Below are 112,478 nucleotides of genomic sequence, written 5' to 3' on the forward strand. Positions count from 1 at the left end.
CTTGTCGTTCCCGCCGGTGAAGGCCTCGTACTCCGCGAGGACGTCGGCGGTCGGCCCGTCCATGCGCAGCTCGCCGCGCTCCAGCCACAGCACGCGGTCACACGTGTCGCGGATGGACTTGTTGTTGTGGCTGACGAGGAACACCGTGCCTGCGTGGCGGCGCAGTTCGCGGATACGAGCCTCGGAGCGCCGCTGGAAGGAGCGGTCGCCGGTGGCGAGGGCCTCGTCGATGAGCAGGACGTCGTGGTCCTTGGCGGCGGCGATCGAGAAGCGCAGCCGGGCGGCCATACCCGAGGAGTACGTCCGCATGGGGAGCGTGATGAAGTCGCCCTTCTCGTTGATGCCGGAGAAGTCGACGATGTCCTGGTAGCGCTCCTTGACCTGTTCCCGGGACATCCCCATGGCGAGGCCGCCGAGATGGACGTTGCGCTCGCCCGTCAGATCGTTCATCAGGGCCGCGTTCACCCCGAGCAGGGAGGGCTGGCCACCGGTGTAGATCCTGCCGCGCTCGACGGGCAGCAGCCCGGCGACCGCCTTGAGCAGCGTCGACTTGCCCGATCCGTTCGTCCCGATCAGGCCGATGGCCTCGCCCTTGTACGCGGTGAACGAGACGCTCTTGACCGCGTGCACCCGACGCACCCCCGCCGCCTTCTCCGTCTGCTTGCGGCGCAGGATGCGGCCCAGCGCGGCGGTGGCCGAACCGCGGCCCGCGCCCGTGCCGTTGACGCGGTAGACGATGTCGACGCTCTCGCAGACGACGGTGGGGACGCGCTCGTCCGGCGCGCCGTTGGTCGGGTGGTCGCTCATGAGATCAGCCACGGCCGTACGTCTCCTCAGCCTTCCAGAAGTAGATGAAGCCGCCGACGCCGGCGAGCAGGGCCCAGCCCAGCGCGAACGCCCAGACGTGATGCGGGAGTTGATGGGCGTGGAAGCTGTCGATCAGCGCGAAGCGCATCAGGTCGATGTACACGGCGGCCGGGTTGGACTCCAGCAACACCGTGACCACGCGCGGCAGATCGCGGCCGGAGAGCGTCTTGTCAAGGCTCCACATGACTCCCGAGGCATACATCCAGGTGCGCAGGATGAAGGGCATCAACTGCGCGATGTCCGGGGTCTTCGCGCCCATCCGGGCCACGATCATCGAGACGCCCGCGTTGAAGGTGAACTGGAGGGCCAGTACCGGAATCGCGAGCAGCCAGGAGAGGCGGATCGGCACCCCGAAGCCGAGCAGGATCACGAACAGGGCGGCCATCGAGAACAGCAACTGCTGGAGCTGCTGGATGGCGAAGGAGATGGGCAGCGCGGCGCGCGGGAAGTGCAGGGCGCGCACCAGCCCCAGGTTGCCGGAGATCGCGCGGGTGCCCGCCATGATCGAACTCTGCGTGAACGTCCAGATGAACACGCCCGTGACCAGGAACGGTACGAAGTCGGGCACGCCGTGCTTGGTGCCGAGCAGCACGCCGAAGATGAAGTAGTAGACCGCCGCGTTCAGCAGCGGCGTCATGACCTGCCAGAGCTGGCCGAGCTTCGCCTGGCTGTACTGGGCGGTGAGCTTGGCCGTGGCGAAGGCCGTGATGAAGTGGCGGCGCGCCCACAACTGGCGGACGTACGCAGGCAGGGAGGGGCGTGCGCCGCTGACCGAGAGGCCGTACCGGGCGGCGAGCTGCGCCGGGGTCTCGGTTGCCGCGCTGGCCGTGGGGGGCGGTGTGTCGAGTACCTGGCTCACATCCGCTGCTTTCGCTCGGGGTTGGGTACGCGGCGGACCCGGTCCGCGGTCTCTTGCCGGGATCTTGCCCTGCCCTTACGTCTCTTACGTCGGAACGGGACCGTATCGTCGCAACGGGAGCGTAAGCCGTCCCGACGTCGCAACGCAACCGTTTCGTCGTGACGCCCTATGCTGGTCCGCATGACGACGAACGCGGACACCCCCCAGGTGCGACGACGCCGCACACCCGCGGGCGCGGCCGTGCTCCGCGAGGACGTGACGGAGGCCATCCGCGCGGCCGTCTTCGAGGAACTGGCGGCCGTCGGCTACGCCCGCATGTCCATAGAGGGCATCGCGCGCCGGGCGGGCGTCGGCAAGACGGCGGTGTACCGCCGGTGGCGCTCCAAGCTGCACCTGGTCCTCGACCTGGTCTCGGCGGTCGCGGTACAGGGCCTGCCGGCTCCCGACACCGGCTCGCTGGAGGGTGACCTGCGCCTGCTGTACGAGGTGACGTCCCGCGCGCTGCGGCATCCGGTGGCGGGCCAGATCATCCCGGACCTCCAGGCGGAGGCGGCCCGCAACCCCGATATCGCCGAGGCCATGCAGAAGGCGCTGCGCGAGGGCCAGCAGAGCGTGGCGAACGGCATCGTGGCGTCGGCGATCGCGCGCGGCGAGATCCGCGAGGCCATCGACAAGGACCTGGCCCTGGACCTGATCTCGGGCCCGCTGTACTGGCGGGCGGTGGTGGTCCGCAGCCCGAAGCTCCCGAAGGGCTATCTGGAGGGGCTGGCGCGGTCCACGGCGGGGGCGCTCAGGGCGCTGTGAGGGGGCGCGTCCGCCGTCGGCTCGGCGGCTTGTGGCTATGCGTCCTTGAGTCGCTCCACGAACGCCGTCCAGGAAGCGGCGGAGAAGACGAGCGGGCGCGTGTGCGGGGTCTTGCTGTCGCGGACGGGGACGAGGCCGGGGTGGCCGTCGGAGACCTCGACGCAGTTGTTGTCGCCCCCGTCGCTGTAGCTGGACTTGCGCCAGGCAGCGGTGCTGAGGTCGGGGGTGTGGTTCATGACCTGTGGTCCTCCAGTACGCCTCTGATGAAGGTGAGTGATTCCGACGGCGGCAGCGCCATGTCTCGAAGCTGATCGTAGGTCAAACGGTGACGCAGGACGTCCTCCGGATCGTCCATCAACACCCCGCTGCTGTCACCTTCGGTGTAGGCAACGGCACTTCCGTCCCGCTGCCACAGCAAGGTCAGTGACCCCTTGCCCATGAGGCCATGGAGGCCTGCGGCGAAGGGAAGGATCTGCACGATGACGTTGGGCCACAGGGCGACGGCCTCGATCCGCAGCAGTTGATCGTCCCAGGTCTTCGTACTGGTCGAGGTACGTCGGAACGCGTACTCGTCGATGATGAAACGGACATGCGGAGTGGGGTTCCCGCGCAACAGCAGTTGGCGCCCCATGCGTGCGGCCACCTGCTCTTCAACTGCCTCGTCGCCAGCGCCCGTTGTCTGCGGCTGAGACAACGCCTCGCGGGCGAACTCCTCAGTCTGCAACAGTCCCGGTACACCAGGTGAGTACTTGTGCATGACCTGGGCCTTCGACTCCAGTCGCATGAACTCCTTGTACTTGTCCTTGAATCCGTCGTACCGCGCGACCTTCCATAGCTGGACGAGCAAGTCGCCCGTCCCGTAGTAGCGGTCGAGGTCCTCCATGACCGCCATCCGCGACAGCCGCTTCCCCGACTCCAGACGGCAGAGGTAGCTCTTGTCGTAGGAGGTGTCCTCGGCCAACTGCCCCAGTGATTTCCCGGCCTTCTCGCGTAGATACCGGAGTGTCCGCCCCAGTGCCGCGAGGCCCGACTCCCTCTCCATGTCAACTGCTTCCCCCACGTCACCCCTCCTCATTGCCGGGCGTTCCGGACCACGCCGCTCCTCTTTCGCAGCGTACGCGCGAACCGTGACGATCGAGCCACGAACCGTAATCGGACCCCTGTCAGGGGTACCCCTCCGGAAGGAAACACCCTGTGCTCGACAACGCGCGCCTCCTGCCCTGGACCACGCCGGAGGGCAAGCCCTGCTACCTCAGTACGGATCGCGACGACAGCATGCTGTCCCGGCTCGCGGACGACGTGGAAGAGGCCCAAATGAACTCCGCGGAGCAGGTGTTGATCGGCTCCCGCGCGGTCCTGGCCGACGCCAAGGCCGGTGAGTACGCGCTGCGCTTCGCGCTCACCAGGGCGGTGGAGTCGCTGGTCGACACGGTGCGCATCGCGACCAGCAGGGGCACGCGCATCCCCGTACGCGAGCACTGACCGTGCGGGCGCCGGGCCCTCACCGCAGCCCGGCACGCCACAGCCGCACCACCGACAGAACCGCCGCCGACGCCAGAAGTCCATTGCGTACCAGCATGAGCACGCAGCCCGGCCAGGTGCAGTGAACGACCTGGCCGTAGAACGCGGGGTACACCACCGCGCTCACCGCGCTCGCTGTCAGGACCAGGGGGGCCACCGCGCGTTGCGTGGTGTGCTGTGAGGTCAGGCATACGGCGGTCAGGCCGATCAGCCACACCATGTACTGGGGGCTGATCACCCGGCTCGTCACCGTGAACAGCAGCACGGCCGCGAGCGCCGCGTCGTACGGGGTCGCCGGGGTCCAGTGCCGGGCCCGTAGGCGCCAGAGCAGCAGGAGGGCGAAGGCCGCGCCGGTCAGCGCCAGCGAGCACGTGGCGACGGTCTGCACGTGCGGGCCCACGAACTCCTCGGCCCCGTACTGGTAGCGCGCGTGCCCCGGCCAGCCCGCATGGCGCGCGAACATCAGCACGGTGCCGCCCAGTGACTCGATCTGCACGCCCCGGCCGCCCTGTTGGCGCAGGAAGTCGAACGGGTCACGGAACAGGGCGGCGAACAGGGCCAGCAGTGCGGCGGCGGCGAGCACGGCCGCCGTCCACGCCTCACGGGTGGTGCGCCCGCGCGGGGCGCCGATGAGGGTCAGCGCGGGCCAGACCTTCACCAGGGCACCCAGCGCCGCGAACACGCCGTACGCGCGCGGCGAGCGCGGCCACACCAGCAGGGCGAGCACGGCGAAGGCGGTGACCTCGACGTCGTAGCGCGCGAGCGGGAGGTGCAGCAGCAGCGGCAGGCCCGCCGTCCACAGCGCCGCCCCGCGCAGCGAACGCCCCGGTCGTGTGCCCGCGCGGGCGAGGGCGAGCGTGATCACGGCGTCCGTGAGCAGCGTGAGGACGACGAAGGCCTGCAGATACGTCAGTGACGGCAGCAGCCCCGGCGCGAGCAGCACCGCGCCCGCGCCCGGCGGGTACTGCCACAGGTGGTCGCCCGCCGGGAACGCGCCGTGGGCGAGGCCGTCGTACCAGTGGGCGTACAGCGACGACACCTCGTGGGTGACCCGGCCCCGGCCCAGCAGCGCGTACGTGTCGTGGGTGAGCAGCCACAGCATCAGCGCGCGGGTGGCGAGCCAGCCGATGGCGAGGAGAGGCAACCGAGGGGGCGTGCGAAGCCTCTTCGAAAGCGGCGAAAGCAACGAAACCGGCGAAAGCGATGGGAGTGGCGTGGCAGTCTTCGAGGCACTCATCAACCCCGGATCGTAGGCCGGACGGACGGCCGATGTCCGGTGATATCTCGTCAAATACCAGTTCGAGTCGGGCAATGCAGCTTTGCATGTTGAATGAGGGTATGAATCGGGAATCGGAGAAGCGCGCGGAGCGCATCGCCGTCCTCGTGCCCGCGGTCCTCATGTTCACGCTCGGGCTGTGGGGGCTGGACCGCGGCGGCATGTGGCGCGACGAGGCGGTCACGTTCCAGGTCGCGCGCCGTTCGACGACTCAGATCTGGCATCTGCTCGGCAGCGTGGACGCGGTGCACGGGCTGTACTACCTGCTGATGCATCTGGTCCTGGCCGCCCACGCCGACGAAATGGTGCTGCGCCTTCCCTCGGTCTGCGGCGCGGCGGCGGCGGCGGGCCTGGTCGCCGCGCTGGGCACCCGGCTCGCCCGCCCGCGCGTGGGCCTGTGGGCGGGGCTGCTGTACGCGATCACGCCGATGGTCGGGCACTACGCGCAGGAGGGCCGCTCCTACGCGCTGGTCGCGGCCGGGGTCGCCGGGGCGACACTGCTGCTCGTACGGGCGGTCCGGGGCGGGAGCTGGTGGCCCTACGGCGTGGTCCTCGCCCTCACCTGCGTGCTGCACGAGTTCGCGGTGCTGGTCCTGCCGGCCCACGCCTGCACGCTGGCGCTCGCGCGGGTGCCCGGCCGGGTGCGGCGGGGATGGCTGTGCGCCGCCGTCGGCGCTGTCGTGGTGCTGCTGCCGCTCATGCTGGTCTCGCAGGGACAGGCGGCCCAGGTGGCGTGGCTGACGACACCGGACGGCCGGAGTGTGGAAGACCTGTTGCGGCAGTTCACCGGGCCCGATCAGTTGGTGGTGGGGCCGTATGTGGCGCTGATGGTGCTGGGACTGCGCGCGCCGGGGCCACGGCGCGAGGTGTCCCTGACGGCGGTGGCGCTGCCGCTGCTGGTGGTTCCGCCCGCGCTGCTGATGGGCGTGTCGCAGCTCCAGCCGCTCTACGACGACCGGTACGTGCTGTACGCGCTGGCGGGGGCGCCGCTGCTGGCCGCGGCCGGAGCCGAGCGACTGGCCCGCGCCCTCGGCCGTCTGCGGGCACCGGTCACGCGCGCCCCGCGCGCCGTCCCGCGTCGCGCCGGCGCCCTGCTCGGGGTGCTCGCCGTCGGGGGTGTCCTCGTCGTGCAGTTGCCCCTGCTCCAGGCCGACCGCAGCGCCGCCAACCGGCCCGACGACCTCGCCGCCGACGCCGCCGCCGTGGCGCGCAGGGTGCGGTCCGGGGACCCCGTGCTCTTCCTGCCCTCCCTGGAACGGCGGGCGGCACTTGCCTATCCGGCGGACTTCCGGGGCACCCGGGACGTGGCGCTCCAGGTACCGGCCGCCGCCGACGGAAGCCTGTACGGCCGGGAGGTCCGAGCCGATGAACTGCGGCGGCGGCTCGGCCGGTTGAGGTCGGTCTGGGTGGTCTGCGAGCCGTCCGCGCTCCAGCCCTCCTGGACCCCGTGGAACCGCACCGAGCGCGCCAAACTCGCGGTGCTGAACGAGGAGTTCGTCCCCCGGAGGGAGTACGTGAGCCGCGGCATCACCCTTCGACTCTATGTACGCCGCGCTCAGCGTGTGCCGGTCAGCACATCGCGGCCACCCGGTGCCGGTACCGAGGCCGGTTCCACACCGTCCGACTCGCCGAGCATCAGTGTGCGCACCACCCGCTGAGCCGCCCGCCCGTCGTCGAACTCGCAGAACACCGCCCGGAATCCGGCCCGCAGCCGCGCCGCCTCCTGGTCCCGCCAGCTCCCGGACGTGAACAGCCACGCCAGTTCCCGGTACGAGCGCGAGACATGGCCCGGCGCCGACGCGGTGATGTCGAGGTAGGCGCCCCGGCTCGCCGCGAACGCGCCCCAGTCGTCGGCGTGCACGACGATCGGCCGGTCCAGGTTGGCGTAGTCGAACATGAGGGCCGAGTAGTCCGTGACCAGGGCGTCCGAGGCGAGCATCACCTCCTCCACCCGCGGCTCGTCGGTGGCGTCGACCACGATGCCCCGCCGGTGCAGCTCCGCCAGACCCATCCCGCGGGCCGGGCCGTCCGCGAGCGAAGGGTGCAGCCGTACGACGAGGGTGTGGCCCTCGCCGAGGTCCGCGGCGAACCGGGCCACGTCGAAGCGGTCCACATGGCCGCCCCGGACGTAGTCGCGGCGGGTCGGCGCGTACAGCACGACCGTGTGGTCCTCGGGGATGCCGTGCCGCGCCCGGAAGACCGCCCCGTCGCCCGGCTTCGCGTTCACCAGGACGTCGTTGCGGGGGCTGCCCGTGCGGGCCGAGGCGAAGTGGCAGGGGTAGGCGCGGTTCCAGACCAGCTCGGAGTGGCGGTTGGCGACCAGGCTGTGGTCCCAGCGGTCGGCGCGGCGCAGCATCTGCGGCACGTCGAACCCCTGCCGGGCGCCCGGCTTGCCCAGCAGATCGGCGCCCATGTACTTCAGCGGGGTGCCCTGATGGGTGTGGATATGGACGCTGCCCGGCCGTTTGGCCACGTGCCAGGGCCAGTTGACGTTGTTGACGAAGTAGGTGGCCCGTGCGGTGATCTCGCGGAAGGCCAGGGAGTCGGGGGTGACGTACTCGATGTCCGAGGGCAGCTCGGCCGCCTGGTCCTCGCGGACCACCCACACACCCCGGATGTGCGGGGCGAGATCGCGTGCCGCGCGGTGCACGGCGGCCGGATCGCCGAGCACGCCCCGGTGCGAGAACGCCGAGTAGACCGCCAGGTTCGGGTCCAGGGACCGGTGTTCATGCGCCCAGGACCAGCCCCGCTTGAGCCGCCCGCCCGCCGCCGTGCGGGCCTGCCGGGCGCGCTTGCCGAGCGCACCGCCGACGGTGGCGGCCCGCTGCCGGGTCCGGTAGCGGACGTAACCGCCTTCCAGGACCCGCAGTTCGGCGGGCACCGGCTCGCGTGTGCGGTGCTTGCGGAACAGGTCGGCCGTGCGCCGGAAGAACTCCTCCTTGTCACGGGCGGGCAGTCGGTCCGGCTTGGCGAGGATGTCCAGACAGTGCTCGCCCATCTTGCGCTGCAAGTACGGGCGCCAGTCGGCCAGTTCGGGATGCGCGTCGACATACGCGAAGACCCGCTCGTACTGGTCGTGGACGTCGAAGTGCTTACGGCTGGTGGTGGACAGGATGTTGCCCTGGCGGCGCTGCCGGTAGTTCACACAGATCCGGTCGAGCGTCGCGATCCGCCGGGCGCTCAGCAGGGTGGGGAACGTCCAGGGCGTGTCCTCGTAGTAGCCGGGCGGGAAGCGGAAGCCGTGCGCGGTGACGTAGTCGCGGCGGTAGACCTTGTTCCACACCACCATCAGCAGTTCGAGGATCTCCGGGTACTCGGCCGCGGTGAAGGTCCCCGCACGCACCAGCACCTCGGCCAGGACGTTGCGCCGGGTGCCGCCCCACCAGTAGGTGCGGGCGTAGTCGAAGACGAGCACCTCGGGGTCGTCGGCCTCGTCCAGCCGGTCCGCGATCGCGCGCAGCGCGCCCGGGGTGAGCGTGTCGTCGCTGTCGAGGAAGAACAGGAAGTCCCCGGTGGCGTACGGCATTCCGGCGTTGCGGGCCCGGCCGAGACCGACGTTCTCGGGCAGGTGCAGCACCCGCACCCGCTCGTCGCGCTCCGCGTACGCGTCGAGGATCGCGCCACAGCCGTCGGGCGAGCAGTCGTCGACCGCGATCACCTCGAAGTCGGCGTACGACTGCCCGAGCACCGAGTCGAGGCACTCGGCCAGGAAGCCCTGCACCTTGAAGACGGGGACGATGATGCTGAAGCGGGGCACTGCGGTCAGCTCCTCACGAAGGCGTGGGCCGGGGCCGGGATGCGCTCGGCGAGCGGGATCACGGGCGGGATCGACTCGGGCGGCTCACCGAGCAGCACCCGGCGTACGACGCGTTCGGCGGCGCGCCCGTCGTCGAAGGAGCAGAAGCGCTCCCGGAAGGCGGCGCGCAGCGCGGCGGCGGAGTCGTCCGCCCAGCCGCCGTCACGGAACACGGACGCCAACTCCTCGGGTGTACACGCCACTTGACCGGGCGGGGCGGTCATCAGATCGAAGTAGACGCCGCGGGTCTCCCGGTAGACCTCCCAGTCGTCGGCGTACACGACGATCGGCCGGTCCAGATTGGCGTAGTCGAACATGATCGACGAGTAGTCGGTGATCAGCGCGTCGGCGGCCAGGCAGATCTCCTCGGCGCGGCGATGCCCGGTGACGTCGATGATCCGGCCGCTGCCGCGCGCGGTGCCCTGGTCGTAGAAGTAGTGGGCGCGCAGCAGGACGACGTAGTCGTCGCCGATCGCCTCGCAGAACGCCTCCAGATCCAGGCGCGCGTCGAAGCCGGTGCTGTAGTCGCGGTGCGTGGGCGCGTACAGGAGGGCCTTCTTGTCGTCGGGGACGCCCAGGTCGTGGCGGATGCGGGTGACGTCCTCGGCGGTCGCCGTGTAGAAGACGTCATTGCGCGGATACCCGTACTCGAGGGTCTCGTAAGCGCCCGGGAAGGCCCGCTCCCACATATGGGTGGAGTGCCGGTTGGAGGAGAGGTTGAAGTCCCAACGGTCCACGCGGGTCAGCAACTTGGTGAAGCTGCCGGACATGGACGCGACCACCGGATACGTCGACTGGTCGACGCCCATCTTCTTCAGCGGCGTGCCGTGCTGGGTCTGCAGATGCACACTGCCGGGCCGTTTGACCACGGCGTCCGCGAAGTTGGCGTTGTTGACCAGGTACTTGGCGCGGGCGAGCAGGTCCCAGGCGGCATGGCTGCCGAGCACCGCGTACTCGACGTCCTTCGGCACGCTGTCCACCGCGTCCCGCTCGACCAGGAACACCGAGCGGATGTGCGGGGCGAGTTCACGCGCCTTGGCGTGGATCGCGGCCGGGTTGCAGGTGTAGCCGCGGCCCCAGTACGCGCAGTACACGGCGAGGTTCTCGTCCAGCGGGCGGCGCAGTCGCAGCGCGTACCGGGCGCGGGTGCGCACCATGCGCGGCACCGGGGCGCGCTTCACGGCCTTCGCCGTGCCCTGGTTGAGGGAGCGCAGCGCGTGGAACGCGGTGTAGGCGCCGGACGCGAGCAGCCGGTGCTGCACCCCGACGCTGCCCGCGGGCGGCCGGTACCCGGCCGGGCGGTGGCGGCGGTAGAGGAGGCCCGCCCGGCGGAAGAAGGCCCGGCGCAGCCGCACCGGCAGCCGCTCGGGGCGGGTCGCGGTGCGCAGGACGACGGAGAAGAGCTGCTCGAAGAGCGGCCCGAACCGGTGGGCGGGCAGGGCGAGTTCGGCGGCTCGTGTGAGGACCAGCTCCACCTGGTCGAGCAGATCGAGCTGGTGCTCACCGGGGCTGTGCAGCTCGCTGCCCTGCCGACGCAGCAGATGCCGTACGCAGACCGAGCGCAGCAGCGCCACGCTCTCCGCGGCGAGGGTGACCAGACCGCCCCAGCCGATGTCGGTGAAGTGGCCTGAGGAGAAGGTCAGTCGGTGCTCGGTGACGAACGCGCGGCGGTACACGGCGCTCCACACCGGGACCGACACACCGGTCACGTCCGGGGCGAGGCCCGGCGCGAAGGCCCCGTCGGGCGCTCGGCCCAGCGGGGGCGTGGTCGTCTCGGCGTCCCACCAGTGGACCCGCTCGTGGTCGACGTAGAGGACGTCCACCTCGCCGATCGCCGCCAGGCGCGCGTCGATCGCGGCCAGGGCGCCGGGCGCGAGGGTGTCGTCGCCGTCGAGGAACAGCAGATACGTGCCCCGCGCCGCCCCCATCCCGGTGGTGCGGGCCACGCCCGTGCCGCCGGAGGGCGGCGAGGTGAGCGGGACGACCCGGCTGTGCCGCTCGGCGTACGCGGCGGCGACCGTGCCCGCCGGGGAGTCCGGCGCGTCACAGACCAGGATCAGCTCGAAGTCGCCGCAGGACTGGGCGAGAACCGAGTCCAGCGCCTGGGACAGACGGTCGGCGACACCGAAGGCGGGGACGATGATGCTGAAGCGCGGCATTCCGGTCTTTCGGGAAGGAGAGGCGGGCAGGACGGACGGGACGGAGCGGCGGGCGAGGATCAGAGGCGTTCGACGAGCGGCACGGGGCCGCCCGCCCGCGGAACGGCCGGGAACGGGGCGTCCGTTCGGCCCGCGAGGTCGGACGGGGCGGGGCGGCGGTCGGCCAGGGGCACGAGCGCGGGCTGCCAGGCGTTCGGCCCGTGCAGGACCCGGCGCACGATCCGCTCGGCGGCGCGCCCGTCGTCATGCGGGCAGAAGCGCTCGCGGAACCGGGACCGCAGATGCGCCGACCGCGAGCCGCACCAGTGCCCCGTCTCGAAGATGTCGATCAGCTCGTCCTCGTCCCGCGCGATCGCGCCCGGCGGGGTCTCCCGCAGGTCGAGGCAGGTGCCGCGGGTCGCCTCGTACACCTCCTCGTCGTCGGCGTACACCACGATCGGCCGGTCGAGGTGGGCGTAGTCGAACATCAGGGCGGAGTAGTCGGTGATCAGGACGTCGGCGGCCAGGCAGAGCTGCTCGACGCTCGGGTGGTCGCTGACGTCGATCAGCCGCTCCCCGTCCGTCATCCGCTCCCCGTCCGTCCGGATCAGCGGCTCGCCGTACGAGGGGTGGGCGCGGGTCAGCAGGACGAAGTGCGGGCCGAGCCGGTCGAGGAACCGCTCCAGGTCGAGGGCCCGGCGCTGGCCGTGGCAGTAGTCGCGGTACGTCGGCGCGTACAGGATCGCGACGGCGCCGTCCGGGACGCCGAGCGACCGCCGCTGCCGGGCCACGTCCGCCGAGGTCGCCGTGAGCAGGACGTCGTCGCGGGGGAGCCCGTACTCCAGCGTCGTGTACCCGGCGGGGAAGGCGCGCTCCCAGACGAGGGTGGAGTGGCGGTTCGCGGACAGGACGTAGTCCCAGGTGTCGGCCGCGCGCAGCATCCGCTCGAAGTCCGTGCCGCGTGAGACGGCCGGGCGGTCCCTGAGGTCCAGGCCCAGGCGCTTGAGCGGGGTGCCCCGCCCGGTCTGGATCACGATCTGGCCGGGACGCTTGACCATTCGCTCGTCGAAGTCGGCGTTGTGGACGAGGTACGTGGAACGGGCGAGCGCCGTCCAGTACGCCGCCGAGCCGGGCCGCAGAGCGCGGGTGGCGGCCGGGAGCGTGGCGTGGTGCTCGGGGCGCGCGATCCACGCGGTGCGGATCTGCGGGGCCAGGGCGCGGAACGCGGCCTCCAGCGCGGCCGGGTCGCTGCCGTACGCGCCCCCCGCGTCCCGCGTGAACACGGCCCGGTCCGCGCGCAGCGGCAGGCGGAGCTGGACGCGGTAGTGCAGTCGGAGCGCCGCCGCGGCCAGCGCGTGCCTCGCCGCCCTGACCCGGCGGCCCGCCCCCCGCGCGCAGCGGGACGCCAGGGACAGCAGGCGGTAGGCGCGGTGGGCGCCGAGACGGACCAGCAGATGGCGCGGGCGCGTACGGGCACCGGGCACCCGGTGGCGGCGGTAGTGCGCGCGGGCTTGGCGCAGGAACTCGGCGTGGCTGCCGCGGGGCAGTCGGCCGCGCCGGACGAAGACCGTGGCCAGATGGTCGACCATGCGCTCGAACAACACCCGCCGCCAGGGGGCGAGTTCGGGGTGCGCGTCGAGATACGCGAAGACCCGGTCGTACTGGTCGAAGACGTCGAAGTGCTTGCGGCTGGTCGAGCCGAGGATGCTGCCCTGGCGGCGCTGACGGTAGTGGACGCAGACCCGGTCCAGGGTGGCGACGGTGTCGGCGCTCAGCAGCACCGGGAACGTCCAGGGCGTGTCCTCGTAGTAGCCGGGCGGGAAGGTGAAGCCTCGGCGCTCGACGAAGTCACGGCGGTAGGCCTTGTTCCACACCACCATCAGCAGCGACAGGAGCGCGGGGCGGTCGTCCAGCCGGAAGGGTGCGGGACCGTCCTCGGCGAGCAGGCCCGCGAGTTGGTTGCGGGCCGTCCTGCCCGTCCAGTAGGTGCGGGCGTAGTCGAAGACCAGGACGTCGGGGTCGGCGGTGGCCGCGAGACGGTCGGCGATGCCCTGGAGCGCGCCCGGGGTCAGGGTGTCGTCGCCGTCGAGGAAGAGGAGGTAGTCCCCGCTCGCCAGTTCGAGGCCCGCGTTGCGGGCGCGGCCGAGCCCCACGTTCTCCGGCAGATGCAGCGGGCGGACGCGGGGGTCGCGGGCGGCCAGCTCGTCGATGATCGCGCCGCAGGCGTCGGGGGAGTGGTCGTCGACCGCGATCACCTCGAGGTCCGCGTACGACTGCTCCAGCACGGATGTGAGGCATTCCCCGAGGTACGCCTGGACCTTGTACGCGGGAACGATGACACTGAACCTGGGCAAGGGGCATCCATGGGATCGGCACGGGCCATACTGCCCCGAAAACGGCCGATGGAGTGGTTTGGTTACGCCGGGCGCGGCATGTAGGGGAGCCCCGCCGTAAACCCCCAGGTGGGCGACGAGGGGTGGGCCGCGCCGCGACCCACCCCTGAACTGCCGTGCGGCAACCGCTACTTGACGGCGCCTGCCATGACGCCCGAGACGAACTGCCGCTGGAAGGCGAAGAACACGGCCAGCGGGATGACCATCGACAGGAACGCGCCCGGCGCCAGCACGTCGATGTTGTTGCCGAACTGCCGTACCTGGGTCTGCAACGCCACCGTGATCGGCTGGCTGTCGGACTTGGTGAACACCAGGGCGACCAGCATGTCGTTCCACACCCACAGGAACTGGAAGATGCCGAGACTCGCGATCGCGGGACCGCCGAGCGGCAGCACGACCCGGGTGAACAGCCGCAGTTCGCCCGCGCCGTCGAGCCGGGCCGCCTCCAGCAGCTCCCGGGGGATCTCCGCGAAGAAGTTCCGCAGCAGGAACACCGCGAAGGGCAGGCCGAAGCCCGTGTGGAAGAGGATCACCCCGAGGACCGAGCCGAACAGCCCGATCTTGCCGAACAGTTCGGCGATCGGGATGAGCGCCACCTGGACGGGGACGACCAGCAGGCCGACCACCGCGAGGAACCACCAGTCGCGGCCCGGGAACTCCATCCAGGCGAAGGCGTAGCCCGCGAGCGCGCCGACGACCACCACCAGGAGGGTCGCGGGCACGGTGATCAGGAGCGTGTTCACCAGGGAGTGGGTGATGTCGCTGTTCTCCAGCAGCTTCTCGTAGCTCTGGAAGGTGAGTTGCGAGGGCTTGCCGAAGACCGTCCACCAGCCGGACGCGCTCATGTCGGACGGCTTGCGCAGCGAGCCCAGCAGCAGACCGATCGTCGGCACCAGCCAGAACAGACCGACCAGGACGAGGACGACGCGCAGCAGCCCGCCGCTGACACCTTGCGCGAGCCGCGCGCCATAGGACCGCCGCGCCTTGACGACGGTGACGGGCGCCTGAGCGCGAGTGTCCGTGGTCATCGCCGCACCTCCCGCCGCAGCCTGCGCATATTGAAGAGCATCACCGGGATGACGAGCAGCAGCAGGAACACCGCGATCGCGCTCGCGACACCCGGCTGGTCCTCCGAGAAGCCCTTGCGGTACAGCTCCAGGGCCAGCACGTTCGCGTCGTGTTCGGAGGAGCCCGGCGGGATGATGAAGACCAGGTCGAAGATCTTCAGCACGTTGATCATCAGCGTGACGGTGACGACCGCGAGCACGGGGGCCAGCAGGGGCACGGTGACCCGGCGGAACACCTGCCACTCGCCCGCGCCGTCCACCCGCGCCGCCTCCAGCAGCTCCCGTGGCACGCTCGCGAGTCCGGCCCCGATCAGCACCATCGCGAAACCGGCCCACATCCAGACGTACGCGCCGATGACGGCCGGGGTCACGAGCGTCGGCCCGAGCCACTCGACGCCGTTGTACGGCTCCTTGAAGTTGCTTGCCGGAAGCCGCAGTCGGGCCCCGTCCGCGGCGGCCGGGAGCGTGAACGTGCCGTCGGCCGCGGCCGTGGTGGAGGCGACCACCTCGCCGCCCTTCACCGCCTCGATCCGCATGCCCGCGTAGCCCTGCTCGGAGGCGTCCACCGCGCCCAGCGTCCCGACGCCCTTGCCGCGGGTGAAGTCCTGCCAGGCCGTGCCGGTGACCTTCCCCGGCTCGGGCTTCGCCCGCACGGCCCGCTCGCTGCTCTTGGGCATGGTGTCGGGCGCCACCCCCACGAGCGGCAGCGCGACCGACTGGCCGGTGTGCACGGGCGAGGTGGTGACGAAGCCGCCCTGGTCGGGTGCGAGGGGAGAGCGGCGGCCGGGGTGCGCGTTCGGGAACGCCGACGACTCGGCGAACGTGTCGTGGACGCCCACCCACACCGCGTTGAGGACCCCCTTGTCCGGGTCGGCGTCGTACACCAGCCGGAAGATGATCCCCGCGGCGAGCATCGAGATCGCCATCGGCATGAAGACGACCAGCTTGAACGCCGTTCCCCAGCGCACCCGTTCGGTCAGCACCGCGAAGATCAGGCCCAGCGCGGTCGACACGGTCGGCGCGAGCACGACCCAGATGACGGTGTTCTTCAGGGCGGTGCGGACGCTGTCGTCCGTGAACAGGGCCCGGTAGTTGTCGAATCCGGCGAAGGCGTCGCCGCTGCGGTCGAGGAAGCTGCGGACCAGCGAGTACCCGATCGGGTAGACCACGAGCGCGCCGAGCAGCACCAGGGCCGGCAGCAGGAAGAGGGCTGCCACGGCCTTACGGGTGCCGGTCACGCTCTTGCGCGTACGGGCCTCGGGCGCCGGAGCGGAGCCCGAGGCCGTGACCGACGTCATCTGGAACTCCTCGTGTGGAGGCGGTGCGCGGCACTGCGGCTTCTCCCCGCACGGCAATGCCATCTTCTGGTACGTGCACCTCGCCCATCCGGCGCGACAACCAAGCACTGGGTGGGCCTACCGCCGGGCTGGCGGGATGTCAGGTCTGTGGAGCTGGCGTAAGACCGATGGATGGCACACCATCCCTTGCCGTTGATCCGGGTCGGCTGCTGTCGACGAAGCAGAAGGCTCAACCCGCGAGGGTTGAATCCCTCTGTTCCACATGGGGGAGAAGTCAAGCCCCGCTCAGTTCCCATAAGCCTTTGCCGCGTCGGCCTCCAGCGCGGCTTGGGTACCCGCGACGTCCTTCGGGTTCCGCAGGAAGTCCTGGAGGGCCTTCCACTCGCCCTTCCCGGGGGTGCCGCCGAAGGCCTGCGGGGCCTGGTCGGACATGTCGAAGCGGAAGCCGTCACCGGCCGCGATCAGCGCCTGCGCCATGGTCCGCTGGACCTCGTTCGGGTACGCGGACATCGGGACCGACTTGTTGGGCGAGAGATAGCCGCCGAGCTTCGCCTGGATGGCCGCCGCGTCCGGGGAGGCGAGGAAGGTGGCCAGCGCCTGGGCCGCCTTGGAGTCCTTGAGGACGACGGCCGCGTCGCCGCCGGTGACGACCGGGGACCGGTCGCCCACGGCCGGGAAGGGGAACACCTTCGCGTCCGTGCCGACCTTCGCCTTGGTCTCGCCGATGTTGACCTGGGCGAAGTCGCCCTCGTAGACCATGCCGGCCTTCGGCTGCTCGCCCCCGGTGAAGGTCTGGGTGACCGAGACCGGGAACTCGGTCTGGAGGGCGCCCTTGGCGCCGCCCGCGAGATAGTCCTGCTTGCCCCAGAGCTGGGCGAGCGTGGTGAGCGCCGCCTTCACCGACGGGTCCGTCCACTTGATCTTGTGCTGGGCGAGCTGGTCGTACTTCTCCGGGCCCGCCTGGGAGAGATAGACGTTCTCGAACCAGTCGGTGAGGGTCCAGCCGTCGGCGCCGCCGACCGAGAACGGGGTGACCCCGGAGTCGTAGACGGCCTGGGCGCTCGTCATCAACTCCGGCCAGGTCTTGGCCTCCTTGGCGCCCGCGTTCTCGAAGACCTTCGCGTTGTACCAGATGAGGGACTTGTTCGCGGCCTTGTAGTAGACGCCGTACGGCTTGCCGTTCACCGAGCCGATGTCCTGCCAGCCCTGGGAGTAGTTCTTGGCCAGCTCGGCCTTCGCCTCGGCGCCGAGGGGCTTGGCCCACCCGCGCTCGACGGCCTGCTTGATGGCGCCGGGCTGCGGGAGCATCGCGATGTCCGGCGGCTGCCCACCGGCGATCTTCGAACCGAGGAAGTTGATGATCGGGTCCTGGGCGGGTACGTACGTGACCTTGGCGCCCGTGCGCTTCTCGAACTCGGTGAGCACCTTCTTGAAGTTGGCCTGCTCGCCGCCGGTCCACACCGCGGCGATCTCCAGGCTCTGGCCGTTCAGCTCGGGGAGCGCGACCGTGCCGGCGCTCTCCTTGCCGCCACCGCTCCTTGCCTTGTCGCTGTCGTTCTTGTCGTTGTCGCCGCCGCCGCAACCGGTGAGCGCGAGCGCGCCGACGATCACGGCCGCCGCCGCGGCCTGAGCGGCCCTGCGGGTGCGGTGCGGGCGGTGCGTGGGGTGCTTCGGCGACCTGCGTGTACGAAGAGTGCTGCGCATGACTGCCCCGTTCTTCGTTCCTCGGCGAACGTCGAGCCCTGTTCCGTGCGCACTGGTCTACGCGTGGCCGTTCGGGGCGGCAAGAGCGCCTGCGGTGCCGACCGGCCGATCGTGACCACGTCGTGACGTGCTGTCAGGGACGCTCGGCGCAGGCCGGACATACGGCCCCCGAGATGCTCGGGGCATGCTCGGCGCGAAGCGCTACAGCAGGGACGGCACCTCGGCCGCCGACACCGACCGGGCCGCCCGCTCCAGCGCGCTCGCCAACAGGGCGAGGTCCGTCGGCCCGTTGCCCAGTTCGCGCACCGGACGCCGGTCCGGGGGATCGCCCATGCGGTGCCACTCCAGCGGGACGACCGTCGGGCGCAGCGTCGCCGTGCGGGGGATGCGCCCCGTGATCCGGCCGCCCTGGAACGGCGTCGTCCGGCCGTCCGGCCGCCTCAACCGCCCGCGTCCGGGCGCCGGTTCCTCCGCCCCGGAGGACACCTCCTCCAGCGTGATCCGCAGCGAGGTCGCACGGACCGGCTCCCATTCCGCCGACCGGCCGCCGAGGCCCGTGGCGGCGATCAGATGCACCCCGAGCCGGTCCCCGTCGCGGGCCACCGCCTCCAGTGCCCTGACCACCGAACCGGCCGCTGGACGGCCCGGCGACCCGAGCGCCGGGGACAGCAGCGCGTCCAAGTCGTCGACCACGACGATCAGTCGGGGCAGCGGCGGCGGCGCCTCCTCCGCCTGCCGCCGCGCCGCCATGGGGCGCAGGCGCAGGGTCGTGCTCGGCGGGGTGTCGAGGTCGCCCGAGGCCGCGCTCCCCTGGCGTTGGAGCGCGATCCGGCCCGGCGTCCTCCGCTGGGCGTGCCACTCGGCGAACCCGAGCCGTCCCAGCAGTTCGGCCCGGCGCTTCAGCTCGGCGCTGAGCGACTGCGCGAACTCCCGCATGCGGACCGGGTCGTTGGCCGCGAGATGCGTGGTGACATGCGGCAGGTCCGTGCCGACGTGCAGACCGTCGCCACCACCACCGCCGTTGCCGTTGCTGTGCGCCCCGCGGTCGAGGCCGTCGACCAGGACCAGCGCCAGCCGGTCCGGGCGCTCGGCCGCCGCGAGCGACGCGGCGATCGAACGCAGCAACTCCGTACGCCCGCTGCCGGGCGGGCCCTGTATCAGCAGATGCGGTCCCTCGGTGGCCAGATCGACCCCCACCGGGCCGCGCGGCCCGGCGCCGAGCACCGCCACCGCCCGCCCGCCGAGCGCCTCGGTGTCGTCCGCCGCGTCCGCCCAACGCGCCATCAGGGACGCGGGGGTGGCCCGCGCCAGGCCCAACTCGTCCAGCAGCCGGGCCGCTTGGGGCAGCGGCGCCGACACGCGCGCCTGCCGGTCCCCGCTGCCGTCGGTCCGCAGCGGGGCGAGCGCCCGCGCGAACCGCTGCGCCCACGCCGGGGACACCGCGTCCACGGCGGCGAGCACCCCGTGCCCCACGGGGCCGGGGCGCCGCCCGTGCGCGGCGTCCGCACCGGACGCGGTCGCGACCCGCAGCAGCCGCAGAGCCGTCGCCACGTCACCGCTCAGCAGCGCGACGGCGCCGCACTCGCGGAACGCGGGCGAGGCCGCGCACGCCGCCTCGTAGGTCTCCGTCACCGGGGACGCGGGCGAGGCGGACGGCGTCTCGGCCAGGCACACGACATGGATCCCGGCTTGCGCGCCCTCGCGGGCGAGGCGCACCACGGCCTCGCGCACCTCGGCCCCGCCGGGGTCCCCGTCCACGATCACGACGGTGTACGGGCCCGGGAAGGCGGCGGCCTTCGGGTCGTCATCCGGTGCCGCCGGGTCGGACGGTTCCGTGTGGGAGTCCTCCAGGCGGCGCAGCAGCTCGTCCGCGCGGGCCGCCGCCTGGTCGCGGTCGTACGCCAGCAGGAGGCGGCAGTCCTGGCCGTGGGCCGGGCGCAGATGCGGCAGCCAGCCGAGCCAGGACCAGTCGGCGGTGCGCTCGTCGCGCGGGCGCACGCGGTCGGCGCTGATCAGGACCAGTTCCAGCAGGTCGGGGGAGTGCAGCGCGGCGAGCTGGGCGACCACCGCGCGGGCCAGCCCCGTCAGCCGCGCGCGGGGCCCGGCCAGGCCGAGCGCGCCCACCTCGCGCAGCCCGGCGGTCACCGGGACGGCGTGCAGCAGCCCCGCGCCGTCCGGCGCCGTCCGGTCGGCCGTGCCCAGACGCAGCGTGAGCGCCTCCGGGTGCCCGGGGCCGCGCTCCCACAGCCGGGGTCCGGGGCCGAGCACGGTCAGCAGCAGCGCGGCGGGATCCGGCCACTTCTCGGGCGTCCGCGCGGCGGCGGACGCGGACTGCGACACGCCCCCGTCCTCGCCGTACCCGCCGAGCCCGGAACGGCCCTGGTCACCGCGGCCCCCGGTCAGCCGCCGGGCCCAGGCGGCGAGGCCGCCGCGCCTGCGCAGCCCCGGCGGCACGTCCGTCCCGCGCGGCGGGGTGCCCTTGCGGGTGCCCTCGCCGAGGTCCACGGGCGCGTGCTCCCGCGCCTCGGAGGCACCTTCGCCCCAGGTGTTGACGCCGAAGCCGTGCTGGGTGTCCCCGGAGGGCCTGTCGGTGGTCGCGGAGCCGTGCGGGGCGTCGGCGCGCCGCATGCGGGCGTCGGGGATGTCGTCCCGTCGCAGCCGGGCGTCCGGGGCGTCGTCCCGCCGCGGCCGGGGGGCGGCCGGGGCCGTCGTCGGCGGTGTGGTCGGGCCGGAGGTCGCCGGGGTCTCCTCCCCGAGCACCCGTACGTGCCCCTCGCCGTCCGGCGTCGTCCGTACCGACCGCGCGGCACCCGGCGGGGCCAGCCGCAGGGCGGACTCGCCGAGGCGCAGCAGCGTCCCCGGAGCGAAGCGCACCGGCCGGTCGGTCACCCGTATGCCGTCCAGCTCCGTGCCGTTCGTGGAGCCCAGGTCGGCGACGCTGACGCGGCCGTCGCCCCCGACCGTGACCGCGCAGTGCAGCCGGGAGACGTCCGGGTCGTCGAGCGGGACGTCCGCGTCGGCGGAGCGGCCTATCCGGATCACGCCGCCGTGCAGCAGATGGACGCCGCCCGCGTCGGGGCCCGCGACCACATGGAGCTGGGCCGTGTCCTCGTCCGGGTCGGGGCCCGGCTCGGCGGGGGCGCCCAGGGTCAGCATCGCGCCGTCCAGCAGCGGCGGCTCGCCCAGCGTGCAGCGCTGCGTGTCCAGCCGCTCCGCGCCCGCGAACAGCACCACCGGGCCCGCTCCCGGCTCCCGGCCGCGCTCGTGCGGGGCGCCCGCGCTCGCACCGACCGCCGAGGCCAGGCCCGAGGCCACCGCGGCCAGCGCGGTCCCGGCGGGCGCGGTGACCAGCACGTCGCAGCTTGCGGCGCGCGCTCGCGACTCCGGGGACGAGCCCTGCGGGTCTACGACGGTCAGCCGGATCTGCATCGCCGTCAGCGGTCCCTTCTGCGCGGGCGCCTGCGCGCGGGGAATCCGGGGCCGCCCCCACGGTCCCCCACCGCGGGCTTCCCCCCACCGCACACGGGCACATAGGCCAGTACGGGATGCATCCTTGCACCTGCCGCCGACAACGTGCCCGCCGCCCGGCGTCAAATGATCTTGATTGGTCGGCTCTGCCCGCAAAAGTGCGTGACCGATACGCGGCGGGCGGCTCCTTGAGATCACTCACGCCCCGAACCAGGGCAACCAAGTGCCCGGACATGAACGTCTTCCCCTCGAACATGCACGCGTGAACCGCAGGCGGTGCGCCGGGTTCTCCGGCACTACAGTTGGGCCGGAACACCCGACGCCGGGTGGACGGATCAGTCGGGCAAGCAGCAGGGAGCGCATGACGTGCGGCCGGTAGGCAGCAAGTACCTGCTCGAGGAGCCGCTCGGACGCGGCGCCACGGGCACCGTCTGGCGAGCCCGCCAGCGGGAGACCGCGGGCGCCGAGGCCGCCGTCGCCGGTGAGCCGGGCGAGACCGTGGCGATCAAGGTCCTCAAGGAGGAGCTGGCCAACGACGCGGATGTCGTGATGCGGTTCCTGCGGGAGCGGTCCGTCCTGCTCCGCCTGACCCATCCCAACATCGTGCAGGTCCGGGACCTGGTGGTCGAGGGCGATCTGCTGGCCTTGGTCATGGACCTCGTCGACGGCCCCGACCTGCACCGCTACCTCCGCGAGAACGGCCCCTTCACGCCCGTCGCGGCGGCCCTGCTCACCGCGCAGATCGCCGACGCGCTGCAGGCGAGCCACAGCGACGGCGTCGTCCACCGCGACCTGAAGCCCGCCAACGTCCTGCTCAAGCAGAACGACGGCGAGATGCACCCGATGCTGACCGACTTCGGCATCGCCCGACTGGCCGACTCGCCGGGCCTCACCCGCACCCACGAGTTCGTGGGCACGCCCGCGTATGTCGCCCCGGAGTCCGCCGAGGGCCGCCCGCAGACCTCCGCCGTCGACGTCTACGGCGCGGGCATCCTGCTGTACGAGCTGGTCACCGGGCGCCCGCCGTTCTCCGGCGAGTCCGCCCTCGAAGTGCTCCACCAGCATCTGAGCGCCGAGCCGCGCCGCCCGTCCACGGTCCCCGAACCGCTGTGGACGGTCATGGAGCGCTGCCTGCGCAAGAACCCCGACGAACGGCCCAGCGCCGAGAACCTCGCACGCGGGCTGCGGGTGGTCGCCGAGGGCGTCGGCGTGCACGCGACCCCGGCGCAGATCACCGCCGCCGAGAACGTGGCCGCGCTGCTCGGGCCGGACCTCGACCCGGCCACCGTCCCCGGCTCCGCGGACGCCGAGCCCACGCAGGTCCTGCCGCAGGGCGCGGCCTCGTACGACCCGAACGGCGCGACCAGCGTCCTGCCGCACACCTCGGGGGGTCCCGCGGGCGCCGCGGACCCGACCGCCGTCCTGCCGAGCACGGGCGCGGCCGACCCCACCGCGGTCCTGCCCAGCACCGGCGCGGCCGACCCGACGGCCGTCCTGCCACCGGTGCCGCCGCAGCAGCCCGACGGGCAGCCCCGGCCGGAGGACCCGCACCCCTGGCAGAACCAACTGCGCGCGGCCCGCGACCGCAACGAGCAGACCCAGGTCCAGTACCTCGACCCCGGCGAGGACCCGCTGCGCCGCCGCCCGCAGCGCCAGGTCGCCCGCCCCCAGCAGCGTCCGCAGCCCCGGCAGCAGCCCGCCCCCGGCTACGGCCAGCAGCCCCCGCAGGGCTACGGCCAGCAGCAGCCTCCCGGCTACGGGCAGCAGCAGTACGCGCCCCAGCGGCAGCAGTACGCCCCCGCCCCGCAGCAGCGGCCCCAGCCTCAGCAGCAGCGGCCCCAGCCCCGGCAGCCGGCGCCTCGTCCGCAGCGTGAGCCCCGTCCGCCGCGGCAGCGCAGCGCCAACCCGATGAGGATCCCGGGACTCGGCTGTCTGAAGGGCTGTCTGTTCACGATCGTCATCCTGTTCGTCGCCGGCTGGCTGGTCTGGGAGTTCAGCCCGCTGCAGGACTGGATCGGCACGACGAAGTCGTACTGGGCCCAGCTCTCCGACTGGTTCTCCACCGTCAGCGGCTGGTTCGGCAAGATCGGCGACGCAATCGGCGGCTGAGCCGTACCCCCGCACGTGCCCCAAGACCCCGCTCAGCTTGGGGATTTGTCGACATCCGACGGGTGATTTCCGCCTCGGCGGTGAAGGTTGGCCCTCCGGCCGCGTAGTTTTGTCGACCGGGGGCCAAGGCCCGCGGCGTCGGCCGCCACTGCCATGGCCCCTGTCACGGCCCCGCGAACGGCCCCGCACGGCGCAGCGTCGGCACCACGCGTCCTCAGTAGGAGCAGTCTTGGCACGGAAGATCGGCAGCCGGTACACAGCGAACCAGATCCTGGGGCGGGGAAGCGCCGGAACGGTGTGGCTGGGCGAGGGTCCGGACGGGCCCGTCGCCATCAAGCTGCTGCGCGAGGACCTCGCCTCCGACCAGGAGCTGGTGGCCCGCTTCGTCCAGGAGCGCACGGCCCTGCTGGGGCTCGACCATCCGCACGTGGTGTCGGTCCGGGACCTCGTGGTCGACGGGAACGATCTCGCCCTGGTCATGGACCTGGTCCGGGGCACGGACCTGCGCACGCGCCTGGAGCGGGAGCGGCGGCTCGCGCCCGAGGCCGCGGTGGCGATCACGGCGGACATCGCCGACGGACTGGCCGCGGCGCACGCGGCCGGGGTCGTGCACCGCGACGTGAAGCCGGAGAACGTGCTGCTGGACATGCAGGGGCCCCTCGGCCCCGGCGGCGCGCACCCGGCGCTGCTGACGGACTTCGGGGTGGCGAAGCTGATCGACTCGCCGCGCCGGACCAAGGCGACGAAGATCATCGGCACCCCGGACTATCTGGCCCCGGAGATCGTGGAGGGCCTGCCGCCGAGAGCCTCGGTGGACATCTACGCGCTGGCGACGGTCCTGTACGAACTGCTGGCGGGGTTCACCCCGTTCGGCGGCGGGCATCCGGGCGCGGTGCTGCGCCGCCATGTCACCGAGACCGTGGTGCCGCTGCCCGGCATCCCGGAGGAGCTGTGGCAGTTGCTCGTGCAGTGCCTGGCGAAGGCGCCCGCGTCCCGGCTGCGCGCCTCGGAGCTGGCGGCGCGGCTGCGGGAGCAGCTCCCGCTGCTGGCGGGCATGCCGCCGCTGGAGGTCGACGAGCCGGACACGGCGCCGGAGGAGGAGCCGTACGAGGCGTCCGCACCGGGCGAGCCGGAGGCGGCGCGCGAGCGCCGGGGCGCGGTGCCCCTGGTGCCCGGCGCGAAGACGGACTCCAGCCGGGACACGCACACCTCGATGCGGGTGCCCGCACCGGACGAGCTGGCCGGGGGCGCCCGCGGCACGGCCCGCGCGCCCCGCGCCACGGGCGCCCCGCGCCCCGGCTCGGCCCGCCACCGGATGCAGACCCGCCGCCGCAGGATCGCGCTCGGCGCGGCGGCGACGCTGCTGGCGGCGCTCGGCCTCGGCGCCTGGCTGGTGACGTCGGGCGACGACGACGCGCAGCCCCCCGCCACCCGGAACTCGGCCCCCGCCGCGCCCTGAGCCCGCACTCACCGAGACCGCACCCCACCAGGAGCACGCTCCGTGACCGGTGGTGACCGGGCATGGGCTCCCCGACGGAGCCGTTACGCTGGATGCGTGGCAGTCGTCGATGTATCCGAAGAGCTCAAGTCCCTCTCCTCGACCATGGAGTCGATCGAGGCCGTTCTGGACCTCGACAAGATGAGGGCAGACATCGCCGTGCTCGAGGAGCAGGCGGCAGCGCCGTCCCTCTGGGACAACCCGGACGAGGCGCAGAAGATCACCAGCAAGCTCTCCCACCTTCAGGCCGAGGTGCGCAAGGCCGAGGCCCTGCGCGGCCGGATCGACGACCTCGGGGTGCTCTTCGAGCTCGCCGAGGCCGAGGACGACCCGGACACCCGCGCCGAGGCCGAGGCGGAGCTGGGCGAGGTGAGGAAGCTGCTGGACGAGATGGAGGTCCGCACGCTCCTGTCCGGCGAGTACGACGCCCGTGAGGCGCTCGTCAACATCCGTGCCGAGGCCGGTGGCGTCGACGCCGCCGACTTCGCCGAGAAGCTCCAGCGGATGTATCTGCGCTGGGCCGAGCAGCACGGCTACAAGACCGAGGTCTACGAGACGTCGTACGCGGAAGAGGCGGGCATCAAGTCCACCACCTTCGCGGTCCAGGCGCCCTACGCCTACGGCACCCTCTCCGTCGAGCAGGGGACGCACCGGCTGGTCCGTATCTCCCCCTACGACAACCAGGGGCGCCGCCAGACGTCCTTCGCCGGTGTCGAGGTCCTGCCCGTCGTCGAGCAGTCCGACCACGTCGACATCGACGAGTCCGACATCCGGGTCGACGTGTTCCGCTCCTCCGGCCCCGGCGGCCAGGGCGTCAACACGACCGACTCCGCGGTGCGGATCACCCACTTCCCCACCGGCATCGTCGTCACCTGCCAGAACGAGCGGTCCCAGATCCAGAACAGGGCCTCCGCGATGAACGTCCTCCAGGCCAAGCTCCTGGAGCGGCGCCGTCAGGAGGAGCAGGCCAAGATGAACGCCCTCAAGGGCGACGGCGGCAACTCCTGGGGCAACCAGATGCGTTCGTACGTCCTGCACCCCTACCAGTTGGTCAAGGACCTGCGGACCGAGTACGAAGTCGGCAACCCCGAGGCCGTGTTCAACGGCGAGATCGACGGCTTCGTCGAGGCCGGGATTCGCTGGCGCAAGCAGCAGGAGAAGTAACACCGACCGCGGACGACGACACCACCGCCACCCCGCGGGCGCTTTGTCGACAAGGCAACTGCCTCTCGTATGAGGGCAGTTGCCTTGCTCGTTGGCGAACGCCTGGGGTGTACATCACACTTGTGTCACCGCTTCTGCCCTAAATGATCACGTACGGGACATCGCGCCCGCAACGCCCTTGACGTTGCTGTCAAAACTCGGAAGGGTGAAGCGTGGCATGCGTATCTCTGGGGTGCATGTGAACCGGGGGGTCCGAGCACAGCCGCCCCCGACGCCGTGGCCCCGGGCGCTGCTCCATTGACGATCAGCTACTGGGGGTAGCAGGCAGATGACCAAGAAGATGCGGATCCGTGTGGCGCGGATCGCTGCCGGTGCGGTGATCGCCGCCGGTGCGTCGCTGACCGCCGCGGGCGCCGCTTCCGCGCTCGGTATGACGGGCGAGGACACCATCGGCGCGCAGGTGAACGAGAACGGCCAGGGCGGGGACGAGGACGAGACCCCCGACCCCGGTGAGACCGGTATCCCGGAGACCACGCCTCCCGTGACGGAGGAGCCTCCGACGACGGAGCCTCCGGTCACGGAGGAGCCTCCGACGACGGAGCCCCCGGTCACCGAGCAGCCTCCGACCACGGAGCCCCCGGTCACCGAGCAGCCGACCGAGCAGCCGACCGAGAACCCGACCCACGGCGGCGGCAACGGCAACGGCAACGGTCACGGGAACGGCAACGGTCACGGTAACGGCGACAACACCAACCCGGACGGTGGCAACAACCCGGTCCAGCAGGGCAAGGGCTCCTCGGGCCTGACCGACACCGGCGCGGGCAAGGGCAACTCCGACACCTCCGCGCAGGGCGGTGGCAAGGAGCTGGCCGAGACGGGTGCCGCGGAGACCACGTTCCTGCTCGTCGGCGCCGCCACGATGATCGCCGGCGGTATCGGCTTCCGGATGCTCCCGCGTCTGGTGAACGGCCGCGGCGGGGCCGCTGCCTGAACCACGGCGCGTGGCCAGGGTCACAGACCCGTGAGCACGTGAGAAGGGCCCGGGGCATCAGCCCCGGGCCCTTCCCGTATGTCTCCGTGGCACCCGCGCCCCGGTGTCCCGCGGCCTACGCGGTCTGGTGCGCCAGCAGCGCCACCGCCGCGATCAGCACCGCAAGCAGCACGATCAACGTCATCGGATTCAGCCCCGACCAGGGGCTCTCCTGCTGAAGCCGCTCCCGGCTGGCGCGGCAGACAGGGCAGCGACCCTCGCTGACGGGCGCCGCGCAGTTCGCGCACACCAATCGGTCGTACGTCATGCGCCTCGCCCTCCTCGTGCGGCTTCCATCCACAGAACGCTTCCGGGAACGCCACCGTTCCCCCTCCACTGTGCCAGGTTCCGCGCGTCACTGCGCGGGCGCGGTGACGCCATCGCCGCGTACCCGCGTCGGGGAGACGACCCTCGCGGGTACAAAAACCCACAACTGATGCGCAACCCCGACCGTCGACTGCGCTCGCGTGCCCGCTTCGCGTATGGTCACGCACACCTACCCCCAACGGCCCGTGGTGCATCCGTGATCCGATTCGACAATGTCTCCAAGGTCTACCCCAAGCAGAGCCGCCCTGCTCTCAGGGACGTCTCCCTCGAAGTGGAGAAGGGCGAGTTCGTCTTCCTCGTGGGGTCCTCCGGCTCCGGAAAGTCCACCTTCCTGCGGCTGATCCTTCGCGAAGAACGCGCCAGCCACGGTCAGGTGCACGTCTTGGGCAAGGACCTCGCCCGTATCTCCAACTGGAAGGTGCCGCACATGCGCCGCCAGTTGGGGACGGTGTTCCAGGACTTCCGGCTGCTGCCGAACAAGACGGTCGCCGAGAACGTGGCCTTCGCACAGGAGGTCATCGGCAAGTCTCGCGGGGAGATCCGCAAGTCCGTGCCCCAGGTGCTCGAACTCGTCGGCCTCGGCGGCAAGGAGGACCGCAGACCCGGCGAACTGTCCGGTGGCGAACAGCAGCGCGTCGCCATCGCGCGGGCCTTCGTCAACCGTCCCAAGCTGCTGATCGCCGACGAGCCCACCGGCAACCTCGACCCGCAGACCTCGGTCGGCATCATGAAGCTGCTCGACCGGATCAACCGGACGGGTACGACTGTGGTGATGGCGACCCACGACCAGAACATCGTGGACCAGATGCGCAAGCGCGTCATCGAGCTGGAGAAGGGCCGCCTCGTCCGCGACCAGGCGCGCGGCGTCTACGGCTACCAGCACTGAATTCCACGGAAAGGCTTGAACAGACGCCATGCGCGCGCAGTTCGTTCTGTCGGAGATCGGTGTCGGTCTCCGCCGCAATCTGACGATGACCTTCGCGGTCGTCGTCTCGGTGGCCCTCTCCCTGGCCCTGTTCGGTGGTTCGCTTCTCATGAGCGACCAGGTGAACCAGATGAAGGGCTACTGGTACGACAAGGTCAACGTCTCGATCTTCCTCTGCAACAAGAGCGACGCGGAGTCCGACCCCAACTGCTCCAAGGGCGCGGTCACCGAGGAGCAGAAGAAGCAGATCCTCGGTGATCTGAACAAGATGACGTCCGTCGTCCAGAAGGTCAGTTACGAGTCCCAGGACCAGGCGTACAAGCACTACAAGGAGCAGTTCGGCGACTCCCCGCTGGCCAGTTCGCTCACGCCGGACCAGATGCAGGAGTCGTACCGCATCAAGCTGAAGGACCCGCAGAAGTACCAGGTGATCGCGACCGCCTTCAACGGACGTGGCGGTGTGCAGTCCGTGCAGGACCAGAAGGGCATCCTCGACAACCTCTTCGGGCTCCTCAACGGCATGAACTGGGCTGCCCGCGCGGTCATGGCGATGATGCTCGTCGTGGCACTGATGCTGATCGTCAACACGGTGCGTGTCTCGGCGTTCAGCCGTCGTCGTGAGACCGGCATCATGCGCCTCGTCGGCGCGTCCGGCTTCTACATCCAGGCGCCGTTCATCATGGAGGCCGCGGTCGCCGGACTCATCGGCGGCACCGTCGCCTGTGGATTCCTGCTGCTCACGCGGTACTTCATCATCGACCACGGGCTGGCCCTGTCCCAGAAGCTGAACTTGATCAACTTCATTGGCTGGGACGCCGTCCTGACCAAGCTGCCGCTGATCCTCGCGACGAGCCTGCTGATGCCGGCGCTGGCTGCGTTCTTCGCGTTGCGCAAGTACCTGAAGGTCTGACGCACGGATACCCGAAGGTGTGACGCACCCCCACAGGGCGGGACGGGCAACAGCCCGTCCCGCCCTGATCGTTGTCCTAGACTCACCGCCATGTCCGGCCACGACCTGTTCTGTCAGCCCCGTCGTACCCGTCATGGAGCGGCGCTGACGCTGGTCCTCGCGAGCGTTCTCGTCACCGGCGCCGCGACCGGCTCGTTCGACGCGCCCGGCCGGAAGAACCCGTCCGCCAAGTCGGCCGCGCCCGCCGACCACGACGTCATCGACGCGGCGACGCGGGCGATGGACGACGGCATGTCCCCCATGGAGGCCGCGGAACGCGCGGTCAGCCGCAGCGGCGACCGGTGGGGAGCGGTCTACTCCCAGGGCGAGTACCGGGAGTTCGAGGAGGCCCTCGACGGCGAGTACACCGGGGTGGGGCTGTCGGCCCGGCGCGAGCGGGACGGCCGGATCGAGGTGACCGAGGTGCAGTCCGGCTCGCCCGCGTCCGCCGCCGGTATCCGCAAGGGCGACCGACTGCGCAGTGTCGACGGCGAGAGCGTGGACGGCAGACCCGTCCCCGAGGTCGTCTCCCTGCTGCGCGGCGACGCCGCGGACGCCACCGCCGGCACCCCGGTCCGCGTCGGTCTGCAACGCGGCCCCCGGCTCTGGAGCGAGGTGCTGCGCCGGGCCCGGCTGTCCACCGACCCGGTCACCGCGCACCGCCGCACCGACGACGTCACCGTGATCAGGGTCGCCGCCTTCACCAAGGGCTCCGGCGACCGGGTACGCGCGGCCGTCGCCGCCGTGCCGAGACGCGCCGGGATCGTCCTGGATCTGCGCGGCAACTCTGGCGGCCTGGTCACCGAGGCCGTCACCGCCGCGTCCGCCTTCCTCGACGGGGGGCTGGTGGCGACGTACGACGTGGACGGCCGGCAGCGCGCGCTGCACGCCGCGCCCGGCGGGGACACCGCCAGACCCCTGGTCGTACTCGTCGACGGCGGCACGATGAGCGCGGCCGAGCTGCTCACCGGCGCCCTCCAGGACCGGAACCGGGCCGTCGTCCTCGGCACCCGCACCTTCGGCAAGGGCTCGGTCCAGATGCCGAGCCGGCTGCCCGACGGCTCCGTCGCCGAGCTGACCGTCGGGCACTACCGCACCCCCTCCGGCCGCGGCGTCGACAGCCATGGCATCACCCCGGACCTCCAGGTCGACCACGACGTCCTGGAGCGGGCCGGGACCGTGCTCAGCGGCCTGGGTGACGCGCGATAATCGACTTCCCGCGCACCCCCTTCCTGGTGCGAAAATGGGCGGCACTATGGCTAAGGAAAAAGGGCGCAAGCTGATCGCGCAGAACAAGAAGGCGCGGCACGACTACCACATCCTCGACACCTACGAGGCCGGTCTGGTCCTCATGGGGACCGAGGTGAAGTCGCTGCGTCAGGGGCGGGCCTCACTGGTCGACGGGTTCGTGCAACTGGACGGTCACGAAGCGTGGCTGCACAACGTGCACGTGCCCGAGTACAGCCAGGGCACGTGGACCAACCACAGCGCCCGCCGCAAGCGGAAGCTGCTGCTGCACCGCGAGGAGATCGACAAGCTGGAGGCCAAGTCGCAGGAGACGGGCCACACGATCGTGCCCCTCGCCCTGTACTTCAAGGACGGCCGCGCCAAGATCGAGATCGCGCTGGCGAAGGGCAAGAAGGAGTACGACAAGCGGCAGACGCTCCGCGAGAAGCAGGACCGCCGCGAGGCGGACCGGGCGATCTCGGCGGCCCGCCGCAAGCAGCGCGCCTGACCGAGGGAATGCGCTGGCACCCGCGCGCGTTGGTCACGTACGATGGCCTCGCACCTCGGTGAGGGTGCGGGTCCCTCCTCGGAGGGGCTGTTTGACAACACAACATGGGGATGATCGGTTTCGACAGCGGCTGTCGAAGCAGGGGAAGCGTGTCGAGGAAGCGGCCATGATCTCGTAAACCACAGGCCGAAACCAATAATCGCCAACACCAAGCGCGATTCCTCCCAGCAGGCCTTCGCCCTCGCTGCCTGATAGGCAGCGCGAGCGAGCCTCCTACTAAAGGGAGTGTCAGCCCGGGGGTGTTCCCGACCCGGATCCTGGCATCAGCTAGGGGACTACACCTTGATCCCGGTCACGGGGTGAAGAGGGAAACCAAACAGTGACTGAGCCCGTCGGAGACTTGTCCGCGTGATCTCCGGGGCCGAGAAAATCGAAGCGGACTGCACACGGAGAAGCCCTGGTTCCGCACCGTTGGACGCGGGTTCGATTCCCGCCATCTCCACGATCAGGAGGCTCCCGAGCCTCCACAACCCATGTGGGCAACGGCCCCGCTGCTTTCGAGCAGCGGGGCCGTTGCTGTTCACGGGGCAGTTCGCGGACAGGGGATCCACAGGACACGCAGGACTGCGAGGGCTGCTCAGAGGAAGGCCACCTGCATGATGTAAAGCCGTTCATGGCGGGGGACGATCAGATAGTTGAAGAAGCCTCCGGGCACGTCGGCGAAGCCTCCCTTTGGTCCCTCGCCCCGGTACGTCGTGCCGTCGAGGTAGAACGCTGCCGCGGCACGGACCAGTTCGTCGGCCTTCTTCTCGACCTCGGCGAGGAAGGCGGGAGGGGCGTCGCCCGCGACATGTTGCTCGTCCGGGTCGTACTCCCACCGCCAGGTCACGCGGACACCGCCCGCCGGGCCTCCACCTCGACGGAGGTCAGGTCGTTCATCCCGGATCGGAAGGCGGGGTCGTCTTTGCTGCTCGTCCCGTGCACCGCGGTGAGTGCGGCGCGGTAGCGGGCGGACAGGTCAGGACGTCGTTCGATCTCGACCTGTGCGTGCCAGTACGTGAGCCAGTGCTGGAGGTGCCCGATCTTTCCGTCCGTGAGGGCGGCGGCGATGGCCTGCTCCTTGTGCCGCTCCATGTCGCTGAGCCGGTGCGGGGCGACGCGCGCGAGCGCGACACGAACGGCCTCGGGCGTTCGCTCCGGCCGAGCGATCAGCTCGTGCCCGTGATCAGGCTGGATGGTCACGCGAAGCTCCTTCGGTGTGTGCTCCCTGCTGCCCACGGTACTGGTGGGAGCAGAGGGCAACACCGCTGCTGACACATATTGCACGGATCGGACTCAACGGGGACGGTTTCTTACGGTCGTGTACGGCGCGTGGCGCAGCCGTAGGTCAGGGCGATCAGGAGGGCGAGGGTCGCTGCGGTCGGGGGGAGGAGGAAGCCGGTGGTGGGGGAGAGGTGTTCCGCTGTCCAGCCGCCCGTGGCGCTGCCGCAGGCGATGCCGCCCAGCAGGGCGGTGACGGCGAGGGTCATGCCCTCGTTCAGGCGGCCCTCGGGGGTGCGGCGCTGGACCAGGGTCATCGCGGTGACCATCGTGGGGGCGGTGGCCATGCCCGCGAGGAGCAGGGCCGGGGCCAGGGCGAGGAGGGAGCCGGTGGTCCGGGCCGCGAGCAGGGGCAGGGTCATCAGGGCCGTCATGGCCGCGAGGCACCACAGATAGCGGCGTTCCGCGGGGCCGGACGGCTTCAGCGCGCCGAACGCCAGACCGGCGGCGCACGACCCGGCCGCCTGGAGCGCGAGCACGGGGCCCGCCGCCGACCGGCTCCCCTGGGCGTCCGCGAACGCGACGGTGATGACCTCCATCGCGCCGAAGATCGCGCCCGTGGCCATGAGGCCGAGCAGCAGCGGGGGCATACCGCGGGCGCGCAGCGGGGGCGCGCTTCGCGTGTCCCGGCTCGGCGGCGGCTCCGTCGCGCGCTGGGCCGTGAACACGAGCATGCCCGTCATCAGCAGGATCCCGGCGGTGAGCATGCCCGCCTCGGGGAACAGCGTGCCGCACAGGAAGGCCGCGAGCACCGGGCCCACCATGTAGCACAGCTCGTCCGCGGCCTGCTCGAAGGCGTTGGCGGTGTGCAGGGCGTCCGCGTCCTCCTTGAGCAGATGGGCCCAGCGGGCGCGGGACATGCCGCCGATGTTGGGGGTCGTGGCGGTGGCGGCGTAGGCGGCGAACAGGGTCCAGTCCGGGGCGTCGTAGTGCAGGCACAGCAGCAGGGTCACCTGGCCGAGCACCGCGAACGCCGTCGCGGGGACGGCGATCCGGGCCTGCCCGTGGCGGTCGACGAGCCGCGCGATCCAGGGGGCGACCACGGCCGTCGCCACGAGGCCGGTGCCGGTGACGGAACCGGCGAGCGCGTACGAGCCCCGGGACGCGGCGATCATGATGATCGTGCTCACGCCGAACATGCCGATGGGCAGCCGGGCGATGAGGTTGCCGATGGTGAAGGCGCGTGTGCCGGGGAGGGCGAACAGACGGCGGTACGGGCTCGGGGACTTGGCGACGGGCCGGCGGCGCGGGGCGAGGTCGGCGACGATCAGGGTGTCCTGAGTGACCGCGGGCAGGGGCTCGGGAGCCCTGTCGGGGGACGGCTGTGGCATGCGTCCACCGTCGCCCGCGCGCCGAGCCGCGGTCCAACACCTGATCCGTGGCGATTCACGCGCCTGGGTTGTAAGTTCGGGCGGATGTCCACCCACCCTCGTACCGTAGACCCGCGTCTGCTGCGCGCCTTCCTCGCCGTCGCCGAGGAGCTGCACTTCACGCGTGCCGCCGCCCGCCTCTACGTGGCCCAGCAGGCCCTCAGCCGTGATATCCGCAGGTTGGAGCGGGAGTTGGGCGTCGAGTTGTTCGTACGCACCACCCGGCAGGTGACGTTGGCACCCGACGGCGAGCGGCTGCTGCCGTACGCGCGCCAAGTCCTCGACGCGCAGGACGAACTGCTCGCCGCATTCGGGCAGGGGCGCCCCCTGCTGGTGGACCTGAACTCCCCGGGGCTGGCCACCGGGCGCCGGGTCCTGCTGCGCGCCCGTGAACTCGCCCCGGAGCAGGAGCTGATGGCCCGCTACGAGAGCGGACTGACCGGCGCCGCAGGGGAGTTGCTCGCGGGCCGACTCGACGCGTCGTTCGGACGGTTCGCGGGACTCGCCCCGGCGCTGCGGGCGGGCCTCGACCACCAGCCCGTGCGCTACGAGCCGATGGCGGTCGTCCTGCCCGAGGGGCACGGGCTGGCGTCGCGCGCGGCGATACCGCTGGCCGCGCTCACGGGGGAGACCGTGTACGCCGGCGCAGGGAATCCGCGTACTCCGGAGTGGACCGACCTGGCCCGTCGCCTCTTCGAGGGGCGCGGCATCAAGGTGGCGCCGCCCGCGCCGCTCGCCGTCGGGGAGGAGGAGTTCCAGCGGATCATGGCCAGGACACGCAACCCGATCCTCGCGGTGGTGGACTTCCCCGCCCTGCCCGGGATGGTGGTGCGCCCGCTGGTCGATCCCGTTCCGCTCTCGCCCGTGTCGCTGGTGTGGCGAAAGGGGCTGACGCACCCCGCCATCGAGGCACTTCGCCGGGCGGCGGTCGAAGTCGCCTCCGCGAACGGCTGGTTGAGGCGGCCCGAGGGGGGATGGATTCCGGCCAGTGACGCGGACGCCATGGCGGCCCGGACGCGGACTTCGTAAGGAGACCGTCATCCGGCACACGGGGCCATGGCTCACCCGGATGCGCTACATTCGTGGCCCGAGCACGGTGGTAAGGGGCGCTCGGACCGGGTGGGGGCCTGGTCCGGCGACGAGGTGCTCGGGGTCGTCAGCGCACCCGGTACTGTCCCGTGGGGGGATGTGCGCACGTGAAAAATCGGCGCGAAGACGCTCAACTCAAGTGGCCTTCAATCGCGTCCGCGACCTGCGAAGTCGCGGTGAACACCCAGGTCTTCGCGGAGGCCGGGGGAACGGAGATCCCACGCACGACCGCGGACACCGCGGAGACGACGGTCCTTCAGCCGGACTCGGACATACGCGCCGGGAAGGAGGGCGCGGACCGACGTACGAGCGCGGGCTCGTCTGACTCGGCGAAGAGCACGAACGGGCGTACGGGTACGGATTCCTCCGGCTTGGCGGAGACCGAAGTCTTGCGCGCCGGTGCGGACTTGCCCGGTAGGGCGGGGGCCGGGGGCCTGTCCGCAGATGCCGGTCTCTCGGACGTCGGCGGCCCGTCGAGAGCCGGTGGTATACCCGGTCCCCGGGATCCCTGGGGCGGGGTTGAGCACGGGCATGATCCGCAGGAGGTGACCGTTCAGCTCGATGCCGTCGTGGTGCGGCCGGGGGACGGGATCGGGCGGGTTCAGGAGGGTGGGTCCCGGGCGGGAGACGGGGCCGACGGGCCGGTCTTCGTCGACGCGTCGGGCCGTCGCAGCCGCAGGTTCCGGCGGATCGGTATGGCCATCGCCCTCGCCTGCGCGGTCTACGCCATCGTCATCGTCGCCACGCTGATATCGGGCAACTCCAACGCCCCCTGGCTGCCCGTCCCCGGCCCGCAGGACGACGCCCCGGCCGGCAAGGTCGACACCTCGCCCCTCCCGGCGGACCCCGCGCAGCCCTCCGTACCGGCCGGCGCCTCCCCCGAGACGAGCGCGCCGACGCCCGAGGACCCGACGCCCTCGCCCGGCACCAGCGCCCAGGTCCCGGGAGTCTCCCCGAGCCCCGACCGGCCGGGCACCTCGGCCGACCCCGAGCCGACCGCGACCCACACCACCGAGAAGCCGGGATCCGGCGGGACCGCACCGAACTCCCCGCCACCGTCCACCCCCGCCTCGCCCACCCCGGACGACAGTCCGACGAGCGGCGGCCAGCCGACGAGTGACCCCTCGCCCCCGGACGACGGCGGCACGGACCCGACCGACGGCACCACAGCCAGTGGTCCCAGCAGCCAGATGCCCGTCACCGGGGAACCGTCCCCGTCTTCTTCGCTCCCGGAGAACGTCCTCTGATGGCATCCCGCCCCCGCCGTCCCCGGGCCGCGGCCCCACCCCGCGACGGCCTCGCGCGCCGCCGTCTGCCCATGCGCCTGCTGCTGCCCATGCTCGTCCTGGTCGCCCTCGTCGCGATGCTGATGCTGCGCGGCTATGTGCACAGCGAGATCCTCGCCGACCACCGCATCCAGCCCGAGGCCGCGACCGACAAGGTGCCGGAGAAGATCCTGGAGGGCGGCCCGGTCATCGACACCCGCAGCGGACGCGCCACGAGTCTGCGCGTGCCCGACCACCGCCTGGTCCTCACCTTCGACGACGGCCCCGACCCGACCTGGACCCCCAAGGTCCTGGACGTGCTCGCGAAGCACCACGCGCACGCGGTCTTCTTCGTCACCGGCACCATGGCCTCGCGCTACCCGGAGCTGGTCGACCGGATGGTGCGGGAGGGGCACGAGGTCGGCCTGCACACGTTCAACCACCCCGACCTCTCCTACCAGTCCGACAAGCGCATCGACTGGGAGCTGTCCACCAACCAGCTCGCGATCACCGGCGCCGCCGGGATCCGTACCTCTCTCTTCCGCCCGCCGTACTCCTCCTTCGCCGACGCCATGGACGACAAGTCCTGGCCGGTGACCGAGTACATCGGCAGCCGCGGCTACATCACCGTCGTCAACGACACCGACAGCGAGGACTGGAAGAAGCCCGGCGTCGAGGAGATCATCCGCCGGGCCACGCCGCACGACGGCAAGGGCGCGATCGTCCTCATGCACGACTCCGGTGGCGACCGCCGCCAGACCGTGCAGGCGCTGGACCGCTTCCTGCCCGGGCTCCAGTCCGAGGGCTACAAGTTCGAGAACCTCACCGAGGCGCTCGGCGCGCCCAGCGCGCTCACCCCGGTCACCGGCCCCGAGCTGTGGCAGGGCAAGGCCTGGATCTTCCTGGTCCGGGTCTCGGACGACATCACCGGCGTGCTGGTCGTCGGCCTCGCCGTGATCGGCGCCCTCGTCATCGGCCGCTTCGCCCTGATGCTGCTGCTGTCCGGCATCCACGCCCGCCGGGTGCGCCGCCGCGGCTTCGGCTGGGGACCGGCGGTCACCGAACCGGTCTCGGTGCTGGTACCGGCGTACAACGAGGCCAAGTGCATCGAGAACACGGTGCGTTCGTTGACGGCGAGCGAGCACCCCGTAGAAGTGATCGTCATCGACGACGGCTCGACGGACGGCACGGCCCGCATCGTGGAGAGCCTCGGTCTGCCGGGTGTGCGGGTGATCCGCCAGCGCAACGCGGGCAAGCCCGCCGCGCTCAACCGGGGCCTGGCGAACGCGAGTCACGACCTGATCGTGATGATGGACGGCGACACGGTCTTCGAACCGGCGACCGTCCGTGAACTCGTCCAGCCCTTCGGCGACCCACGGGTCGGCGCCGTCGCGGGCAACGCCAAGGTCGGCAACCGGGACTCCCTGATCGGCGCCTGGCAGCACATCGAGTACGTGATGGGCTTCAACCTCGACCGCCGGATGTACGACGTCCTGCGCTGCATGCCGACGATCCCCGGCGCGGTCGGCGCCTTCCGGCGCTCGGCGCTGGAGCGGGTCGGCGGCATGAGCGACGACACGCTCGCCGAGGACACCGACATCACCATGGCGCTGCACCGCGACGGCTGGCGGGTGGTGTACGCGGAGAACGCCCGCGCCTGGACGGAGGCGCCCGAGTCGGTCCAGCAGCTCTGGTCCCAGCGCTACCGCTGGTCGTACGGCACGATGCAGGCGATCTGGAAGCACCGTCGCGCCCTCGTGGAACGGGGCCCCTCGGGCCGCTTCGGTCGCGTCGGGCTGCCGCTGGTATCGCTGTTCATGGTGGTGGCCCCGCTGCTGGCGCCCCTCATCGACGTCTTCCTGCTGTACGGCGTGGTCTTCGGCCCGACACAGAAGACGGTCGTGGCCTGGCTCGGCGTCCTCGGGATCCAGGCCTTCTGCGCGGCCTACGCCTTCCGGCTCGACCGCGAGCGCATGTCCCACCTCATCTCGCTGCCCCTTCAGCAGCTCCTCTACCGCCAGCTCATGTACGTGGTGCTGCTCCAGTCGTGGATCACGGCGGTCACCGGCGGCCGACTGCGCTGGCAGAAGCTGCGGCGCACGGGTGCCGTCGCGGCACCCGGCGGCCCGGGGCAGCGGCGGCGGACCCACCACGCCGGAGATCGGAGGCCGGTGGCATGACCCACGGATACCCGACCGGCACGGGTGCGCACCCGGAGCCGACGCCCTCGGTGGACGTCCCGCGGCAGCGCACGGCCCATCCCGCGCCCACCGCGCCGAAGCCGGGCCGGGACCGCTATCTGGACCTGCTGCGCTCCATCGCCCTGGTCCGCGTGGTGGTCTACCACCTGTTCGGCTGGGCGTGGCTGTCGGTGCTGTTCCCCTCGATGGGCGTGATGTTCGCGCTCGCGGGGTCGCTGATGGCGCGCTCCCTCAGCCGCCCGGCGCTGAGCGTGATCAAGAGCCGGGTGCGCAGGCTGCTGCCGCCGCTCTGGGCGTTCAGCGCGGTGGTGCTGCCCCTGCTGTTCGTGGGCGGCTGGAACCCGGTGAAGGACCCGGACAACGGCGGCACCTGGGGCCTGGTCGAGCTGATCGACTACATCGTCCCGATCGGCGCCCCGCCCTATCCCTGGCACGCGGGCACGCTGTCCGGCCTCGTGGACGACAGTTGGGCGGACCAGGCGGCGGGCCCCCTGTGGTACCTGCGCGCCTACCTCTGGTTCGTGGTGGCCTCGCCCCTGCTGCTGTGGGCGTTCCGCCGGGTCCCGTGGGCGACGCTGCTGGCCCCGCTGGGGCTGACCGCGATCGTCGGCACCGGCCTCGTGACCATCCCCGGTGAGACGGGCAACGCGGTCACGGACTTCGGGGTCTACGGAAGCTGCTGGGTGCTGGGCTTCGCCCACCAGGAGGGCGTGCTGGCGAAGGTGCCGCGCTATGCCGCCGTCTCCTGCGCGACCCTGGTGATGGCGTTCGGCCTGTGGTGGGCCTCGGGCCACCTGGGCGAGGACGGCTGGGACCTCAACGACATCCCGCTGGCCCAGGCGACCTGGTCCCTCGGGTTCGTGGTGATCCTGCTGCAGTACTCCCCGTCGTGGCGCGAACTGCCGGGCCCGCTGCGCAGATGGGACAAGGTGATCACGCTGTCCAACAACCGCGCGGTCACCATCTATCTGTGGCACAACCTGCTGATCATGGCCACGGTCCCGCTCATCGACCTGGGCTACCGGCTGCCGTTCATGCAGAGCGAGAGAGCGTCGTCCGCGCTCGACTCGACGTACACGATGTGGATGTTCTTCCTCGTCTGGCCACTGATCGCACTGGCGATCGCCGCCTTCGGCTGGATCGAGGACCTCGCGGCACGACGCCCCCCACGCCTGTGGCCGAACGGCACGAAGCGAAACAGGGCCGGCGACGGAAGCGGGGCACACGCACCTCGGGGATGACAGCCGGGGCGCCCGATTCCGTTCAGCGCGGGCCGGCCCCGGTTCCCGCAGCGCGGGTCCCGATCCGGCAAGGTCGGTTCCGGGTTCGGGAACGTGGTTCCCGGCTCCGACCGGGGAGTTCGGGGTGTACGGGCCCTTCCGTCGGCGTGCGGGGCGGGGCACTGTAGGGGCAGGGCCTGTCGGGTCGCCCGTCCACGGCGGGCGACCCGACAGGCCCTGACGACCCCCACAGACGCCACCCTCGCGTGGACTCACCGGCCGTCGCGCCCGCGGCGGCGACTTCAAGGCGGTGACAGGAACATGGCATCGGGCTCCCCCACAGCCCCGTACGATCTGCGCTTCGACTCCGGGCGGATCTGCCTGGACTTGCTGGCGACGACCCACCCCGGTGAACGGCTCGGCTCATTGGACCGGCTCCGGGCCTGGATCATCGGCGCCGGGCTGGTCCCGGCGGGCACACCACTGGCCGCAGCCGGTCCGGAATGGCTGCCGGCCTTCCATGAACTACGCGTCCAGATAGGGCAGTTGGTGTACGGAGAACTGAAGGGACGGCCCTCCGACGCGGCGCTGGCCCGCGTCAACGAGGTCGCGCGAGGGGCGCCGCCCGCGCTCTGCGCCGTCCGTGGCGCGGACGGCGGCCTGATCCGGCGCCTGCGCCCGCTGCCGGAATGCGGGGAACTGCTGGCCGTGGTGGCCCGCGAGGCGATCGAGCTGCTGACGGACCCCGGGACCCGGGCGGGCCTGCGGCAGTGCGAGGGCGACAACTGCCCCCTCGTCTATCTCGACATGTCCCGCGGCAGACGCCGCCGCTGGTGCTCCAGCGAGGTGTGCGGCAACCGCGAACGCGTCGCCCGCCACCGCCGCCGGACGGCACTGACCCGCGCCTGAGGGCGGTCCGGCCGGGGCTGCGCGGAGGCGTTCGCGCGGCTCCGGGGGACCTTCCGTAGCCTCCCGCGGCCCCCTTCGCGTACGGTAGACGGCTGCCCAGCACGTCAGAAGGGGGCCCGGTGGCCGCTCAGGCTCAACAGGAAACCGCGCTCGGCCCGGTCGGCACGTCCGCGCACGACTCGCTCCGCGACCGGGAGATCAGCGTCGAACAACAACACCTGGACCGGGTGTACCGGCGCCTCGAGGAGAAGATCCACGAGGCGGAGTTCCTGATGAACGACGCCGCCCAGCGCGGCCACGTCGGCACGCCCGGCGCGCTCGCCGAACGCGACGCACAGGTCTTCCGGGCGGGTATCCACCTCAACCGGCTCAACAACGAGTTCGAGGACTTCCTCTTCGGCCGTATCGACCTGCTGCTCGGCAAGGACGGCAAGAAGGGACCGGACGGCGCGTACACGGCCGTCGAGCCCGCCGAGGGCGCGGTCCGGCCCGACAACACCGCCGACATCGCCGAGACCCTGCACATCGGCCGCATCGGCGTCCTCGACGAGGAGTACGCGCCCCTGGTCATCGACTGGCGCGCACCCGCCGCGGCCCCCTTCTACCGCTCGACCCCGGTCGACCCCGGCCGGGTCGTACGGCGCCGCGTCATCCGCTCCAAGGGCCGCAAGGTGCTCGGTGTCGAGGACGACCTGATGCGCCCCGAACTGACGGCGCGCCTCGACGGCCGCGAGCTGCCCGTGATCGGCGACGGCGCCCTGATGGCCGCCCTCGGCCAGGCGCGCACCCACACCATGCGGGACATCGTGGCCTCGATCCAGGCCGAGCAGGACCTCGTGATCCGCGCCCCCGCCGCCTCCGTGACCTACGTCGAGGGCGGCCCCGGCACCGGCAAGACGGCCGTGGCCCTGCACCGGGCCGCCTACCTCCTCTACCAGGACCGGCGCCGGTACGCGGGCGGCATCCTGATCGTCTCGCCCACCCCGCTGCTCGTCGCCTACACCGAGGGCGTGCTGCCGTCCCTCGGCGAGGAGGGGCAGGTCGCCATCCGCGCCGTCGGCTCGCTCGTCGACGGCGTCCAGGCCACGGTGTACGACTCCCCGTCGGTGGCCCGCGCCAAGGGCTCGTACCGCATGCTCAAGGTGGTACGGAAGGCCGCGCGCGGCGCCCTGGAGCGCGGTGACGCGCCCACCCGGCTCAGGGTCGTCGCCTTCGGCCGCCGCATCGAACTGGACGCCGAGGAACTGGAGCGCGTCCGGCGCACCGCCCTGAGCGGCACCGCCCCGGTGAACCTGCTGCGCCCGCGCGCCCGCAGGCTGCTCCTGGACGCCCTGTGGGTCCGCTCCGGCGCGGCAGGCCGCCACACCGACCCCGAACTGGCCGCCGAGCTGCGCTCCTCCTTCGACGAGGACATCCTCTGCGAGGACTCCTTCACCGAGTTCCTGGACGCCTGGTGGCCCGAGCTGACCCCGCGCGCCGTCCTCGACGCGATGGCCGACGAGAAGCGGCTCGGCCGCTGGGCGCGGCGCATCCTCACCCCAGGCGAGGTCCGCAAGGTCGCGCGGTCCCTGCGGCGGGACGGGCTGTCCGTGCACGACGTGGCCGTCCTGGACGAACTCCAGGCCGTCCTCGGCGTACCGGCCCGCCCGCGCAAGAAGCGCGAGCTGGACCCGCTCGACCAGCTCACCGGCCTCGAGGAGCTGATGCCCGTACGCGAGGAGTCCCAGCGCGAGCGCGCCGAGCGCCTCGCCCAGGAGCGGACCGAGTACGCGCATGTGATCGTCGACGAGGCGCAGGACCTCACGCCGATGCAGTGGCGGATGATCGGGCGGCGCGGGCGGCACGCCACCTGGACGGTGGTCGGCGACCCGGCCCAGTCGTCCTGGTCCGACCCGGACGAGGCGGCCGAGGCCCGCGACGAGGCCCTGGGCACGCGCCCGCGCCGCCGCTTCACGCTCACGGTCAACTACCGCAACCCCGCCGAGATCGCCGACCTGGCTGCCAAGGTGCTGGCGCTCGCCATGCCCGGCTCCGAGGCCCCCTCCGCCGTCCGCTCCACGGGCGTCGAGCCCCGCTTCTCGATCGCGCGGGACGCGCTCGGCGAGACCGTCCGCGCGGAGGCCGCCCGGCTGCTCGACATGGTGGACGGCACGGTCGGCGTGGTCGTCGCGATGAACCGGCGCCAGGAGGCGGCCCGCTGGCTGGACGGCCTCGGCGACCGCGTCGTGGCGCTCGGCAGCCTGGAGGCCAAGGGTCTGGAGTACGACGCGACGGTCGTCGTCTCGCCCGCGGAGATCGCCGACGAGAGCCCCGCGGGCCTGCGGGTGCTGTACGTGGCGCTGACCCGGGCGACACAGCAGTTGACGGTCGTCTCGGGCGAACGGGACGAGCCGGACGCGGCCGGGGTACCGGATCTGCTGCGCGACTGAGCCGTACGCCGACGCCGCGGAGAGCCGTACGCCGACGCCGCGGGAGCCGTGTTCCCGTGCCGGGCGAGCCGCGTTCCCGTGCCGGGAGGATGAACTCCCGGCGCGGGAATGGCCTTGCGCCGTCTGTTTGTTAGCCTGGAGGTGACACCGGCCCGATCCAAGCCCCCGGGCCCAACCTTTGTCGCTACGAGCGACCACTTGCCGCGAGGCGAGCATGGCGGGTCGGTGTCACTGAAAGCCCGACCTGAACGTCGAAGAGGTCCGCGTCGTCCGTGACGCGGACCTCTTGTGTTGGGCGCCACGCCCTGCTTCTCGCGCGGGCCGCTTCTCGTATGGTGGAAGCGCCTTTCCGAACGTTCCGATGAGCAGCGAACACAACGTTCGCAATCCGGTGCGGTTACCGCGTACTCGCCGGTAGGTGCGACGATTCGGACGGCAATCGGCGACACACGGTGAAAGCAGAGGAAGTCGGCCATGGCAACGGCGCCCAGCGTCTCCTACTCGATGACGGTCCGGCTGGAGGTGCCCGCGGGTGGCACCGCGGTCTCCCAGCTCACCACGGCCGTGGAGTCCTCCGGAGGCTCGGTGACCGGTCTCGACGTCACGGCTTCCGGCCACGAGAAGCTCCGTATCGACGTCACCATCGCCGCCACCTCGACCGACCACGCGCAGGAGATCGTCGAGAAGCTGCGCGCCATCGAGGGCGTCACGCTCGGCAAGGTCTCCGACCGTACGTTCCTCATGCACCTCGGCGGCAAGATCGAGATGCAGGCCAAGCACCCCATCCGCAACCGTGACGACCTCTCCATGGTCTACACGCCGGGTGTGGCGCGCGTGTGCATGGCGATCGCGGAGAACCCCGAGGACGCCCGCCGTCTGACGATCAAGCGCAACTCCGTCGCGGTCGTGACCGACGGTTCCGCGGTGCTCGGCCTCGGCAACATCGGCCCGAAGGCCGCGCTGCCCGTCATGGAGGGCAAGGCGGCCCTCTTCAAGCGCTTCGCCGGTATCGACGCCTGGCCGATCTGCCTCGACACCCAGGACAGCGACGCCATCGTCGAGATCGTCAAGGCCATCGCCCCCGGCTTCGCGGGCATCAACCTCGAGGACATCTCCGCGCCCCGCTGCTTCGAGATCGAGGCGCGGCTGCGGGAGGCCCTCGACATCCCCGTCTTCCACGACGACCAGCACGGCACCGCGATCGTGGTCCTCGCCGCCCTCACCAACGCCCTGCGCGTGGTGGGCAAGCAGATCGACGACGTCCGCGTCGTCATGTCGGGCGCCGGCGCGGCCGGTACGGCCATCCTCAAGCTGCTGCTCGCGGCGGGCGTGAAGAAGGCCGTCGTCGCCGACATCCACGGCGTCGTGCACGCCGAGCGCGCGGACCTGGTGAACGCCGCCGCGGACTCGCCGCTGCGCTGGATCGCCGACAACACCAACCCCGAGGGCCTGACCGGCACGCTGAAGGAGGCCACGCGCGGCGCGGACGTCTTCATCGGCGTCTCCGCCCCGAACGTCCTCGACGGCGCCGACGTCGCCGCCATGGCCGAGGGAGCGATCGTGTTCGCGCTCGCGAACCCCGACCCCGAGGTCGACCCCGCCGTGGCCCGCCGGACGGCGGCGGTCGTGGCCACCGGCCGTTCCGACTTCCCGAACCAGATCAACAACGTGCTGGTCTTCCCGGGCGTCTTCCGCGGTCTGCTGGACGCCCAGTCCCGCACGGTCAACACGGACATGATGCTGGCCGCCGCCAGCGCCCTCGCGGACGTGGTGACCGAGGACGAGCTGAACCCGAACTACATCATCCCGAGCGTCTTCAACGACAAGGTCGCGGGCGCGGTCGCCGGAGCGGTGCGCGCCGCTGCGAAGGCGGCGGCGGAGCCGCTCACGGCCGAGTAGGCACCCCTTGGCGGCGACCCCTGGCCGATGGTCGCTGCCTGTGACCATCGCCACGGTGGCCCGGCCCGGCGCGTCGCGGTGCGCGGGACGCCGGGCCGCCCCCTAGGGTGGCGGCCGGACTCAGGCTCTGCGGTCCGTTGTCGCGGGCGGACGGAGCGTCACCACACCACGGGAAAGTGGCGCTCTTCGGGTGACTCCCACGGGTTGTTCTCATGACTCCCACGGGTGTTCTCACGGCCCCCGCGGGTGCCGGATTGGCTTTCCCGCCGCAGGTGGGGGCAGGATGCGTCTTCGGGCGCGAGGGTCTGACGACGGACCCGGGTCCGGGACCTCACCGAGGACCCTGGCAGCATCGGCTTCGCCGTGCCCATCATGCGGCTCCGCCGCGTGGCACGCCTCAACGGCAAGAAGAACACGGGAGTAACAACATGAACCGCAGTGAGCTGGTGGCCGCGCTGGCCGACCGTGCCGAGGTGACCCGCAAGGACGCCGACGCCGTGCTGGCCGCGTTCGCCGAGACCGTCGGCGAGATCGTCGCCAAGGGCGACGAGAAGGTCACCATCCCTGGCTTCCTGACCTTCGAGCGCACCCACCGTGCCGCTCGCACCGCGCGTAACCCGCAGACCGGCGACCCCATCCAGATCCCGGCCGGCTACAGCGTGAAGGTCTCCGCGGGCTCCAAGCTCAAGGAAGCCGCGAAGGGCAAGTGACCTTGCCGTCGTACGCCACGCGACCGGCGTAAGGCCGAGGGGCGGTCACCCGAACCGGGTGACCGCCCCTCGCGCAGCTCAGGGAGACGTATACGGCTAGCCGAGCGCCTTGCTGGGCAGCTCGACCTTCGCCCCCAGCTCCACCAGCTTGTCCATGCTGTGTTTGCCCAGGGGATGACCCCCGGACCCCCAGCCGGACGTGGTGTTGCCCGGGGCCGAGACGTACGGCTAGCCGAGCGCCTTGCTCGGCAGCTCGACCTTCGCCCCCAACTCCACGAGCTTGTCCATGAAGTTCTCGTAGCCGCGGTTGATCAGGTCGATGCCGTGGACGCGGGACGTGCCCTGCGCCGCCAGCGCCGCGATCAGGTACGAGAAGCCGCCGCGCAGGTCGGGGATGACCAGGTCCGCGCCCTGGAGCCGCGTCGGGCCCGAAACGACCGCGGAGTGCAGGAAGTTGCGCTGGCCGAAGCGGCAGTCGGAGCCGCCGAGGCACTCGCGGTAGAGCTGGATGTGCGCGCCCATCTGGTTGAGCGCGGAGGTGAAGCCGAGGCGGGACTCGTAGACCGTCTCGTGGATGATCGACAGGCCCGTGGCCTGCGTCAGCGCGACCACCAGCGGCTGCTGCCAGTCCGTCTGGAAGCCGGGGTGCACGTCCGTCTCCAGCGCGATGGACTTCAACTCGCCACCGGGGTGCCAGAACCGGATGCCCTCGTCGTCGATCTCGAAGGCGCCGCCCACCTTGCGGTAGGTGTTCAGGAACGTCATCATCGAGCGCTGCTGGGCGCCGCGGACGTAGATGTTGCCCTCGGTCGCGAGCGCGGCCGACGCCCAGGACGCGGCCTCCAGACGGTCGGCGAGAGCGTGGTGGTTGTAGCCGCCCAGCGTGTCCACACCGGTGATGCGGATCGTGCGGTCGGTGTCCATCGCGATGATCGCGCCCATCTTCTGCAGCACGCAGATGAGGTCCTCGATCTCCGGCTCCACGGCCGCGTTCGACAGCTCGGTGACGCCCTCCGCCAGCACCGCCGTCAGCAGCACCTGCTCCGTCGCGCCGACGGACGGGTACGGCAGCCGGATCTTCGTGCCGCGCAGGCCCTTGGGGGCCTCCAGGTACTGGCCGTCCGCGCGCTTCTCGATGACCGCGCCGAACTGCCGCAGCACGTCGAAGTGGAAGTCGATCGGCCGGCCGCCGATGTCGCAGCCGCCGAGGCCGGGGATGAACGCGTGGCCGAGCCGGTGCAGCAGCGGGCCGCAGAACAGGATCGGGATCCGGGAGGAACCGGCGTGGGCGTCGATGTCGGCGACGTTGGCGCTCTCGACATGCGTCGGGTCGAGGACCAGCTCACCCGGCTCCTCGCCCGGACGGACCGTCACGCCGTGCAGTTGCAGCAGCCCGCGGACGACCCGTACGTCGCGGATGTCGGGGACGTTGCGCAGCCTGCTCGGCGCACTGCCCAGCAGCGCGGCGACCATGGCCTTCGGTACGAGGTTCTTCGCACCTCGGACACGGATCTCGCCCTCCAGCGGCGTTCCGCCGTGGACCAACAGGACATCGTCGTTGACGGTCATGAATCTCGCGTTCCGTGGAGTGGGGCAGGGGGCCGAAGACGTAAGCGTAATAGCCGTCGACCCCCCTTCAGTAAGCCCCGGTGGGCCCAGCAACGTCATGGGTTTGCCACAACACGAACCGTCCGCAACCGGACACATGGGGTGACCGCGCGAGGGCGCGCACGTCCCTCCCGTACCGCCTTGTGGATCATGGCCGTATTCACCCGCTGACCGCGATCGCCTCCCCATACCGGGGCAGGATGCGGGATCATGTCTGCCATGACCGAGGTGTCCTCGCTCACAGGGCGGCTGCTCGTGGCCACTCCCGCCCTGGCGGACCCGAACTTCGACCGCGCTGTGGTGCTCCTTCTCGACCACGACGAGGAGGGCTCGCTCGGTGTGGTCCTCAATCGCCCCACCCCCGTGGACGTGGGCGATGTCCTGGAGGGGTGGGGGGACCTCGCGGGCGAGCCCGGCGTCGTCTTCCAGGGCGGACCGGTGTCGCTGGACTCCGCGCTCGGCGTCGCGGTGATCCCCGGCGGCTCCGCGGAGCGCGCCCCGCTCGGCTGGCGGCGGGTGCACGGAGCGATCGGCCTGGTCGACCTGGAGGCCCCGCCCGAGCTGCTCGCCCGCGCCCTGGGCTCCCTGCGCATCTTCGCGGGGTACGCGGGCTGGGGCCCCGGCCAGCTCGAGGACGAACTGGTGGAGGGCGCCTGGTACGTCGTCGAGTCCGAGCCCGGCGACGTGTCGTCCCCGGAGCCGGAGCGGCTGTGGCGGGAGGTGCTGCGCCGTCAGCGCAGCGAGCTGGCGATGGTGGCCACGTATCCCGACGACCCTTCGCTCAATTGACGCCCGGGACCTTTCAGTACTCTTGGTGCCATGAGCACTCTTGAGCCCGAGCGCGGTACTGGTACGGGGACCCTCGTAGAGCCGACGCCGCAGGTGTCGCACGGCGACGGCGACCACGAGCGCTTCGCCCACTACGTCCAGAAGGACAAGATCATGGCGAGCGCCCTCGACGGCACGCCCGTCGTGGCGCTGTGCGGCAAGGTGTGGGTCCCTGGCCGCGACCCGAAGAAGTACCCCGTCTGCCCCATGTGCAAGGAGATCTACGAATCCATGAGCGGCGGCGGCGACGAGGGCAAGGGCGGCGACAAGAAGTAGGCGGCCGGTCCGCCAGCGCGACGACCGGCGGGTCCCCGGCGAAGCGTCTCCACGCACCCCCGGGGCCTTCGCGTTCACTTCTGCGTACGGAGGGGCTGTGCGCGAAGGGCCCGCGTACGAGGGGTTGCGTACGAAGGCCCGTACGAGGGGTTGCGTACAAGGCCCGTACGAGGGCTGGTCCCGGGGCCCGGTGGGGCGGTACAGGACTGCTATGACGGACCTGATTCCCGAGCCCGGCCGGGTGACAGCCCCCGAGGCCGGCTTCTTCGACCTGACCTCCGCCACCGGGCTGATCGCGGGCGACGGCGCGGAACGGACCGAGCGCTGGCTGCGCGCCACGCTCGGCGCGGCCACCGGGCTGCCCCTTCCGCCGCGCGCCACGGGCGACGGCGCCCTCCGCCTCACCGTCGACCCGAGCGTCACCGGTGACCTCGGCGAGGAGGGCTACGACCTCACGATCGAGCCGACCGGCGCGCACCTGGTGGGCGGCGGCGAGGCGGGCCTCTTCTGGGGCGCGCAGACGCTGCGGCAACTGCTCGGCCCCGACGCCTTCCGGCGCGCGCCCCTGCCGGGCCGGCGGTGGCGGCTGCCGCTGCTGCGGATCCAGGACGCGCCCCGCTTCCGCTGGCGCGGCCTCCTGCTCGACGTCGCGCGGCACTTCCTGCCCAAGGACGGGGTCCTGCGTCAACTGGACCTGATGGCCGCGCACAAGCTCAACGTCCTGCACCTCCACCTCACCGACGACCAGGGCTGGCGCCTGGAGATCCAGCGGTACCCGAAGCTCACCGGGACCGGCTCCTGGCGGGCGCGTACGCGATACGGCCACCGGGCCTCGCCGCTGTGGGAGGACAAGCCGCACGGGGGCTACTACACGCAGGACGACATCCGCGAGATCGTCGCCTACGCGGCCGAGCGACACATCACCGTCGTCCCCGAGATCGACCTGCCGGGACACAGCCAGGCGGCCATCGCCGCGTATCCGGAACTCGGCAACCGCGACGTCGTCGACACGGCCTCCCTCACGGTCTGGGACGACTGGGGTGTCAACCCGAACGTACTCGCCCCCACCGACACCACCCTGCGGTTCTACGAAGGGGTGTTCGAGGAGGTCCTGGAGCTGTTCCCCTCGCGCTTCGTCCACGTCGGCGGCGACGAATGCCCCAAGGACCAGTGGCGACGGTCCCCGGCCGCCCAGGCGCGCATCAGGGAGCTGGGCCTCGCCGACGAGGACGAACTCCAGTCCTGGTTCATCCGCCACTTCGACACCTGGCTCACCGCCCGCGGCCGTCGGCTCATCGGCTGGGACGAGATCCTGGAGGGCGGCCTGGCGCGAGGGGCCGCGGTGTCCTCCTGGCGCGGATACGCGGGCGGCGTCACGGCCGCGCGGGCGGGACACGACGTCGTCATGTGCCCGGAGCAGCAGGTGTACCTGAACTTCCGGGAGGACGGCGGCGAGGACGAGCCGGTGCCCATCGGATACGTACGCACGCTGGCGGACGTCTACCGCTTCGAGCCGGTTCCGCCGCAGCTCACCGGCGACCTCGCGCGGCATGTGCTCGGCACGCAGGCCAACATGTGGACGGAGGTGACGGAGGATCAGGACCGGATCGACTACCAGATGTTCCCCCGGCTCGCGGCGTTCGCCGAGGTCGCCTGGAGCGCGCTGCCCGCCCCCGCGGACCGCGACGTCGCGGGTTTCGAGCGGCGGATGAAGGCCCACTACCGCCGACTTGACGCCCTGGGCGTCGCCTACCGGCCGCCCACCGGACCCCGCCCCTGGCAGCGACGACCCGGCGTGCTCGGACGCCCGATCGAGGGCGCGCCCCCGAACGTGTGAGGCGCGGCCGAGGTGCCCGCCGACGGCCCGACTCCCTGGAAACGTGGCCCCACATGGGCAGAACCCGTGCAAGAAGAACTGATCGGTGGAAACGTTCCGTCGGTGTCGATGTCGCCGCAAAGCGGGTCATGTCCTGGGTCGGAGGGTGAGTCTCTCCTGGCGGACCCCCGCGTCGCGGGTGGGGGAAGATGTGCCAGAGTTGCCACGTCCCTCCTGTCAGCACGTACCGTACGGCAGCACAGGTGGGGACCAGGTGGGGCAGTGGGAAGGGGCAGCCGGATTGACCACGCAGGCACCGCGGGCGGCGCAGGCCGTGACCCTGCCCGCCTCGCTGGACGAGGCCGTGGCGGCGCTCGCCGCCATGCCGGCGGCCGTTCCCGTGGCGGGCGGCACCGACCTCATGGTCGCGGTCAACTCCGGGCAGTTGCGGCCCGCCGCGCTGGTCGGACTCGGCCGCATCAGTGAGATCCGCGGCTGGCAGTACCAGGACGGCCATGCGCTGCTCGGCGCGGGCCTCACCCATGCCCGTATGGGGCGCCCCGACTTCGCCGCGCTCATCCCCGCCCTCGCGGCGGCGGCCCGCGCGGCCGGACCGCCGCACATCCGCAACGCGGGCACGCTCGGCGGCAACATCGTCTCGGCCGCGCCCACCGGCGACGCGCTTCCGGTGCTCGCCGCCCTGGAGGCCACGCTGGTCGTCGCGGGCCCCGGCGGCGCCCGCCGCGAGGTCCCGGTCTCGCATCTGCTGGCGGGCGTGGAGATGCTGCGCGGTGGTGAACTCGTCGGCTACGTACGGGTTCCGCTGCTGCACGCGCCCCAGGTCTTCCTGAAGGCGACCGGACGCACGGGCCCCGGGCGCGCGACGGCGTCCGTGGCGCTCGTCCTCGACCCGGCCCGGCGCGGGGTGCGGTGCGCGGTCGGTGCCATAGCGCCGATGCCGCTGCGCCCGCTGGAGGCCGAGCGGTGGGTCGCCCAGTTCATCGACTGGGACAACGACCGCGCGATCGCCCCCGAAGTGCTCACCGCCTTCGGGGAGTACGTCGCCACGGCGTGCGTCCCCGACGCGGAACCGGCGCAGGACGGCACCGTGCCACCGCTTCCGCCCGCCGTACTGCATCTGCGGCGCACCGTCGCCGCGCTGGCCCGACGAGCACTGGGGAGGGCGCTGTCGTGACCGACGACCAGCACCGTGAGGACGCCGCCCACGAGAGCGCCCGCGGCTCCTGGGAACGGCTGCCCCAGGGGGAGTACGACGATGGGGCCACGGCCTTCGTCCAGTTGCCCGAGGGCGGCGTCGACGCCCTCCTCGCCTCGTACAGCCCCCTGGCCGCGCCGGGCCACGGCTTCGTGCCCCCGGCGTTCCCCCCGGCCGCCGACACCTCGGGCGCCTGGGACCCGGCCGCCGGGCACGTGCACTGGCCCGACGCGAACGCCGCCACCGGTCAGGGCGGGGACGACCGGTTCACCTACGACCCCGCCGCGACCGCGCAGTGGACCATGGCGGACGCCGCGCCCGCGCAGCCGGAGCAGCCCGTCGCCGGGCATGACGTCACCGGGCAGTGGTCGATCCCCGTGGCGGACGGTGAACTCTCCGACGACTCGGGCGAGTTCAATACGTCGTCGCTGGTCGAGCAGTGGGGTCACACCCCGCCCGCGACCCTGCCGGGCGGCGCGGCGGCACCCTGGGTGACGGAACCGGCGGAACCGGCCGGACAGCCGGGACAGCCGGGACAGCCGTGGACGGACCCCGCGGGGGAGAGCGCCGTGCAGGCGCCCGTCGAGCTGCCGGAAGAGCCGTCGTACGAGGACACGCTCGCCGGTGGGGCCCCGCAGGAGCCCGAGGCGGTCCCGCAGCCGCCCGAGCCCGCCGCGCCGGTCGCCGCCGAGCAACTGCCCGAGCCCGCCGCCCCGGTCGCCGCCGAGCAACTGCCCGAGCCCGCCGCCCCGGTGGCCGCCGAGGAGACGCCCGAGCCTGCCCCCGCCCCGGACGCCGTTCCGGACCCCGTACAGGCCGTGGACCCTGAGCCGACCTCCGCACCGGCGGCGGACGCAGGCGCGGACGCGGGCGAGCCGACGCCCGAGCAGGCTCCGGCCCCCGCTCCCGAGGTCGCGCCCGAGCAGCCCGCCGCCCCCGAACCCACTCCCGAGCCCGCCCCGGAGCCGGTGCTCGAACTCGCCCCCGACGACCACCCGTTGGCCTCCTACGTCCTGCGGGTCAACGGCGCCGACCGCCCCGTCACCGACGCGTGGATCGGCGAGTCGCTGCTGTACGTGCTGCGCGAGCGGCTCGGGCTCGCCGGGGCCAAGGACGGCTGTTCGCAAGGCGAGTGCGGTGCCTGCAACGTCCAGGTCGACGGCCGCCTCGTCGCCTCCTGCCTGGTGCCCGCCGTCACCGCCGCGAGCAGCGAGGTGCGGACCGTCGAGGGGCTCGCCGTCGACGGCCACCCCTCGGACGTACAGCGGGCGCTGGCCGAATGCGGCGCCGTGCAGTGCGGGTTCTGCATCCCCGGGATGGCGATGACCGTGCACGACCTGCTGGAGGGCAACCCCGCGCCCACCGAACGCGAGACCCGCCAGGCCCTGTGCGGCAACCTGTGCCGCTGCTCGGGCTATCGCGGGGTCCTCGACGCGGTGGCCCAGGTCGCCGCCGGACGCCGGGCGCACACCGAACACACCGAGACCGAACCGGCGCAGCACACCGAGGCGGCGCAGCACACCGAGGCGGCGCCCTCCGTGTTCGACGACGCGGCCCGGAACGAGCACCCGTACGGCCAGGACGGAGGCCAGGCGTGAGCAGCGAAGCCACCACGACCACCGAGACGGCCCTGCCCGCCGCCGAGCCGCTGCCGCACGGCCTCGGCGTCAGCCTGCCGTCCACCGACATCCGCGCCAAGACCGAGGGCACGTTCCCGTACACGGCCGACCTGTGGGCCGAGGGCCTGCTGTGGGCCGCCGTGCTGCGCTCGCCGCACCCGCACGCGCGCATCGTGTCCATCGACACGCGGCACGCGCGCGAGATGCCCGGCGTCCGGGCCGTCATCACGCACGAGGACGTGCCCGGCAGCGCGCTCCTCGGCCGGGGCGCCGTCGACCGCCCGGTGTTCGCCTCCGAGGTCGTGCGCCACCACGGGGAGCCGATCGCGGCCGTCGCCGCCGACCACCCCGACACCGCGCGCATGGCCGCCGCCGCCGTCATCGTCGAGTACGAGGTGCTCGACCCGGTGACCGACCCGGAGCAGGCTTTCGAGGCCGAACCGCTGCACCCCGACGGCAATCTGATCCGCCATATCCCGCTGCGCCACGGCGACCCGGACGCGGTCGGCGAGACCGTCGTGGAGGGCCTGTACCGCATCGGCCGCCAGGACCCCGCCCCCATCGGCGCGGAGGCCGGTCTCGCCGTGCCCCGGCCCGACGGCGGGGTCGAGCTGTATCTCGCCTCCACCGACCCGCACACCGACCGCGACCGGGCCGCCGCGGTCTACGGTCTGCCACCCGAACGGGTGAAGATCGTCGTGACCGGAGTGCCCGGTGCCACCGCCGACCGGGAGGACCAGGGCTTCCAGGTCCCGCTCGGCCTGCTCGCGCTGCGCACGGGCTGCCCGGTCAAGCTGACCGTGACGCGCGAGGAGTCCTTCCTCGGGCACGTCCACCGCCACCCCACGCTGCTGCGCTACCGCCACCACGCGGACGCCGAGGGCAAGCTGGTGAAGGTCGAGGCGCAGATCCTGCTGGACGCGGGCGCGTACGCGGACACCTCAGCGGAGGCGCTCGCCGCCGCGGTGTCCTTCGCCTGCGGCCCGTACGCGGTGCCGAACGCCTTCATCGAGGGCTGGGCCGTGCGCACCAACAACCCGCCCTCCGGCCATGTCCGGGGCGAGGGCGCGATGCAGGTGTGCGCGGCGTACGAGGCCCAGATGGACAAGCTCGCCAAGAAGCTGGGCCTGGACCCGGCGGAGCTGCGGCTGCGCAACGTCATGGCGACGGGCGACGTCCTGCCCACGGGCCAGACGGTGACCTGCCCGGCACCGGTGGCCGAACTGCTGGAGGCCGTACGCGAGCACCCGCTGCCCCCGCTGCCCAAGGACACCCCCGCGGACGAGTGGCTGCTGCCCGGCGGTCTCGAGGGCGCGGGCGAGCCGGGCGCCGTGCGCCGCGGTGTCGGCTACGGCCTCGGCATGGTCCACATGCTCGGCGCGGAGGGCACCGACGAGGTCTCCACCGCGACGGTGAAGGTCCAGGACGGGGTGGCCACGGTCCTGTGCGCGGCGGTCGAGACGGGACAGGGCTTCACCACGCTGGCCCGGCAGATCGTCCAGGAGACGCTCGGCATCGACGAGGTGTACGTGGCACCGGCCGACACGGACCAGCCACCGGCGGGCGCGGGCTGCCGCAGCCGCCACACGTGGGTGTCGGGCGGGGCCGTGGAACGCGCGGCGAAGATGGTCCGCACCCAACTGCTGCAGCCACTCGCACACAAGTTCGGCATGTCGACCGAGCTGCTCCAGATCACCGACGGCAAGATCACCTCGTACGACGGCGTGCTGTCGACCACGGTCACCGAGGCGCTGGACGGCAAGGAGCTGTGGGCCACGGCGCAGTGCCGCCCGCACCCGACGGAGCCGCTGAACGAGACGGGCCAGGGCGACGCCTTCGTGGGGCTCGCGTTCTGCGCGATCCGCGCGGTGGTGGACGTGGACGTCGAACTCGGCGCGGTCCGGGTCGTGGAGGTGGCGCTCGCGCAGGACGTGGGCCGGGTGCTGAACCCGGCGCAGCTCGCCGCGCGCGTGGAGGCCGGTGTCACCCAGGGCGTGGGCATCGCGCTCACGGAGAACCTCCGTACGGCGCGCGGTCTGGTCCGCCATCCCGATCTGACGGGCTACTCCCTGCCGACGGCCCTGGACGCACCCGACATCCGGATCGTGAAGCTGATCGAGGAGCGGGACGTGGTCGCGCCCTTCGGGGCGAAGTCGGTCAGCGCGGTGCCCGTGGTGACCTCCCCGGCGGCGATCGCCTCGGCGGTCCGCGCGGCGACGGGCCGCCCGGTCAACCGGCTGCCGATCCGCCCGCAGGCGGCGGTGGTGACGACGCAGTGAGCGGCGCGGCACGGCCCTGAGGGCCATGCCGCGGCGTGCGGGGCGTAGGACCAAGGTCGCAGCGAGATCACCGTCTTCCGACAGGAGCCCGACCCCTCCGCGCCCCTTACGCTGAACAGCATGGCTGCCCCTGAACCCCGCGACAGCGACAGCGATGTCGCCGACGCTCCCGTCGTTCCCGTCGACACCCGCACCGACCCCCGAGACGCTGATGACGTGGACGGCCGCACCGGCATCCTGAGCCGCTCCCATCGGGCCCTGAGCATCGGCATCGTGTCGGTGATCCTGCTGATCGCCTTCGAGGCGACGGCCGTCGGCACGGCGATGCCGGTGGCCGCGCGGGATCTGGACGGGGTGTCGCTGTACGCCTTCGCGTTCTCCGGGTACTTCACCACGAGCCTGTTCGGCATGGTCCTGTCCGGGCAGTGGTCGGACCAGCGGGGCCCACTGGGCGCGCTGACCACGGGCATCGGCTCGTTCGCGGTGGGGCTGGTGCTGGCCGGGACGGCGGGCTCGATGTGGGTGTTCATCGCGGGCCGGGCCGTCCAGGGCCTGGGCGGCGGGCTGGTGATCGTCGCGCTGTACGTCGTCGTCGGGCGGGCCTATCCCGAGCGGCTGCGCCCGGCGATCCTGGCCGCGTTCGCGGCGGCCTGGGTCGTGCCCTCGATCGTCGGACCGCTCGCCGCGGGTGCGGTCACCGAGCACTTCGGCTGGCGCTGGGTCTTCCTCGGCATCCCGGTGCTCGTGGTGTTCCCGCTGGTGATCGCCCTGCCCCAGATACGACGGCGGGCGGGCGGCCCGGTGGGGGAGGACGCCGCCCCGGCCTCCTTCGACCGGCGGCGCATCCAGCTCGCCTTCGCCATATCGCTCGGCGCCGGGCTGCTGGAGTACGCCGCGCAGGACCTGCGCCGGCTGTCCCTGCTGCCCGCCGCCGCGGGCGCCGCGCTGCTGGTGCCCGCCGTACGGGGGCTGCTGCCGCACGGCACCTACCGGGCGGCGCGCGGGCTGCCGTCCGTGGTGCTGCTGCGCGGGGTCGCGGCGGGCTCGTTCATCGCCGCGGAGTCCTTCGTGCCGCTGATGCTCGTCACCCAGCGCGGGCTCTCCCCGACGCTGGCCGGGTTCTCCCTCGCGGCGGGCGGGCTGACCTGGGCGCTGGGCTCCTGGGTGCAGTCCCGGCCGCGCCTCGCGTCCCACCGCGAGCGGCTGATGACGGTCGGCATGGGGCTCGTGGCCGCCGCGATCGTCGCCGCGCCCAGCGTGCTCATCCCCGCCGTCCCGGTCTGGACCCTCGCCGTGGCCTGGGCGTTCGGCTGCTTCGGCATGGGCCTGGTCATCGCCGCGACCAGCGTGCTGCTGCTCCAGCTCTCCGCCCCCGAGGAGGCCGGCACCAACTCCGCGGCCCTGCAGATCTCCGACGCCCTCTCCAACGTCCTCCTCCTGGCAGCGGGCGGCGCGGCCTTCGCCGCACTCGGCGGCGGCACGATGGGCCACACCACCTCGACCACCACCGACACCACGTCCCACCCCACCGCGTTCGCGGTGGTGTTCCTGACGATGGCGGTGGTGGCCCTGGTGGGGGCGTGGGTGACGCGGCGGGTGCGGGTTCACTCCTGAGTGGTACCACTATGGCCCCACCCCGGTGGTACCGTTTTGGTATGGCTATGAACCTTCGTCTGCGCGACGACCAGCAGGAAGCCCTCAAGGAGCGTGCGGAAGCGGAGGGGCGCAGCATGCACGCCATAGTGCTCCAGGCCATCGACCGCTATCTGGAGCAGGAGGCGGACAGTGCCACGGTGCGGCGCCTGGGGGCCAAGTACGCGGCGGGACACGCCGACCTGCTGAGGCGGTTGGGGGAGTAGGTGAAGTACCTGACGGTCCAGGAGGCGCTGGAGCTGGCCGAGTTGGCGTGCGCGGGGCAGGAGGTCGCGGTGCGCGATCTCGGACTGCTCAGCTCGGCCCTTCATCGGCCGCGCTCGCAGATGTTCGGTGTCGAGGCCTATACGGACCTCTTCGAGAAGGCGGGGGCACTGCTCCAGTCGCTCGCCGCGAACCACCCCCTGGTCGACGGCAACAAGCGCATGGCGTGGATGTGCACAGTGGTCTTCCTCGACTTCGACGGAGTCGACATGATCGATGTCGACCAGGAGGAGGCGTACAAGCTGGTCATGGAGGTGGCGGCCGGGAGTCTGGAGGACGCGGGGCTGGTCGCCCAGCGGCTGAGGGCGCTGCACACGTCGGTGTGAGCTGAGTCCCATCCCCGAGTGACCCCGTGCCGTTCGTACGAGGGCATTGCCGGGGCGCCGGTAGGGTGGCCCGGTTGTCCTACGTAGCCCAGCACAACGAACCCGGAGACCGTGACCACTACAGCCGCCTCCACCTCCCATCACCTCTCTCCCGCCTTCCCCGGCCGCGCCCCCTGGGGCACCGCGAACAAGCTGCGTGCCTGGCAGCAGGGCGCGATGGAGAAGTACATCCAGGAACAGCCCCGGGACTTCCTGGCGGTCGCCACCCCCGGCGCCGGCAAGACGACCTTCGCACTGACGCTCGCCTCCTGGCTGCTCCACCACCATGTGGTGCAGCAGGTGACCGTGGTCGCGCCCACCGAGCATCTGAAGAAGCAGTGGGCGGAGGCGGCGGCCCGGGTCGGGATCAAGCTCGACCCCGAGTACAGCGCCGGACCGCTCGGCCGGGAGTACCACGGCGTCGCCGTCACCTACGCGGGCGTCGGCGTCCGGCCCATGCTGCACCGCAACCGCGTCGAGCAGCGCAAGACCCTCGTCATCCTCGACGAGATCCACCACGCCGGCGACTCCAAGTCCTGGGGCGAGGCCTGCCTGGAGGCGTTCGAACCCGCGACCCGCCGACTCGCCCTCACCGGTACGCCGTTCCGCTCCGACACCAACCCCATCCCCTTCGTCGCGTACGAGGAGGGCAACGACGGGATCCGGCGCTCCGCCGCCGACTACACCTACGGATACGGCTCCGCGCTCGCCGACAACGTCGTGCGACCCGTCATCTTCCTCTCCTACAGCGGCAACATGCGCTGGCGCACCAAGGCGGGCGACGAGATCGCCGCCCGGCTCGGCGAACCCATGACCAAGGACGCCGTCAGCCAGGCCTGGCGCACCGCCCTCGACCCGCGCGGCGACTGGATGCCCAGCGTGCTGCGCGCCGCCGACGAGCGGCTGACCGAGGTCCGCAGAGCCATACCGGACGCGGGCGCCCTCGTCATCGCCAGCGACCAGGACTCGGCCCGCGCCTACGCCAAGCTGATCCGCGACATCACCGGGCACAAGGCGACCCTCGTCCTGTCCGACGACTCCGGCGCCTCCGACCGCATCGACGAGTTCAGCCACGGCACCGACCGCTGGATGGTCGCGGTGCGCATGGTGTCCGAGGGCGTCGACGTGCCCCGGCTCGCCGTCGGGGTGTACGCGACGACCATCTCCACCCCGCTCTTCTTCGCCCAGGCCGTCGGCCGCTTCGTACGGTCGCGGCGGCGCGGCGAGACCGCCTCCGTCTTCCTGCCCACGGTCCCCGACCTGCTGACCTTCGCAGGCGAGATGGAGGTCGAGCGCGACCACGTCCTCGACAAGCCGAAGAAGGGGGGCGAGGAGGACCCGTACGCCGAGGAGGACAAGCTCCTCCAGGAAGCCGAGAAGCAGCAGGACGAGGACACCGGCGAACAGGACATGCTGCCCTTCGAGGCGCTGGAGTCCGACGCCGTCTTCGACCGGGTCATGTACAACGGCGCCGAGTTCGGCATGCAGGCCCACCCGGGCAGCGAGGAGGAGCGGGACTACCTCGGCATCCCGGGCCTGCTGGAGCCCGAACAGGTGCAGTTGCTGCTCCAGAAGCGGCAGGCCCGGCAGATCGCGCACAGCCGCAAGAAGCCGGACACGGACGCCGATCTGCTCGAACTGCCCGCCGAGCGGCGCCCGGTGGTCACCCACAAGGAACTCCTCGAACTGCGCAAGCAGCTCAACACGATGGTCGGCGCGTACGTCCACCAGAGCGGCAAGCCGCACGGCGTCATCCACACCGAGCTGCGCCGGGTGTGCGGCGGCCCGCCGAGCGCCGAGTGCACCGCGGGCCAGTTGCGCCAGCGGATCGCCAAGGTCCAGGAGTGGGCCACACGCATGCGGTGAGGTGCGCCCGACGCAGGCGCGCGCCCCGCGCAGGGGCGCGCGCCGCTTCCATACCCGAGCAAATCGAAGCAGTACGTACCAGCCACTGACCGGATTCTGGACCGAGCCTTCCGCTGAGCGAACCGGCTCGCGTACTGTCACGCTGCGCACGCCCCGTGGCAGCGTCGCCGCGGAGCGCAGCCGAACAGCGACTGAGCTCGGGATCTCCCCCGGGCCGCCAGCCAACCGGTGGCCTTCTGGCGCGTCGCCGACGGGACTCGGCGGCGCATCCGCCGCGAAAGAGACCGCCGACTCACCACCGAAGGAGTGGGCGTCGTGACCGCGGAGACCTCCCAGACGCTCGACCGGGGCCTCAGGGTTCTCAAGCTGCTCGCCGACACCGACCACGGCCTGACCGTCACCGAGTTGTCCACCAGGCTGGGCGTCAACCGGACCGTGGTCTACCGGTTGCTCGCCACCTTGGAGCAGCACTCTCTCGTCCGCCGCGACCTGGGGGGCCGCGCCCGGGTGGGGCTCGGCGTGCTGCGCCTGGGCCGCCAGATGCATCCGCTGATACGGGAGGCGGCCCTGCCCGCGCTGCGGGCGCTCGCGGAGGACGTCGGCGCGACCGCGCACCTCACCCTCGTCGACGGTACGGACGCGCTGGCCGTCGCCGTGGTCGAGCCGACCTGGACCGACTACCACGTGGCCTACCGCCCGGGGTTCCGGCATCCGCTCGACCGAGGAGCGGCCGGCCGTGCGATCCTGGAGGCGCGTCGGCAGCCGGTGAGCGAGCCCGGATACACGCTCACGCACGGGGAGTTGGAGACGGGCGCGAGCGGCGCGGCGGCACCGCTGCTCGGGGTGACCGGGGTCGAGGGCAGCGTCGGCGTCGTGATGCTCTCGGAAGCGGTGCCGGACACGGTGGGGCCGCGGGTGCGGGAGGCGGCACGGGAGGTGGCCGAGGCGCTGCGCTGAGCGCCCCGCCGCCGTCCTCGACCCCCGCCGACGTCCCCGTCTCACACCGTCAACGCCCGCAACTCCTGTCGTCCGGCCGGTACTTCAGCCGGTCCGAAGCGGGCAGACTCGACCCATGACAGCAGAGACGGACCTTCGGGAACGGGCGGCTCGGCTCGCGGACGAGGCCGCCCGCGCCGCGGGCGTCCACCTGCGTACCGTGCACGACGTCACCGGCCTCGCCGCCGTGGCCGACTACTTCAGCGACGTCTGGCGGACCCCGCGGCACGCCCCGCCGCTGCCCGCGGAGGAGCTGCACAGCCTGGTGCACGCGGGCGGGGCCGTGCACGCCGCGTACACCGCCGACGGTGACCGGCTCGCCGGGGCCTGCGTCGCCGTCTTCGGCCCGCCCGCCGCCGCGGACGCGTACTCCCTGGTGGCGGCGGCCGACCGCGGCGTCGGGTACGCCGTCAAGCAGACGCAGCGCGTCTGGGCCCTGGAGCACGGCGCCCGCACGCTGCGCTGGACCTTCGACCCGCTGGTGGGCCGCAACGCCCGCTTCAACCTGGTCAAGCTGGGCGCGACCGGCACGGAGTACCTGGTCGACTTCTACGGTCCGATGGCCGACGGGGTGAACGACGGCGACGAGAGCGATCGGCTGACCGTGACCTGGGACCTGACGGCACCCCGGAGCCCGTCCGCGCACGGTGACCCCACCGCCGCCGACTTCGCCGGAGCGGGGGAGACCCGCACGGCCCCGGACGGCGCCCCGCTCGTACGGCGTGCCCACGACGGACGGCGCCTGTGGTGCCGTGTCCCCGACGACATCGTCACCCTGCGCGCCGCCGACGCGGCCCTCGCCCGGCGCTGGCGCCATGCCCTCCGCGAGGTCCTCACCGAGGCCTTCGCCGAGGGGTTCCGCGCGACGGCCATGTCCCGGGACGGCTGGTACACCCTCACCCGCCCCGACGAAGCGAAGCCCGCTGGCTCCGCGGTCTGACCGGCGCCCGGCCGCGGCGCGCGCTCACGTTAGATTGACTCCGTGCTCTCTCGCCTCTCACGCCCCAAGGCCGTCGCCCTCTGTGCCCTGCCCGTCGTGGCCCTGCTCGCCACGGCGGCTCTCGCGCCGCTGCCGTTCTCCGTGGCGCAGCCCGGTATGACGGCGAACGTCCTCGGCGAGAACAAGGGCGCCCCCGTGATCACGATCAGCGGGGCGCCCACCCGTACGACCAAGGGCCAGTTGCGGATGACGACCATCGTGGCCACGGGCCCCGACGTGCGCGTCCACCTCGGTGACGTGATCGACGGCTGGAACCGTACGGACCGCGCGGTGATGCCACGCGACGCGGTCTACCCGAGCGGCAACAACCTCCAGGAGATCGAGCGGCACAACACCGAGCAGATGAAGCAGTCCCAGGACGCGGCGACCCGGGCGGCGCTGAAGTACCTGAAGCTCAGCGACAAGGACGTCAAGGTCACCCTGAAGCTCGCGGACGTCGGCGGCCCCAGCGCGGGCCTGCTGTTCACGCTCGGCATCATCGACAAGCTGCAGGGCGACGGCCACGGCGGTGACCTCACGGGCGGTCGTACCGTCGCCGGTACGGGCACCATCGACGCGTCCGGCCGGGTGGGCGCGGTCGGCGGGGTGGCCCTGAAGACCCAGGCCGCCTACCGCGACGGCGCGAGCGTCTTCCTGGTCCCGAGGGCGGAGTGCACCGACGCGAAGGCGGAACTGCCGAAGGGCCTGCGCCTGGTCCCGGTGACGACGCTCAAGAGCGCCGTCGACGCGCTGGTGTCCCTGGAGAAGGGGACGGGCACGGTACCGACCTGCTGACGTACTAGCAGGCGACGGCGGGCCGAGGTGCCGAGGCCATCCGCAGGCCGACCTCCACCAGCGTCCAGCCGAGACGTACGCGCAGGTCGCGCGGTTGCCTGGCCGTCTCGGCGAGGTGATCGGCGTCGGCCTGGGCGCGGAGGTCGGCGGCGCGGGCGTGGTGCAGGGCGAGGCGGGTGTCGGTGTTCATCGTCGTTGCCTTTCGGTCGTGTCAGTCCGTGTCGGTCCGTGCGGTTCGATACGTGCAATCCGCTCAATCCGTGCGATCCGCACGGTCGCGTCAGTCCGTGGCGAGGGGGAAGGCGTGCGTGTGGATGCGTACGCGCGTGGCCTGCGGGTCGTCCTCGGTGGCGGGCAGATCGCGGTACTCGTCGATGAGCGCGTGCATCTTCAGGACGAGTTCGCGGGTCAGCTCCGGCGTCAGCCGTAGCGTCGCGCTGCTCATGTCCCCGGCGTGGTTCCACTCCTCCGGCAAGGTGTGGCGGTTGCCCAGCCAGGTCGACAGATCGCGCATCTGTGTGGTCGCGGCCTCGTGGAGGTAGAGGGCCGCGGCGCCGCGTACCTCCGGGTTCTCGTCCTGGAGGAGGGCGTCGTCGAGGCGCAGGCCCCGGTGCACCGCCTTCCACCACCGCTCCCGGCCCTTGCATCGCTCCGGCGCGTCCTCCACGAAGCCGTGCGCGGCGAGCTGGCGCAGGTGGTAGCTGGTCGAACCGCTCGACTCGCCCAGCTTCTGCGCCAGTTGGGACGCGGTGGCCGGTCCGTCGAAGCGCAGGGAGTCGAGCAGCCGCATGCGCAGCGGATGCGCGAGTCCGCGCAGCGAGCGGGCGTCGAGTTCACGGACCTGAGAGTTCTGGGGCTCGTTCATGGGTCCGAAGATAGCGTTGCAAAGAACTCGTTGCAACGGGTTCTTTGCAACCAATCCTTTGGAACTCGCGCCGCCCCAACTCGGCGGCGTCAGCGCCCCATTGGAGCTAAAGCCGTCCCTGGTCCTCCGCCGCCTGCTGCACCAGCGGGATGATCCGCAGCGGTACGGCGTTCTCCATGACGATCGCCGTGGAGGCCCGCACGATGCCCTCGAACCCGACGACCCGGTCGATCACCCGCTGCAGATCCGCGTTCGACCGCGCCACCAGACGGCACAGCATGTCCCCGGTGCCCGTGGTGGTGTGCAGTTCGAGCACCTCGGGGACGGTCGCCAGATGGGCCCGTACCTCCGTGCCCTGCCCCTGCCGGATCTCCAGCGTCGCGAACGCCGTGACCGGATAGCCGAGCGCCGCCGGGTCCACCTGCGGCCCGAAGCCGCGGATCACCCCCTTCGACTGCAGCCGGTCCAGCCGCGCCTGCGCGGTGCCGCGCGCGACCCCGAGCCGCCGGGACATCTCCAGCACGCCGATCCGCGGCTCTTGCGCCAGCAGCACGATGAGCCGGGCATCCAGATGATCGATCGCCATACCGCTCCCGCCATGGTCATCCTGTACAGATCGCCCGCCGATGCGGGCGTAGTGCTGAACAGAGTGCCCAGTGGATGCGCAAACTATTGCGCACCTTGCGGACGCGAGTGAGGCTGCCGCTATGACGCAGACCACACAGCACACCCCCGGCACCGCGCGCGAGGCAGACCCCTTCCCGGTCAAGGGAATGGACGCGGTCGTCTTCGCCGTGGGCAACGCCAAGCAGGCGGCTCACTACTACTCCACCGCCTTCGGCATGACGTTGGTCGCCTACTCCGGGCCCGAGAACGGCAGCCGCGAGACCGCGAGTTACGTGCTGGAGAACGGCTCCGCCCGGTTCGTCTTCACCTCGGTCATCAAGCCCTCGACCGAGTGGGGCGCCTTCCTGTCCGAGCACGTGGCCGAGCACGGCGACGGCGTGATCGACCTCGCCATCGAGGTCCCGGACGCGCGCGCCGCGTACGCCTACGCCATCGAGCAGGGCGCCCACTCGGTCGAGGAGCCGCACGAGGTGAAGGACGAGCACGGCGTCGTCGTCCTGGCCGCGATCGCCACCTACGGCAAGACCCGCCACACCCTGGTCGAGCGCTCCGGCTACGACGGCCCGTACCTGCCGGGCTACGTCGCCGCCGCCCCGATCGTGGAGCCCCCCGCCCGCCGCACCTTCCAGGCGGTCGACCACTGCGTCGGCAACGTCGAGCTGGGCCGCATGAACGAGTGGGTCGGCTTCTACAACAAGGTCATGGGCTTCACGAACATGAAGGAGTTCGTGGGCGACGACATCGCGACCGAGTACAGCGCGCTGATGTCCAAGGTCGTCGCGGACGGCACGCTCAAGGTCAAGTTCCCGATCAACGAGCCCGCCATCGCCAAGAAGAAGTCCCAGATCGACGAGTACCTGGAGTTCTACGGCGGCGCGGGTGTCCAGCACATCGCGCTCAACACGAACGACATCGTCGAGACGGTACGGACGATGAAGGCGGCCGGGGTGCGGTTCCTGGACACGCCGGACTCGTACTACGACACCCTCGGCGAGTGGGTCGGCGACACCCGCGTCCCGATCGAGACCCTGCGCGAGCTGAAGATCCTCGCCGACCGCGACGAGGACGGCTATCTGCTGCAGATCTTCACCAAGCCGGTCCAGGACCGCCCGACGGTCTTCTTCGAGATCATCGAGCGCCACGGCTCCATGGGCTTCGGCAAGGGCAACTTCAAGGCCCTCTTCGAGGCCATCGAGCGCGAGCAGGCCAAGCGCGGCAACCTGTAACCCGCGCCGTACGCCACCCGCCGGGCGATGCCTTCGCCGCATCGCCCGGCGGCGACGGGCTTCACAGCGCCGCCCCCGGGTGCGACGCTTGAGATCATGAGCCGTATCGAAGCCCCGCGCGACGACGTCACGGGCGACCTCGTCAGCCGCCTGTGCGACGGTCTGCCCGCCGAGGCCGTCCTCACCGACCCCGACATCACGGCCTCGTACGCGAACGACATGGCGAGCTTCTGCGCGGCCGGCGCCCCGGCCGTCGTCGTGCTGCCGCGCACCGTCGAAGAGGTCGAGCACATCATGCGGACCGCCACCGCCCTGCGCGTCCCGGTCGTCCCGCAGGGTGCCCGCACCGGCCTGTCGGGCGCGGCCAACGCCTCCGACGGCTGCATCGTGCTCTCGCTGACCAGGATGGACCGCATCCTGGAGATCAACCCGGTCGACCGCATCGCCGTCGTCGAACCCGGTGTCGTCAACGCCACGCTCTCCCGCGCGGTGTCCGAACACGGCCTCTTCTACCCGCCGGATCCCTCCAGTTGGGAGACGTGCACCATCGGCGGCAACATCAGCACCGCGTCCGGCGGACTGTGCTGCGTCAAGTACGGGGTGACGGCCGAGTACGTCCTCGGACTCGACGTCGTCCTGGCCGACGGCCGCCTGCTGTCCACCGGCCGCCGTACGGCCAAGGGCGTCGCCGGATACGACCTCACCCGGCTCTTCGTCGGCGCCGAGGGCTCGCTCGGCATCGTCGTACGCGCCACCCTCGCACTGAAGCCCCGCCCACCCCAGCAGCTCGTCCTGGCCGCCGAGTTCGCCTCCGCTGCCGCCGCCTGCGAGGCCGTGTGCCGGATCATGGACGGAGGGCATGTGCCCTCCCTGCTCGAACTCATGGACCGCACCACCGTCAAGGCCGTCAACGAACTGACGCGCATGGGCCTGCCCGAGACCACCGAGGCGCTGCTGCTCGCCGCCTTCGACACCGCGGACCCGGCGGCGGACCTCGCCGCGGTCGGCGCGCTGTGCGAGGCCGCGGGCGCCACCCAGGTGGTCCCGGCCGACGACGCCGCCGAGTCCGAACTCCTGCTCCAGGCACGGCGGTTGTCGCTGCCCGCGCTGGAGGCGACCGCGGGCACGACGATGATCGACGACGTGTGCGTACCGCGCTCCCGGCTCGGCGAGATGATCGAGGGCGTCGAACGCATCGCGGAGAAGTACCGGCTCACCATCGGTGTCTGCGCCCACGCGGGCGACGGTAACACCCACCCGGTCGTCTGCTTCGACGCGCAGGACCCCGACGAAACCCGGCGCGCCCGCGAGTCGTTCGACGAGATCATGGCGCTCGGCCTGGAACTCGGCGGCACGATCACCGGCGAACACGGCGTGGGCATCCTGAAGAAGGAGTGGCTGGCCCGCGAGATCGGGCCGGTGGGCGTGGAGTTGCAGCAAGCGGTCAAGCAGGTCTTCGACCCGCTGGGCATCCTCAACCCGGGCAAGCTCTTCTGACCTCCGGGGTCGCCCGGACAGGGGCGGGTACGGGCGGTCCGCCCCTGACAGGTGCGCGGGTCTGATAGATGTGGAGGCCGACCCAACCCCCCGAGCAGATACGGGACGACGGACATGAGCGCCCCAACCCCGGCACCCGGTGACGACAGGCCCCGCGAGGGGTACTACCCGGACCCATCCATCCCTGGATATGTCCGGTACTGGAACGGCGCCTCCTGGGTGCCGGGCACCAGCAGGCCGGCGCCCACCGACGGCCGCCCGCTGCCCCCGCCGCCCGGCGTGCGGCCCGCGCAGCCCTCGGTGGAGGAGACCGGGCCGCACTTCTTCGACGAGGACGAGCCCGCCCAGGTGACGGCCGAGGACGAGCCCGGAGGCGGCCGGGAACCGGCCTCCGCCTGGGGCGCCGAGCCCGCCCGGCAGTCCGGCTTCGGCGGCGCCCCGGACCACCGGGTGGCCTGGGGTGCGCCCCAGGGCGCCGACCCGCGCCTCCCGCTCGTGAGCGCCCCCGAGGACGCGGCGCCCCGGACGGACGGCACGGCGACGATCCCGCCCGCCGACTCCCCGGCCCCGGACGGCACCGTCGTCTTCCGCAGGCCGTCGCGCGCCGAGGGTTCCGCCGGTACCGAGGGCCCCGCCCCTTCCGACGGCACCATGAAGTTCCGTGCGCTCTCCCCGCGCACGGGGGAGCAGGGCGGAAGCACACGGGCGGCCGGTTCCGGTACGGGGCAGCCCGCCGATCCGCGTCCGGCGAGCGCGGCCCCCGAGACACCGGAGCCCGCCCCGCGGAGGGCCGCGTCCCCGCCCGCGCGGCCCTCGGTGGACCTGCCGGCCCAGCAGTCCGTCGGCTCGCACCCGCCTCCGGCCGTCCCCGGCTTCCCCCGGCAGGCCGCCGCCTCGCCCGCCATGCCCGAGCCCGGCGAGCAGCGGCCGACCTCCTGGGCGCAGCAGGTGCAGCACCTCGCGAGTCCGGCCGCCGACGAGCAGCCCGTCGCCCCGTGGAAGCCCCCGGTGGAGGACCCGTTCCAGGCCGCCGCCCGCGCCCAGGCCTCGGCCCGGCCCGCGGGCCTCGGCAGACGGCTGGCCGCAAGGCTGCTCGACACCCTGGTCCTGGCGCTGGCCACGGGCGCGGTCGCGGTGCCGCTCGGCACCAAGGCGATCGACCATGTCAATGCCAAGCTCGACGCGGCCAGGCTGTCCGGGGAGACGGTCACGGTGTGGCTGCTCGACGGCACGACCTCGGTGTATCTCGCCGTCGTGCTCGCCGTGTTCCTCGGCTTCGGCGTCCTCTACGAGGCGCTGCCCACGGCCCGTTGGGGCCGCACGCTCGGCAAGAAGCTGTGCGGCCTCCAGGTGCGGGACATCGAGGGCCATGAGCCGCCGCGCTTCGGCAAGGCGCTGGTCCGCTGGCTCGTCTACGGCGTGCCCGGTCTGCTGCTCGTCGGGGTCGTCGGCGTGCTGTGGTGTGTGTTCGACCGGCCCTGGCGCCAGTGCTGGCACGACAAGGCCGCACACACGTTCGTATCGGGCTGACCCGGACGGACCTGTACGGATGCGGAGTCGGGGGGTTCGGGGTCGACTCGGGCCATGAGCACCGAACCGCCGCCCCCTGGCCCCGAGGGCTACCCGGACCCCGACCCGTCCAGACGACAGCAGCCCCCGCCCGGCGGCTGGCCGCCCCACGGAGGCGCTCCTCCACCGGGCGGCGAACCCCCGTACGGTGAGCCACCCCCCGGCCGCGAACCCCCGTACGGCGCACCACCCCCCGGCGGTCAACCTCCGTACGGCGCACCACCCCCTGGTTCCGGAGGCCCGTACTCAGGCGGCCCGTACGGGGGTGGACCGTACGGGGGCGGCCCGTACTCGGGTGGGCCCTACGGCGACAGGAGCCCCCTCGCCGGAATGCCCCCGCTCGCCGACAGCCTCAAGCGCGTGATCGCGAGGGTCATCGACATGATCCTCGTCGGGATCGTCGTCTGGCTGTTGTCCCTGGCGTTCCACCAGACCAACTACAACGTCAGCTACGACCAGATCCAGGCCAGCAGGTCCATCGGGCAGTCGGTGATCGCCGCTATCCTCTACACCGCCTACGACACCTACCTGATCAGCAAGAACGGGCAGACCGTCGGCAAGAAGCTGATGAACCTGCGGGTGGCCAATCTCGCCGACGGCGCCACCCCGTCCCTGCAGACCTCGCTGATCCGCGCGGCGGTGCTGTGGCTCCCGTTCGCGTTCTGCTGCGCCATCGTCTGGACCATCATCTGCGGTGGCTGGAGCTTCTTCGACCGGCCCTACAAGCAGGGTCTGCACGACAAGGCGGCCAGGACCGTGGTGGTCAGCACGGCGTGAACGGGCGCTGAGCGCAAGGGCGGTGGTGTCCGCGTCAGCCGGCGGGTTCGCAGGTCATGGACCCGCCGGTTCGCAGGTCATGGACCCGCCGGTTCGCGTACGGACTCGGTGCGCGAGCCGGAGCCGACGGACGCCCCCGGACGGACGGCCTCGGCGGGCTGTCCGGCCGCGGCCGACGCGGACTTCGGCAAAGGGACCGTCATGGCGACGAGCAGCCCGAGCGCGAGCGCCGCGAGAGCGATCACGGCGATACCCAGGCCCGAACTCGTCTGCGACAGCAGCAACATGGCGAGGGTCGAGAAGATCACGGTGGAGGAGCCGTAGGCGAGCTGTGCGGAGGTCGGACGAGGCATGGCCATTCCTCGGGGTGGGGTGGCCTCCCCCCGTGCCTCACGCTGTGGGGGAGGAAGCGGACACTGATGAGGCAAGTGGTGCGCAAGCGGCCTGGCTGTGAATCGTGGGGTGACAACGGTGTCGACAACGCAATCCATCGCCATTCCAGCGGTTCACCCGTCAACTCTATTCGCCTGCATGCCCGAACGGAACGGCTGGTAAGCGTGACCTAACCCACGGTGCCGGTGCACAGGGGGCGCACGGAGTCATGCGATCCGCCAACCGGACCTATGCGCGCGCCGGTTGACAGGGGACTATGCCGTCCACCCGGCAACACCCCGACGCCTTAGTGCACTTGACCAGTCCAAGTCAAGATCTGTCTTTTCTTCTAAACCTCCGGTCAAATGTCGTCACTTGGCATACGCGTGCCCCACGCGCGGACCGTTCCCTGTCCGGGACCTCCTCTTCCGCGCGATCGGACGCGCCGGGGAGGAATTCATCAAGTGAACAGTAGAACCTGGACGTTCAGAGCGGCTGCGATAGGTGTGACCCTTGCGGCCGCCTCGGCCACGTTCACCACCTTCGCGGTGGCGGCGGCGAACGCCACCACGAAGCCTGCCGCCGTGAACCGGCACGACCCGCAGCCGGAGAAGCAGCGGACGCACGACTTCGGCAGTCCGCTCAGCAAGACCCAGGACGCGCAGCGCGAAGAGGCCCTCAAGCAGGTCATCGCCGGCCAGGCGAAGGTCAAGGACCAGGACGGTTCGAAGGTCGTCCAGCTCAAGGGCAAGAAGGGCCACGGCAAGTACGTCGAGCTGGGCCGCGAGAAGACCGACAAGATCTTCACGATCCTGGTCGAGTTCGGTGACAAGATCAGCGAGTACGGCGGCACGCCCGGCCCGCTGCACAACCAGATCGCCGCGCCCGACCGTGCGAAGGACAACAGCACGGACTGGAAGGCGGACTACGACCAGAAGCACTACCAGGACCTGTACTTCGGCACCGGCAAGGACACCGAGTCGCTGAAGAAGTACTACGAGAAGCAGTCCTCGGGCCGCTACTCGGTCGACGGCGAAGTGACCGACTGGGTCAAGGTCCCCTACAACGAGGCCCGTTACGGCTCCAACGAGGCCGGCGACGCCGCCGCCTGGTACGCGGTCCAGGACGGCGTCAACGCCTGGGTCGCCGAGCGCAAGGCCGAGGGCATGACCACGGACGAGATCCGTGCCGAACTCGCCAAGTTCGACCAGTGGGACCGCAACGACTACGACGGCGACGGCGACTTCAACGAGCCCGACGGTTACATCGACCACTTCCAGATCGTGCACGCGGGCGAGGACGAGTCCGCGGGCGGCGGCGCCCAGGGCGACGACGCCATCTGGGCCCACCGCTGGTTCGCGTTCGGCACCGACGCCGGCCTGACCGGCCCGGAGGGCAACAAGCTCGGCGGCACCCAGATCGGCGACACCGGCATCTGGGTCGGCGACTACACCATCCAGCCGGAGAACGGCGGACTCGGCGTCTTCGCCCACGAGTACGGCCACGACCTCGGCCTGCCGGACGAGTACGACACCAACGGCGGCGAGAACTCCACCGGCTTCTGGACGCTGATGTCGTCCGGTTCCTGGCTGGGCACGGGCAGGGAGGCCATCGGCGACCTGCCCGGCGACATGAACGCCTGGGACAAGCTCAAGCTGGGCTGGCTCAACTACGACACGGCCAAGGCCGGCGAGAAATCCTCGCACAAGCTGGGCCTGGCCGAGTACAACACCAAGGACAAGCAGGCGCTGGTCGTCTCGCTGCCCGACAAGGCCGTCACCACCGAGGTGGTCACCCCCGCCCAGGGCGCCACCCAGTGGTGGAGCGGCAGCGACGACGATCTGCGCAGCACGCTGACCCGCTCGGTCGACCTCACCGGCAAGTCCTCGGCCACGCTGTCCCTGGACGGCTGGTACGACATCGAGTCCGACTACGACTGGCTCTACACCGAGGTGTCGACCGACGGCGGCGCCAACTGGACCGCCATCGACGGCACGGTGAACGGCCAGCCGATCCCGCGCGACGCCAGCGACAAGCCGGGTCTGACCGGTTCGACCGACGCGTACGCGAAGCTGTCGTACCCGCTGGACGCCTACGCGGGCAAGAAGATCGACGTGCGCTTCCGCTACCAGACGGACGGCGGTGTGGCGCTCAAGGGCTTCGCAGCCGACCAGATCGCGGTGACCGCGGACGGCACGACCCTCTTCTCCGACGACGCGGAGAGCGAGGACCCGGCGTGGACGGCGGACGGCTTCTCCCGTATCGGCGCGTCCTTCACCAAGGACTACGAGCAGTACTACATCGCCGAGAACCGTCAGTACGTGTCGTACGACAAGACCCTGAAGACCGGCCCGTACAACTTCGGCTTCTCGACGACCCGTCCGGACTGGGTCGAGCACATCCCCTACCAGAACGGTCTGCTGATCTGGAAGTGGGACACCTCGCAGGCGAACAACAACACCGGCGTGCACAAGGGCACCGGCAAGATCCTGCCGGTCGACGCGCACCCGGCGGCGCTGAAGTGGACCGACGGCACGCTGCTGCGCAACCGGTTCCAGGCGTACGACTCGACGTTCACCCTGGAGCCCACCGACGCGATCACGCTGCACAAGGCGGACGTGCCGGTGACGATCAAGTCGCAGAAGGGGGTGTCGGTCTTCAACGACCACACCAACACCTACTACGACGAGTCGAACCCGACCGGTGGTGTCAAGGTCACTGACACCAACACCAAGATCGAGATCAAGAACATGGCCAAGGACGGCTCCACGGTCGACCTCAAGGTGGGCCCCGCGGTGAAGTAATCCGCATCGTCGCAGGTCAGAAGCGTATCGGCGGTGACCCCTGGCGGGTCGCCGCCGATCGTGTTCAGATGCCGCTGTGGCTCTCTCAGAGGCACCACCGGGTCTCACAGGAGGGTGACGCGCATGGCCGTAGGAGGCTTCTGCAAGCTGCCGAGCGGCAACGTGGTGGTGGCGCTGAACCTGCCCGGCCCAGGAGCGGGCGACGGCGCGGTGCGCTTCCTCGTACTGGCCCGCAACCGGGCCCGCGCCCTGACGCGGCTGCGCAACCTCGGGCTGCGCGCGGTCTATCTCCGCGGCAACGCGGCACCGCCGACCCCCGACGAGATCACCGCGGTCCTCCACCACCCCGACCACCTGGTCTGGCGCACGGCCCCCGCCGCCGCGTCCCCGGAGCTGACCGAGGAGCTGTGGCACCCGATCAGGGCCCTGCTGCGCAAGCCCACGACCCGGACATGACCGGTGACCGGGGAGACCGGTCAGACGACCGGCTTGCCCGACAGCTCCACGCCCGCCGAGCGCAGCTCCTGAAGCGCCCGCTCTGTGGTGTCCTCGGCCACTCCGGCGGTCAGATCCAGCAGGACCTGCGTGCGAAAGCCCTGCCGCACCGCGTCCAGAGCGGTCGCGCGCACACAGTGGTCGGTGGCGATCCCCACCACGTCCACCTCGTCGATCTCCCGCTCCCGCAGCCAGTCGCCCAGCGCCACCCCGTTCTCGTCGACGCCCTCGAACCCGCTGCACGCGGCCGAGTACGCCCCCTTGTCGAACACGGCGTCGACACTGCCGGAGGCGACGGCCGGGGCGAAGTTCGGATGGAAGCCCACGCCCTCGGTGCCCGCCACGCAGTGCGCGGGCCAGGAGCGGACGTAGTCCGGGTCGTCGGCGAAGTGGCCACCGGGGGCGATGTGATGATCACGGGTGGCGACGACATGGCGGTACCCGGCGGGAGCCTGCCCGATCAGCTCCGTGATCGCGGCGGCCACATCGGCGCCGCCGGACACCGCGAGGCTGCCGCCTTCGCAGAAGTCGTTCTGCACATCTACGACGATCAGGGCGCGGCGCATGGTCGGTGTCCTTCGGCTCGGCGGTGCTCGGGTGGGGCTTCGCGGGTGGGACGGGCGGGGCAGGTCGTGTCGTGTCGCGTCGGGTGCGCGGGCACGCTGCCGTTGCATTCCCGCGGGTGGCCGGTTCATGCCCCGTGGGACCCGCGGGCCCGAGCCCACACCCCGCCCTTACTCACCTCCAGGGTGCCAAGAGGGGCGTCGGGCAAGGGCCGGGCGTACGCCGTACGCGTCAGAGGTACTCGGTCGGAAGCACCGGCTCGCCGCGGGAGAGCTGGGTCGCCGACAGCGGCAGGCGGTCGCGTACGGCGGCATGGCGGTCGCGGGCGACGTCCAGCGGCTCGCGGGCCACGACCTGGCCGGCCTTGACCAACTGGACCAGCAACTGGTGGTCCGCCAGCTCGGGCGGCACCGGACCGGTGCCGACGACCTCGGCCTCGGCCACCCCGTGCTCGTCCACGCGCCGCGCCGCCCACTTGCGCCCGCCGACGGAGGTCTTGCCGCCGGTCGTCTTCTTCGCCACCGGCAGCAGCGGGGCCTTCGGGTCCGCGGACTCGGCGCGGGCGACCAGCTTGTAGACCATCGAGCAGGTCGGATGGCCCGACCCCGTCACCAGTTGGGTCCCGACGCCGTACGCGTCCACGGGCGCCGCCGCCAGCGAGGCGATCGCGTACTCGTCCAGGTCCGAGGTCACGACGATCTTCGTCTCGGTCGCGCCCAGCCGGTCGAGCTGCTGCCGCACCCGGTGCGCGACCAGCAGCAGATCGCCGGAGTCGATCCGGACGGCGCCCAGCTCGGGCCCGGCGATCTCGACGGCCACCCGCACGGCCTCGGCGACGTCGTAGGTGTCCACGAGCAGCGTGGTGTCCCGGCCCAGCGAGTCGACCTGGGCGCGGAAGGCGTCCCGCTCGGTGTCGTGCAGCAGCGTGAAGGCGTGGGCGGACGTCCCGACCGTCGGGATGCCGTAGCGGAACCCGGCGGCCAGGTCGGAGGTGGTCTCGAAGCCGCCGACGTAGGCGGAGCGCGCGGCGGCCACGGCGGCCAGCTCATGGGTGCGCCGGGCGCCCATCTCGATCAGTGGCCGGCCTCCGGCGGCCGAGGACATCCGGGAGGCGGCGGCGGCCACGGCGGAGTCGTGGTTGAGGATCGACAGGATCACGGTCTCCAGGAGCACGCACTCCGCGAAGCTGCCCTCGACCCGCAGGATCGGCGAGCCCGGGAAGTACACCTCGCCCTCGGGGTAGCCCCAGATGTCGCCGCTGAAGCGGTACGAGGCCAGCCACTGCAGGGTCGCGTCGTCGACGACCCGGCGCTCGCGCAGGAAGCCGAGGAGGCCCGCGTCGAAGCGGAAGTTCTCCACCGCGTCCAGGACCCGCCCGGTGCCCGCCACGACGCCGTAGCGACGGCCCTCGGGCAGCCGCCGTGTGAAGACCTCGAACACGGACCGCCGCTCGGCGGTGCCGCCCTCCAGGGCGGCTTGCAGCATCGTCAGCTCATAGTGGTCGGTGAAGAGCGCCGTCGAGGGAACGTCCACCGGCAGCCCAAGGTCCGCTGTCTCCATGGTGGACGATCGTACCTTCATCTCGTCAGTCTGACGATTTGTGGCCTCGGTTTGTGCGTGCACCCCCCAGTGGTGGCAGCATGGGGCCTGTGACGGCTCCCGCACCCCTTGAGATCGAGAAGACCGAGTCGGCGGAGGAAGCGTTCGCCGTCCCTGAGCCGGACGTCCCCTGGTTGACGATCGTGCACAACGATCCGGTCAACCTCATGAGCTATGTGACGTACGTGTTCCAGACGTACTTCGGCTACTCGAAGGACAAGGCCACCAAGCTCATGCTCGACGTCCACCACAAGGGCCGGGCGGTGGTGTCCAGTGGTACGCGCGAAGAGATGGAGCGCGACGTGCAGGCCATGCACGGTTACGGTCTGTGGGCCACACTTCAGCAGGACCGCAAGTAGTCAGCAGGCCCGCCGAGCACTGAAAAGACCCCATGCCAGGACACTTCGAACCGCTCCCCGGCGGCGGCGCGGCCGTCGCACTCGACGAGGTCGAGATCTCCATCATCCGGTCGCTGGCCCTCCAGTTGCTGGAACTCATCGGGCCGGGCCCCGGGGCGGCCGACGCCCCGCAGGACCCGCTCGCCGAGCTGTTCACGGAGGGCCCGAGCGAGCCGCCGGACGACCCGGTGCTGCGCCGTCTGTTCCCGGACGCCTACAGCAGCCCCGGCACCGACCCCGCCACGCCCGAGGAGGCGGAGGAGCGGCGCACCCACTCCGCGGAGTTCCGCCGCTTCACCGAGAACGACCTGCGCGCGGGCAAGCGGGAGAACGCCCTCGCGGTGATCCGCTCGCTGGACGCGCTGACCCCGGTGGGCGAGGAGGCGGCCGTCCTGGAGCTGTCGCCCGAGGCGTCGCGGCAGTGGCTCGGCGCCCTGAACGATCTGCGTCTCGCGATCGGCTCCCGGCTGGAGGTCTCCGACGAGGAGGAGACCGACGAGCTGTACCGGCTGCCCGACGAGGACCCGCGCAAGCCGATGGTGATGGCGTACCTCTGGCTGGGCGGCCTTCAGGAGACCCTCGTCGCGACCCTTATGCCTTGATCGGTATGCCCTGATCGATCCCGATTCCCGGATGTGCGCCGATATCCGCCGATGTGCTGGGTGCGGACACTGACGCGCGGGGTGCGGAATCTTCCGTTCCGCACCCTGGTGTCCGCTGAGCGAACTTGATCATCCGGATAACGATCGCATCACAACGATGACCCCGTACGCCCGCTTCAGTGGCGTTTTGTCCGCTTCTTCCGGTGATGTGTGTCATATCTCTGACGCCCGATCATCACCGCTGCCGTGGTAAACCTTCTCACCGCCCGTCGGACGCCACCCATGTCCGGTCGGGTGCGCCACCGAGCCGGCGACCGTCGGCCAGGCAACAACTCCATCAGTCCGGGGGGATTCGAGACCCGATCCGAAGAAGGCCGCCGCTCGGCCTGGATCGGGATGGAGAAAGGCGCACCACCATGACCTCAGCGCAGGTCGACCAGCAGCACGACGGCGGCGAGGCCGCCGACGGCGCGGCCGAGGGCGGCGAGGGCTACCAGCGAGGGCTCGGTACCCGGCAGATCCAGATGATCGCCATCGGCGGTGCCATCGGCACCGGCCTGTTCCTGGGCGCGGGCAAGGGCATCGCGAAGGCCGGCCCCAGTCTGATCCTGGCGTACGCCATCGCGGGCGTCGTCATCTTCATGATCATGCGCGCGCTCGGCGAACTGCTGATGTACCGCCCGGTCTCCGGCTCGTTCTCGGAGTACGCGCGCGAGTTCATCGGCCCGTTCGCGGGCTTCGTGACCGGGTGGACGTACTGGCTGTTCTGGGTGGTCACCGGCATCACCGAGGTGACGGCCGCGGCGGCCTACATGACGTACTGGTTCGACATGCCGCAGTGGCTCTCGGCCCTGATCTTCACGATCGTGCTCTACGGCGCCAACCTGATCTCCGTGAAGCTCTTCGGTGAGCTGGAGTTCTGGTTCTCCATGGTCAAGGTCACCGCGATCGTCGGCATGATCCTGATCTGCGTCGGCGTCCTGACGATCGGCTTCTCCGACGCCGCCGGGACCGCCTCCGTGACCCACCTGTGGAAGGACGGCGGCTTCTTCCCGAACGGTGTCGGCAGCACGCTGATGACCCTCCAGATGGTCATGTTCGCCTTCCTCGCCGTCGAGTTGGTCGGTGTCACCGCGGGCGAGTCCAAGGACCCCAAGAAGGTGCTGCCGAGGGCGATCAACACGGTGCCCTGGCGGATCGCCGTCTTCTACATCGGCGCGCTGACCATGATCCTCTCGGTGGTGCCGTGGACGAGCTTCCACGGGGGCATGAGCCCCTTCGTGAAGGCCTTCCAGGAGATGGGCCTGGCTGCGGGCGCGGGCATCGTCAACTTCGTCGTCCTCACGGCCGCGCTGTCGTCCTGCAACTCCGGCATGTACTCCACCGGCCGCATGCTGCGTGACCTGGCGCTCAACAGTCAGGGCCCGAAGGCCTTCACCAGGCTGACGCCCAGCGGCACCCCGCTGGTCGGGACGACGTTCTCCGCCGCGCTGATGCTGGTCGGCGTCTGGATCAACTACCAGTGGCCGGGCAAGGCGTTCGACTACGTGGTGTCCTTCGCGACCATCTCCGGCATGTGGGCCTGGATCGTCATCCTGATCTGCCAGATCCGCTACCGGGCCAAGTCGGACCGCGGGGTGCTGCCGAAGAGCGAGTTCCGTGCCCCGGGAGCACCGTTCACCAGCTACTTCGCGCTGCTGTTCATCTTCATGGTGATCGTGCTCATGGGCATCGACAAGGACGCCCGGGTCTCGCTGTACTGCGCCCCGCTGTGGGGTCTGGTCCTCGCCGTTTCGTACGTCGTGCTCAGGAGCCGCAACCCGCAGGCCGCGGCCTTCCGCAAGCGCTGACGCGCGGCCCGGGAGGTCCGGCGGACCGCGGGCAGGCTCCGGACGTCCAGCATGTGGGCTGTCTCGTACCGACTCTCGGTACGAGACAGCCCCTCTGCTTATCCTGACCCCCATGCTGACCCTCACCCAGGCCCTCTACGACCAGATCGTCGCCCACGCGCGCGAGGACCACCCCGACGAGGCGTGCGGCGTGGTCGCCGGCCCCGTGGGCGCCGGCCGCCCCGAGCGCTTCATCCCGATGCTCAACGCGGCCCGCTCGCCCACGTTCTACGAGTTCGACTCGCAGGACCTGCTGAAGCTGTACCGGGAGATGGACGACCGCGACGAGGAGCCGGTGATCATCTACCACTCCCACACCGCGACCGAGGCCTACCCCTCCCGCACCGACATCGGCTACGCCAACGAGCCCGGCGCCCACTACGTGCTCGTCTCCACAGCCGACGCCGACGGCCTCGGCGAGTTCCAGTTCCGCTCCTTCCGGATCCTCGAGGGCGAGGTCACCGAGGAGGAGGTCAAGGTCGTGGACGCCTACTGAGCCACCCGTACGGAGGGGCGCCGGGCGAGGCCTGCGAGCGACGCCTGCCGAGCGGGCCGCACCGGGCCCTGACCACACTTCGGGCAGCGTCCATCCGGCATGCGAGATGGCCTTCCAGAACCCGGACCGGGAATCGTTACGATGAGCGCATGGTTATCGACGACGTGAGCGAGAAGACCCCGGGCGCCCTGCTCGTGGCGCGGCTGCACGTCGACCTGTGCAGGCTCGCCAGCGCCATCTGTTGACGCGCCCCTGCCGCGTGCCTGCCCTCGTACGCTTCGTACGGCCATGAGCCGCGGCGCCCCTCGCGTACCACCACGCTCCCGCGCTGCCGTGCGCTCCGACCCGACACTCTCCGACAGGAGTCCACAACCATGGCCATCGAGGTCCGCATCCCGACCATCCTCCGCCAGTACACCGACGGCCAGAAGGCCGTCGAGGGCAGCGGGGACACCCTCGCCGCGCTGTTCACCGACCTCGAGGCCCGCCACCCGGGCATCCGGGCCCGGATCGTGGACGGCGGCGAGCTGCGCCGGTTCGTCAACGTCTACCTGAACGACGAGGACGTCCGCTTCCTGGACGGCATCGACACCAAGCTGGCCGACGGCGACAACGTGACGATCCTGCCGGCCGTGGCCGGCGGTATGGCCTGACGGATCATGCGCTACGACTCCCCGCTGGCCGCCGTCGGCAACACGCCCCTGGTGCGCCTGCCCCGGCTCTCGCCGTCCCCCGACGTCCGGATCTGGGCCAAGCTGGAGGACCGCAACCCGACCGGCTCGGTCAAGGACCGCCCGGCGCTGCACATGATCGAGCACGCCGAGAAGGACGGCCGGCTCACCCCCGGCTGCACCATCCTGGAGCCCACCTCGGGCAACACCGGCATCTCCCTGGCCATGGCGGCGAAGCTCAAGGGCTACCGCATGGTGTGCGTGATGCCGGAGAACACCTCGCAGGAGCGCCGGGACCTGCTGGCGATGTGGGGCGCCGAGATCATCTCCAGCCCGGCCGCGGGCGGCTCCAACACCGCCGTGCGCGTCGCCAAGGAGCTGGCCGCCGAGCACCCCGACTGGGTGATGCTCTACCAGTACGGCAACCCGGACAACGCGGGCGCGCACTACGCGACGACCGGGCCCGAGATCCTCGCCGACCTGCCCTCGATCACGCACTTCGTGGCGGGCCTCGGCACCACCGGCACGCTCATGGGCGTGGGCCGCTATCTGCGCGAGCACAAGCCGGACGTCAAGATCGTGGCGGCCGAGCCGCGCTACGACGACCTGGTGTACGGCCTCAGGAACCTCGACGAGGGCTTCGTGCCGGAGCTGTACGACGCCTCGGTCCTCACCACCCGCTTCTCGGTCGGCTCGGCGGACGCGGTGGCCCGTACCCGTGAACTCCTCCAGCAGGAGGGCATCTTCGCGGGCGTCTCCACCGGCGCCGCCCTGCACGCGGCGATCGGCGTCGGCCGCAAGGCCGTCAAGGCGGGCGAGAGCGCGGACATCGCGTTCATCGTCGCCGACGGCGGCTGGAAGTACCTCTCGACGGGCGTCTACACGGCGGCCACGACGGAAGAGGCCGTCGAGACCCTGCACGGCCAGCTCTGGGCCTGACCGGAAGCCAGGCAGAAGTTCAGAAGCCAGAAGCCAGAAGCCAGAAGCCAGAAGTCCAGAAGTTCAGAAGTCAGAAGTCAGAAGTCCCGAAGTCCGGGGGAATCCCCCGGACTTCGTCCTTCCATCGGCAGGGCAACCTCCGCCGGCAACATCGGCTGAACCACGACGAGCGGCGTCATCACCAACGAAAGCGGCCAGTCGGCGCACGGCGGCTCGTACGTCGCCAGGCTCGACGGCTACGGCACCACCCACACCGACACGCTGTCCCAACCAGCTTCGTCGTCGACGACACCGCCGTGACGACTAGCTGACGTACCGACACCATCCCGACCAGGGCCCCTGCCGCGCACCCGCGACCGGGGCCCTGGCCCCTGCCGCCGTCCGAGCGGGCGCCGATACGGCGAGGGATCGCACGGGATCCTGATACGGAGGAGGCACGTCAGACCCGTACCGAGCCGATGTACCGAGCCGAAGCCCCGCACGGAAGGCGGCCCGCCCATGCGCCGTAGGACCCTCCACCTGGCCGCCGTCGCCGCGGCGGCGCTCCTCCTCGCCGGGTGCGGCACCCAGCGCGACGGCACGGCATCGCCCGCGCCCCCGCCGTCCCCGAGGGGGTGCCCCGCCGAGGTCCGGCTCACCGCCGCCGACGACGGCCGCGCCCTCTGCCTGACGACCGGCGGGCGGCTCCGGCTGACCCTGCACGGCAGCGAGGACCGGCCCTGGACCCCCGTCACCGCCACGGGCGGCGCGCTGCGGCCCGTCAACGCCGGTGTCGCCGTACGGAAGGGCGACGCCGTCGCCGCCTTCGAGGCGGTCGCGCCCGGCACCGCACGGCTCACCTCGACCCGCCCCCTGTGCGCCCGGCGACCGGGCCAGAACTCCTGTCCGGGCGTGCAGAGGTGGACGGTCACGGTACGGGTGACGGCGCGCTGAGGCCGCTCATTCGGTATCCCCTCATCCCCTCATCCGGCGAGGTAGCGCACCTGGTCCCAGAGCAGGGGATCCACCACTCCCACCCGCCGCCGGAAGTCCCACAGCGGCACATCCCGCAGCTCGTCCGTCTCCAGATAGCTGGGCCGGCCGTGGGAGTCGGCCACCGTCCCCGGCGGCAACGGGATCACCCCGGCCCGCTCGTCGTGGTACCTGCTGGTGATCCGCGCGACCGTCGCGCTGTCCCCGCGCACCGCCAGCACCAGACACGGCCGCTCCGCACCGCCCTCCCGGTTCTCGTGCGGCACGCTCGTCCACCAGATCTCGGCGGGCCGGGGATGCGCCCGGGGCAGCCCCCGCCCCCGGGCGGCCGTGCGACGGCGGCGCTGCCCGCGCCCCCAGCCGTCCACCAGCGTCGCGACCAGCGCGAGCAGCACCACCGCCGCCAGCGCCGGCCACCAGGACGTGTCCATATGGTCGACGGTACCGGCGCGTTCGCCCGGTCGCCCGCGTTGTCGCGACCCCACGCGTCACGCCGTGCCCCGCCGCTCCAGCCGAACCGGTGATGCCACAGGTGAGTTCCCCCACAACGACCCCTGCCGGGGGAGCGACCCACCCCTTCGCGCCTTACGCTCGACGCACCGCACGACCCCCGTCACCGTCCCCGTCCATGCCTTCTGCACGTCCCTGCCACGCGGAGGTTCCAGCTCTATGAAGCTCACCGTCGTCGGCTGCTCGGGGTCGTTCCCGTCCGCGGAATCGGCCTGCTCGAGCTACCTCATCGAGGCCGACGGCTTCCGGCTGCTTCTCGACATGGGCAACGGCGCCCTCGGCGAGCTGCAGCGCCACTGCGGTCTCTACGACCTCGACGCGATCTTCCTCAGCCATCTCCATGCCGACCACTGCATCGACATGCTCGCCTACTTCGTCGCGCGCTACTACCGCTACGACGGCGGTCGCTGCGCCCCGATCCCGGTCCACGGCCCCGAAGGCACCGAGCAACGCCTGACCACGGCCTACGCCGACACCCCGTCCGCCTCCTCGATGAGCGAGGTCTTCGACTTCCACACCGTGAAGCCGGGCACGTTCGAGATCGGCCCCTTCACCGTCCACACGGAACTGCTCCGCCACCCCGTGGAGTCGTACGGCATCCGCATCGAGCACGGCGGCCGGTCGTTCACGTACTCCGGGGACACCGGAGTGACCGCGGCCCTGGACGAACTCGCCCGCGAGGCGGACCTGTTCCTGTGCGAGGCCGCGTTCACGTACGGCAAGGAGGACATCCCCGACCTCCATCTCAACGGCCGCGAGGCGGGCGAGACCGCGGCCCGCGCGAGGGCCCGCAAGCTGATCCTCACGCACATCCCGCCGTGGACGGACCCCCAGGTCAACCTGCGGGACGCCCGCGCGGTGTACGACGGGCCGGTGGAACTGACCGCGCCGGGGATGACGTACGAGATCTGACCCGACCCGACCCGACCTGACCCGACCTGATCCTGCGCCGGGCCCCGGAACCCGATCACGGTTCCGGGGCCCACGCGCGCTCAGGCCTTGGTGAGGTCCTCGACCTCCTCCTCGGGCTCGCGGCCCGGGGTGGCGAGGTCGAACCTGGTGATCGCGAACCGGAAGAGCAGATAGTAGACCGCCGCGAACGCCAGGCCGAGGGGGAGGATCAGCCAGGGCTTGGTGGCCAGGTTCCAGTTCAGTACGTAGTCGATCGCGCCCGCGGAGAAGTTGAAGCCCGCGTGGACGCCCAGCGCCCAGGTCAGGGCCATGGACGCGGCGGTCAGCGCGGCGTGGATCACGTACAGGACCGGGGCGATGAACATGAACGAGAACTCGATCGGCTCGGTCACACCGGTGACGAACGAGGTCAGCGCCAGCGAGATCATCATGCCGGTGACGGCCTTGCGGCGCTCGGGGCGGGCGCAGTGCGCGATGGCGAGGGCCGCGGCCGGGAGGCCGAACATCATGATCGGGAAGAACCCGGTCATGAACTGCCCGGCGCCCGGGTCGCCGTGCAGGAAGCGGCTGTAGTCGCCGTGGAAGACCTGGCCCGCGGCGTTCGTGAAGTCGCCGAGCTGGTACCAGGCCACGGTGTTCACGAACTGGTGCATGCCGATCGGGATGAGGCCGCGGTTGACGAGGCCGAAGACGGCCGAGCCCGCGGCGCCGAGACCGGTCATCCACTCGCCGAAGGAGGTGATGCCGTTGCCGATCGGCTTCCAGGTCAGGGTGAAGAGGACGCCGACGACCGTGCCGACGAAGGCCATCAGGACGGGCACGAGGCGGCGGCCGTTGAAGAAGCCGAGCCAGTCGACCAGCTTGGTGCGGTGGAAGCGCTGCCACATCACGGCCGACAGCAGACCCATGACGATGCCGCCGAGGACACCGGGGTCGTTGTACGTCGCCGCGACGATCTTGCCCTGCTCGATGTGCTCCTCGGTCAGCGGGAACGCCTGGAGCACCTTGCTGTAGACGAGGAAGCCGACCAGGGCGGCCAGCGCCGTGGAGCCGTCCGACTTCTTGGCGAAGCCGATGGCGACACCGATGCAGAAGAGCAGGGGCAGGTTGCCGGTGATGGCGCCGCCCGCGGCGTTGAACACGGCGGCGACCTTGTCCCAGCCGAGCCCGTCCTTGCCGAAGAGGTCGTCCTGGCCGAGCCGGACCATGATGCCCGCGGCCGGCAGCACCGCGATGGGGAGCTGCAGACTGCGACCGACCTTCTGCAGGCCCTGGAACAGACCGGACCCCCGCTTCTTCGCGGGGGCCGCCGTGGCAGCGGTGGCGGTGCTCATGCTTCCTCCAGTGCGGGGTGCCGCCGGGGGTGAACGAGGGGGACGCGGCGGCGGAGCCCGCGTGGTCTACACCACTCAAGGGGCGTGTGCACCCGTTGTAACACGGGGGATGTACGGGGCGGAACCCGCGATTCCTGTGGTTTCGGACATAATCTACGTCCCGGTCAAAGTGGACCATCAGTGTCCTGGCAGTGTCCTGGCAGAGTCCTGCGCGGCTCAGGGAGGCAGACATGGCGAGCAAGGCTGAGAAGATCGTCGCCGGGCTCGGCGGCATCGAGAACATCGACGAGATCGAGGGCTGCATCACCCGCCTCCGCACCGAGGTCCACGACGCCTCCCTGGTGAACGAGGCCGCCCTGAAGGCCGCGGGCGCCCACGGCGTCGTCAAGATGGGCAACGCCGTCCAGGTCGTCATCGGCACCGACGCGGACCCGATCGCCGCGGAGATCGAAGACATGATGTGAAGGGCCGCCCGCACGCCCCTCCCTTCCCGGACCGTCTCCAGGCTCCTTCGGCGGGTACGGCTAGGCTCGGGCCATGTCTCGAATCGACGGCCGTACCCCCGACCAGCTCCGCCCCATCACCATCGAGCGCAACTGGAGCAAGCACGCCGAGGGCTCCGTCCTCGTCTCCTTCGGTGACACGAAGGTCTTCTGCACCGCCTCCGTCACGGAAGGAGTGCCGCGCTGGCGCAAGGGCAGCGGAGAGGGCTGGGTCACCGCCGAGTACTCCATGCTGCCCCGCGCCACCAACACCCGAGGCGACCGCGAGTCGGTCCGGGGCAAGATCGGCGGCCGTACGCACGAGATCAGCCGCCTCATCGGCCGCTCCCTGCGCGCCGTCGTGGACTGCAAGGCGCTCGGCGAGAACACCATCGTCCTCGACTGCGACGTGCTCCAGGCGGACGGCGGCACCCGCACCGCGGCGATCACCGGGGCCTATGTGGCACTGGCCGACGCGATCGCCTGGGCCCAGGGCAAGAAGCTGGTGAAGGCGGGCCGCAAGCCCCTGATCGGCACGGTCTCCGCCGTCTCCGTGGGCATCGTCGACGGCGTCCCCCTCCTCGACCTCTGCTACGAGGAGGACGTACGGGCCGAGACCGACATGAACGTGGTCTGCACCGGCGACGGCCGCTTCGTGGAGGTCCAGGGCACGGCGGAGGCCACCCCCTTCGACCGCGCGGAGCTGAACGCCCTCCTCGACCTCGCGGCGGCCGGCTGCGACCAGCTCGCCGAGATCCAGCGCACGGCCCTCGAAGCAACCCGATAAGGCCATATCGGCGTTAACGGAGGTAGAGCCGCACGACCCCGGGTGGGGCGCGGGGAAATCCCCGTGCGCCCGCCCGTGGTTCCGTACGACCATGGCGCGTCGGGCGAGCTGGACCGGACCGGACCGGTCGACGCGCCCGGGGACAGTGCAGCACCGTTACGGGAGGGGAACCGTTCCATGGCCGCGCGCCACCGCCGACGCATCGTCGCCACCGCACTCACCGCCGTCGCCGTCCTCGCCGCCATGGGCGCGAGCGCGGGCTGCGACGCCGTCGACAAGGCGATCGACTGTGTGCAGACCGCCGACGCGATAGCCGACAGCGTCACCGACCTTCAACAGGCCGTCGAGAACGCGGCGCAGGACCCGACGCAGACGGACAAGGCCCTCGACGCCATCGAGCGGAACCTCGACAAGATCGGCGACAGCGCGGACAACGTGGACGTCGGCAAGGCGGTCGACCACCTCCGCGAGGCGGTCGGCAACGTCCGTACCGCCGTCCGGGAGGGCGACGACACCCCCGACGTACGGCCCGTGACGGACGCGGCGGGGGAGCTGACGAAGGTGTGCACACCGTAGGGTGACGCCGGGGGTGGGGGCGGAACCGGCGTCGCGGGCGAACGGATACTGGTGGGCATGACTCGCCTGATCCTCGCCACACGCAACGCCGGAAAGATCACCGAACTGAGGGCGATCCTCGCCGACGCGGGACTTCCGCACGACCTGGTCGGCGCGGACGCCTACCCCGACATCCCCGACGTCAAGGAGACCGGCGTCACCTTCGCCGAGAACGCTCTCCTGAAGGCCCACGCGCTGGCCCGGGCGACGGGCCTGCCCGCGGTGGCCGACGACTCGGGCCTGTGCGTCGACGTCCTGAACGGCGCACCGGGCATCTTCTCGGCCCGCTGGGCGGGCCGCCACGGCGACGACCGGGCCAACCTCGAGCTGCTCCTGGCCCAGCTCGGCGACATCGACGACGCCCACCGGGGCGCCCACTTCGCCTGCGCGGCGGCCCTGGCCCTGCCGGACGGCACGGAACGCGTGGTCGAGGGCCGACTGAGGGGCACCCTCCGCCACACACCCTCCGGCACGAACGGCTTCGGCTACGACCCGATCCTCCAGCCCGAGGGCGACCACCGCACCTGCGCGGAACTGCTCCCGGAGGAGAAGAACGCGATCAGCCACCGAGGCAAGGCGTTCCGCGCCCTGGTACCGGTGATACGGGAACTGCTGGGCTGAGGCACGGACAGCGAAAGGCCCGGTCCTGATCAACCGGGCCTTCGTCGTCTTCCGGTGCGGCCGGTGGGACTCGAACCCACACGGGATTTCTCCCACGGGCACCTAAAACCCGCGCGTATGCCATTTCGCCACGACCGCCCCCGAAACGGATAGTTCATCTCCCTGTGCCGCTTCGTGCCGCTCAGTGTACGGGGGAGTGCCCGCGGCCCGCGGCGCCCCCGGGGATTCGGCAGGGCCATGACGCCGTAGCCATACGGCAGTTCGGAGGCGGACCGGCGGCGCGCTCAGTGCCCCGACGTCATCTTCAGGCCGACCACCGCCACCAGCAGCAGGGCCACGAAGAAGATGCGTGCTGCTGTTGCCGGTTCGCCGAGTACGGCCATGCCCAGTACCGCCGCGCCTGCCGCGCCGATGCCCACCCAGACTCCGTAGGCCGTGCCGATGGGCAGGGACTTCGCGGCGTAGGACAGCAGGAGCATGCTCGCCACGATGCTCGTGCCGGTGAACAGGCTCGGCCAGGGGCGGGTGAAACCGTCGGTGTACTTCAGGCCGACCGACCAGGCGACCTCCAGCAGACCGGCGACGACAAGCAGGATCCAGGCCACGACGGCACTCCTTGCTCCACAGGGCAACAGGGGTGCGTCGTCTTTGCGGACCCGGTACGGCGCGTCTCGTCGGGGCCCTCGCGGGCCCGTCCAAGGTAGCAAGGGCGCGCGGCGCCGTACGACGGAAGGGGCCGGTGACCTCGGTCACCAGCCCCTTCCGATACGGATCAGCGGATCACAGGTAGAGCCCCGTGGAGTCCTCCGTGCCCTCGAAGCGGTCCGCCGCCACCGCGTGCAGGTCGCGTTCGCGCATCAGGACGTACGCCGTTCCGCGCACCTCGACCTCGGCGCGGTCCTCCGGGTCGTACAGGACGCGGTCGCCCACCTCCACGGTGCGTACGTTCTGCCCGACCGCGACGACCTCCGCCCAGGCGAGGCGCCGGCCGACGGCCGCGGTCGCGGGGATCAGGATGCCGCCGCCGGAACGGCGCTCGCCCTCGGCGGTGTCCTGCCGTACGAGCACGCGGTCGTGCAGCATCCGGATGGGCAGCTTGTCGTGGTGGGTCTTCTCGCTCACGCCCCGAACCTACCTGTCCTCGGCGGCTTCGCGCGCGCCCGGGTCAGCGCTCGCGACGCCCGGAACCCTCGGAGTCCTTGGACCCCAGGGCGAGCAGTCCGCCGATCCCGATCACGACCAGTGCCACGGGCACGACGCGCTCCAGCCGCGGCCTGCCGTCCGCGGAGACGAGCTGCCGCTTCGCGCGGCCGACGAGCCGGTTGGCACCCGCGTACGCCCGCCCGAGCGTGTGGTCGACGCGGGAGACGACCTTGGCCTTGGCATCCCCGACGATCGTCTTCGGGTGCACCCGGACGCCGATCTCGTCGAGCGTCGCGGCGAGAGTCTCGCGGCGGCGCTGGATGTCCGCCTCGATCTGCGCCGGAGTCCTGGTGTCCGGGGTGCTCGACGTGTCCGCCACCGCGCTTCCTCCGTGTTCGTGTGCGCGGTGCTCCGCGCAGTTCGTGCATCTGTGAACGACAGTCTGTCAGCTTCACCCCGACCGTACTCCTCGGCGCCCCCGGAGCCGGGGCGGCCTACTAGGCTCGTCGGTATCCCGCCCCTGCTACGTGAGGTACCGATGAGCGAGCGACTCCAGCCCGGCGACACCGCCCCCGCCTTCACCCTGCCGGACGCCGACGGCAACGAGGTCTCCCTGGCCGACCACCGGGGCCGCAAGACCATCGTCTACTTCTACCCCGCGGCGCTGACCCCCGGCTGCACCAAGCAGGCGTGCGACTTCACGGACAACCTGGAACTGCTGGCCGGGGCCGGTTACGACGTGATCGGTATCTCCCCCGACAAGCCGGAGAAGCTCGCGAAGTTCCGCGAGAAGGAGTCCCTGAAGGTGACCCTGCTCGCCGACCCCGACAAGAAGGTCCTGGAGGCGTACGGCGCCTTCGGTGAGAAGAAGCTGTACGGCAAGACGATCGTCGGTGTCATCCGCTCCACGGTGATCGTGGACGAGGTGGGCCGGGTCGAGCGCGCCCTGTACAACGTGAAGGCGACCGGCCATGTGGCGAAGGTCATCAAGGATCTGGGCATCTGAGGCTCTGTCTGACGCCCGTCAGGTGAACGGCCGCCTGTCAGCTGAACGGCCCGCATCGGTTCGCTCCGGTGCGGGCCGCGTCCATTGCGTACGCGGAGGCCTAGTTCCGCCGCGTGCCCAGCACGCCTAGGCCCCCGGCCCCGCCGCCCGTCGCGCCACCGTCCGTGGCCCCGCCGTCGGTGGTGCCGCCGGTGTCCGTCGTGCCGCCCGGGTCCGGGGTGCCCTCGGGGCCGCCCGTTCCCGTGGCGCCGCCGATGCCCGTCAGGCCGCCGATGCCCCGCGTGTCACCCGCCATCAGGCCCCCGACGGTCGTGTCACCGCCGTCGGCGGCGCCGCCCGTGCCCGCCGTACCACCCGTGTCCGCGGTACCGCCGTCCGTCCCGCCCCGGCTGCTCCCGCCGTCCGTCGAGCCGCCGTCCGTCCCGTACTCCTCGTTCTCGTCGCCCCAGTCGTCGTCGGAGTCGAGGTCGGGCTCCTCGGTCTCCTCCGCGCCGGGCTGCAGACGCAGATCGAAGCTGTGCGCCTGCTTGCCCCGCAGCGCCTGCTCCATGAACTGCGCCCAGATCTGCGCGGGCGCGCCACCGCCGTTCATCCGGGGCAGGCCGAGCGCGTAGTACAGCGACTCGTGGGTGTTCGTGTCGGGGTTCTGGCCCATCACCGCGATCACCGTCGCGAGGTCGGGGGTGTAGCCCGCGAACCAGGCCGCCTGGTCCTCCTCGGCCGTGCCCGTCTTGCCCGCGACGGGCCGCCCGGCGGCCTGTGCGGCGGTCGCGGTGCCGTTGTCCACCACGCTCTGGAGCATCGCCGTGGTCGTGTCCGCCGCCGTACGGCTCACCGCCTGCTGGGTCTGGCGCCGGGGCAGGTCGATGTCGTCCGTGCCCCCCTTGGTGACCTTCTCGATCAGGGTGTACGGGGTGCGCTTGCCGTGGTTGGCGAGGGTCGCGTAGGCCTCCGCCATGTCCAGCACGCTCGCGTTGGCCGTGCCGAGCGCGATCGAGGGGTACGGGTTCAGCTCGGGGGTGCCCTGCGGCAGACCGAGCTCGATGGCGGTCTGCTTGACCTTGGCCGGGCCGACGTCCACCGCCATCTGCGCGTAGACCGCGTTCACCGACTTGTCCGTGGCCTCCCGGACGGGGATCGGGCCGTAGTCGCGCCCGTCCTCGTTCTCCGGCGCGTACGGCCCGCCGCTCCAGCCCTCCACGGGCCGCTTGTTCGTGCCGTCGTACACCGTGTTCGGGGTGATCACGTCGCCGTCCTGCGTGCGCGCGAAGCTCTCCACGGCCGCGGCGAACACGAACGGCTTGAAGGTCGAGCCGACCTGGTAGTCGCGGCGGGTCGCGTTGTTGACGTACTGCTTGGTGTAGTCGATGCCGCCGTACATGGCGACGACCTTGCCGGTGGCCGGGTCGATGGCGACCCCACCCGCGCGGACATAGCGGTCGGCCTTGCGGTTCTTCTTGTCGAGCTTGCTCGTCACCTGGTCGTCCACGGCCTTGACGAGGGCGTCCTGTGCGGGCTTCTCGAGCGTGGTGGTGATGCGGTAGCCGCCCCCGGCCAGGCTGTCCTCGTCGAGGATGTCGTGCGCGGTGAGGTAGTCCTTGATCGCCGCGACCAGGTAGCCGCGCTGGCCGGACATGCTGGAGGCGTACATCTCCCGGCGCGGCTCGGGGAACGTCGTCTTCGCCCGCTCGGCCCGGCTGAGCCAGTGCATCTTGACCATGCCGTCGAGGACGTACCTCCAGCGGGACAGGGCGGCCTGCTTGTTCTCGGGGTGGGCGACCACGTCGTACTCGCTCGGCGCGTTCAGCAGGGAGGCGAGGTACGCGCTCTGGCCGACGGTCAGGTCCTTCGCCTCGACGCCGTAGTAGGCCTGGGCGGCGGCCTGGATGCCGTACGCGTTGCGGCCGAAGTAGCTGGTGTTGAGGTAGCCCTCGAGGATCTCGTCCTTGTCCTTCTCGCGGTCCAGCTTGACCGCGATGACGAACTCCTTGGCCTTGCGGGTCAGGGTCTGCTCCTGGCCCAGGTAGTAGTTCTTCACGTACTGCTGGGTGATGGTCGAGCCGGACTGCTTGCCCTTGCCGGTGGCCGTCCGCCAGGCGCCGCGGATCATCGCCTTCGGGTCGATGGCGGACTCGGTGTAGAAGTCGCGGTCCTCGGCGGCGAGTGCCGCGTGCTGGGCGTTCTTGGCGATCCGGGACAGCGGCACGATCTCGCGGTTGACCGAGCCGTCGCGGGCCAGCTCGCTGCCGTCCGCGTACAGGTAGACGTTGCTCTCCTTGATGGCCGTCGCATTCGCGGCGGGGATCCGGACCAGGTAGTAGCCGAGGACGAACAGGCCGACCAGCAGCAGGACCCCGATCACGAAGGAGCCGAGCACCATCCGCCAGGTGGGGATCAGCCGGCGCCATCCGGTGCGCCGGGGCCGCTTCGGCTTCGCGCCGGGGGATGCCTCGGGCGAGGTCTCCGACGAGGCTTCGGACGCCGCGGAGTGCGGCTCTCGGGGGCCCTCGCCCCGGCTGCTTCGCTGCGGCTCGTCGCTCATCGTGGTGCCGGACTCCCGTGTCGCGTCGTACGTTCCGTACGCCCTCGTACGCTTCTGCGTCCCTTGCTGAAGACTGTCCCACCAAGTGGTCCGTTCCCGGCGCGAGGGACATGTCGCGCGGGAAAAATCGTGTGTACGCCACTTCGGTGGCGCGCTAGGGTCGGTCGCTTCGCCCGGCGCGCGTCGAAGGAGGTTCATCCCGTGAGGACAGGGCGGCTGTACATCGCCGTCGCCACCGGTGGATTCCGGCGGTACGCGACCTATCGGACCGCGACCCTCGCGGGCGTGTTCACCAACACCGTCTTCGGGATCATCCTCGCCTACACCTACCTCGCCTTGTGGCATGAACGGCCCCATCTGGGGGGTTACGACCAGGCGCAGGCGTTGACCTACGTATGGGTCGGGCAGGCGTTGCTCTCGGCCGTCTCGGTGATGGGCGGTGGCTTCGAGGACGAGCTGATGGAGCGCATCCGCAGCGGTGACATCGCGATCGACCTGTACCGGCCCGTCGATCTCCAGTTCTGGTGGCTGGCCCAGGACCTGGGCCGGGCCGTGTTCCAGTTGCTCGCCCGGGGCGCGGCTCCGCTGGCGGCCGGCGCGCTCCTCTTCCCGCTCGCCCTGCCCACCAGCCCGCTGACCTGGCTGGCCTTCCTGATCGCCGTGCTGCTCGGCACGGTGGTGAGCTTCGCGATCCGCTTCCTGGTCGGGCTCAGCGCGTTCTGGCTGCTCGACGGGGCGGGTGTCGCCCAGATCGCGTGGGTCACCGGGACGTTCTGCTCGGGGATGCTGCTGCCGCTCAACGTCTTCCCCGGCGCGCTCGGCGAGGTCGTCCGCGCGCTGCCCTGGGCGTCGTTCATCCAGGCGCCCGCGGACGTCCTGCTGGGCGCGGCGGATCCGCTGCCGGTGTTCGCCCGTCAGCTCGCGTGGGCCGCGGCGCTGCTGGCGGTCGGGCGGATGCTCCAGTCGGTGGCGACACGGCGGGTGGTGGTCCAGGGTGGCTGAGACGGCCGAGGCGGTTGAGGCGGCCGAGGTGGCGGAGGTGGCTGACACGGCGTACGGCGGCGCGCGGACGTACGGCCGGACGCGTGAGGGGCTGCGCGCCTATCGGCTGATCACCGCGATGTGGATCCGCTCCGCGGTGGCCTACCGCGCCTCCTTCGTGATGACCACGCTCGGCAACTTCACGGCGACCGCGCTGGACTTCGTCGCGATCCTGCTGATGTTCTCGCAGGTCGACACGCTCGGCGGGTACCGGCTGCCCGAGGTCGCCTTCCTGTACGGGCTCTCGTCGAGCGCCTTCGGCCTCGCGGACCTCGCGCTCGGCTCGATGCAGCGCCTGGGCCGGCGGGTGCGCGACGGCACGCTGGACACGCTGCTGGTGCGTCCCGCGCCCGTCCTCGCACAGGTGGCGGCCGACCGCTTCGCGCTGCGCCGGCTCGGCCGGATCAGCCAGGGTCTCGGTGTCCTCGGGTACGCGATCGCCGCGCTCGACATCGACTGGACCCCGCTGAAGGTGGCGATGGTCCCGCTGATGCTGCTCAGCGGAGGGGCGATCTTCGGCTCGGTGTTCGTGGCGGGCGCGGCGTTCCAGTTCGCCGCGCAGGACGCCTCCGAGGTGCAGAACTCCTTCACCTTCGGCGGCCAGACGCTGTTGCAGTACCCGCCGAGCATCTTCGCCAAGGAGCTGGTGCGCGGGGTGACGTTCGTGCTGCCGCTCGCCTTCGTCAACTGGCTGCCCGCGCTGTATGTGCTGGGGCGGCCGTATCCGCTGGACCTGCCGGTGTGGGTCGCCTTCGCCCCGCCGCTGGTGGCGGTGGGCTGCTGCGCCCTGTCGGGGCTGGCCTGGCGGGTGGGACTGCGTTCGTACCGGAGCACGGGGAGTTGAGGGGACCGATGGACAGGGGAGTCAAGGGTGCCGGGGAAGGTGCCGCCGCGGACGGTGCGTTCATCGAACTCGACGGGGTCGAGAAGGTCTTCGACGTGCTGCGGCGGACCGGGTTCCTGCGCCGCGAGCGGCGGCAGGTGCGGGCGGTCGACTCGCTCTCCTTCACGGTGGCGCGCGGTGAGATGGTCGGCTACATCGGGCCGAACGGCGCCGGGAAGTCCACCACCATCAAGATGCTGACCGGCATCCTGACGCCGAGCGGCGGCCGGCTGCGGGTCGCCGGGATCGATCCCTCGCGCGAGCGGACGCGGCTCGCGCAGCGCATCGGGGTGGTGTTCGGGCAGCGTACGACGCTGTGGTGGGACCTGCCGCTGATCGACTCCTACCGGCTGATGCACCGCATGTACCGCATCCCCGACGCGCGGTACCGCGAGAACCTCGACCGCTGTGTCGAACTCCTCGAACTGGGCGCCCTGTTGGATGTGCCGGTCCGGCAACTGTCGCTGGGGCAGCGGATGCGCGGCGACATCGCGGCGGCGCTGCTGCACGACCCCGAGGTGCTCTATCTCGACGAGCCGACCATCGGCCTCGACGTCGTCTCCAAGGCCAAGGTGCGTGAGTTCCTGCGGGACTTGAACGCCGAGCGCGGCACGACCGTCCTGCTGACCACGCACGACCTCCAGGACATCGAGCAGTTGTGCTCGCGGGTGATGGTCATCGACCACGGACGGCTGATGTACGACGGCGCGCTCGCCGGGCTGCACGAGGTGGGCGACTCCGAGCGCACCCTCGTCGTCGACCTGGAGCGGGAGTTGCCGCCGATCGAGGCGCCGCCCGCGCGGGTGGTGCGGGTGGAGGGGCCGCGGCAGTGGCTGGCCTTCCCGGCGTCCGGGTCGGCGGCTCCGCTGGTGGCGCGGATCGCGGCGGAGTACCCCCTGGTGGACCTGTCGGTACGGGAGCCGGACATCGAGGCCGTGATCGCGAAGATGCTGCGGTCGCTGGGGGATACGGGAGACCGGAAGGACGCGGCGCCTCGACCGCCTTCGGAGCGGGCGGTGTCGTAGCCGCCCGCCCGGCGACCTCGTAGGCTTGCGGCATGACCGACGCCGTGTCTCCCGGAGGGACCGACGACCAGCGCTCGACGCCGTCGTCCCCCGCCAACTCCGCCCCGGAACTGAGGGCTTCCGACGCCGATCGCGAACGGGTCGCCGAGGTCCTGCGCGACGCCCTCGCGGAGGGCCGACTCGACATGGAGGAGTTCGAGGAGCGGCTGGACGCCACGTACCGGGCGCGGACGTACGCCCAACTCGCGCCGATCACCCAGGACCTGCCGGCCGCGGGCGCGGTGCCTCCGCCTGTCGTGTCGCTGGCCAAGGAGCCGGAGGAGAGCGGGAGTTGGAGGCAGCGGATCGTCGGTGGCGACGGTTCGTCCTCGTGGGCCGTCGCCGTGATGTCCGGCTTCCAGCGCAAGGGGCGCTGGACGGCGCCGAAGCGGTTCAACTGCTTCGCGTTCTGGGGCGGCGGTGAGATCGACCTGCGGGAGGCGAGCTTCGCGGACCGCGAGATCGAGATCAACTGCATCGCGATCATGGGCGGGGTGAACGTCATCGTGCCGCCCGGCGTCGAGGTCGTGGTGCGCGGCATCGGGATCATGGGCGGCTTCGACCACACCGAGGAGGGCGTGCCGCCGGAGCCGGGCGCGCCGCGTGTGGTCATCACCGGGTTCGCGTTCTGGGGCGGTGTCGGCGTCGAGCGCAAGCTGACCCGCGCCGACCGGCTGCGGCTGAAGGAGCTGCGCCGCCAGGAGAAGCTGGACCGCAAGGCCGCCCGCCGGGAGCTGCACGCGTCGTTCCGCGAGGAGGTGGGGGAGGCCCACCGCTCGATGCTGGAGGGCCACCGGGACCTGCTGCGGGAGCGGCAGGAGGAGCAGCGCGAACTCCAGCGGGAGCGGCGTGAGGCCCGCCGGGAGGAGCGGGACAGGCGGCGCGGGGGGTACTGAGCCGGGGACCTGTGGCGCGAGGGTACTGAGCGGGGGCGCATGTCTCGCGCGTGGCGTGAGCCCCGCGCGTACGGCGTCGGGGCCGCTCACAACCGCGCCGGAGCCGCCCCCTTCAGCGAGGTCAGGTCGAAGACCTCCGCCATGCGCTGGAAGCCCCGGTCGCTGGGGTGCAGATGGTCCCCGGAGTCGTAGCCGGGGCGCAGTCGGCGCGGGTCGTAGGGGTCGCGCAGCGCCTGGTCGAAGTCCACGACCGCGTCGTAGACCGTGCCCGCGCGGATCCGCGCGTTGACGGCCTGCCGTACCTGCTCGCGGTCGGCCCGGTAGCCGTGGTGGTCCTTGAAGGGTGTCAGCGTGGTGCCGATGACCTTGAGGCCGCGCGCGTGCGCGTCGTTCACCAGGGTGCGCAGCCCCGCCGTGATCTTGTCCGGGTCGGCCCGGCCGGGGGTGCGGAGTATGTCGTTGATACCGAGGTCTATGACGACGGCCTTGACGTTGGTGCGGCCGAGGACGTCGCGGTCGAAGCGGGACAGCGCGCTCGGGTTGTCGGCCGGGCCGCCGCCGTTCGCGAGGACGCGGTTGCCGCTGATGCCCTGGTTGACCACGCTGTAGCGGGGCACGGCCGAGGATCCGCCCGCCGCGCGCAGCCGGGCCGCGAGGATGTCCGTCCAGCGGTGGTTGGCGCCCACGGTGGAGGTTATGCCGTCGGTGATCGAGTCGCCGAGAACGACCACGGTGCCGCTCGCCTCGTCGCTCAGGACGTCGAGCGCGGTCAGATAGCGCCAGAACCGGGTCGGCTCGGTGAAGTCGGCACCGGTCACGTCCTCCGTACGGTCGCCCTCGGCGGCGTAGGAGATCTGGCGCGCGTGCCGGTGGTAGGTCACCGGGCCCGAGGGGGTGGGCGAGTACGTGGTCACGAGGACGTCGGAGCCCTGCGGGAGCGCGATGCGTACGGCGTCGCTGACCACCTGCTCGCCCGGGGGTATGACGACCGTCGTGGCGCCGCCGAAGGTCAGTCGGCGCATGGTGTCGGCGATGGCGTCCGGGCCCTGGGAGGCGGCGACCGCGATCGAGGCGTGGGTGAGGGTCAGGGGCTGCGTGCCGAAGAGATTGGACAGCGTGACGCGGGCACCCGTACCGCCGATGCCCGCGTGGACGACGTTGCGTACGGACCGTCCGGCCATGCCCACCGTCGCGGTGCCGGGCTCGGCCCCCGACGGGGAGGCCGACCAGGACCCGGCCCAGGTGCCGGTCGAGGCGGGGGCGGCGGTGTTGTGCGGGGTGGTGGGGTGGCCTGTGACGAAGCCGCCGCGGGTGTTGCCGCCGTCGGCCGAGACGCCGACGTATATGGCGGCGGACACGGCCACGACCACGGCGATGATCGCGGACAGCAGGGCGCACCCGTGGCGCCTGGTCATGCGGTGCGTGTCTCCTCGGGCGACGGGAGCCCGAGGCTCCGGCGTTGATCATCACCATGATGGGCGATGCGGGGGAGGACGGCGACCGGGGTGCCCTGAGCGGACCCCGAGGGAACCCTGATGATCCCCTGACCTTCTCCCTCCCGGACAGACGCCGGGAACTCCTGTTCCGTTCCAGGAGTCGTGAGGAAGAGACAATGAGTACGGGGGAACGCGATCGGGTGGAGTGGATGGACCGTACGAAACCGGAAGAGAAGGGTGGCACGGAGCGGCTCAGGCGCTCCGGCACCCCCGCGCACGCGCCCACCGGACCGGTGGGCGCGCCCGGCCGTGCCATGACCTCCTTCACCCCCGCCGACGAGGAGAAGCGCCGGGGCGTGCGCCGCATGAAGAGCACGGCCACGGGGCTGCTGCTGCTCGTGGCGATCGTGTACACCCTCGCCAAGTGGGCCGAGAGCGCGGGCGCGGGCGCCTGGGCCGGCTATGTGGCCGCGGCGGCGGAGGCCGGCATGGTCGGCGCGCTTGCCGACTGGTTCGCGGTCACCGCGCTCTTCCGCCATCCCCTCGGCCTGCCCATCCCGCACACCGCGATCATCCCGACGAAGAAGGACCAGCTAGGCGTCTCGCTGGGCGAGTTCGTGGGGGAGAACTTCCTGTCCGAGGAGGTCGTACGACAACGCCTGCGCTCGGTGGGCATAGCCGAGCGGCTGGGCGCCTGGCTCGCCGAGCCGGAGCACGCCGACCGGGTGACGGCGGAGCTGGCCACGGCCCTGCGGGGGGCCCTGACCGTGCTGCGCGACTCGGACATCCAGGCGGTGGTCAGCGAGGCCGTCACCCGGCGCGCGAGCGCCCAGGAGATCGCGCCCGGCCTCGGCAAGATGCTGGAGAAGGTCGTCTCCGACGGCGGTCACGCCCGGTTCGTGGACCTGGTCTGCGTCCGCGCCCACGACTGGCTCGTGCTGCACGACGAGCAGGTCATGACGGCCGTCGAGGGCGGCGCCCCCGGCTGGACGCCCCGCTTCGTGGACAAGAGGATCGGCGAGCGCGTCTACAAGGAGTTGCTCCGCTTCGTCACCGAGATGCGCGACGAGCCCTCGCACCCGGCGCGCGGCGCCCTCGACCGCTTCCTGGCCGACTTCGCCTCCGACCTCCAGTCCGACACGGACACGCGGGCGCGCGTGGAGCGCCTCAAGGGCGAGGTGCTCGACCGCGCGGAGGTCCAGGACCTGATCGCCTCCGCCTGGACGGCCGTACGGTCCATGATCATGTCGGCCGCCGAGGACGAGCGCAGCCAGTTGCGGCTGCGGGCGCGGGCGTCGCTGCTGTCGCTGGGGCGGCGCATGGCCACGGACGCGAAGACGCAGGCCAAGATGGACCACTGGGTCGAGGGCGTGGCGGTGCATGTCGTGACGACGTACCGCAAGGAGATCACGTCCCTGATCACGGAGACGGTCGCGAGCTGGGACGCCGAGCACACCACGCGCAAGATCGAGGCGCACATCGGCCGTGACCTGCAGTTCATCCGGATCAACGGCACGGTGGTGGGCTCACTGGCGGGGTTGCTGATCTACACGGTGTCGCGGACGCTGGGGGCGTGACCCGCGGTCGCGCGGGCACGGCGTGCGGGCCGCGCGCGGCACTAGAGAGCCGCTCGCCCGCGCTCCGGGCTCCGGGGCGGTCGGCGCCGACCGCGCGCTCCGGGCCATGGGCTCCGACGCGACGGGCAACTCCATACAGGCAGGCCCCAGGAGGCAGCCATGTCGGTCGGCGCGACCCGGACCGGTACGGTCACCAGCGCGATCCCGGCCCGGCTCGACCGGCTGCCGTGGGCGCGCTGGCACTGGTCGGTCGTCGTCGGACTCGGCACGGTCTGGATCCTGGACGGCCTGGAGGTCACGGTCGTCGGCAATATCGCGAGCCGGCTCTCGGAGCCCGGCAGCGGCCTGCCGATCACCTCCGGCGAGGTCACCGGCGTCGCGGCGGCGCTGTATGTGGCGGGCGCGTGTTCCGGTGCCCTCTTCTGGGGCCGGCTGACCGACCACTACGGCCGCAAGAAGCTCTTCATGATCACCCTCGTGGTCTATCTGAGCGCCACCGCGCTGACCGCGGCCTCCTTCCAGACCTGGTGGTTCTTCCTCTTCCGCTTCCTGACCGGCTTCGGGATCGGCGGTGAGTACGCGGCCATCAACTCCGCGATCGACGAGCTGATCCCGGCGTTCTACCGGGGCCGTGTCGACCTGGTCATCAACGGCAGCTTCTGGCTGGGCGCGGTGGGCGGTTCGCTGCTGTCGATCGTCGCGCTGAACACACGCCTGCTGCCCAAGGACGTGGGCTGGCGGCTGACGTTCGCCCTCGGCGTCGTCCTCGGCCTGGTCATCCTGGTGGTGCGGCGCCATGTCCCCGAGAGCCCGCGCTGGCTGCTGATCCACGGCAGGCACCGGGAGGCCGAACGGGTGGTGGCCGCGATCGAACGGCGGGTGAGCGCGGAGAAGGGGCCGCTCCCGCGCCCCCACGGCGCGATCACCGTCCATCAGCGCGCCGGCATCGGCTTCGGCACCATCGCGCGTACGGTCTTCCGCGACTACCGCCGCCGCGCGGTGCTCGGCTTCTCCCTCTTCATCGGCCAGGCCTTCCTCTACAACGCGATCACCTTCGGCTTCGGCGCGATCCTGACGACGTTCTTCGACGTTCCCACCGGGAACACGGGCTACTACTTCGCCGTCATCGCCTTCGGCAACTTCTTCGGCCCGCTGCTGCTCGGCAAGCTCTTCGACTCGCTGGGCCGCAAGGTGATGATCTCCTCGACCTATCTGCTCTCGGGCCTGCTGCTGTTCGCCACGGCCTGGCTGTTCGACCGGGGCGCGCTGGACGCGGTCACGCTGACGGCGTGCTGGTCCGTGGTGCTGTTCTTCGCGTCGGCGGGCGCGTCCAGCGCGTATCTGACGGTCTCCGAGGTGTTCCCGATGGAGACGCGCGCGATGTCCATCGCCTTCTTCTACGCGCTCGGCACCGCGGCCGGGGGCATCAGCGGCCCGCTCCTGTTCGCGGACCTCACGAACACCGGCCGGGTCGGCGACACGGTCCTCGCCTTCCGGATCGGCGCGGCGCTGATGTGCGCGGCGGGCGTGGTCGCGGCGCTGCTCGCGGTACCGGCCGAGAGACGCTCCCTGGAGGACATCGCCCGCCCACTGACGGCGGCACCGACGGAGAAGCCGCAGCGAGGCTGAGCAGTTCGGCTGCCCGGCCGGGCGCGCGGGCGCCGCCTCCTCGTTGGGCGGGGGATGCTGCTTGCCGGGGCCCTAGCCGCGCCGGTCGGCCACCACCCACGAGGCAAGGGCGGCGGCCCCGGCCACCCCGAACACGGAGGGCCAGGCGCCGACCTTCTTGGCCAGCGGGTGCGACCCGGCGAACGCGGCGACGTACGCGGCGGTCAGCGCCCCGGCCGCCGGCCCGCCCGCCTGCTTGCGCCACTGCTGCGCGGCAGCGGCGCCCGCGACGGCCAGTACGACCCCGCCGAGCTGTCGCTTCTTGGTCCAACGGGCGACCCCGTACCCGCCGACGAGCCCACTCGCGGCCACCACTGCCGTAGGAACCTTCGCCATCGCTGCCTGCCTCCTCGGTACGTCGCCCGGCTGCCCCGATGGCCGTCCGGCGCAACGAGGCTAGCTCCGCGTACGGGGGCGCCGCGCGGTCGGGGTGAGGGACACGTGACGCCGAGCCGTGACGCACACCACACCCGACGATCGCGCGGAGCTGTCACAACCGAACGCCCCCGAACCGTCAGTGAGGTGTAACAGCGGGACAGAGCAAGGAGATTCGTCATGGAAGCCCGACTCAACCTCTTCGGTACCTCCATCGCACCGCAGTTCGGGAAGCACCTCAACGCGGCGGGCAGGGTCGTCATGGACTCGACGCTTCCCGGCACCATCCAGCACCTGGTGGAGATCCGCGCCAGCCAGATCAACGGCTGCGGCTTCTGTGTGGACATGCACACCAAGGAGGCCGCCCGTGCCGGGGAGACCTCGGTACGCCTCAACCTGGTCGCGGCCTGGCGCGAGGCCACGGTCTTCACCGAAGCCGAGCGGGCCGCCCTGGAACTGGCCGAACAGGGCACCCGTCTCGCGGACACCCCGGGTGCCGTGACGGACGAGGCCTGGGCGAACGCCGCCAAGCACTTCGACGAGGAGCAACTGGCCGCCCTGGTAGCGGCGATCGCCGTCATCAACGCGTACAACCGTCTGAACGTGATGGTCCGCCAGCCGGCGGGCGACTACGAGCCGGGCCAGTTCGACTGACCGGGGATCGTACGACAGAGGGCCCGCAGGACCACCACTCCTGCGGGCCCTCGACTCCCGGGACCCCAAGGGGTATTCGTGATCGACTCCCGGGCATGGCCTCCGTGATCCGGCACGTCACCATCGACTGCGCAGACCCCTACACCCTGGCGAGCTTCTGGGCCGAGGCCCTGGACGGTTCGCCGGCCGACGACGACTTCCCGGGAGACCCGGAAGCGATGGTCCGGACCCCGACCACCACGCTGCTGTTCATCAGGGTGGACGACGCCAAGACGACGAAGAACCGAGTCCACCTGGACTTCCAGCCCCAGGACCGCACCCGCGACGAGGAGGTGGACCGCCTGCTCTCCCTGGGCGCCACCCTCCACTCCGACCACCGCCGCCCCGACGGCACGGGCTGGGTCACGCTGCAGGACCTTGAGGGGAACGAACTGTGCGTGGAACGGAGCGCGGGGGAGCGCGCACAGGGGTGACGGCATGTCACGCCCCGCACGGCGCAGGGCGATGCCAGGACTGCATGCGCTTGTGTCGGGCATGTAATCGGCTATGGAGGAGAGCACCGCCGGTTGGGCAGGCCAGATCGCCGAGAAGGAGCTCGGTGAGGCGCTTCCTCGACGGTGGGCGCACAGCCAGGGAGTTGCAGGCCGAGCGGTGGAGATCGGGTCGGTCTTTGGCGAGGATGCCGACCTGCTCATCGCCGCTGCCACACTGCACGATGTCGGGTACGCGCCGCGGCTGGCCGTGACGGGGTTTCACCCGCTGGACGGGCCAGGTTCCTCCGCGACGATCACGGGGCCGACGCGCGGCTGGTGCGGTTGGTAGCGAACCACTCGTTCGCGCTTCTGGAGGCGGAGGAGCGTGGGCTCAGAGAAGAGTTGGCTGCGGAATTCCCTTTGCTGGACGAACCGTTGCTCGTGGACGCGCTCGTCTACTGCGACATGACGACCACGCCCGACGGCGGCCGGACCACTGCCGAGGAGCCTGTCGCGGAGATCCGGGGACGCTACGGAAACGACAGCACCGTCGGCCGGTTCATCCGCCGCGCAACACCGGAGATCTTCACCGCTGTAAGGCGAGTTGAGGAGGCGCTGGCGGCTCAGCCGAGGTAGGGGTAGGTCCCGGCCGGGTAATCACCCCAACCGAAGCTCAGGCTCGGGGTGTTGGCGTGGTGGAAGCTTGGGAGATCAGTCCCCGAGGGAAGGACGCGATCATGACCCGACGACTGCGTTTCAACGGCACAGCTAGCGGTGTCAACGGGCGCCCGTCCATTCACGAAGACCTCGACACAGGAGAGGTCATCGTCCACGGTCCCGTCCTCACCAACCCCGACGACATCGCCCAGCTCCGTCACCTGAACGAGGGCGAGGTGCCCATCGTGGTGCCGCGCGAGCTGCTGGTCGACTTCGGCCCGAAGGAAGTCGACCGCGTGCCCGACATCATCGGGTTGGACGAATTCGACCGACTCTTCACGCAGTTCGCGCACACGGCCTGGCGTCTGGAGACGCGCCGCCGCTACGCCTCGGACGAACTCACCGACACCTACGCTCGGTTCACGCGCGGTGAGCCCATCGAATGGGAGGGAGTCGACGCGGAATGGTGCGCCGAGCGCCGCGAGCAGTCTGGGCTCGGTAAGCGGTTCGAGCGTGTCCGCATCGTCGATCACCCGCCCACGGCTGGGCAGCTCTATCTGCTCGACAACGCACGCCGGAACAGCGCCGTCGGCGAGAAGATCCTCAACCTCTGGCGAGAGGATGCCGACAGCCTCGGCCTGCCCGCCGAAGACTTCTGGATCTTCGACTCCCGGCTGGTCGCGCTGCTCAACTTCGACGAAGCCGACAACCTGGTCAACGTCGAGCTGATCACGGAGCCTGCTGAGGTACTGAGGTATGCCACGGTGCGCGACGCGGCGTTGCATCACGCCATCCCATACGAGGAGTTCGCGGCACGGTTGACCGCGAAGGAGGACTGAGGAGTGGCACGCACTGAGTATTACGACGACGCCAACGCGCCTGTACCGAACAGTCTCGTTGTCGCTGCCTCAGCGGTCGTAACCGACGACAGGGGGCGCATCCTGCTTCAGCGCCGCAAAGACAACGACCTCTGGGCGCTCCCTGGCGGTGGCATGGATATGACCGACTCACTGCCAGGAACCGCGGTGCGGGAGGTCAAGGAAGAGACCGGCTACGACGTGGAGATCACGGGACTTGTCGGCACGTACATGGACCCGCGCCGCATCATTGCCTACAGCGACGGGGAGGTGAGACGACAGTTCAATGTGTGCTTCAGGGCGCGCATTGCCGGCGGGACGCTCACCGTGTCGGATGAGTCGACCGAAGTGCGCTTCGTAGACCTTGCCGAGGTTGACGCGCTGCCCATGCACCACACCCAGCGACTACGGCTTCAGCACTTCCTGGACAACCGGCCGAGTCCGTACCTGGGATGAGCCTGAACGCACAGGGTTCCGCAGACGTCCAGGATCATTCCCAGATGTCGTCCGGCAGTGAGGCACCCTCAACGGAGCCGCCCTGCACCCGGGACGGAGGATGCGACCGCTACCGGCAGGCCCCGACTTCGCCACGGCTCAATGCGCACACGAAGCTGTGCCACGCCTGAGCCGGTACGGCGATGACGGGGCCGCCCGCGCGCTTGGAGTCGCGTACGAGGGTGCCGTGGGGAGCGTAGGCGCACTCCACACACTCGGTGGTGTTGCCGCCGCTGTAGGACGACTTGAACCACATCGGCTTGGAAGTCGGCTCGGGACCAGCGGACATTCACAACTCCTTGCGAGCGCGGTGGATCATGGCGGAGGAGGCTTCCATGTCCAATGCTTGTGCGCGGAGGTACTGGAACGCAAGTCGGTATCGGTCCAGTTCCTCGTCTTCCTCGAGGAAGAGCGATCCCGTGTGGAAGTCGACGTACACGACGTCGAGAGCCGCTTCGGCGCCGCCGATGATCACGAAGTTTCCGAGTGCTGCCGCGTGGGCTCCCTTGGAGAACGGGAGTACTTGGAGCGTGATGTGTGGAGACTCGTTCGCTTCGAGCAGTCGACCGAGTTGTTCCTTCATGATCTCCGGTGAACCGACGACCCGCCGGATCACGGACTCGTCGAGGATGGCCCACAATCGCGGAGGCTTCGGGCGGGTGAGGATCTCCTGCCGCTTCATGCGGATGTCCACGAGCCGCTCGATCTCTTCCGGTTCGAGCGGTACCTCGTTGGCCTTCTGAAGAGCGGTGCTGTACGCGCGGGTCTGGAGAAGACCTGGAACGTAGACGCAGCAGAAGTGGTCTTCGCGTACTGCCTCGTCCTCAAGAGTCAGCAGAAGGTTCATGCTCTCGGGGATGGAGTCGGCGAACGGCCTCCACCAGCCTTGCTGCTTGGCGTCCTTCGCCAACGCGACAACAGCCCTGCGCTCGGCGTCGGTTGCTCCGTACTCCCGGCACAGTGCGTCGATCACGATCCACTTCACCGCGCCGGCCTGCGTCTCGTACCTGCTGACCGTCGCCTTGGACACACCGACGAGCCCACCGGCTTCCTCGAGCGTGAGGCCCTTGCGAGCACGCAATTTACGCATCATCACGCCCAGTTGGCGGCGGCGGGTTGTGGTCCGAGCGGACATGCGACTCCTCTGTGCGGATGCCGGGCATCGGGCCCCGGACGTCATCAGGCTAGGCAGGCCGGAAGTCACGCAGCCACCAGATTCACTCGAAGGGTTCTTCTCGTTGCGAGAAGTTACATAGCAAGACTTCTCCGTGTCATGCTCGCTTGCAGAGCGCTACGCAATGCAGCCGTACGGACACGGCGGGCGCAGCATGCGCGTAGCTGGGAGGGAGGAGTGGCCATGCCTGGCTACGAAGCCGCCGAACCCCGACTTCGCTGTGTTCTGCCCTTCGAGGCGACGTCGGAGGAGGTGCCTCTGCTTCGGAGAGCCGCCGTCGCGCAGCTCGATCAGTGGGGGATGGCCTGTGCTGCCGACGAAGCCGAGCTGCTCGTCGCGGAGTTGGCCACGAACGTCATCAAGCATGTCGGCGAGGGCACGTCAGCGACGTTGATCCTCGAACGCCGGGACGCGCGGCTGCGCGTCGAAGTCCACGACAAGAGCCACGCGGTGCCCGTGCTCAAGGCTGCGAGCTGCGACGAGGAGTGCGGACGCGGCCTCCACCTCCTCGCGGCTCTTGCCGCGGACTGGGGGACGGTGCTCACGGCGGCCGGGAAGGCGGTCTGGTGCGAGATCACCCTCGACCAGGGATCCGCCTGCCGTCGCGTCGAGCGGGCGGCCCAGACCTTGGAGACGTATCAGGGTGCCAGCGGCCCGACTCTCCTGGCAGGCGCCGAACGGACCGCCGGTCTTGAGGAGGCCGCGATCGAGCTGATCGCCGACCTCCTCCACTGGTCCACCGCTCGCGGCCATGACCCGGACGACATCCTCGACCAGGCCCAGATGCACTACGAAGCGGAAGGGGTGGCGGCGTGGTGAGCGCCGGGCTGAGTGGTCTTCTGCATCTCCTCCCGCAGGGCATCCGGGGTGCGCCACGATTCGCCGGGGCGGCTTCTGTGGCACATGCGGTGGCAGTTGGCGCACAGGCAGACAAGGCCGTCCAGCCTGGTCTCCCCGTGGCCGGAGACATGGAGGGGAGTGACGTGGTGTACCTCGATGTAGCCCTCGCCCAGTCCTCCGTAGGTGCGAGCGAAGTCGAAGTGGCAGACCTCGCATCGCAGCGTCCCACCGTTACGGCGGACCTGTTGGATCTTCAGTCTGCGAAGCTTCGGATCGCGTTCGCGGACAAGCGCTCGGCGTACGAGGAGCCGGCCTTCGATGGCGGTGGATCCATCGTCCTGGATCTCGCCGTGCTGCTCGGGCAGCAGATGGAACTCGCCGGAGCCGATGCCCTCTTCGATGGCCTGGGCGGCTTGGAGCATGTCGGCCTCGCGCTCGATGAGCGCCGCGATCATCCGAAGAGTGGGCTCCCCGCACCGGGTGCGCTTGCCCTGGTGGTGAGGATGGTTCGTAGCGAAGTCCGTCGTCTTGCGGCTGACGCTGTCTGGCGAGCGGAACTCAGGGAGCGCCCGAGCCTTGGCGTCGTGGATCGGCAGCGACCGCAGCAGCTCAGAGAGTTCCTGGACCTCTCGGGCCCCGGTCCGCAGCTCGCGCCAGCCGTTCTTCACGACGAGCGCCCCAGCCAGCACAAGCTCGTCCTCGGTCCATGTAGGGCTTCGCATGATCAATATCGTATGAGTGTTCGGTGGCGCCGGAGGGCGCGTTCTGTGAATCGCGCGCCGTACTGCACACTGGGTGGGTCTCGTTGTCAGTGGGGTCTGTCACCCTCAGTGATGGTGGATTGCAAGATGAGTCTGCCGCTGCACGGCTGTAAGGAGGGGGCATGACCCACATGAGCGAACCCGAGAGCGCTGCTGGAGTAGCAGAGAAGCCCGAGTTCACGTCGATCGAGATCTGCGCTGGAGCAGGCGGGCAGGCGATCGGTCTGCACCAGGCGGGCTTCGGGCACCTGGCTCTTGTGGAGATCGACAAGCACGCGGTTGACACGCTCAAGCAGAACATCAAAGACCACGAAGCCTGGGCATGGGAGCGGGAGCACTGTGACGTTCTGGAAGGTGACGTCAACAACTTCAGGCCTGCCGAGGACCTGGAGAAGAGCGGAGACCTGCTGAAGCAGCGCGAACTGGACCTGTTGGCCGGGGGTGTGCCGTGCCCTCCGTTCTCGCACGCGGGGAAACAGCTCGGGAAGGCTGATGAGCGCGACCTCTTCCCGCGCATGCTCGACCTTGTGGAGATTCTGAAACCGCGCGCAGTCATGATCGAGAACGTCCGCGGAATCATGGACCCGAAGTTCTCGGACTACCGAGACTGGATCAAGGCGAGGCTTCAGGGCGGTTCTTATCGAGGCGATGACGGCCAGGTGGCCCATGAGCATGGTCTCGGGTACACGGTGTGTAAGTGGGACATCCTGGAGGCCAGTGATTTCGGAGTGCCTCAACTGCGCCCGCGTGCCATCCTCGTAGCGTTTCGTGACGACGTGATCAAGGACGTCAAGTTCGAGTGGCCTACTGCAACGCACGAAGACCCGGTCAGTGTGGCTGACAGCCTCCAGGAGTCCATGCGCGAGCGATATGAGCCCTACTTCGAGGGGGCTCATGCGGCCAAGGCCCGTTACTCCTACGACCGATGGCTCAAGAAGGCTCGGGATCGGGCTGTCGAACTCGAAGGCAAGGGTGGAGGTATTGCCCCCACGCTTGTCGGTGGTTCGAAGAAGCACGGAGGCGCAGACCTCGGGCCCAGCCGTGCGAAGGCGGCCTGGAAGCAACTTGGCATCTCGGGTATGGGTGTCGCCAACGATGCCGAGACGTGCAAGAAGAAGAGCACCGAAGCTCGGGACCTCTTCGACCCAGATGGCCCGATGCTCACCGTGCGCCAGGCCGCCATCATCCAGGGCTTTCCCGCGGAGTGGGGGTTCTCCGGCGGGAAGACGGCGCAGTACCGGCAGGTTGGCAATGCGTTTCCGCCCCCCGTCGCTAAGGCAGTCGGTAAGTCGATCATCGATGTTCTGAAGGCAGCCCAGGAGCGCGACGAGAAGAAGGGCTGAGGCCGGTTCCTTGCCCGCCTGCCTTAGCTGCAATCCGGTGCTTGAGGACTTCCGCCGTGATCTGTGCAGCGCACTCTGCTGAGGCCTCATGCTCCCAGAACCGGAGCACCGTCCAGCCGGCTTCGGTCAGGCGCTGGTCGGTGTCCCGGTCACGGGCCATGTTCCGGGCCACCTTGTCTGACCAGTACCCGGGGTTCGTCTTCGGGGCTACATAGTGCTCGGGGCAGCCGTGCCAGTAGCAGCCGTCGATGAAGACGGCGACCTTCGCCGGGCGGAAGACCATGTCGGCCGTCCGGCGAAGATCGGGCAGAGGCCTTGCAGCGACCCGGTACCGCAGCCCCTGGGCATGCACGAGCCTGCGGATCAGTTGTTCCGGCTTCGTGTCCCGGCTGCGGATCGCCTGCATGTTCCGGCGGCGAGCAGCGGATGATGCCCAAGAGCCGTGTGGAGGCACCCAAAGCTCGTCCTCAACCATCGTGCTCTGTTCCAGTCCTTGACGTGCTATGCCGATCAGTCTTCGGCTTCGTTGGTCACTTTGGGTAGGCGGGGCGCTGTCTCCGGGAGATCACCTTCGTCGGCCAGAACCCACTCCTTGCCATCCAGCTTCACTCGGGGGCGGTCACCGTGATGGGCGCGGGCCTCCGCTACTCGGAAGCTAACGAACTCCCCACGCTGGGGCACCTCAGCTCCGATCTGCCGGGCAATCTCCTGGTGCCTGCTGTAGGGGCCAGCAATCACGATGCCCTCTCCCCGCAGCACAGTGCGTGCCCTGCCATCTCCCTCCCGAAGACGCGCCATGTAGTCGAGCTGCTGAGCTGCCGTACGGATAGCGCCTCGTCCGATGTGTCGGTTCTGAACTCGACGGAACAGTTCAATTACGCGCCTTTGGCCCTTTCGGTTCCCTTCCAGAAGGATCTCCTTGCGGGTAGCCTCGGGAAGATGCAGAAGGACATTTTCGGGGAGGTCTGCGTCACGCCAAAGCCAGGCAATTCTGTTGCGATGCTCCGCCTTTACCGTCAGCTTCTTGTCGCGGTTACTTCCCGTGTTGAGCCATTCCTCGCGTACGCGGAACAGTCCGGCGCTCCACCGGCTCTTACTGTCGTCTGCCCAGACGAGAAGGCAGAGATACCCCATGGCCTCCGGGGGGATCATCCATCCACCGAAGTCCTGGGAGAACTTGCAGTCTACGTCGATACCGCAGATCCGATAGTCCATCGGATGCTTCGCGATGCCAACGTCTGCGCCGTCATCAAATCGGAACTCTCGTTGCAGGTTGATCTCTACGAGAGTGCCCGCGTGAGTCTTCTCCGTTTTGAAGAGGGTCTTCCAGTCCCAGCGCCCGGTGACCTCGCCATTGAGTAGCTGGTCAATGGTGTTGCGTAGTACTGAAGCGAACCGGACTCCATCGGGGTCGAGGCTTTGAATGTGTTCATAGACCTTCTGTAGCTCACGATCGTCCTCGAACAGTTCCTGGGCGGCGATCCGGTGTGCTGCGCGAAGATCTTCTTCTTCAAAAGGAAGCAATTTTGGTCCCTGACGGTATTTTTGGGCAGGTCTTCGGCGAAGGAGATTACGAGAGAGAATCTCCGTGACACTTCTCGTACGGCCGCTTCGACCCGCACCAGCAAGCCGCCCCCCGCTCCGGCGGCCAGGCAACCGCTCGCCCCCGTGCCGCCAGCGTCGTCGCGTACTGGGGGAGCAGGGTCGTGTCCGTCGGGCGGGAGCCCTCTGAGGCTGCGAAGGCCTCGTACGACGGGACCGTGCCGGTCACGATGCCCAGGTTCGGGGTGCCGGAGGCGACCAGTTCCCGAAGTGAGGCCTCTATCGTCGCCAGGTGGGCCTCGTGGGAGGGGTACTCCGTGGCCAGGGACGGGTACGCCGTCACCAGCTCTGTCAGTTCCCGGGCCGGCCAGTGCAGGACCGCTACCGGGAACGGGCGGGACAGGGCCTCCCGGTAGGCGCCCAGTTCCGCGCGCAGGCGGCTGATCTCCGCCGCCAGCTCCGCCGGGTTGTCCGAGCCCAGGGACCAGACGCGCTTCGGGTCGTGGAGTTCGTCCAGGGTGACCGGGGCGGAGTGGAGGGTGTCGGCCAGCATGTCCCAGTCGTCGTGGGCGGCGGCCAGCATGCGGCGGACGCGGTGGCGGCCGAAGAGGAGCGGGTGCGTGGAGTGCGGGGGCGCCGTCTCGGTGTCGCCGAGCAGGAGGCTCAGGCCCTGCGTGAAGGTCGCCTCCGCCGCCTCCAGCTCGTCGTGCGACTCCAGGGACTCCGCCACGATCACCCAGGGCGCCGGGTGCCGCGGGGAGGACGCGCGGATGCCGTCGATGATCGCCCGTGCCTCCGCCTCGTGGCCGTACTCCCACAGGTTCGACGCCTTCAGGGCGCGGACGAGGTGGGGGTGGTCCAGCGGCTCGGCGGACGACAGCAGACGGTCGTACAACGCGGTCGCGCCGGGGCGGTCGCCGGCCAGTTCCCGGTGGGCCGCGGCCTGGAGCAGCAGGTGTTCCGCGTCCTCGGGGTACAGGCCGGCGGTCCGCTCCAGGCGTGCCGCTTCGGCGTGGTGGTCGACGTTCTCGGCAGGCGTGTCGGGGCGCATGGCAGACACCGTACTGCCGCCGACCGACAGTGGAGCGAGATTCGCAGGTCAGGGCCACCCGGCCCGGTGAGGCCCCGCGCTATGCCGTCGCCTTCCCGGGAGCCGCGCCCGCGCGGTCCACCGCGGCCTTGGTGAGGATCGCCGACGTGCCGACAACGGTCCCGGCCGGGCCCGCGTCGCCGGGTTCGGTGAGGACCGATCGTTCGCCTAGGAACGCGTACGTGGTCCGGTCGAAGATCCACTGTGTCTGCTGTCCGTGTGCCGTACGGGCGACGGCGACGCCCTCGCGTCCCGTGGCGTCGGCCGCGGCGCGGATCACCGTGACCCCGGGGATCTTCGCGGCGGCCCGGTAGAGCGCGGCGCTGACCCGCGGTGGTGCCCAGGTCTCGGCCAACAGGTCGCCGATCGCGGTGAACGCCCGCTGGTCCGGGTCCTGGCCCTGTCCGCGGGTCTCGTTCCGGATCAGCTTCAGCAGGGCGTCGGGGTCGGTGGGCAACGATGCGACGTAGGTGTAGGTCGGGTTGTCGATCGACGGGCCGCCCGCCCTGTCCGGATCGCTCGGCCGGGGTGTCGCCCCTGGGCCGTCGAGGGTGTAGACCGGCGCGTCCGGGCCGAGCGGGGAGTCGGGGCGGCCTGCCTCGCGCAGCAGGCCGGAGCGACTGCCGTCGGCGGACAGCCACACCTGCCGCGTGTGCGCGGGAGCCATGGTCACGGGGCCTCCCGCGGCGCTCTGCCCGGCGTAGGCGACCTTGCTCTCGACGTACACGAACTGGTCGGCACGGACGGCCGGTTGTTCGCTTTCGGCGGCGGCGAGTGCGACGCGGTCCAGGAGTTGCCTCGCCTCGGGTGCGCGGGGGGTGCCGCCATCCGCGATCGCGGTGGTGGTGCGGCTTGCAGGGGTGGCGGTGAGGTTCACTGCCACGACGCCGCAGACCGCCATGGCGCAGGCGATGGTCGGCACCATGACCCGGACCGATCGCGGGCGCGGGCGCGGGCGCGTGGCTCGGACGCTGACGCGGCCGGTCGGCTCGGCGAGGGCGGCTTCGCGCAGCAGCGCCTCCTTCAGCAGCGGTCCACGGTCAGGACCCAGGTCCGGGACCGGCGGTGGGGGCAGCAGGTCTGCGAGGTCGGCGCGCTCGGTCTCCTCGGACCGGTGGTGCGTACGGCGCCGCGGGGTGATGTTCATCCGTGGTTCTCCTGGGTCGACCATCGGGCCGCGAGGATGCGGTCCGGTACTGGCTTGTGGTCCGGCGCCGGCTTGCGGCCCGGTACTGGCCTGCGGTCCGGTACGGAGCTGTCGGGGGCGGCGGAGGGTTCCCCGCGGTGCGTCGTGGGCGTCCGTCCGGCTCGGACCCGTACGGCCCGCGTGGCCTCCATGGCCTGCGTGGCTCGTGTGACGGGTGTGGTCCGGGCCGGGGTCTCGGCGAGTTCGCGCAGCCGGGTGCGGGCGCGGGACAGGCGGGACCGGACGGTGCCGACCGGCACGCCGAGCGCCTCCGCCGCAGCCGCGTAGTCCAGCCCGGCCCACACCACGAGGGTGAAGACCTCCCGGTCGCGGCGGCGCAGGCGGGCGAGTGCGGCGTGCGCGGCGCGCAGCTTCTCGGCGTCCTCGAGGTGCGTGACGAGATCGTCGGCGAAGTCCGGGATCGAGCCGCGCTCCGGGACACGGGCGAGCGCGATCTCGCGGCGTCGGCGTGCGCGTGCGTTGCCGCGCATGATGTTCGTGGCGATGCCCAGCAACCACGGGCGCAGACTGTCCCCCTCGGGGTGCAGCTTCTCCCGGCCGCGCCATGCCTCCAGGAAGGTCGTCGAGACGACGTCCTCGGCCTCCGCCCAGTCGCCCGTCACCCGCAGGGCATAGCGGTACAGCACTTGTGCGTGCTCGTCGTACAGCTCGCCCAAGGCGTCGCGGTCTCCGCGGCGGAAGCGATTCCTCATGACTGTTTCCACACTCTGCTCTGCCGCGCCGGTCGCGGCGGTTCCGGTGACGTGCGCCACACAGGCCGGACGTGCGCCGCACAGGCCGCCCGAGGCCACGCCCCCGCCCACGGTCCCGCCCTCGATGTGACGTGGAACACGGGAACCCCGGCGCCCGGCAGCGCAGTGCCGGTCATGAACACTTCTTCCCTCTCCCGCCGGAGCGTCCTGCGGAACCTGACGCTCGCCGTCGCCCTGGTCGGCAGCACGACAGCCGTAGGGGGCGCCACCGCCTTCGCCGCGGCGCCCGAGACGTACACCCTCACGATCAAGCACCTCGACCGCGCGGGTCACCTGACCGGGTCCTACGAGACCAACGTCACCGGGATCTCCGGTCCGGGCGCCGACGAGGTCGCCCACCCTTACGACGCTTCGGGCACGACCACCGTGCGTCTGCCCCAGGGCCGTTACCTGCTCGACAGTTCCCTGAGCACCGGTGACCGCGCGGACGGCACGGACTGGATCGTCCAACCGCGCCTCGACCTCGACCACGACACCACCATCACCGTCGACGCGCGGACCACCGCCCCCGTCGACGTACAGCCGCCCGACGACTCGGCGGACTTCCAGCACGGCGCGATGTTCGTCCGGGTCACGCAGGGCGACGCGGTCCGCGAGGCCAACCTGGTCACCTCTTCGTCGAAACTGCGCGTGGCCCACCTGGGACCCGACGCCGAGCCCGGTTCGGTGAAGCAGTGGTTCGACTCGTACTGGACGACCGAGAAGGGTGGTTACGCGCTCGGCTACACCTTCGACGGCGCCCGCGCCCTGACGGGGCTCACCCGTCACCCCGCCGCGAAGGACCTGGCCACCTTGCAGATCCGCGGCGCGGCCCGGCCGGGCGCCACGGGGAACGCGTCCTTCGACCTGCAACCGACGGTCGGACCGACCGTCGGAACCGCCCGGACCCTCACGACCCCCGGCACGGCCACCTACCTCGTGACGCCCGAGCGCGGCACCTGGGACGTCACCTACACGGCCCCCGCCAAGCCCGGCGCGACCCCCAACCGCTACTCCGCCGACGGCATCGCCGTGCGCGCCGGGGCCACAACGACGCAGACCTTCGACAACGCCGTCTTCGGCCCGGTCCTCACCGACCGCACCGGCGTCGTACGGGACGGCGACCGCCTCGACGTCGATGTCCCGCTGCTCGCCGACGGCGACGGCCACGTGCCGTCGTCACCGGCGTACACCTCGGCCTCGACCACGCTGCACCGCGACGGCGTGCTCGTCGGGAAGCAGACCGGCACCCCCGGAAGCGCCCGGTTCACGGTGGAACCGGGGCGCGCGGCGTACCGGCTCACCAGCACGGTGAACCGCGCGGGTGCCCCCGGCACCGCCACCCGCGTGACCGCGTCCTGGACCTTCACCTCGGACACGACGACCGGTCCGACCTCGGTGCCGGTCAGCGTCGTGCGGTTCTCGCCCGCGCTCAGCCCGACCGGCACGGCGGCGGCGGGCTCGGCACTCCGTGTCCCCGTCACCGTGCTCGGTGCCGCC

At 71.1% G+C, this 112,478-nt stretch carries 104 protein-coding genes, 1 tRNA gene, 1 other RNA gene, 1 pseudogene and 1 riboswitch (1 of these 108 running past the window's edge); of the genes and pseudogenes, 67 read left to right on the top strand and 40 right to left on the bottom strand.

Annotated elements, in window-relative coordinates; all coding sequences use genetic code 11:
• Together NGF19_RS00005 and NGF19_RS00010 are read right to left on the bottom strand one after the other, a co-directional pair.
• Positions 1–807, bottom strand: an 807-nt coding sequence (locus NGF19_RS00005) for an ABC transporter ATP-binding protein (RefSeq protein WP_252421712.1), incomplete at its 3' end; no start/stop codon positions are given.
• Between the two features lie 4 nt (positions 808–811).
• Positions 812–1,726, bottom strand: a complete 915-nt coding sequence (locus tag NGF19_RS00010) for an ABC transporter permease (RefSeq protein WP_252421221.1) — start codon at positions 1,724–1,726, stop codon at positions 812–814.
• A 180-nt stretch (positions 1,727–1,906) separates the two neighbouring features.
• On the opposite strand from NGF19_RS00010, the gene NGF19_RS00015 reads away from it, so the two are divergent.
• Positions 1,907–2,530 (top strand): TetR/AcrR family transcriptional regulator, encoded by a 624-nt coding sequence (locus NGF19_RS00015; RefSeq protein ID WP_252421222.1) that lies wholly within the window; start codon positions 1,907–1,909, stop codon positions 2,528–2,530.
• 35 nt (positions 2,531–2,565) lie between these two features.
• Here NGF19_RS00015 and NGF19_RS00020 read toward each other — a convergent pair whose 3' ends face one another.
• Positions 2,566–2,766 (bottom strand): DUF397 domain-containing protein, encoded by a 201-nt coding sequence (locus NGF19_RS00020; RefSeq protein ID WP_252421223.1) that lies wholly within the window; start codon positions 2,764–2,766, stop codon positions 2,566–2,568.
• Entirely contained in the window at positions 2,763–3,590 is an 828-nt protein-coding gene (locus NGF19_RS00025) for a helix-turn-helix domain-containing protein (protein WP_252421224.1), read from the bottom strand. Before NGF19_RS00025 ends, NGF19_RS00020 begins: the two co-directional genes overlap by 4 nt.
• A 134-nt stretch (positions 3,591–3,724) precedes the next feature.
• Between NGF19_RS00025 and NGF19_RS00030 the strand changes: the two genes are divergently transcribed.
• A complete protein-coding gene (locus NGF19_RS00030; protein WP_252421225.1) occupies positions 3,725–4,012 on the top strand; it encodes a hypothetical protein in 288 nt (95 codons plus the stop codon).
• A 19-nt stretch (positions 4,013–4,031) separates the two neighbouring features.
• Here the strand turns inward: NGF19_RS00030 and NGF19_RS00035 are convergent, their stop codons facing one another.
• Complete coding sequence (locus NGF19_RS00035; protein WP_252421713.1) at positions 4,032–5,153, bottom strand: glycosyltransferase family 87 protein; 1,122 nt, start codon at positions 5,151–5,153, stop codon at positions 4,032–4,034.
• Between the two features lie 236 nt (positions 5,154–5,389).
• On the opposite strand from NGF19_RS00035, the gene NGF19_RS00040 reads away from it, so the two are divergent.
• The gene (locus NGF19_RS00040) at positions 5,390–6,985 is read left to right on the top strand and encodes a glycosyltransferase family 39 protein (RefSeq protein WP_252421227.1); all 1,596 of its coding nucleotides are present in this window, start codon (positions 5,390–5,392) and stop codon (positions 6,983–6,985) included.
• Here the strand turns inward: NGF19_RS00040 and NGF19_RS00045 are convergent.
• The 7 genes from NGF19_RS00045 to NGF19_RS00075 form a co-directional block, all read right to left on the bottom strand.
• Positions 6,883–9,084, bottom strand: a complete 2,202-nt coding sequence (locus tag NGF19_RS00045; RefSeq protein ID WP_252421229.1) for a bifunctional glycosyltransferase/CDP-glycerol:glycerophosphate glycerophosphotransferase — start codon at positions 9,082–9,084, stop codon at positions 6,883–6,885. The genes NGF19_RS00040 and NGF19_RS00045 overlap by 103 nt on opposite strands.
• Positions 9,085–9,089: 5 nt before the next feature.
• Positions 9,090–11,282 (bottom strand): bifunctional glycosyltransferase/CDP-glycerol:glycerophosphate glycerophosphotransferase, encoded by a 2,193-nt coding sequence (locus tag NGF19_RS00050; protein ID WP_252421231.1) that lies wholly within the window; start codon positions 11,280–11,282, stop codon positions 9,090–9,092.
• Between the two features lie 59 nt (positions 11,283–11,341).
• Positions 11,342–13,615 carry a bifunctional glycosyltransferase/CDP-glycerol:glycerophosphate glycerophosphotransferase gene (locus NGF19_RS00055; RefSeq protein WP_252421233.1) on the bottom strand — a complete coding sequence of 758 codons (2,274 nt, stop codon included), beginning with the start codon at positions 13,613–13,615 and terminating at the stop codon, positions 11,342–11,344.
• Positions 13,616–13,782: 167 nt separating this feature from the next.
• Positions 13,783–14,682 carry a carbohydrate ABC transporter permease gene (locus NGF19_RS00060; RefSeq protein ID WP_252421235.1) on the bottom strand — a complete coding sequence of 300 codons (900 nt, stop codon included), beginning with the start codon at positions 14,680–14,682 and terminating at the stop codon, positions 13,783–13,785.
• Complete coding sequence (locus tag NGF19_RS00065) at positions 14,679–16,019, bottom strand: carbohydrate ABC transporter permease (protein ID WP_252421237.1); 1,341 nt, start codon at positions 16,017–16,019, stop codon at positions 14,679–14,681. The genes NGF19_RS00060 and NGF19_RS00065 overlap by 4 nt, the downstream gene beginning before the upstream one ends.
• A 285-nt stretch (positions 16,020–16,304) precedes the next feature.
• On the bottom strand, positions 16,305–17,723 hold the full coding sequence (locus tag NGF19_RS00070; protein WP_252421239.1) for an ABC transporter substrate-binding protein: 1,419 nt from the start codon (positions 17,721–17,723) through the stop codon (positions 16,305–16,307).
• A 201-nt stretch (positions 17,724–17,924) separates the two neighbouring features.
• Positions 17,925–21,152, bottom strand: a complete 3,228-nt coding sequence (locus NGF19_RS00075) for an FtsK/SpoIIIE domain-containing protein (RefSeq protein WP_252421241.1) — start codon at positions 21,150–21,152, stop codon at positions 17,925–17,927.
• Positions 21,153–21,557: 405 nt separating this feature from the next.
• On the opposite strand from NGF19_RS00075, the gene NGF19_RS00080 reads away from it, so the two are divergent.
• From NGF19_RS00080 to NGF19_RS00095, 4 genes are all read left to right on the top strand, one after another.
• On the top strand, positions 21,558–23,300 hold the full coding sequence (locus tag NGF19_RS00080) for a serine/threonine-protein kinase (RefSeq protein ID WP_252421243.1): 1,743 nt from the start codon (positions 21,558–21,560) through the stop codon (positions 23,298–23,300).
• Between the two features lie 229 nt (positions 23,301–23,529).
• Entirely contained in the window at positions 23,530–24,759 is a 1,230-nt protein-coding gene (locus NGF19_RS00085; RefSeq protein ID WP_252421244.1) for a serine/threonine-protein kinase, read from the top strand.
• Positions 24,760–24,855: 96 nt separating this feature from the next.
• Positions 24,856–25,962: a peptide chain release factor 2 gene (gene prfB, locus NGF19_RS00090; protein WP_252421245.1), complete on the top strand. Its 1,107-nt coding sequence runs from the start codon at positions 24,856–24,858 to the stop codon at positions 25,960–25,962.
• A 328-nt stretch (positions 25,963–26,290) separates the two neighbouring features.
• Entirely contained in the window at positions 26,291–26,953 is a 663-nt protein-coding gene (locus NGF19_RS00095; RefSeq protein ID WP_252421246.1) for a hypothetical protein, read from the top strand.
• A gap of 115 nt (positions 26,954–27,068) precedes the next feature.
• Here the strand turns inward: NGF19_RS00095 and NGF19_RS00100 are convergent, their stop codons facing one another.
• Positions 27,069–27,260: a hypothetical protein gene (locus tag NGF19_RS00100; RefSeq protein ID WP_252421247.1), complete on the bottom strand. Its 192-nt coding sequence runs from the start codon at positions 27,258–27,260 to the stop codon at positions 27,069–27,071.
• Positions 27,261–27,515: 255 nt separating this feature from the next.
• Here NGF19_RS00100 and ftsE point away from each other — a divergent pair, with 255 nt between their 5' ends.
• The 5 genes from ftsE (at position 27,516) to ssrA (ending at position 31,433) form a co-directional block, all read left to right on the top strand.
• Complete coding sequence (gene ftsE, locus NGF19_RS00105) at positions 27,516–28,205, top strand: cell division ATP-binding protein FtsE (protein WP_252421248.1); 690 nt, start codon at positions 27,516–27,518, stop codon at positions 28,203–28,205.
• A gap of 28 nt (positions 28,206–28,233) precedes the next feature.
• Entirely contained in the window at positions 28,234–29,154 is a 921-nt protein-coding gene (gene ftsX / locus NGF19_RS00110; protein WP_252421249.1) for a permease-like cell division protein FtsX, read from the top strand.
• Between the two features lie 90 nt (positions 29,155–29,244).
• Positions 29,245–30,402, top strand: a complete 1,158-nt coding sequence (locus NGF19_RS00115) for a S41 family peptidase (protein ID WP_252421250.1) — start codon at positions 29,245–29,247, stop codon at positions 30,400–30,402.
• Between the two features lie 46 nt (positions 30,403–30,448).
• Positions 30,449–30,928: an SsrA-binding protein SmpB gene (gene smpB, locus NGF19_RS00120; protein WP_252421251.1), complete on the top strand. Its 480-nt coding sequence runs from the start codon at positions 30,449–30,451 to the stop codon at positions 30,926–30,928.
• A 106-nt stretch (positions 30,929–31,034) separates the two neighbouring features.
• Positions 31,035–31,433: a transfer-messenger RNA gene (ssrA, locus tag NGF19_RS00125) on the top strand.
• A gap of 132 nt (positions 31,434–31,565) precedes the next feature.
• Here ssrA and NGF19_RS00130 read toward each other — a convergent pair.
• The 3 genes from NGF19_RS00130 to NGF19_RS00140 all read right to left on the bottom strand — a co-directional run bounded on the left by NGF19_RS00130 (position 31,566) and on the right by NGF19_RS00140 (position 33,579).
• A complete protein-coding gene (locus tag NGF19_RS00130) occupies positions 31,566–31,817 on the bottom strand; it encodes a hypothetical protein (RefSeq protein ID WP_252421252.1) in 252 nt (83 codons plus the stop codon).
• A complete protein-coding gene (locus tag NGF19_RS00135) occupies positions 31,814–32,170 on the bottom strand; it encodes a hypothetical protein (protein ID WP_252421253.1) in 357 nt (118 codons plus the stop codon). The genes NGF19_RS00130 and NGF19_RS00135 overlap by 4 nt, the downstream gene beginning before the upstream one ends.
• Before the next feature lie 110 nt (positions 32,171–32,280).
• Positions 32,281–33,579 (bottom strand): MFS transporter, encoded by a 1,299-nt coding sequence (locus tag NGF19_RS00140; RefSeq protein ID WP_252421254.1) that lies wholly within the window; start codon positions 33,577–33,579, stop codon positions 32,281–32,283.
• An 84-nt stretch (positions 33,580–33,663) separates the two neighbouring features.
• On the opposite strand from NGF19_RS00140, the gene NGF19_RS00145 reads away from it, so the two are divergent.
• The 8 genes from NGF19_RS00145 (at position 33,664) to NGF19_RS00180 (ending at position 45,340) form a co-directional block, all read left to right on the top strand.
• On the top strand, positions 33,664–34,647 hold the full coding sequence (locus NGF19_RS00145) for a LysR family transcriptional regulator (protein ID WP_252421255.1): 984 nt from the start codon (positions 33,664–33,666) through the stop codon (positions 34,645–34,647).
• Positions 34,648–35,252: 605 nt separating this feature from the next.
• Positions 35,253–35,954, top strand: coding sequence for a hypothetical protein (locus NGF19_RS00150; protein WP_252421256.1), 702 nt, complete (start codon positions 35,253–35,255; stop codon positions 35,952–35,954).
• A complete protein-coding gene (locus NGF19_RS00155) occupies positions 35,954–38,152 on the top strand; it encodes a bifunctional polysaccharide deacetylase/glycosyltransferase family 2 protein (protein ID WP_252421257.1) in 2,199 nt (732 codons plus the stop codon). The genes NGF19_RS00150 and NGF19_RS00155 overlap by 1 nt, the downstream gene beginning before the upstream one ends.
• Positions 38,149–39,414, top strand: coding sequence for an acyltransferase family protein (locus NGF19_RS00160; protein ID WP_252421258.1), 1,266 nt, complete (start codon positions 38,149–38,151; stop codon positions 39,412–39,414). Before NGF19_RS00155 ends, NGF19_RS00160 begins: the two co-directional genes overlap by 4 nt.
• 300 nt (positions 39,415–39,714) lie before the next feature.
• Complete coding sequence (locus NGF19_RS00165; RefSeq protein WP_252421259.1) at positions 39,715–40,302, top strand: CGNR zinc finger domain-containing protein; 588 nt, start codon at positions 39,715–39,717, stop codon at positions 40,300–40,302.
• A gap of 119 nt (positions 40,303–40,421) precedes the next feature.
• Positions 40,422–42,731, top strand: coding sequence for a HelD family protein (locus NGF19_RS00170; protein ID WP_252421261.1), 2,310 nt, complete (start codon positions 40,422–40,424; stop codon positions 42,729–42,731).
• Positions 42,732–43,205: 474 nt separating this feature from the next.
• Positions 43,206–44,630, top strand: coding sequence for an NAD-dependent malic enzyme (locus tag NGF19_RS00175; RefSeq protein WP_252421262.1), 1,425 nt, complete (start codon positions 43,206–43,208; stop codon positions 44,628–44,630).
• Positions 44,631–45,058: 428 nt separating this feature from the next.
• Positions 45,059–45,340: an HU family DNA-binding protein gene (locus NGF19_RS00180; protein WP_007382399.1), complete on the top strand. Its 282-nt coding sequence runs from the start codon at positions 45,059–45,061 to the stop codon at positions 45,338–45,340.
• A 228-nt stretch (positions 45,341–45,568) separates the two neighbouring features.
• Here the strand turns inward: NGF19_RS00180 and murA are convergent, their stop codons facing one another.
• Positions 45,569–46,909 carry a UDP-N-acetylglucosamine 1-carboxyvinyltransferase gene (gene murA / locus NGF19_RS00185; protein WP_252421263.1) on the bottom strand — a complete coding sequence of 447 codons (1,341 nt, stop codon included), beginning with the start codon at positions 46,907–46,909 and terminating at the stop codon, positions 45,569–45,571.
• 258 nt (positions 46,910–47,167) lie between these two features.
• Between murA and NGF19_RS00190 the strand changes: the two genes are divergently transcribed.
• The 13 genes from NGF19_RS00190 to NGF19_RS00250 all read left to right on the top strand — a co-directional run bounded on the left by NGF19_RS00190 (position 47,168) and on the right by NGF19_RS00250 (position 61,900).
• Positions 47,168–47,737: a YqgE/AlgH family protein gene (locus NGF19_RS00190; protein WP_252421714.1), complete on the top strand. Its 570-nt coding sequence runs from the start codon at positions 47,168–47,170 to the stop codon at positions 47,735–47,737.
• Positions 47,738–47,767: 30 nt separating this feature from the next.
• On the top strand, positions 47,768–48,052 hold the full coding sequence (locus NGF19_RS00195; protein ID WP_217142822.1) for a DUF3039 domain-containing protein: 285 nt from the start codon (positions 47,768–47,770) through the stop codon (positions 48,050–48,052).
• Positions 48,053–48,263: 211 nt separating this feature from the next.
• Positions 48,264–49,889, top strand: coding sequence for a beta-N-acetylhexosaminidase (locus NGF19_RS00200; protein WP_252421264.1), 1,626 nt, complete (start codon positions 48,264–48,266; stop codon positions 49,887–49,889).
• A gap of 280 nt (positions 49,890–50,169) precedes the next feature.
• Complete coding sequence (locus NGF19_RS00205; protein WP_252421265.1) at positions 50,170–51,063, top strand: FAD binding domain-containing protein; 894 nt, start codon at positions 50,170–50,172, stop codon at positions 51,061–51,063.
• Complete coding sequence (locus NGF19_RS00210) at positions 51,060–52,682, top strand: 2Fe-2S iron-sulfur cluster-binding protein (RefSeq protein WP_252421266.1); 1,623 nt, start codon at positions 51,060–51,062, stop codon at positions 52,680–52,682. Before NGF19_RS00205 ends, NGF19_RS00210 begins: the two co-directional genes overlap by 4 nt.
• Positions 52,679–54,982, top strand: coding sequence for a xanthine dehydrogenase family protein molybdopterin-binding subunit (locus NGF19_RS00215; protein ID WP_252421267.1), 2,304 nt, complete (start codon positions 52,679–52,681; stop codon positions 54,980–54,982). Before NGF19_RS00210 ends, NGF19_RS00215 begins: the two co-directional genes overlap by 4 nt.
• A 120-nt stretch (positions 54,983–55,102) precedes the next feature.
• Complete coding sequence (locus NGF19_RS00220; protein ID WP_252421268.1) at positions 55,103–56,596, top strand: MFS transporter; 1,494 nt, start codon at positions 55,103–55,105, stop codon at positions 56,594–56,596.
• Between the two features lie 47 nt (positions 56,597–56,643).
• Complete coding sequence (locus tag NGF19_RS00225) at positions 56,644–56,841, top strand: ribbon-helix-helix protein, CopG family (protein WP_252421715.1); 198 nt, start codon at positions 56,644–56,646, stop codon at positions 56,839–56,841.
• The gene (locus tag NGF19_RS00230; protein ID WP_252421269.1) at positions 56,842–57,225 is read left to right on the top strand and encodes a type II toxin-antitoxin system death-on-curing family toxin; all 384 of its coding nucleotides are present in this window, start codon (positions 56,842–56,844) and stop codon (positions 57,223–57,225) included.
• A gap of 111 nt (positions 57,226–57,336) precedes the next feature.
• Positions 57,337–59,130 (top strand): DEAD/DEAH box helicase, encoded by a 1,794-nt coding sequence (locus NGF19_RS00235; protein ID WP_252421270.1) that lies wholly within the window; start codon positions 57,337–57,339, stop codon positions 59,128–59,130.
• 315 nt (positions 59,131–59,445) lie between these two features.
• Positions 59,446–60,087: an IclR family transcriptional regulator gene (locus NGF19_RS00240; RefSeq protein WP_252421271.1), complete on the top strand. Its 642-nt coding sequence runs from the start codon at positions 59,446–59,448 to the stop codon at positions 60,085–60,087.
• A 115-nt stretch (positions 60,088–60,202) separates the two neighbouring features.
• Positions 60,203–61,066: a chorismate synthase gene (locus NGF19_RS00245; RefSeq protein WP_252421273.1), complete on the top strand. Its 864-nt coding sequence runs from the start codon at positions 60,203–60,205 to the stop codon at positions 61,064–61,066.
• Positions 61,067–61,108: 42 nt separating this feature from the next.
• Positions 61,109–61,900, top strand: coding sequence for a S16 family serine protease (locus NGF19_RS00250; RefSeq protein WP_252421274.1), 792 nt, complete (start codon positions 61,109–61,111; stop codon positions 61,898–61,900).
• Between the two features lie 4 nt (positions 61,901–61,904).
• Here the strand turns inward: NGF19_RS00250 and NGF19_RS00255 are convergent, their stop codons facing one another.
• The 3 genes from NGF19_RS00255 to NGF19_RS00265 form a co-directional block, all read right to left on the bottom strand.
• Complete coding sequence (locus NGF19_RS00255; RefSeq protein WP_252421276.1) at positions 61,905–62,090, bottom strand: hypothetical protein; 186 nt, start codon at positions 62,088–62,090, stop codon at positions 61,905–61,907.
• A gap of 90 nt (positions 62,091–62,180) precedes the next feature.
• A complete protein-coding gene (locus tag NGF19_RS00260) occupies positions 62,181–62,765 on the bottom strand; it encodes an ArsR/SmtB family transcription factor (protein ID WP_252421278.1) in 585 nt (194 codons plus the stop codon).
• Between the two features lie 106 nt (positions 62,766–62,871).
• Complete coding sequence (locus tag NGF19_RS00265) at positions 62,872–63,351, bottom strand: Lrp/AsnC family transcriptional regulator (protein WP_252421280.1); 480 nt, start codon at positions 63,349–63,351, stop codon at positions 62,872–62,874.
• A gap of 121 nt (positions 63,352–63,472) precedes the next feature.
• Between NGF19_RS00265 and hppD the strand changes: the two genes are divergently transcribed.
• From hppD to NGF19_RS00285, 4 genes are all read left to right on the top strand, one after another.
• Positions 63,473–64,618 (top strand): 4-hydroxyphenylpyruvate dioxygenase, encoded by a 1,146-nt coding sequence (gene hppD, locus NGF19_RS00270; protein WP_252421282.1) that lies wholly within the window; start codon positions 63,473–63,475, stop codon positions 64,616–64,618.
• A gap of 96 nt (positions 64,619–64,714) precedes the next feature.
• Positions 64,715–66,115 carry an FAD-binding oxidoreductase gene (locus tag NGF19_RS00275; RefSeq protein WP_252421284.1) on the top strand — a complete coding sequence of 467 codons (1,401 nt, stop codon included), beginning with the start codon at positions 64,715–64,717 and terminating at the stop codon, positions 66,113–66,115.
• A gap of 114 nt (positions 66,116–66,229) precedes the next feature.
• Entirely contained in the window at positions 66,230–67,645 is a 1,416-nt protein-coding gene (locus NGF19_RS00280; RefSeq protein ID WP_252421285.1) for an RDD family protein, read from the top strand.
• A gap of 54 nt (positions 67,646–67,699) precedes the next feature.
• A complete protein-coding gene (locus tag NGF19_RS00285) occupies positions 67,700–68,461 on the top strand; it encodes an RDD family protein (RefSeq protein ID WP_252421287.1) in 762 nt (253 codons plus the stop codon).
• Positions 68,462–68,538: 77 nt separating this feature from the next.
• Here the strand turns inward: NGF19_RS00285 and NGF19_RS00290 are convergent, their stop codons facing one another.
• Positions 68,539–68,814 (bottom strand): hypothetical protein, encoded by a 276-nt coding sequence (locus NGF19_RS00290; protein WP_252421289.1) that lies wholly within the window; start codon positions 68,812–68,814, stop codon positions 68,539–68,541.
• A gap of 483 nt (positions 68,815–69,297) precedes the next feature.
• Here NGF19_RS00290 and NGF19_RS00295 point away from each other — a divergent pair, with 483 nt between their 5' ends.
• Both NGF19_RS00295 and NGF19_RS00300 read left to right on the top strand, forming a co-directional pair.
• The gene (locus NGF19_RS00295; RefSeq protein ID WP_252421291.1) at positions 69,298–71,637 is read left to right on the top strand and encodes an immune inhibitor A domain-containing protein; all 2,340 of its coding nucleotides are present in this window, start codon (positions 69,298–69,300) and stop codon (positions 71,635–71,637) included.
• A gap of 123 nt (positions 71,638–71,760) precedes the next feature.
• Positions 71,761–72,093 (top strand): hypothetical protein, encoded by a 333-nt coding sequence (locus NGF19_RS00300; protein ID WP_252421292.1) that lies wholly within the window; start codon positions 71,761–71,763, stop codon positions 72,091–72,093.
• Between the two features lie 20 nt (positions 72,094–72,113).
• Here the strand turns inward: NGF19_RS00300 and NGF19_RS00305 are convergent, their stop codons facing one another.
• Positions 72,114–72,698, bottom strand: a complete 585-nt coding sequence (locus NGF19_RS00305) for a nicotinamidase (RefSeq protein WP_252421294.1) — start codon at positions 72,696–72,698, stop codon at positions 72,114–72,116.
• Between the two features lie 229 nt (positions 72,699–72,927).
• Entirely contained in the window at positions 72,928–74,256 is a 1,329-nt protein-coding gene (locus NGF19_RS00310) for a nicotinate phosphoribosyltransferase (RefSeq protein ID WP_252421296.1), read from the bottom strand.
• 80 nt (positions 74,257–74,336) lie between these two features.
• On the opposite strand from NGF19_RS00310, the gene clpS reads away from it, so the two are divergent.
• From clpS to NGF19_RS00345, 8 genes are all read left to right on the top strand, one after another.
• Positions 74,337–74,654, top strand: coding sequence for an ATP-dependent Clp protease adapter ClpS (clpS, locus tag NGF19_RS00315; RefSeq protein WP_252421297.1), 318 nt, complete (start codon positions 74,337–74,339; stop codon positions 74,652–74,654).
• A gap of 32 nt (positions 74,655–74,686) precedes the next feature.
• The gene (locus NGF19_RS00320; protein ID WP_252421299.1) at positions 74,687–75,295 is read left to right on the top strand and encodes a DUF2017 domain-containing protein; all 609 of its coding nucleotides are present in this window, start codon (positions 74,687–74,689) and stop codon (positions 75,293–75,295) included.
• 416 nt (positions 75,296–75,711) lie between these two features.
• Positions 75,712–77,145, top strand: coding sequence for an amino acid permease (locus NGF19_RS00325; protein ID WP_252421301.1), 1,434 nt, complete (start codon positions 75,712–75,714; stop codon positions 77,143–77,145).
• Positions 77,146–77,257: 112 nt separating this feature from the next.
• A complete protein-coding gene (locus NGF19_RS00330) occupies positions 77,258–77,680 on the top strand; it encodes a M67 family metallopeptidase (protein WP_252421303.1) in 423 nt (140 codons plus the stop codon).
• Between the two features lie 149 nt (positions 77,681–77,829).
• Complete coding sequence (locus NGF19_RS31075) at positions 77,830–77,925, top strand: putative leader peptide (RefSeq protein WP_365618530.1); 96 nt, start codon at positions 77,830–77,832, stop codon at positions 77,923–77,925.
• Positions 77,926–78,054: 129 nt separating this feature from the next.
• Positions 78,055–78,333: a MoaD/ThiS family protein gene (locus NGF19_RS00335; RefSeq protein WP_252421305.1), complete on the top strand. Its 279-nt coding sequence runs from the start codon at positions 78,055–78,057 to the stop codon at positions 78,331–78,333.
• A gap of 6 nt (positions 78,334–78,339) precedes the next feature.
• Positions 78,340–79,290 (top strand): PLP-dependent cysteine synthase family protein, encoded by a 951-nt coding sequence (locus NGF19_RS00340; RefSeq protein WP_252421306.1) that lies wholly within the window; start codon positions 78,340–78,342, stop codon positions 79,288–79,290.
• 498 nt (positions 79,291–79,788) lie between these two features.
• Positions 79,789–80,223 carry a hypothetical protein gene (locus tag NGF19_RS00345; RefSeq protein ID WP_252421307.1) on the top strand — a complete coding sequence of 145 codons (435 nt, stop codon included), beginning with the start codon at positions 79,789–79,791 and terminating at the stop codon, positions 80,221–80,223.
• Between the two features lie 29 nt (positions 80,224–80,252).
• Here NGF19_RS00345 and NGF19_RS00350 read toward each other — a convergent pair whose 3' ends face one another.
• On the bottom strand, positions 80,253–80,693 hold the full coding sequence (locus NGF19_RS00350) for a type II toxin-antitoxin system PemK/MazF family toxin (protein ID WP_252421308.1): 441 nt from the start codon (positions 80,691–80,693) through the stop codon (positions 80,253–80,255).
• Between the two features lie 238 nt (positions 80,694–80,931).
• On the opposite strand from NGF19_RS00350, the gene NGF19_RS00355 reads away from it, so the two are divergent.
• On the top strand, positions 80,932–81,684 hold the full coding sequence (locus NGF19_RS00355) for an MBL fold metallo-hydrolase (protein WP_252421309.1): 753 nt from the start codon (positions 80,932–80,934) through the stop codon (positions 81,682–81,684).
• 80 nt (positions 81,685–81,764) lie between these two features.
• Here NGF19_RS00355 and NGF19_RS00360 read toward each other — a convergent pair whose 3' ends face one another.
• A complete protein-coding gene (locus tag NGF19_RS00360; protein ID WP_252421310.1) occupies positions 81,765–83,018 on the bottom strand; it encodes a PTS transporter subunit EIIC in 1,254 nt (417 codons plus the stop codon).
• A gap of 230 nt (positions 83,019–83,248) precedes the next feature.
• On the opposite strand from NGF19_RS00360, the gene NGF19_RS00365 reads away from it, so the two are divergent.
• The 4 genes from NGF19_RS00365 to rdgB all read left to right on the top strand — a co-directional run bounded on the left by NGF19_RS00365 (position 83,249) and on the right by rdgB (position 85,523).
• Positions 83,249–83,482: a PTS sugar transporter subunit IIB gene (locus NGF19_RS00365; protein ID WP_252421311.1), complete on the top strand. Its 234-nt coding sequence runs from the start codon at positions 83,249–83,251 to the stop codon at positions 83,480–83,482.
• Between the two features lie 73 nt (positions 83,483–83,555).
• Positions 83,556–84,287: a ribonuclease PH gene (gene rph / locus NGF19_RS00370; RefSeq protein WP_252421312.1), complete on the top strand. Its 732-nt coding sequence runs from the start codon at positions 83,556–83,558 to the stop codon at positions 84,285–84,287.
• 177 nt (positions 84,288–84,464) lie between these two features.
• Complete coding sequence (locus NGF19_RS00375) at positions 84,465–84,863, top strand: hypothetical protein (RefSeq protein WP_252421313.1); 399 nt, start codon at positions 84,465–84,467, stop codon at positions 84,861–84,863.
• A gap of 57 nt (positions 84,864–84,920) precedes the next feature.
• Positions 84,921–85,523, top strand: a complete 603-nt coding sequence (rdgB, locus tag NGF19_RS00380; RefSeq protein WP_252421315.1) for an RdgB/HAM1 family non-canonical purine NTP pyrophosphatase — start codon at positions 84,921–84,923, stop codon at positions 85,521–85,523.
• 55 nt (positions 85,524–85,578) lie between these two features.
• On the opposite strand, the gene NGF19_RS00385 is transcribed toward rdgB, so the two are convergent.
• From NGF19_RS00385 to NGF19_RS00400, 4 genes are all read right to left on the bottom strand, one after another.
• Positions 85,579–85,661, bottom strand: a tRNA-Leu gene (locus tag NGF19_RS00385).
• Between the two features lie 146 nt (positions 85,662–85,807).
• Positions 85,808–86,128: a quaternary ammonium compound efflux SMR transporter SugE gene (gene sugE / locus NGF19_RS00390; protein ID WP_252421317.1), complete on the bottom strand. Its 321-nt coding sequence runs from the start codon at positions 86,126–86,128 to the stop codon at positions 85,808–85,810.
• A 31-nt stretch (positions 86,129–86,159) separates the two neighbouring features.
• A riboswitch (guanidine-III (ykkC-III) riboswitch) is annotated at positions 86,160–86,219 on the bottom strand.
• Positions 86,220–86,303: 84 nt separating this feature from the next.
• Positions 86,304–86,645, bottom strand: a complete 342-nt coding sequence (locus NGF19_RS00395) for a GroES family chaperonin (protein ID WP_252421319.1) — start codon at positions 86,643–86,645, stop codon at positions 86,304–86,306.
• A 43-nt stretch (positions 86,646–86,688) separates the two neighbouring features.
• Positions 86,689–87,045 (bottom strand): DUF3618 domain-containing protein, encoded by a 357-nt coding sequence (locus tag NGF19_RS00400; RefSeq protein ID WP_252421321.1) that lies wholly within the window; start codon positions 87,043–87,045, stop codon positions 86,689–86,691.
• A gap of 159 nt (positions 87,046–87,204) precedes the next feature.
• Between NGF19_RS00400 and bcp the strand changes: the two genes are divergently transcribed.
• Positions 87,205–87,672 carry a thioredoxin-dependent thiol peroxidase gene (bcp, locus tag NGF19_RS00405; protein ID WP_252421323.1) on the top strand — a complete coding sequence of 156 codons (468 nt, stop codon included), beginning with the start codon at positions 87,205–87,207 and terminating at the stop codon, positions 87,670–87,672.
• Between the two features lie 100 nt (positions 87,673–87,772).
• Here the strand turns inward: bcp and NGF19_RS00410 are convergent, their stop codons facing one another.
• The gene (locus NGF19_RS00410; protein WP_252421325.1) at positions 87,773–90,214 is read right to left on the bottom strand and encodes a transglycosylase domain-containing protein; all 2,442 of its coding nucleotides are present in this window, start codon (positions 90,212–90,214) and stop codon (positions 87,773–87,775) included.
• A 201-nt stretch (positions 90,215–90,415) separates the two neighbouring features.
• Here NGF19_RS00410 and NGF19_RS00415 point away from each other — a divergent pair, with 201 nt between their 5' ends.
• The 4 genes from NGF19_RS00415 to NGF19_RS00430 are packed head-to-tail and all read left to right on the top strand — an operon-like array spanning position 90,416 to position 94,098.
• Complete coding sequence (locus NGF19_RS00415; protein WP_252421327.1) at positions 90,416–91,216, top strand: ABC transporter permease; 801 nt, start codon at positions 90,416–90,418, stop codon at positions 91,214–91,216.
• Positions 91,217–91,244: 28 nt separating this feature from the next.
• Complete coding sequence (locus tag NGF19_RS00420; RefSeq protein WP_252421716.1) at positions 91,245–92,099, top strand: ABC transporter permease; 855 nt, start codon at positions 91,245–91,247, stop codon at positions 92,097–92,099.
• A gap of 8 nt (positions 92,100–92,107) precedes the next feature.
• Positions 92,108–93,163, top strand: coding sequence for an ABC transporter ATP-binding protein (locus NGF19_RS00425; protein ID WP_252421329.1), 1,056 nt, complete (start codon positions 92,108–92,110; stop codon positions 93,161–93,163).
• Positions 93,164–93,195: 32 nt separating this feature from the next.
• Entirely contained in the window at positions 93,196–94,098 is a 903-nt protein-coding gene (locus NGF19_RS00430) for a DUF1707 SHOCT-like domain-containing protein (RefSeq protein WP_252421331.1), read from the top strand.
• A gap of 86 nt (positions 94,099–94,184) precedes the next feature.
• Here NGF19_RS00430 and NGF19_RS00435 read toward each other — a convergent pair whose 3' ends face one another.
• A complete protein-coding gene (locus NGF19_RS00435) occupies positions 94,185–95,513 on the bottom strand; it encodes an SGNH/GDSL hydrolase family protein (RefSeq protein WP_252421332.1) in 1,329 nt (442 codons plus the stop codon).
• 197 nt (positions 95,514–95,710) lie between these two features.
• On the opposite strand from NGF19_RS00435, the gene NGF19_RS00440 reads away from it, so the two are divergent.
• Both NGF19_RS00440 and NGF19_RS00445 read left to right on the top strand, forming a co-directional pair.
• Positions 95,711–97,111: a DUF445 domain-containing protein gene (locus NGF19_RS00440; RefSeq protein ID WP_252421334.1), complete on the top strand. Its 1,401-nt coding sequence runs from the start codon at positions 95,711–95,713 to the stop codon at positions 97,109–97,111.
• Positions 97,112–97,270: 159 nt separating this feature from the next.
• Positions 97,271–98,740, top strand: coding sequence for an MFS transporter (locus tag NGF19_RS00445; RefSeq protein ID WP_252421335.1), 1,470 nt, complete (start codon positions 97,271–97,273; stop codon positions 98,738–98,740).
• 72 nt (positions 98,741–98,812) lie between these two features.
• Here NGF19_RS00445 and NGF19_RS00450 read toward each other — a convergent pair whose 3' ends face one another.
• Complete coding sequence (locus tag NGF19_RS00450; RefSeq protein ID WP_252421336.1) at positions 98,813–99,115, bottom strand: hypothetical protein; 303 nt, start codon at positions 99,113–99,115, stop codon at positions 98,813–98,815.
• A 219-nt stretch (positions 99,116–99,334) separates the two neighbouring features.
• On the opposite strand from NGF19_RS00450, the gene NGF19_RS00455 reads away from it, so the two are divergent.
• From NGF19_RS00455 to NGF19_RS00475, 5 genes and pseudogenes are all read left to right on the top strand, one after another.
• On the top strand, positions 99,335–99,808 hold the full coding sequence (locus NGF19_RS00455) for a carboxymuconolactone decarboxylase family protein (protein WP_252421337.1): 474 nt from the start codon (positions 99,335–99,337) through the stop codon (positions 99,806–99,808).
• Between the two features lie 95 nt (positions 99,809–99,903).
• A complete protein-coding gene (locus NGF19_RS00460; RefSeq protein WP_252421338.1) occupies positions 99,904–100,281 on the top strand; it encodes a VOC family protein in 378 nt (125 codons plus the stop codon).
• Between the two features lie 73 nt (positions 100,282–100,354).
• Positions 100,355–100,917 (top strand): annotated as a pseudogene (locus NGF19_RS00465) (HD domain-containing protein).
• 101 nt (positions 100,918–101,018) lie between these two features.
• Entirely contained in the window at positions 101,019–101,777 is a 759-nt protein-coding gene (locus tag NGF19_RS00470) for a DUF6879 family protein (protein ID WP_252421339.1), read from the top strand.
• A gap of 3 nt (positions 101,778–101,780) precedes the next feature.
• Positions 101,781–102,251: an NUDIX hydrolase gene (locus NGF19_RS00475; protein WP_252421340.1), complete on the top strand. Its 471-nt coding sequence runs from the start codon at positions 101,781–101,783 to the stop codon at positions 102,249–102,251.
• A gap of 109 nt (positions 102,252–102,360) precedes the next feature.
• On the opposite strand, the gene NGF19_RS00480 is transcribed toward NGF19_RS00475, so the two are convergent.
• Together NGF19_RS00480 and NGF19_RS00485 are read right to left on the bottom strand one after the other, a co-directional pair.
• A complete protein-coding gene (locus NGF19_RS00480) occupies positions 102,361–102,579 on the bottom strand; it encodes a DUF397 domain-containing protein (protein ID WP_252421341.1) in 219 nt (72 codons plus the stop codon).
• Positions 102,580–103,425, bottom strand: a complete 846-nt coding sequence (locus tag NGF19_RS00485) for a helix-turn-helix domain-containing protein (RefSeq protein WP_252421342.1) — start codon at positions 103,423–103,425, stop codon at positions 102,580–102,582.
• A 222-nt stretch (positions 103,426–103,647) separates the two neighbouring features.
• Between NGF19_RS00485 and NGF19_RS00490 the strand changes: the two genes are divergently transcribed.
• On the top strand, positions 103,648–104,283 hold the full coding sequence (locus NGF19_RS00490; protein WP_252421343.1) for an ATP-binding protein: 636 nt from the start codon (positions 103,648–103,650) through the stop codon (positions 104,281–104,283).
• Here NGF19_RS00490 and NGF19_RS00495 read toward each other — a convergent pair.
• Complete coding sequence (locus NGF19_RS00495) at positions 104,253–105,026, bottom strand: HNH endonuclease (RefSeq protein ID WP_252421344.1); 774 nt, start codon at positions 105,024–105,026, stop codon at positions 104,253–104,255. The two genes, NGF19_RS00490 and NGF19_RS00495, sit on opposite strands and share 31 nt — an antisense overlap.
• 161 nt (positions 105,027–105,187) lie before the next feature.
• Between NGF19_RS00495 and NGF19_RS00500 the strand changes: the two genes are divergently transcribed.
• Positions 105,188–106,408 carry a DNA cytosine methyltransferase gene (locus NGF19_RS00500; protein ID WP_252421346.1) on the top strand — a complete coding sequence of 407 codons (1,221 nt, stop codon included), beginning with the start codon at positions 105,188–105,190 and terminating at the stop codon, positions 106,406–106,408.
• On the opposite strand, the gene NGF19_RS00505 is transcribed toward NGF19_RS00500, so the two are convergent.
• The 5 genes from NGF19_RS00505 to NGF19_RS00525 form a co-directional block, all read right to left on the bottom strand.
• Positions 106,359–106,883: a very short patch repair endonuclease gene (locus NGF19_RS00505; protein WP_289733716.1), complete on the bottom strand. Its 525-nt coding sequence runs from the start codon at positions 106,881–106,883 to the stop codon at positions 106,359–106,361. The two genes, NGF19_RS00500 and NGF19_RS00505, sit on opposite strands and share 50 nt — an antisense overlap.
• A gap of 35 nt (positions 106,884–106,918) precedes the next feature.
• Complete coding sequence (locus NGF19_RS00510; protein ID WP_252421348.1) at positions 106,919–107,932, bottom strand: NaeI family type II restriction endonuclease; 1,014 nt, start codon at positions 107,930–107,932, stop codon at positions 106,919–106,921.
• 46 nt (positions 107,933–107,978) lie between these two features.
• Positions 107,979–109,001 carry an SEC-C domain-containing protein gene (locus NGF19_RS00515; protein WP_252421349.1) on the bottom strand — a complete coding sequence of 341 codons (1,023 nt, stop codon included), beginning with the start codon at positions 108,999–109,001 and terminating at the stop codon, positions 107,979–107,981.
• Between the two features lie 79 nt (positions 109,002–109,080).
• Positions 109,081–110,187: a CU044_5270 family protein gene (locus NGF19_RS00520; RefSeq protein ID WP_252421351.1), complete on the bottom strand. Its 1,107-nt coding sequence runs from the start codon at positions 110,185–110,187 to the stop codon at positions 109,081–109,083.
• Positions 110,184–110,939 carry an RNA polymerase sigma factor gene (locus NGF19_RS00525; protein WP_252421353.1) on the bottom strand — a complete coding sequence of 252 codons (756 nt, stop codon included), beginning with the start codon at positions 110,937–110,939 and terminating at the stop codon, positions 110,184–110,186. The genes NGF19_RS00520 and NGF19_RS00525 overlap by 4 nt, the downstream gene beginning before the upstream one ends.
• Positions 110,940–111,113: 174 nt before the next feature.
• On the opposite strand from NGF19_RS00525, the gene NGF19_RS00530 reads away from it, so the two are divergent.
• Positions 111,114–112,478, top strand: partial view of a serine protease gene (locus NGF19_RS00530; RefSeq protein ID WP_252421354.1) — the 5' portion only. The gene runs 201 nt beyond the window's last position; only the first 1,365 of its 1,566 coding nucleotides appear in the window; the start codon lies at positions 111,114–111,116; the stop codon falls past the right edge of the window.

Origin of the sequence: Streptomyces macrolidinus, from assembly GCF_023887685.1 — a bacterium.
In the GTDB taxonomy this organism is placed as follows: Bacteria; Actinomycetota; Actinomycetes; order Streptomycetales; family Streptomycetaceae; genus Streptomyces; species Streptomyces macrolidinus.

What these genes read in the sequence shown, in the direction of transcription:
- NGF19_RS00015 (WP_252421222.1), top strand. Translation starts at nt 1,907, where the DNA reads ATGACGACGAACGCGGACACCCCCCAGGTGCGACGACGCCGCACACCC.
- NGF19_RS00020 (WP_252421223.1), bottom strand. Translation starts at nt 2,766, where the DNA reads ATGAACCACACCCCCGACCTCAGCACCGCTGCCTGGCGCAAGTCCAGC.
- NGF19_RS00035 (WP_252421713.1), bottom strand. Translation starts at nt 5,153, where the DNA reads ATGCTGTGGCTGCTCACCCACGACACGTACGCGCTGCTGGGCCGGGGC.
- NGF19_RS00040 (WP_252421227.1), top strand. Translation starts at nt 5,390, where the DNA reads ATGAATCGGGAATCGGAGAAGCGCGCGGAGCGCATCGCCGTCCTCGTG.
- NGF19_RS00050 (WP_252421231.1), bottom strand. Translation starts at nt 11,282, where the DNA reads ATGCCGCGCTTCAGCATCATCGTCCCCGCCTTCGGTGTCGCCGACCGT.
- NGF19_RS00060 (WP_252421235.1), bottom strand. Translation starts at nt 14,682, where the DNA reads ATGACCACGGACACTCGCGCTCAGGCGCCCGTCACCGTCGTCAAGGCG.
- NGF19_RS00065 (WP_252421237.1), bottom strand. Translation starts at nt 16,019, where the DNA reads ATGACGTCGGTCACGGCCTCGGGCTCCGCTCCGGCGCCCGAGGCCCGT.
- NGF19_RS00070 (WP_252421239.1), bottom strand. Translation starts at nt 17,723, where the DNA reads ATGCGCAGCACTCTTCGTACACGCAGGTCGCCGAAGCACCCCACGCAC.
- NGF19_RS00075 (WP_252421241.1), bottom strand. Translation starts at nt 21,152, where the DNA reads ATGCAGATCCGGCTGACCGTCGTAGACCCGCAGGGCTCGTCCCCGGAG.
- NGF19_RS00095 (WP_252421246.1), top strand. Translation starts at nt 26,291, where the DNA reads ATGACCAAGAAGATGCGGATCCGTGTGGCGCGGATCGCTGCCGGTGCG.
- NGF19_RS00100 (WP_252421247.1), bottom strand. Translation starts at nt 27,260, where the DNA reads ATGACGTACGACCGATTGGTGTGCGCGAACTGCGCGGCGCCCGTCAGC.
- ftsX (WP_252421249.1), top strand. Translation starts at nt 28,234, where the DNA reads ATGCGCGCGCAGTTCGTTCTGTCGGAGATCGGTGTCGGTCTCCGCCGC.
- NGF19_RS00115 (WP_252421250.1), top strand. Translation starts at nt 29,245, where the DNA reads ATGTCCGGCCACGACCTGTTCTGTCAGCCCCGTCGTACCCGTCATGGA.
- smpB (WP_252421251.1), top strand. Translation starts at nt 30,449, where the DNA reads ATGGCTAAGGAAAAAGGGCGCAAGCTGATCGCGCAGAACAAGAAGGCG.
- NGF19_RS00140 (WP_252421254.1), bottom strand. Translation starts at nt 33,579, where the DNA reads ATGCCACAGCCGTCCCCCGACAGGGCTCCCGAGCCCCTGCCCGCGGTC.
- NGF19_RS00145 (WP_252421255.1), top strand. Translation starts at nt 33,664, where the DNA reads ATGTCCACCCACCCTCGTACCGTAGACCCGCGTCTGCTGCGCGCCTTC.
- NGF19_RS00155 (WP_252421257.1), top strand. Translation starts at nt 35,954, where the DNA reads ATGGCATCCCGCCCCCGCCGTCCCCGGGCCGCGGCCCCACCCCGCGAC.
- NGF19_RS00160 (WP_252421258.1), top strand. Translation starts at nt 38,149, where the DNA reads ATGACCCACGGATACCCGACCGGCACGGGTGCGCACCCGGAGCCGACG.
- NGF19_RS00165 (WP_252421259.1), top strand. Translation starts at nt 39,715, where the DNA reads ATGGCATCGGGCTCCCCCACAGCCCCGTACGATCTGCGCTTCGACTCC.
- NGF19_RS00175 (WP_252421262.1), top strand. Translation starts at nt 43,206, where the DNA reads ATGGCAACGGCGCCCAGCGTCTCCTACTCGATGACGGTCCGGCTGGAG.
- NGF19_RS00180 (WP_007382399.1), top strand. Translation starts at nt 45,059, where the DNA reads ATGAACCGCAGTGAGCTGGTGGCCGCGCTGGCCGACCGTGCCGAGGTG.
- murA (WP_252421263.1), bottom strand. Translation starts at nt 46,909, where the DNA reads ATGACCGTCAACGACGATGTCCTGTTGGTCCACGGCGGAACGCCGCTG.
- NGF19_RS00190 (WP_252421714.1), top strand. Translation starts at nt 47,168, where the DNA reads ATGACCGAGGTGTCCTCGCTCACAGGGCGGCTGCTCGTGGCCACTCCC.
- NGF19_RS00195 (WP_217142822.1), top strand. Translation starts at nt 47,768, where the DNA reads ATGAGCACTCTTGAGCCCGAGCGCGGTACTGGTACGGGGACCCTCGTA.
- NGF19_RS00200 (WP_252421264.1), top strand. Translation starts at nt 48,264, where the DNA reads ATGACGGACCTGATTCCCGAGCCCGGCCGGGTGACAGCCCCCGAGGCC.
- NGF19_RS00220 (WP_252421268.1), top strand. Translation starts at nt 55,103, where the DNA reads ATGGCTGCCCCTGAACCCCGCGACAGCGACAGCGATGTCGCCGACGCT.
- NGF19_RS00225 (WP_252421715.1), top strand. Translation starts at nt 56,644, where the DNA reads ATGAACCTTCGTCTGCGCGACGACCAGCAGGAAGCCCTCAAGGAGCGT.
- NGF19_RS00245 (WP_252421273.1), top strand. Translation starts at nt 60,203, where the DNA reads ATGACAGCAGAGACGGACCTTCGGGAACGGGCGGCTCGGCTCGCGGAC.
- NGF19_RS00255 (WP_252421276.1), bottom strand. Translation starts at nt 62,090, where the DNA reads ATGAACACCGACACCCGCCTCGCCCTGCACCACGCCCGCGCCGCCGAC.
- NGF19_RS00260 (WP_252421278.1), bottom strand. Translation starts at nt 62,765, where the DNA reads ATGAACGAGCCCCAGAACTCTCAGGTCCGTGAACTCGACGCCCGCTCG.
- NGF19_RS00265 (WP_252421280.1), bottom strand. Translation starts at nt 63,351, where the DNA reads ATGGCGATCGATCATCTGGATGCCCGGCTCATCGTGCTGCTGGCGCAA.
- hppD (WP_252421282.1), top strand. Translation starts at nt 63,473, where the DNA reads ATGACGCAGACCACACAGCACACCCCCGGCACCGCGCGCGAGGCAGAC.
- NGF19_RS00275 (WP_252421284.1), top strand. Translation starts at nt 64,715, where the DNA reads ATGAGCCGTATCGAAGCCCCGCGCGACGACGTCACGGGCGACCTCGTC.
- NGF19_RS00280 (WP_252421285.1), top strand. Translation starts at nt 66,230, where the DNA reads ATGAGCGCCCCAACCCCGGCACCCGGTGACGACAGGCCCCGCGAGGGG.
- NGF19_RS00285 (WP_252421287.1), top strand. Translation starts at nt 67,700, where the DNA reads ATGAGCACCGAACCGCCGCCCCCTGGCCCCGAGGGCTACCCGGACCCC.
- NGF19_RS00290 (WP_252421289.1), bottom strand. Translation starts at nt 68,814, where the DNA reads ATGCCTCGTCCGACCTCCGCACAGCTCGCCTACGGCTCCTCCACCGTG.
- NGF19_RS00300 (WP_252421292.1), top strand. Translation starts at nt 71,761, where the DNA reads ATGGCCGTAGGAGGCTTCTGCAAGCTGCCGAGCGGCAACGTGGTGGTG.
- NGF19_RS00305 (WP_252421294.1), bottom strand. Translation starts at nt 72,698, where the DNA reads ATGCGCCGCGCCCTGATCGTCGTAGATGTGCAGAACGACTTCTGCGAA.
- NGF19_RS00310 (WP_252421296.1), bottom strand. Translation starts at nt 74,256, where the DNA reads ATGGAGACAGCGGACCTTGGGCTGCCGGTGGACGTTCCCTCGACGGCG.
- clpS (WP_252421297.1), top strand. Translation starts at nt 74,337, where the DNA reads ATGGGGCCTGTGACGGCTCCCGCACCCCTTGAGATCGAGAAGACCGAG.
- NGF19_RS00320 (WP_252421299.1), top strand. Translation starts at nt 74,687, where the DNA reads ATGCCAGGACACTTCGAACCGCTCCCCGGCGGCGGCGCGGCCGTCGCA.
- NGF19_RS00325 (WP_252421301.1), top strand. Translation starts at nt 75,712, where the DNA reads ATGACCTCAGCGCAGGTCGACCAGCAGCACGACGGCGGCGAGGCCGCC.
- NGF19_RS00330 (WP_252421303.1), top strand. Translation starts at nt 77,258, where the DNA reads ATGCTGACCCTCACCCAGGCCCTCTACGACCAGATCGTCGCCCACGCG.
- NGF19_RS31075 (WP_365618530.1), top strand. Translation starts at nt 77,830, where the DNA reads ATGGTTATCGACGACGTGAGCGAGAAGACCCCGGGCGCCCTGCTCGTG.
- NGF19_RS00335 (WP_252421305.1), top strand. Translation starts at nt 78,055, where the DNA reads ATGGCCATCGAGGTCCGCATCCCGACCATCCTCCGCCAGTACACCGAC.
- NGF19_RS00340 (WP_252421306.1), top strand. Translation starts at nt 78,340, where the DNA reads ATGCGCTACGACTCCCCGCTGGCCGCCGTCGGCAACACGCCCCTGGTG.
- NGF19_RS00345 (WP_252421307.1), top strand. Translation starts at nt 79,789, where the DNA reads ATGCGCCGTAGGACCCTCCACCTGGCCGCCGTCGCCGCGGCGGCGCTC.
- NGF19_RS00350 (WP_252421308.1), bottom strand. Translation starts at nt 80,693, where the DNA reads ATGGACACGTCCTGGTGGCCGGCGCTGGCGGCGGTGGTGCTGCTCGCG.
- NGF19_RS00355 (WP_252421309.1), top strand. Translation starts at nt 80,932, where the DNA reads ATGAAGCTCACCGTCGTCGGCTGCTCGGGGTCGTTCCCGTCCGCGGAA.
- NGF19_RS00360 (WP_252421310.1), bottom strand. Translation starts at nt 83,018, where the DNA reads ATGAGCACCGCCACCGCTGCCACGGCGGCCCCCGCGAAGAAGCGGGGG.
- NGF19_RS00365 (WP_252421311.1), top strand. Translation starts at nt 83,249, where the DNA reads ATGGCGAGCAAGGCTGAGAAGATCGTCGCCGGGCTCGGCGGCATCGAG.
- rph (WP_252421312.1), top strand. Translation starts at nt 83,556, where the DNA reads ATGTCTCGAATCGACGGCCGTACCCCCGACCAGCTCCGCCCCATCACC.
- NGF19_RS00375 (WP_252421313.1), top strand. Translation starts at nt 84,465, where the DNA reads ATGGCCGCGCGCCACCGCCGACGCATCGTCGCCACCGCACTCACCGCC.
- rdgB (WP_252421315.1), top strand. Translation starts at nt 84,921, where the DNA reads ATGACTCGCCTGATCCTCGCCACACGCAACGCCGGAAAGATCACCGAA.
- bcp (WP_252421323.1), top strand. Translation starts at nt 87,205, where the DNA reads ATGAGCGAGCGACTCCAGCCCGGCGACACCGCCCCCGCCTTCACCCTG.
- NGF19_RS00410 (WP_252421325.1), bottom strand. Translation starts at nt 90,214, where the DNA reads ATGAGCGACGAGCCGCAGCGAAGCAGCCGGGGCGAGGGCCCCCGAGAG.
- NGF19_RS00425 (WP_252421329.1), top strand. Translation starts at nt 92,108, where the DNA reads ATGGACAGGGGAGTCAAGGGTGCCGGGGAAGGTGCCGCCGCGGACGGT.
- NGF19_RS00430 (WP_252421331.1), top strand. Translation starts at nt 93,196, where the DNA reads ATGACCGACGCCGTGTCTCCCGGAGGGACCGACGACCAGCGCTCGACG.
- NGF19_RS00435 (WP_252421332.1), bottom strand. Translation starts at nt 95,513, where the DNA reads ATGACCAGGCGCCACGGGTGCGCCCTGCTGTCCGCGATCATCGCCGTG.
- NGF19_RS00440 (WP_252421334.1), top strand. Translation starts at nt 95,711, where the DNA reads ATGAGTACGGGGGAACGCGATCGGGTGGAGTGGATGGACCGTACGAAA.
- NGF19_RS00445 (WP_252421335.1), top strand. Translation starts at nt 97,271, where the DNA reads ATGTCGGTCGGCGCGACCCGGACCGGTACGGTCACCAGCGCGATCCCG.
- NGF19_RS00450 (WP_252421336.1), bottom strand. Translation starts at nt 99,115, where the DNA reads ATGGCGAAGGTTCCTACGGCAGTGGTGGCCGCGAGTGGGCTCGTCGGC.
- NGF19_RS00455 (WP_252421337.1), top strand. Translation starts at nt 99,335, where the DNA reads ATGGAAGCCCGACTCAACCTCTTCGGTACCTCCATCGCACCGCAGTTC.
- NGF19_RS00460 (WP_252421338.1), top strand. Translation starts at nt 99,904, where the DNA reads ATGGCCTCCGTGATCCGGCACGTCACCATCGACTGCGCAGACCCCTAC.
- NGF19_RS00470 (WP_252421339.1), top strand. Translation starts at nt 101,019, where the DNA reads ATGACCCGACGACTGCGTTTCAACGGCACAGCTAGCGGTGTCAACGGG.
- NGF19_RS00480 (WP_252421341.1), bottom strand. Translation starts at nt 102,579, where the DNA reads ATGTCCGCTGGTCCCGAGCCGACTTCCAAGCCGATGTGGTTCAAGTCG.
- NGF19_RS00485 (WP_252421342.1), bottom strand. Translation starts at nt 103,425, where the DNA reads ATGTCCGCTCGGACCACAACCCGCCGCCGCCAACTGGGCGTGATGATG.
- NGF19_RS00490 (WP_252421343.1), top strand. Translation starts at nt 103,648, where the DNA reads ATGCCTGGCTACGAAGCCGCCGAACCCCGACTTCGCTGTGTTCTGCCC.
- NGF19_RS00495 (WP_252421344.1), bottom strand. Translation starts at nt 105,026, where the DNA reads ATGCGAAGCCCTACATGGACCGAGGACGAGCTTGTGCTGGCTGGGGCG.
- NGF19_RS00500 (WP_252421346.1), top strand. Translation starts at nt 105,188, where the DNA reads ATGACCCACATGAGCGAACCCGAGAGCGCTGCTGGAGTAGCAGAGAAG.
- NGF19_RS00505 (WP_289733716.1), bottom strand. Translation starts at nt 106,883, where the DNA reads ATGGTTGAGGACGAGCTTTGGGTGCCTCCACACGGCTCTTGGGCATCA.
- NGF19_RS00515 (WP_252421349.1), bottom strand. Translation starts at nt 109,001, where the DNA reads ATGCGCCCCGACACGCCTGCCGAGAACGTCGACCACCACGCCGAAGCG.
- NGF19_RS00520 (WP_252421351.1), bottom strand. Translation starts at nt 110,187, where the DNA reads ATGAACATCACCCCGCGGCGCCGTACGCACCACCGGTCCGAGGAGACC.
- NGF19_RS00525 (WP_252421353.1), bottom strand. Translation starts at nt 110,939, where the DNA reads ATGAGGAATCGCTTCCGCCGCGGAGACCGCGACGCCTTGGGCGAGCTG.